This is a genomic window from Acidovorax sp., assembly GCF_034519795.1.
Lineage (GTDB): Bacteria > Pseudomonadota > Gammaproteobacteria > Burkholderiales > Burkholderiaceae_C > Acidovorax.
In genome coordinates, this window is sequence record NZ_JAXHOB010000022.1 from 1 (window position 1) to 101,063 (window position 101,063).

Genomic DNA, 101,063 nt, shown 5'->3' on the forward strand with positions numbered 1-101,063 from the left:
GTGGGTGTTGGACGTTGGCGCTGATTCGTCCGTCTTTTTATGGCCGAGTCTGCTTCTTCTTGTGTTCGCGGGGCGACTCGTGAATGGGAGAAGCTCAGTCCTCTTCGCTCATCTGGGACTGCAGGTAGTTCTGCAGGCCGACCTTTGCGATCAGCTCGATCTGGGTTTCCAGGAAGTCGATGTGCTCCTCGGTGTCGTCGAGGATCTTTTGCAGGATGTCGCGCGAGACGTAGTCGCGCACGGTCTCGCAGTGGGCAATGCCGTCCTTGATGGTGGCCTGGGCACCCTTTTCGGAGCTCAGGTCGCAGGCCAGGATCTCCGGCACGTCTTCGCCGACCTGCAGCTTGGCCAGGTCCTGCAGGTTGGGCAGGCCGTCGAGCATGAAGATGCGGTCCATGAGCACGTCGGCATGCTTCATCTCGCCGATGGACTCGGAATACTCCTTCTTGGCCAGCTTGTCGAAGCCCCAGTGCTTGAGCATGCGGTAGTGCAGGAAGTACTGGTTGATGGCAGTGAGCTCGTTCTTGAGCTGGGCCTGCAGATGGCCGATGACCTGTGCGTCGCCTTGCATGGGGAGACTCCTTGTTATGTTGTTTCGCCGCTGATTGTCGTAAGGCGAAGGCCTGCGTGCAAGGCAAGCCCCCTTACTTGTGTATTGGCTGCGTGTGATGCTGAGTTGTGTTCGCGTTTGTGGCCGGTGCGTCCCGCCGCAGGCGACCGGCAGGGGGCTGCAGACGTTCGCCAGGGTTTCACAGAACGGGGCCACAGTCCGGGATGGGAGCCCGGACGCCTTTGAAACAGCCGCTTTCAACCCGCAACAGACGCAGGGCCGGGTTTCTTAGTATAGTCATAGGCAATTGATTCAATCAAATCAATTAATTGGATTGATGGCCTCAGAAGGCCTAAACTTCATTCCGTAGTCAGTTCAACCACCCTTAAGGAAACAGCAATGTCCCTGATCAACACGCAAGTTCAACCCTTCAAGACCACCGCTTTCGTCAACCGCAATGGCAAGGGCGAGTTCATCGACCTGACCGAAGCCGATCTCAAGGGCAAGTGGTCCGTGCTGATCTTCATGCCTGCCGCGTTCACCTTCAACTGCCCCACCGAAATCGAAGACGCTGCCGACAACTACCCCGAGTTCCAGAAGGCCGGCACCGAGGTCTACATCGTCACCACCGACACGCATTTCTCGCACAAGGTCTGGCACGAAACCTCGCCCGCCGTGGGCAAGGCCAAGTTCCCCCTGGTCGGCGACCCAACGCACCAGCTGACCAACGCCTTCGGCGTGCACATCGCTGAAGAAGGCCTGGCACTGCGCGGCACCTTCGTGATCAACCCCGACGGCATCATCAAGACCGCCGAAGTGCATTCCAACGAAATCGCCCGCGACGTCAAGGAAACCGTGCGCAAGCTCAAGGCGGCCCAGTACACCGCCGCCCACCCCGGTGAAGTGTGCCCCGCCAAGTGGAACGACGGCGCCAAGACCCTGGCTCCTTCGCTGGACCTGGTCGGCAAGATCTGATCGGCTGATTGCATCGGCAGAGCGGCCTTGGGGCCGCTCCCCAGCCGGACAGCGTCATGGCGCGCGTGCGCCATGCCGTCCGGCTTTTTTTCGCCCATTTTTTACGCTCTGTTGCGGACCCAGGCTTGCCACAAGCCGCCTTGGCCCCCACCCTACAAGCCAGAACTCGAAAGGACACCACCATGCTCGACGACCAACTCAAGACCCAGCTTGCCGCCTACCTGGAGCGCGTGACGCAGCCGTTCGAACTGGTGGCCTCCCTGGACGACAGCCCCACCTCGCGCGAGATGCTGGAGCTGTTGACCACCATCCAGTCCCTGCGCAGCGACAAGATCAGCCTGCGCACCGACGGCCAGGATGCGCGCAAGCCCTCGTTCAGCCTGCAGCGCGTGGGCAGCACGAATTCGCTGCGCTTTGCCGGCCTGCCCCTGGGCCATGAATTCACTTCGCTGGTGCTGGCCCTGCTGTGGACCGGCGGCCACCCGCCCAAGGTCGAACCCGAGGTGATCGAGCAGATCGCCGCGCTGGATGGCGACTTCGAGTTCGACGTCTACATGAGCCTGACCTGCCACAACTGCCCGGACGTGGTGCAGGCGCTGTCGCTCATGTCCATCTTCAACCCCAGGATCAAGACCACCGTGGTCGAGGGCGGTGCCTTCCAGCAGGAAGTGGCCGACCGCGAGATCATGGCCGTGCCCATGGTGTTCATGAACGGCAAGGTTTTCGCTTCGGGCCGCATGTCGGTCGAGGAGATCATCGCCAAGCTCGACACTGGCGCTGCTGCCCGCGACGCGGCCAAGCTGTCGGCCAAGGCGCCCTATGACGTGCTCATCGTCGGCGGCGGCCCTGCCGGCGCCGCCGCTGCGGTGTACGCTGCCCGCAAGGGTATCCGCACCGGCGTGGCGGCCGAGCGCTTCGGCGGCCAGGTGAACGACACGCTGGCCATCGAGAACTACATCTCGGTGCTGGAGACCGACGGCCCCAAGTTCGCCGCTGCCCTGGAAGCCCACACCCGTGCCTACGACGTGGACATCATGAACCTGCAGCGCGCCGACAAGCTGATCCCCGCCAGCGAGCCCGGCGGCCTGATCGGCGTGCAACTGGCCAACGGCGCCACGCTGCAGTCCAAGACGGTGATCCTGTCCACCGGCGCGCGCTGGCGCAACGTCAATGTGCCCGGCGAAGCCGAGTACAAGAACAAGGGCGTGGCCTACTGCCCGCACTGCGATGGCCCGCTGTTCAAGGGCAAGCGCACGGCGGTGATCGGCGGCGGCAACTCGGGTGTCGAGGCCGCCATCGACCTGGCCGGCCTGGTGGCGCATGTCACGCTGGTCGAGTTCGCCGACCAGCTCAAGGCCGACGCCGTGCTGGTCAACAAGCTCAAGAGCCTGCCCAACGTGAGCATCCACACCAACGCACAGACCACCGAGATCACCGGTGCCGACGGCAAGGTCAATGGCCTCAAGTACAAGGACCGGGCGACGGGTGAAGAGCACCTGGTACCGCTCGAAGGCGTGTTCGTGCAGATCGGCCTGGTGCCCAACACCGAATGGCTCAAGGGCACGGTGGAGCTGTCCAGGTTCGGCGAGGTCATCGTCGACTCGCATGGCCGCACCAACCTGCCCGGCGTGTTCGCAGCAGGCGACTGCACCACGGTGCCGTTCAAGCAGATCGTCATTGCCGCAGGCGATGGCTCCAAGGCTGCCCTGGCCGCCTTCGACCACCTGATCCGCATGCCGGTGCTGGCCAAGACAACGGCGGAGGCAGTGCCCGAGGCCGTGGCTGCGTGAACCTGCAGGCCCAGCATGGAATGAACGGGAGCCTTCGGGCTCCCGTTTCTGCTTTATGGACTGGGCAATGCTCAGATTCAATTCGTATTGATAATTATTCTCATATAATGCGCCTGTAGCCAGCCATTGCCAGCCCTTGGAAAGGGGCCTCCCGGCGTCCGAAGCCAGCTCTGTTTCCATCCGTCTCAGAGAAAAAGGGTTTCCTGCCGTGGCGCAACCAATCGACCAATTCCCCCGTTTCGCACTCCGTCCGCTGGCCTGGCTGGCCGCGCTGGCGTGTGCCTCCTTCACCGGCGCCCATGCGCAGGCCACGGCTGACGCGCAGCTCGTGGCGGCAGGTCCCGCGCTCAGGGAGGTGGTGATCAGCGGCTCGCGCAGCGAGCAGAACCCCGACGAGCTGCCGATGAGCATCGACGTGATCAATGCACGCATGCTCGAAGAAGGCCAGGTGCGCGATATCCGCGATGCGGTGCGCGAGCTGCCCAATGTCTCCGTCACGCGCTCTCCCGCGCGCTTTTCGCTGGCCAGCGGCTCCACGGGCCGCGAGCAGAACGCGGGCTTCAACATCCGCGGCCTGGACGGCAACCGCGTGTTGATGATGGTGGACGGCATCCGCCTGCCGCGCAGCTACGTGTTCAGCGCCAACGCCTTCGGCCGCGACTACCTGGACATGGGCCTGCTGCAGCGCATCGAGGTGGTGCGCGGCGCCACTTCGGCCCTGTACGGCTCGGACGGCATGGCCGGCCTGGTGAACTTCATCACCGTGGACCCCGAGAATTTCCTCCAGGACGGCAAGACCCTGGGCGGCCAGGTGAGCGCAGGCTACGACGGCGACGACCATGGAAAGCGCCTGGGCGCCACGGTGGCCGGCCGCGTCAACGACACGGTGCAGTGGCTGGTCAGCGGCAGCGTGAACCGCGCCCGCGAGCTCGACAACATGGGTACCAACGCTGCGGCCAACGCTGACCGCACCTTGCCCAACCCGCAGAAGGACCAGTGCGGTGCGCTGCTGGGCAAGGTGGTGCTCACGCCTGGCGGCGGTCAGCGCCATGTGTTCACGCTGGAGCACGTGGACAAGACCTCGGATTACGAGCTGCTCACCGCGCGCGCCAAGCCGCCGCTGGCGGCCACGTCCACGCTGTCGTCCCATTCTTCCACCGACATGCAGCGCACGCGTGCCACGTGGGAAGGCCACTGGCGCCTGAACGCAGGCTTCGCCGACGATGTGAAGGCCACCCTGAGTTTTCAGGACGCGCATTCGCGCGAGTACGCCTTCGAGGACCGCAGCACCGCCGCCGACCGTGTGCGCGACGTGACCTACGACGAGCGCAGCTGGCAGGCCAATGTGCAGGGCAGCAAGGTGCTGCGCACGGGCGGCAACTGGGTGCAGAAGATCACCTACGGCATCGACCATGCGTCTGCCAAGGTCACCAACCTGCAGGACGGCGTGACGCCGCCCGTGGGCGAGACCTTCCCGCTCAAGCGCTTTCCCGATACCACCGAAACCAGCACCGCCCTGTATGTGCAGGACGAGATCGTGAACGGCCCCTGGAGCGTGACGCCCGGCGTGCGCTTCGACACCTTCCGCATCAAGGCCGAGCAGAGCGGCTTCGGCGCGCAGGCGGTCTCGCTGTCGGGCAATGCCACATCGCCCAAGCTCGGCGTGCTGTACCGCGCCACCGATGCCTGGAGCGTGTTCGGCAACTACGCGGCGGGCTTCCGTGCGCCCAACGCCGGCCAGGTCAACGCCTTCTTCGAGAACCCGGTCAGCAACTACAAGACGGTGCCCAACGGCAACCTCAAGCCCGAGAAGAGCCAGAACTTCGAGGTCGGCGTGCGCGGCCGCATGGACGCACTGTCCATCGAGGCGGCCGCCTTCACCGGCCGCTACAAGGACTTCATCGAGGACCTGCGCCAGGTGGGTGGCACCGGCGCGCCGGGCAACCCGCTGGTGTTCCAGTCGGTCAACATCGGCCGCGTCAAGCTCAACGGCTTCGAGATCAAGGGCGACGTGCGCTGGGGCAGCCTCGCCGGCGGCCAGTGGAGCACGCCGTTCGCCTACGGCCAGACGCGCGGGCGCGACACCGCCACCGGCAAGCCGGTCAACACCGTGGACCCATCGCGCCTGACGGCCGGTGTGCGCTATGACACCAGCGCCTTCATGGTGCGCCTGGACATGACGCACGCTGCCGCCAAGAAGGCCGAGGACGTGACCCTGGCCACGGGCAGCACGCAGTACCTCACGCCCTCGTACACGGTGCTGGACCTGTCGGGCCAGTGGCGCATCCGCAAGGACCTGCGCCTGAATGCCGGCATCTACAACCTGACCGACAAGAAGCACTGGCGCTGGGCCGACGTGCGCGGCCTGGCCGCCAACGCCAGCTTCATCGACGCCTACAGCCAGCCGGGCCGCGCCGTGCGCGTCTCGCTGGTGGCGGATTTCTGAGCCACTTTCTCAAACCCACCGCGGAAGGAGACAGACCATGAGCCACGCCAACGATATGCCGGATACCCCCGCCTCCGGCGCCCACTGCGACGAGGAATACAGCCTGCCCTGCGCCGAGGCGCTGCTGGCCGGCACCCTGGCCCTGATGACGGGCTATGTGCAGGCGTGCTGCGACAGCCACCGCGATGCGATGGGCCGCAAGATCACCGCCAACCTGCAGATGCTGGCCGACGCCGAGGGCTTCACGCCGCACTTTCGCACCGTGGTCTGGAGCCTGCAGGGCCGCTGGGCCCAGCAGGGTGCAGGGCAGGGGGGCGATGCCGCGAATGCGGCCCTGTCGGCCGCCGAGCAGCGCCGCGCGCTGTGGCTGACCGCACCGGAGACCGTGCAATGAGCGAGGTACTGATGACGAACAACGCCGACCCGAACGGCATGCGCCTGCAGACCGCGCCCGCCATCCGCGAGCAGTTCGCCGCCGTGCGCGCCACGGGCAAGCGGGCCAAGGATGCCGCCGAAGCGCTGGGCCTGTCCGAAGGTGCGGCCATCGCGGCCCACGCGGGCGAGCACGCATACCCGCTCAAGGCCGTGCCTCTGCAGGGCTCGTGGCTGCAGCTGCTGCAGTCGCTGGAGGCTTGCGGCCCGCTGATGGCGCTGACGCGCAATGAAGGCGTGGTGCACGAGAAGACCGGTATCTACACCAAGATTTCGGCCACCGGCCCGGTGGGCCTGGCGCTGGGCGAGGACATCGACCTGCGCCTGTTCTTCGCGCAGTGGCATGCGGGCTTTGCCGTGACCGAGGCCGCCAGCGACCCGGCGCGCGCGCCCCAGCGCAGCCTGCAGTTCTTCAACGCCCATGGGCGTGCGGTGCACAAAGTGTTCACGCGTGACGCCTCCGACCTGGCCGCGCTCGATGCCGTGGTGCAGCGCTTTGCGCTGCCGAGCGCAGGCTATGTGTTCGGCGCCGCGCCGCTGGCCGAAGTGCCGCGCCCCGATGCCGAGATCGACGCCGCCGGCCTGCGCGAGGCCTGGGCCGCGATGCAGGACACGCACGAGTTCTTCGGCCTCACGAAGAAGTTCGCGGTGGAGCGCCAGCAGAGCTTTCGCCTGGTCGAGGGGCGGTTTGCCTGGCGCCTGGCGAAGGAGTCCGTCACCGCCGTGCTGCAGGAGGCGGCCGCGGGCGGCCTGCCCATCATGGTTTTCGTCAGCAGCGGTGGCTGCATCCAAATCCATACCGGCCCCGTGAACAACATCAAACCACTGGACACACCCGGAGCGCAGTGGATCAATGTGCTCGACCCCGGTTTCAACCTGCACCTGCGCACCGACATGGTGGCCAGCGTGTGGCTGGTGGAAAAACCCACGGCCGACGGCGTGGTGACCTCGGTCGAGGCCTTCGACCATGCGGGCGAGCTGATGGCCATGTTCTTTGGCGCGCGCAAGCCCGGCCAGGCCGAGCTGCAGGGCTGGCGCGATCTGGCGGCGCGCCTGCCGCGATTGCAGGAACTGGCCCATGCCGCGTGATACCGGTTGGATCGAACGCCGCCATCTGCTGCGCGGTGCTGCGGCGTTGCCGCTGTCCTTCGCGCTGGGCCGGGCCCATGCAGCGGGTGCTGCGCGCATCGTCTCGCTGGGCGGCGCGCTGACCGAGGTGGTCTATCTGCTGGGCGCTCAGGCCCAACTGGTGGGCACCGACACCACCAGCCTGTTCCCCGAGGCCGCGCTCAAGACCGCCAAGGTCGGCTACATGCGTCAGCTTTCGGCCGAGGGGCTGCTGTCCCTCAGGCCCGACGCCGTGGTGGGCACCACCGAGGCAGGGCCGCCCGTGGTGCTGGACCAGGTGCGCAGCGCCGGTGTGCGCGTGGAGCTGGTCAAGGCCGACCACACCTGGGACGAGGTGCAGCGCAAGGTGGCTGCCGTGGGCCGCGTGGCGGGCCGCGAACGCGAGGCCGCCGCCCTGCAGACCGACCTCGACGCCCAGTGGGCGGCGGTGCAAAAGAGCGTGGCCACTGCCGCACGGCGCCCGCGCGCGATCTTCATTCTTTCGCACAGTGGCAGCCCCATGGTGGCGGGCACCGGCACGGCGGCCGATGCGCTGATCCGCTTTGCCGGCGGCACCAACGCCATCACCCAGTTCGCGGGCTACCGCCCGCTCACGGCCGAAGCCATGGCCAGCGCCGCGCCCGAGGTGCTGCTCAACAGCACGCAGGGCATCGAGGCGCTGGGCGGCGAGGCGGCGTTCTGGCAGCGGCCCGAGTTGGCGCTTACCCCCGCCTTCCGCCGCAAGGCCCTGGTGACGATGGAGGCCAGCCAACTGCTCGGCTTCGGGCCGCGCCTGCCTGGCACCGTGCGGGAGATCCAGGCGCGCATGCAGGCGATCACCGCGTGAGCGGGTTGGCAGCCGTGCAGCCCCTGGTGCGGCGCACCCCGGGGCGCCTGTCCCCGCGCACCGCGCTGGCGCTGGGTCTCGCGCTGGTGCTGCTGGCCTTTGTCTGGGGCAGCACGCAGGGCGCCTACGCCATCGCTCCGGCCCAGTTGTGGCAGGTGCTGCTGCAGGCCGTGGGTGCCGTGCCCGCCCCCGAGCATGCGCCCGAGTACCTGGTGTTCGTCAACATCCGCCTGCCGCGCCTGCTGATGGGCGTGGCCGCCGGGGCGGGCCTGGGCCTGGCCGGCGCGCTGATGCAGGGGCTGTTCCGCAACCCGCTGGCCGACCCCGGCCTCATCGGCGTGAGCAGCGGCGCCGCGCTGGCGGCGGCCCTGGCCATCGTGCTGGGCATGCACTTTCTGCCCGACCTGCCGCGCACCTTGGGCAGTTGGACCCTGGTGCTCATGGCCTTTGGCGGCGGCCTGGTGGTCACCGCGCTCATCTACGGCCTGGCGCAGGCCGATGGCGGCACACGCATGGGGCTGATGCTGCTGGCCGGTGTAGCCGTCAATGCGCTGGCGCTGGCGGGGATCGGCTACCTCAATTTCATCTCCACCGACGAGCAGTTGCGCAATATCCAGATGTGGCTGCTGGGCAGCCTGGGCGGTGCGCGCTGGAGCGCTGTGGCCCTGGTGGGCAGCGTGGTCGCGGTGGCCTGCGGCCTGGGCCTGGCGCTGGCGCGCCCGCTCAATGCGATTGCCCTCGGTGAGGCGCAGGCCGCGCTGCTCGGCGTGCCGGTGGAACGCACCAAGCGCCTGGCCGTGCTGGTGACGGCATTGGCCGTGGGTGCCGTGACCGCGGCCACCGGCATCATCGGTTTCATCGGCCTGGTGGCGCCGCACTGGGTGCGCCTCGTGGCCGGGCCGGACCACCGCGTGGTGCTGCCGTGCTCGGCCCTGCTGGGCGCCACGCTGGTGCTGGCGGCCGACGTGGTGGCGCGCACAATCGTCAAGCCGGCCGAGCTGCCGCTGGGGGTGCTCACGGCCTTCATCGGCGTGCCGCTGTTCCTCGCCATGCTGCGCCAGTTCAGGAGCAAGGTATGAGCGCCAGCCTGCTCCACCCCGGCGATCCGCTGGTGTGCGATCAACTGGGGGTCGGCTTGGCGGGGCGTCCGCTCCTGGCCACCGTGCATGCGCACCTGGCGCCCGGCCGCGTCACGGCCATCCTCGGGCCCAATGGGGCGGGCAAGTCCACGCTGCTGTCCATGCTGTCGGGCCAGCGCGCGCCGCGCTCGGGCTCGGTGGGCCTCGGGGGCCGGGCGCTCTCGGCCATTGCCGCGCCCGAGCTGGCGCGCCTGCGCGCCGTGCTGCCGCAGGAGACGGCCGTGGCCTTCGACTTCACGGTGCAGGAGGTCGTGGAGATGGGGCGCTTTCCCCACCGCCAGTCGCCCAGCCGACAGGAGACGCGCATCGCCCACGATGCCATGGAAGCGACGGGCGTGGCCCATCTGGCGCAGCGCTGCGTGAACACCCTCTCGGGCGGTGAGCGCGCACGCGCCCACCTGGCCCGTGCGCTGGCCCAGATCTGGGAGCCCCGGCCTGACGGCGCCACACGCTGGCTGCTGCTCGACGAACCCACTGCCGCGCTCGACCTGGCGCACCAGCACCAGGCCATGGCCCTGGTGCGCCGCTGGGCGGTGGAGCAGGGCATTGGTGTGGTCGCGGTGCTGCACGACCTGAACCTGGCGCTGCGCTATGCGCACGACGTGGTGCTGATGGGCGCGGGGCGCTGCGACGTGGGGCCCACCGAGCAGGCGCTGGACGCCGCGGCGATTGCGCGTGTGTGGGGCGTGCAGTGCTCCGAAGTGCGCGCCAGCGATGGCACGCCGCAGTTTCTCGTGGCGGCGGGATGAAGCCGACATGACGATTTGGTCATCTGCCGCAGTCTTGCCCTTGGCCCCATGGGGATATGCGCAGTGGCGCATGCTGCGCCGCGCGATCTTGTCACTAGAATGCGCGCACACCATGCGCCGCCTGCTCCTCGTCTTCCTGCTGCTGTTCATGCCGCTCCAGTCCATCTGGGCCGCGGCATCGCCGTACTGCGGGCACGAGGCCGCGCCGCAGGCCTCGCATTTCGGCCACCATGTGCATGAGCACCAGGCCGATGCATCGGCCGAGCCATCCAAGGCCGACGAAACGCCCGACCACAGAGCCCTGGCCACCACCGGCACGGCCGACATGGACTGCCATGCCTGCCACGGTGCGGGCAGCGGCATGGCGCTGAGCGCCAGCGCCCAGGCCATCGTGGTGTCGGTGGGCCGCCCTGCGTCCCAGGCGGCGCCGGCCTGGGTCCACCCACCCCTCTCCCGCCCCGAACGCCCCAACTGGTCCGTCCTCGCCTGAGCGGCGAGGCGGGGCACCGGGTAGCCCCTTCCTGACGATTCCACGCGGCCTTTGCGGGTAGCAGCGGTGCGCGCATGCGCACCCGGCATCGTGCCTTGCCGATTTCAACCCCGTGGTTCACACCACTGCAGAGGAATCGGATGCAACGAACGAGAAGAAAATACACACCACGGTTGTCCATGATGGCCGTGGCGATGGGGTGGGCGCTGGCCACTGGTGCAGCGCTGGCCCAAGCACCGGCAGCATCGCCGGCCCCACCCCTCACGCTCAAGGCCTTGTTCGACAGGGCCTGGGAGCGCCAGCCCGAGGCCCAGTCGGCCGCGCTGCGGCGCGAATCGGCGCAGGCGGCGCGCAGCGGCACTGCGTCCTGGACGGCCGAGCCCGCCGCGCTGGAGCTGTCCACCAAGACCGACCGCCCCGGCAGCAACCAGGGCAACCGCGAGGTCGAGCTGGGCGTGGCCCTGCCGCTGTGGTTGCCCGGCGAGCGCGCACGCAAGGCCGCGCTGGGCGACGCGGAAATCAAGGCCGTGGAAAGCCGCCGCCTGACCGCGCAGCTGCAACTGGCCGCCAGCGTGCGCGAGGCCTGGTGGGCCCTGCAGCGTGCGCAGGCGGAACTGGGCCTGGCGCAGGACCGGCTGCAGAACGCCCAGCGCCTGGCGGCCGACGTGGCCCGGCGCTTCCAGGCCGGCGACATGTCGCTTGCCGACCAGACCCAGGCCAACGGCGCCGTGGCCCAGGCCGAAGCCGCCGTGGCCGAAGCCACCGGAGCGCGCGATGTGGCGCAGGCGGCCCTGGCTGTCTGGAGTGGCGGCGTGGAGCTGGCCGACGGGGCAGAGCCCGAGGCCGTGCCCGGCGCCGGCCTGCCCGCCGACCACCCCGCCGTGGCCGATTGGCAGGACCAGGCCGAGGTGGCGCGCCGCGCCGCCGACCTGGCTGCCGTGCAGACCCGCGCCAACCCCGAGTTGACCGTGGCCGCCACGCGCGGGCGTGAGCAGGCGGGCGAGCGCTATCTGCAAAGTTTCACCGTCGGGCTGCGCGTTCCCCTGGGCGGCGGCGACCGGGCGCGCGCCAAGGAGATCGCCGCACGCGCCGACGCGCTCGATGCCGAGGTGCGCGCCCGCGTGGAGCAGGACCGTCTGGCTGCCGAGGTGGCTGCCGCCACGGCGCGTGTGAAGGCCACGCAGGCCCAGCGCGAGGCCATGGCCCGCCATGCGGTACTGGCGCGTGACACGCGCGGCTTCATCGACAAGGCCTTCCGCCTGGGCGAGGCCGACTGGCCCACGCGCCTGCGCGTGGAGCTCGAGGCCGTGCAGGCCGAGCGCCAGTGGGCGCGTGCCCGCATCGATGCCGCAGCCGCTGTCTCCACCCTGCGCCAGGCCATGGGCCTGCTGCCGCAATGAGCAGCCTACCTATCTCGACACCATTTTTGTGATCACCATGCAACTCCCTTCTCTTTTTTCCGCACTGGGCTTGGCCCTGGTGTTGGGCCTCACGCCCCTGTGGGCACTGGCCGACGATGGCCACAACCATGGCGAGGCACCGGCCACCGCCGCCGGCCCGGCCCTGCCGCGCTTTGCCGCCACCTCCGACCTGTTTGAACTGGTCGGCGTGCTCGACGGGCAAAAGCTGGCGCTCTACCTCGACCATGCGGGCGACAACAGCCCCGTGAAGGAGGCCCAGCTGGAGCTGGACATTGCCGGTGCGCGCGTGACCCTCACCCGCGTCGCAGAGGGCGAGTTCCAGGCCGCTCTGGCCGCGCCGCTGGCCGAGGGCGTGAGCCCCGTCACGGCCACCGTGGTGGCCGGCACCGAGACAGACCTGCTGGCTGGCGAGATCGATGTGCATGCCGCTGCGCATGCCCATGCCGAGCCTGCGGGCCGGCGCAACGCGCTGGTGGCCGGTGCCGTGGGCGCCGTGCTGCTGGCCCTGGGCGCCGTGTGGGGTCTGCGGCGTGGCCGCGCCGCCCGCGTGGGAGGTGCCGCATGAAGCACTCCCTTGCGATCCGCACCCTGGCCGCCTTGCTGGTGGCCGCCGGCCTGTACGCTCCGCAGAGTGCTATGGCCGGCGAAGGCCATGACCATGGCGACGCCCCTGCCGCCGCCGATGGCAATGGCCCCAAGCGCCAGCCCGATGGCAGTGTGTTTTTACCCAAGCCCGCGCAGCGCCAGCTGGGCGTGCGCACCCTGGTGGCGGCCGAAGGCCGGCACCCCAAGGCCTTCGAACTGGCCGGCACGGTGATGATGGACCCCAATGCCGGCGGCAAGGTGCAGGCTGCGCTGGCCGGCCGACTGGAGGCCGGGCCCAAGGGCCTGCCCGGTGTGGGCCAGGCGGTGCGCAAGGGCGAGGTGCTGGCCTATGTGGTGCCCACGGCGGGCGCCATCGAGCGCTCCAACCAGATGGCCCAGCAGGCCGAGCTGCGCGCTGCGCGCGATCTGGCGGCACGGCGCGTGGCGCGTTTGAAGGACCTGGCGGACACCGTGCCGCGCAAGGACATCGAGGCGGCCGAAAGCGAGCTGCAAAGCCTGACCCAGCGCCTGGGCGCCGTGGGGGCTGGCCTGGCGACCCGTGATGCGCTGGTGGCGCCGGTCTCGGGAGTGATTGCGTCGGCGAACGCGGTGGCGGGCCAGGTGGTGGATGCGCGCGAGCTGCTGTTCGAGGTGGTGGATCCCGCGCGCCTGCGTGTGGAGGCCCTGGCCTACGACACGGCGCAGGCCCACAGCGTGGCCGGTGCCGCGCTGGCGGTGGGCGGGCAGCGCGTGCCGCTGCGCTTTCTGGGGGCGGCGCGCAGCCTGCGCGACCAGGCGCTGCCGCTGCAGTTTGCCGGTGACTCGGCGGTGCTGGGCACCCTGGCCCTGGGCCAGCCCGTGCGCGTGTTCGTGCAGTCCACCGAGCAGGCTGCTGGCGTGCAGGTGCCCGTGGCCTCGCTGCTGCGCAACCCCGCGAACCAGACCATTGTCTGGGTCAAGGAGGCGCCCGAGCGCTTCGTGCCCCGGGTGGTCACCTACGTGCCGCTGGACGGCACCTCGGTGGCCGTGACCTCGGGCCTCAAGGCCGGTGACCGCGTGGCCACGCAGGGCGCCACGCTGATCAACCAGGTCCGCTAGGAGCCAGCACCATGTTCAAGTGGCTACTCGAAAACAGCCTGGCCAACCGGCTGCTGGTGCTCATCGCGGCCGGCGTGCTCATGGCCTATGGCGCCTTCACGCTCTCGCGCACGCCGGTGGACGTGTTCCCCGATCTCAACAAGCCCACCGTCACGCTGATGACCGAGGCCGGCGGCATGGCCGCCGAGGAGGTGGAGCAGCTCATCACCTTCCCGCTGGAGACGACCATGAACGGCCTGCCCGGCGTGGAGAGCGTGCGCTCCACCTCCAGTGCGGGCCTGTCCTTCATCTACGTCACCTTCGACTGGAGCACGGACATCTTCAGTGCGCGCCAGATGGTGTCCGAGCGCCTGTCGTCCATGGAGGAGGGGTTGCCCGTGGGCGTGACACCGCGCATGGGGCCCATCAGCTCCATCATGGGCGAGATCATGCAGGTGGCGATCCCCATCGACGTGCAGCGCACCACGCCCATGGCCGTGCGCGAGTACGCCGACTGGGTGCTGCGCCCGCGCCTGCTGGCGATTGCCGGCGTGGCGCAGGTGATCCCCATTGGCGGCGAGGTGCGCCAGTTCCAGGTGCAGCCGCAGACGGCGCGCATGGCCGAGCTGGGCATCACGCACGACCAGCTCACGGGCGCGCTCAAGGGCTTTTCGGCCAATACCTCGGGGGGCTTTCTGGAGCTCAACGGGCGCGAGTACTTGATACGCCACCTGGGCCGCACCTCGCGGCTGGAAGACCTGCAGAACCTGGCGCTCACCGCCAAGAACGGCCAGCCCGTGCTGCTGCGCCAGGTGGCCGAGGTGACGTTTGCCGCGGCCCTCAAGCGCGGCGACGCGGGCTTCGAGGGCAAGCCCGCCGTGATCCTGGGTATCCAGAAGCAGCCCACGGCCGACACGATTGCGCTCACGCGCAGCATCGAGGCAGCGCTGGGCGATCTGAAGAAGTCGCTGCCCGCGGGCATGGAGGCGCCGCGCGTCACCTTCCGCCAGGCGAGCTTCATCGAGGCCTCGGTCACCACCTTGCAGGGCAAGCTCATGGGTGCCTCGGTGTTCGTGGCGGTGATCCTGTTCGTGTTCCTCGGCACGCTCAGGCCCACGGTGATCGCGCTCACGGCCATCCCCGTGTCGATCTTCATCACGGCGCTGGTGTTCAAGTACTTCGGCCTGTCGATCAACACCATGACGCTGGGCGGACTGGCCATTGCCATTGGCGGCCTGGTGGACGATGCGGTGGTGGACGTGGAGAACGTGCTGCGCCGCCTGAAGATGGACCGCGAGAAGCACCCGAACCACCGCCTGCATCCCATCGAGGTGGTCAAGCTCGCGTCGATGGAGGTGCGCTCGGGCATCCTCTACGCCACGGCCATCATCGTGCTGGTGTTCCTGCCGCTGTTTGCGCTGCCGGGCATCGAGGGGCGGTTGTTCGTGCCGCTGGGCATCGCCTTCATCGTCTCCACCGTGGCATCGCTGCTGGTGTCGGTCACGGTCACGCCGGTGCTGGCCTTCTACCTGCTGCCGCGCATGAAGAACCTGGACCATGGCGACACGCGCGTGGTGGCCTGGCTCAAGTCGCGCTACCGCAGCGGGCTGCTGGGCGTGCTGGCGCGGCCGCGTGTGGCCCTGGCCGTGAGCGCGGTGGCGGTGGTGCTGTCGGTGGCGGCCGTGCCGTTCTTTCCGACCACCTTTTTGCCGCCGTTCAACGAGGGCACGCTGCTCATCGGCATGCGCCTGAACCCGGGCGTGACGCTGGCCGAGTCGGCCGCACTGGCCAGCCAGGCCGAGGTGCTGGTGCGCCAGGTGCCCGAGGTCACGCATGTGGGCCGGCGCAGCGGCCGGGCCGAGCTGGACGAACATGCCGAGGGCGTGCACGTGAGCGAGCTCGACGTGGGCCTGCTGCCCGCGGCCGAGCTCAAACGCAGCATGGCCGAGGTGCAGGCCGACATCCGCAGCCGGCTGGCGCAGATGCCGGCGGCCATCGCCATCGGCCAGCCGATCTCGCACCGCATCGACCACATGCTCTCGGGGGTGCGCTCGCAGATCGCGATCAAGCTCTTCGGCGAAGACCTCGACACCCTGCGCGGCCAGGCCGATGCGCTGCGCGCGCGCTTGGCCAGCATCGACGGCCTGGCCGACCTGGAGGTGGAAAAGCAGGTGCTGGCGCCGCAGATCACCGTGCGCGTGGACCATGCCGCCGCCGCACAGTACGGCGTGCCGGCCGCGCAGGTGCTGGCCACGCTGCAGGGCCTGGTGGAGGGCGAGAAAGTCACGCAGATCGTGGAGGGCAGCCGGCGCTTTGCGCTGGTGGTTCGCCTGCCCGAGAGCGCGCGCTCACTCGAAGGCCTGGCGCAGATCATGATCGAGACCCCGCGCGGGCGCGTGCCGCTGTCGCGCCTTGCGAGCATCGAGGACGGCGACGGCCCCAACCAGATCAGCCGGGACGACGGCAAGCGCCGCATCGTGCTCTCGGCCAACGCGCAGGGCCGGGCGCTGTCCGACGTGGTGGCCGACATCCGCAAGGTGGTGGGCGAGACGCGCCTGCCGGACGGCTACTTCATCACCCTGGGCGGCCAGTTCCAGGCCCAGGAGGAGGCCAGCCGCCTGGTGGGCATGCTGGCCATCGTCTCGCTGGTGCTGATGTTCGTGGTGCTGTACACGCGCTACCGCTCGGCCACGCTGTCGGCGCTGATCATGGCCAACATCCCGCTGGCGCTGGTGGGCGCCGTGCTGGGGCTGTGGATTTCGGGGCAACCGCTGTCGGTGGCGGCGCTGATCGGCTTCATCACGCTGGCGGGCATCTCGGTGCGCAACGGCATCCTGAAGGTCAGCCACTACCTGAACCTGATGCGCGTGGAGGGCGAGAACTTCGACCACGCCATGATCGTGCGCGGCTCGCTCGAACGCCTCTCCCCCGTGCTCATGACGGCCCTGGTCACCGCCTTCGCGCTGGCCCCGCTGCTGCTGGAGGCCGAGCGCCCCGGCACCGAGATATTGCACCCGGTGGCGGTGGTGATCTTCTCGGGCCTGATCAGTTCGACCCTGCTTGACACCTTCCTGACCCCGGCCCTGTTCTGGTTGTTCGGCCGCCGTGACGCCGAACGCCTGCTGGACGACAAGAACGCCGAGGCCTTCTGAGCTTTTCCCCTGTTTCCGTCAACCGTTTGAAAGGACACCCATGAAAACCAAGTACCTCCTGGCCACGCTGGCCCTGGCCCTCTCTGGCGCAGCATTCGCTGCCGGAGACCACACCCATGGCGACGACCACAAGCCGCAGCACGGCGGCATCGTGGCCGGCACGCACGACATGGACTACGAACTGGTGGCACGGCCCGACGTGATCACCCTGCACCTGCGCGACCACGGCAAACCGGCCAGTTCCCAGGGCGTGGGCGCCAAGCTCACGCTGCTCAACGGCACCGAAAAGTCCGAGGCCGTGCTGGTGCCGGTAGGCGAGGGCAGGCTCGAAGCCAAGGGCACGTTCAAGGTCGCGGCGGGCACCAAGGTGGTGGCGCTGGTGACCCTGCCAGGCAAGAAGCCGGCGAATGTGCGTTTTGCGCTGAAGTAAGGCGCCAACCGGGGGAGACCCCTGTTCACGCGAAGCCCCTGCCAGCCCATGGCCGGGGCTTTTTGTTGGAGGCTCAGTACACCAGCCGTTCCGGGCGGATTTCCTGCAGGATGGTGGTGGCGATCTCTTCGATCGACTTGGTGGTGGTGGACAGCCAGCGGATGCCGGCGCGGCGCATCATGGCCTCGGCCTCGGCCACCTCGTGGCGGCAGTTGACCAGGTCGGCGTACTTGGAGTTGGGCCGGCGCTCGTTGCGGATCTCGGACAGGCGCTCGGGCTGGATGGTCAGGCCGAAGATCTTCTTGCGGTGCGGCTCCAGCGCGGGCGGCAACTGGCGGCGCTCGAAATCCTCGGGGATCAGCGGGTAGTTGGCCGCCTTCATGCCGTACTGCATGGCCAGGTACAGGCTGGTGGGGGTCTTGCCGCTGCGGCTCACGCCCACCAGGATCACATCGGCGCCGGCCAGGTCGCGGTTGCTCTGGCCGTCGTCGTGCGCCAGGCTGAAATTGATGGCCTCGATGCGGTCGGTGTACTCCTTGCTGCGGCTCACGTCACTGAAGCGGCCCACGCGGTGGTGGGACTTGATGCCGAGCTCCTCTTCCAGCGGGTGCACGAAGGTGCCGAACATGTCCAGCAGCATGCCACGGCAGCCCTCCTGGATGACGCGCAGCACCTCCATGTTGACCAGCGTGGTGAAGACGATGGGCTTCTTGCCCTCGATCTCGGCCGTGTGGTTGATCTGGCGCACCGTCTGGTGCGCCTTGTCCACGCTGTCGATGAAGGGCAGGCGCACATGGCGCGGTTTCATCTCGAACTGGGCCAGGATGGCATTGCCGAAGGTTTCTGCCGTGATGCCGGTGCCGTCCGAGACGAAGAATACGGTGCGCGTGTGCATGGGGCAGGGCCTTTCGGTGCTGGGGCCTGTCCACCGGCCGGTGATGGCCGTGCAGGCGCCTTTGGATGGGCGGGAAGGGGAATGTGGGGGCCTTGGCCGTTGTAATACCCGGGACTACAGGCATCGTAAACAGGTTCCTGCCCGTGGCTGGGCCGGCCGGCCTACAATTGTGTCAATTATCCAAATTTCTCAACCATGCACTTCGTCGGCCTACAACCACAACGACAAAGCCACCGCCAGTGCATGGCAGCTCGCCCCACGGTGCTCCCTTGTGGGAGCGGGCGCGCAGACGACCCGGTTTCAACTTCTGGAGCTTTCCCATGTCTGCACTTTTCAGCCCGACCGCCCTGGTCGTACCGTTTGAAAACCTGAGAATGACCGATGTCGAGTCGGTGGGCGGTAAAAACGCCTCCCTCGGCGAAATGATCTCCCAACTGCCCGAGGGTGTGCGCGTGCCCACCGGCTTTGCCACCACGGCCCACGCCTTCCGCGAATTCCTGGCCCACGATGGCCTGGCCGACAAGATCAGCGCCAAGCTCGCGAGCCTCGATACCGAAGACGTGCGCGCTCTGGCCCGCGTGGGCGCGGAGATCCGCGCCATGGTCGAGGCCCAGCCCTTCCCGGCCGATCTGCAAAAAGCCATTGGCGAAGCCTTTGCCACCCTGTCCGCCGGCAACCCGCAGGCCAGCTTCGCCGTGCGCTCGTCCGCCACGGCCGAGGATCTGCCAGACGCATCGTTCGCCGGGCAGCAGGAGACCTTCCTGAACGTGGTGGGCATCGACGACGTGCTGCACAAGATGAAGGAGGTGTTCGCCTCCCTGTACAACGACCGCGCCATCTCCTACCGCGTGCACAAGGGCTTTGCCCACGACGTGGTGGCCCTGTCGGCCGGCGTGCAGCGCATGGTGCGCTCCGACCTGGGTGCTGCGGGCGTGATGTTCACCATCGATACCGAATCGGGCTTCGAAGAAGTCGTCTTCATCACCAGCAGCTACGGCCTGGGCGAGACCGTGGTGCAGGGCGCCGTGAACCCCGACGAGTTCTATGTGCACAAGCCCATGCTCCAGGCTGGCAAGAAGGCCGTGATCCGCCGCAACCTGGGCAGCAAGCTGGTGCAGATGGTGTTCTCCACGGCCGAGGAAAAGGCCGCGTCGGGCAAGCTGGTCAAGACCACCGACGTGCCCACCGAGCAGCGCAACCGCTACTCGCTGACCGACGCCGACGTGCAGCAGCTGGCGCACTATGCGCTGGTGATCGAGCAGCACTATGGCCGCCCGATGGACATCGAATGGGGCAAGGACGGCACCGACGGCCTGCTCTACATCCTGCAGGCGCGTCCCGAGACCGTGAAGAGCCAGTCCAAGGGCCAGGCCGAGATGCGCTACAAGCTCAAGGGCCAGGGCACCGTGCTGGCCGAGGGCCGTGCCATCGGCCAGAAGATCGGCACCGGCCCCGTGCGCCTGGTGCACAACATTGCCGAGATGGACAAGGTGCAGCCCGGCGACGTGCTGGTGACCGACATGACCGACCCCAACTGGGAACCGGTGATGAAGCGCGCCAGCGCCATCGTCACCAACCGCGGCGGCCGCACCTGCCACGCGGCCATCATCGCGCGCGAACTGGGCATCCCGGCCGTGGTGGGCTGTGGTGACGCAACCGAGCTGCTCAAGGACGGCACGCTGGTCACGGTGAGCTGCGCCGAAGGCGACACCGGCCACATCTACGATGGCCTGCTCGAAACCGAGGTCACCGAGGTGCAGCGCGGCGAGATGCCCAGCATCCAAACCAAGATCATGATGAACGTCGGCAACCCCCAGCTGGCCTTCGACTTCTGCCAGCTGCCCAACGAAGGCGTGGGCCTGGCGCGCCTGGAGTTCATCATCAACAACAACATCGGCGTGCACCCCAAGGCGATCCTGGACTACCCGCAGATCGACGCCGACCTGAAAAAGGCAGTGGAATCCGTGGCCCGCGGCCATGCGAGCCCGCGCGCCTTCTACGTGGACAAGGTCGCCGAAGGCGTGGCCACCATCGCCGCAGCCTTCTACCCCAAGCCGGTGATCGTGCGCCTGTCGGACTTCAAGAGCAATGAGTACCGCAAGCTCATCGGCGGCAGCCGCTACGAGCCCGAGGAAGAAAACCCGATGCTGGGCTTTCGCGGTGCGGCGCGCTACTTGAGCGCTGACTTCGGCGAGGCCTTTGCGATGGAGTGCGAGGCGCTCAAGCGCGTGCGCAACGAGATGGGCCTGACCAACGTGCAGGTGATGGTGCCCTTCGTGCGCACCCTGGGCCAGGCCGAGCGCGTGACGCAGCTGCTGGCCCAGCACGGCCTGCAGCGCGGCAAGGACGACCTCAAGGTCATCATGATGTGCGAGGTGCCGAGCAATGCCATCCTGGCCGAGCGCTTCCTGGAGTTCTTCGACGGCTTCTCCATCGGCTCCAACGACCTGACCCAGCTTACCCTGGGCCTGGACCGCGACTCGGGCCTGGAACTGCTGGCCCACGATTTCGATGAACGCGACCCCGCTGTGCAGGCGCTGATCCACCAGGCCATCAAGGCCTGCCTGGCCCAGGGCAAGTACATCGGCATCTGTGGCCAGGGCCCCAGCGACCACCCTGACTTCGCGCAGTGGCTGGCGGCCGAGGGCATCTCCTCCATCTCGCTGAACCCCGACAGCGTGATGGCCACCTGGCAGCAACTGGCTGCGGGCTGAGATCTTGCGGGCACGGGCACGGGAATCCATGCAACGCCCTGGCTGATCCGCGATGCCCTTGCCGCCCCGTGCCCCCACCCAGTCTGCCGAGCCCGAGCTTGCAGGCCCTTTTCCGCCCGACCTGCACGACGTGCGCCACCTGTGGCTCAAGGCCGGGTTGCTGAGCATCTGGGTGCTGGTGTCCTTCGTGGCCACCTATTTCGCGCGTGACCTGCAGTTCCTCATTCCGGGCGGCTGGCCGCTGGGCTACTGGATCGAGGCGCAGGGCGCGGTGCTGGTGTTCATTGCCATCGTGGTGGTGTATGCCTGGGCCATGAACCGCTTCGAGCGGCAGGACGAACGGCGCCGCCTGGCGCTGGAAGCCGCCCCGCCAGCGGAAGGCAAGCCTGCTGTGGACAGGGACTGACGCCGTGCGCAAGCAGGGCCCAGCAGGAGCGCCCTCCGGCCATGCGCCCGGGGCCGGCACGGGTGCGGTGGAGAAAGCCTATTCCTGGCGCCTGCACCGCATTCTGGTGCTGTACATCACCGGGGTGTTCGGCTTCCTGGCCCTCATGACCTGGGCCGAGCACCAGGGGCTGTCGCGCCACTGGATCGGGCCGATCTTTCTGTTCCTCACCGTCATGGTGTATGCCGGCATCGGCGTCTATGGCCGCACTTCGGACCCCGAGGAGTATTACGTCGCCGGCAGGCGCATTCCGCCCATGTACAACGGCATGGCGGCTGCGGCCGACTGGATGAGCGCGGCCTCGTTCATCAGCCTCTCGGGGGCGCTGTACCTGCAGGGGTTTGCGGGCACGCCCGGCCAGCCCGGCGGCCTGGCCTACCTGCTGGGCTGGACGGGGGGCTTTTGCCTGGTGGCGATGCTGATCGCACCGCACCTTCGGGCCATGGGCCTGTACACCGTGCCCGATTTCTTCCACGTGCGTTTTGGCGGGCGCTGGCCCCGTGTGATCGCGGCGCTGGCGGCCGTGCTGTGCTCCTTCACCTATGTGGTGGCGCAGATCTACGGCGTGGGGCTGATCGCCTCGCGCCTCACGGGCGTGCAGTTCGAGATCGGCATCATGCTCGGCCTGGGCGGGGTGCTGCTGTGTTCCTTTCTGGGCGGCATGCGCGCTATCACCTGGACCCAGGTGGCGCAGTACGTGGTGCTGCTGCTGGCCTTTCTGATCCCCGTGTCCTGGCTGGCCTACAAGCAACTGGGCAGCCCGCTGGCGCCCCTGGTGTACGGTGCGCAGATCACCAAGATCGCCGACCTGGAGGCGCAGTTGCTCGACTCGCCCGCCGAGCAGCAGGTGGTGCAGGTCTACCGCCAGCGTGCGCAGGAGTTCGAAGAGCGCCTGAAGGACGTGGAGGGGGCCCTGGAGCGCGAACGCGAGAAGGGGCGCGAGCGCATCCGCACGCTGCGCGCGCAGAACGCCGACGTCGGCCTGATCGTGCTGGCCAGCCGCGACCTGGCGGCGCTGCCGCGCGACCCTGCCGCTGCGCGCGAGCGCTGGACGCGCGAGATGCAGGAGAACATCGAGCGCACGCGCCCGCTCGGGGGCCTGCCGCTGCACAGCCAGGCCTTTGCGGGCGACCCCGATGGCACGCCCGAGGAACAGCGCGAGTTCGACCTGAGCCGGCGCAACTTCATGGCGTTGATGTTCTGCCTGATGGTGGGCACGGCCGGGCTGCCGCACCTGCTCACGCGCTACTACACCTCGCCCACCGTGTCGGGTGCGCGGGCCTCGGTGGGCTGGTCCCTGTTCTTCATCGCCCTGCTGTACCTGAGTGCGCCGGCGCTCGCGGTGCTGGTCAAGTTCGAGGTCATGCACAACCTGGTGGGCAGCAGCTTCGAGGCGCTGCCCAACTGGATGGCCCAATGGGCGCGGGTGGATGCCTCGCTGCTGTCCATTGAGGACGTCAATGGCGACGGCATCGTGCAGTTCGGCGAGATCCGCCTGGGGGCCGACCTGATCATGCTGGCCACGCCCGAACTCGGCGGTCTGCCCTACGTGGTCTCGGGCCTGGTGGCGGCGGGCGGGCTGGCGGCGGCGCTGTCCACGGCGGATGGGCTGCTGCTCACCATCAGCAATGCGCTGGTGCGCGACCTGTACTTCCAGGGGTCGGACCGCGAGGCCTCGCCCGAGCAGCGCGTGATCCTCACCAAGTTTGCGCTGCTGGCGGTGGCGCTGTCGGCGGCCTTCGTCGCGGCGCTCAAGCCGGCCGAGATCTTGCCTATGGTGTCGGCCTCGTTCTCGCTGGCGGCCTCGGCCTTCGTGCCGGTGATGGTGCTCGGTATCTTCTGGCGCGGCACCACGCGCCAGGGGGCGGTGGCGGGCATGCTCTCGGGCCTGGGCGTGGCGGTGTACTACATGCTCTCGCATGTAGGCGCCGTGAAGGCGCTGCTGCCGGCCTGGCTGCTGGCCGATGGGCTGTGGTTCGGCATCCAGCCCATCTCGGCCGGGGTGTTCGGCGTGCCGACGGGCTTGCTGGTGGCGCTGGTGGTCAGTCGCATCACGCGGCCTGCGCCTGAGTTGCCGCGCGTGCGCGTGGAGATGTAGCGCCGCACTGCGCCCGGCGAAGCGGTTCTGGTCAGGCAGCCCGGCAGCACGACAAGACGCAGCAACGGCGCCAGAAGCGCTTTGGGGCCGGTCCCAATCGGCACAGGTCGCAGGGGCATGGAAAAACCCGACTTTTCAAGGCGCCCTAATCGTGACACTCTGTAAACCGGCTTCCACGGGAGGTGGTGAATGGGCTGTGCGCAGTCTGCGATGGGCAATATCAAAGAATACGGGGGAGGGTCATGGTTTTGGTCAAAACGCAGGCGGGGCAGGACGCACTCAAGGACCGCCAGGGTGGTTTGACATCGCGGCAGCGCTCCGCCTTCATCCTGTTCGATGGCAAACGCTCCACGGGCGAGGTGCTGGCGGCCACGGCGGCCATGGGCATCACGCAGGACGACGTGCAGGCCATGATCGCCCTGGGCCTGCTGGAGCCGCAGTCCGGCAGCGGCGCAGGCGCTGCCGTGGCTGCAGCCGCCGCCAAGGGCACGGGACAGGCGGTGGCAACTGCCAATGCCGTGTCGTCGGCCTCAAGTACCTCGTACGAAGCCACCGTGGCCATGGAGGCCGTGCAGGGCAGTGGCCGCTCGGACCAGCAGCGCTACACGGATGCCTATCCGATTGCCACCGAACTCACCGCCGGCCTGGGCTTGCGTGGCTTTCGCCTGAACCTGGCGGTGGAGGGCGCGGGCAGCTTCTCCGACCTGGCCGCGCTGGCCCCCAAGATCCGCGAGGCGGTGGGGGATGCGAAGTTTGCGCGCTTCGACAAGGCCCTTTTTGACTGAGGGCCGTGACAGCCGGCCATGAAAAAGCGGCCCGCAGGCCGCTTGGTCGTTCAGGTGGTGCCCGAAAGCGCTTGCCTCAGCGGCCGACCTTGAGCAGTTCCACGTCGAACTTGAGCGTGGCGTTCGGCGGGATCACGCCGCCAGCGCCGCGTGCGCCATAGCCCAGGGCGGCAGGGATGATCAGCGTGCGCTGGCCGCCGATCTTCATGCCCTGCACACCTTCGTCCCAGCCCTTGATGACCATGCCGGCACCCAGCGAGAACTCGAAGGGGTCGTTGCGGTCACGGCTGGAGTCGAACTTGGCGCCTTGTTCGCCGTTGTTGTAGAGCCAGCCGGTGTAGTGCACCGATACGTTCTGGCCCTTGGTGGCTTCTGCGCCTTCGCCTACGGTGGTGTCTTCGTACTGCAGGCCGGATGCGGTGGTGGTGAACGCCATGAAAATCCTTGTTTGCTATGGAGTTGGTAGCGGTATGCCGTGGTATTGCAACGGAAAAACGCCGGTTGAAGGGTGTTGGTGGAGGGCGCTGGCCCTGGCGAACGGCCTGATTTTACGCGGCTGGCTTCTTCACGCGGCTGGCCACCCAGCGCGTGGCGAAGGCCTGCACGTCGCTCAGGCGCTTGAGCAGGTCGGTGCCCGAGGGGGTGACGGTGTAGCCGTCGCTGCCGTGGTCGACCAGGCCGGCCTCGCGCAGTTCCTTGATGCGGGTGTTGAGCGTGTTGGGGGTGATGCCGCCCACGCTGTCCTGCAGCAGCCGAAAGGTCTGGGGGTGTCCGTCACGCAGGGCCCACAGCACACGCAGCGCATAGCGGCATTCCAGCCGCTCGAACAGCTGGTTGATGGCGAAATTTTCCTTGGAGCTCATACAAGCTTCTCCTCGCGCGGTGTGTATGGAAAACAGTGGCGGCCCGCCGGACACTGCCCGCAAGACGCCGCCAATATAGCTTGGAAACGATTTTGCTACAAGTTTAATAGCTCTGAACGCAGCGCTGACATGCGCCAACCCCATTAACAGGGGGTCTTTTTTGCGAAGTGTTGCGGCACTGCCACGGCGTGCAAGAGCCGGTAGCATCCCGGGCATCGGGCTGCGTTGCCCTGCGAGGAATCCATGGAACACAAGCACTTGCACGAGGCCAACCGGCTGTCCTGGAACGCCGCCACGCGTGCCCACAACCGCCACAAGGGCGACCAGGCCGTCTTTTTCCGGAATGGCGGATCGCCGCTGTTTGCGGAGGAAACCGCGCTGCTCGGCGACCTGCACGGCCAGGCCGTGCTGCACCTGCAGTGCAATGCCGGGCAGGACAGCCTGGGCATCGCCCGCCTGGGCGCCCGGGTCACTGGTGTGGACATCTCGGACGAGGCGATTGCCTTCGCCCGGGCGCTGTCCGATGCCAGCGGCATTGCCGCCGAGTTCGTGCGCTCGGATGTGTACGACTACTTCGACGGGCTGGCGGCCTCGGCAGGGCCGGGTGGGCTGTTCGACACCGTGTTCAGCTCCTACGGCACCATCTGCTGGCTGTCGGACCTGGCGCGCTGGGCACGCGGCATCAGGGCGGCGCTGCGACCGGGCGGGCGCTTCGTCTTCGTGGAATTCCACCCCGCCGCGCTGGTGTTCGATCCACAGTGGCAGGCCCGCTACGACTACTTCAACGAGGCACCGGTGCACGAGGCCGGGGTGGGCGACTATGTGGGCGAGACCCAGACGGCGCGCGAAGGGCAGGAGGCGGCAACGCCCGAGGTTTTCGCCAACCCCCACCCCAGCCACGAGTTCGCCTGGGGCGTCGGCCGTGTGGTGACGGCGCTACTGGCCGCGGGCCTGCAGGTCGAGGCGCTCGAGGAGTACCCGTACATGAATGGCTGGCGCGCCTTCGGGGACATGCAGGACCTGGGCGGGCGGCGCTGGGGCATGCCCGCCGGCATGGCGCGCATGCCGCTGATGTACTCCCTCGTCGCGCGCCGGCCGGCAGCGGCCTGAACGGCGCTCGCAAGGCTGCGCGGCTCAGCCGCGCGCTGCCAGGTGGTCCACCAGCAGGCGGGCCGCCGGGGTCAGTGCCTGCGGGCTGCGCCAGCAGATGGCAAAGCGGCGGTCGGCCCAGGGGTCTGACAGGTCGATGATGCGCATCGGCGCGGTCTGGGCAAAGGACGCGGCCACCTCGCGCGGCACCACGCTGATGGCCAGGTTGGCGCGCACCACGCGCAGGGCGGCGTCGAAGTTGGAGACCTGCACGCGGTGCGCCATGGCCTTGCCCTCCACGGCGGCGGCCCGGGTCAGCAGCAGTTGCACGGCGCTCAGGGCGGGCATGCTCACGAACTCGTGGTCCAGCACGTCGGCAAAGCGCACGCTCGTCTGCTGCGCCACCGGGTGGCTGGCATGGGCCACGATGGCCAGGTGGTCGTGGCGGTAGCTGCAGGTGGCCAGGCCCGTGAGGTCGGCCGCATCCCAGCAGATGCCGATGGAGGCGCTGCCCTCGCGGATGCCGCGCACCACGTCGGGGCTCACGCGTTCCTCCATGCTGATCTGGATGTCGCGGTGGGCGGGATCCTGCAAAAAGGCCGCCACGTCTTCGGCCAGCGATTCGGCCAGCACCGAGGCCGTCGCCAGCACCCGCACATGGCCCCGGATGCCGGTGGCAAAGGCGGCCATGTCGCGCTCGATCTGGCCCACGCTGACGAGCATGGCGCGTGCGTGCTCCAGCAGGGTTTCGCCCGCCAGTGTGGGCACCATGCCATGGCGCTTGCGCACCAGCAGTGCTGTGCCCACGGTGTCTTCCAGTTGCGCCAGCCGCTTGCTCACAGCCGAGCCGACGATGGACTCCTGCTCGGCCGCGCGCGCAATGTTGCGGTGCTCGCAGACGGCGACGAAGAGTTTGAGGGTTTGCAGGTCGAGCGGGCGCATGGTGGTGCTTCTCCAGATATTCCGGTTCGGAATTTTAGGAGTTCCAAAATTGAGTTCATATGTCGTGGTGGAATTTTTAGAATACCTCCACGCCATGAACACCGCTCACAACACCATGAACCCTGTGCCCGCGACCGCCGTCATCCGCGAGGTCGGCCTGCGCGATGGCCTGCAGAGCATTGCCACCATCGTCTCCACCGCGCACAAGATCGAGTGGCTTGATGCGGCCCATGCCGCTGGCCAGCGCGAGATCGAGGTCGGCTCCTTCGTGCCCGCACGCCTCCTGCCCCAACTGGCCGACACGGCCGAGGTGCTGGCGCATGCGCTCACGCTGCCCGGCCTCACTGCCTCGGTGCTGGTGCCCAACCTCAAGGGCGCCGAGCGCGCCATCGAATGCGGCGCCCACCTGATGGTGGTGCCCCTGTCGGCCAGCCATGCCCACAGCCTGGCCAATCTGCGCAAGACACCCGACGAGGTGGTGGCCGAGGTGGCGCGCATCCGCGCGGCACGCGACGCCTCGGGCAGCCGCACGCTGATCGAGGGCGGTGTGGGCACGGCCTTCGGGTGCACGCTGCAGGGCGAGGTGGCCCAGAGCGAGGTGCTGCGCCTGATGCAGGCCCTGCTGGACGCCGGTGCCGACCGCGTGAGCCTGGCCGACACCGTGGGCTATGCCGACCCGGCCGGCGTGCAGCGCCTGTTCGAGAAGGCCCGCGCCCTGGTGGGCGAGCGTCTGGCCTGCGCGCACTTCCACGACACGCGTGGCATGGGCCTGGCCAACGCCTACGCCGCATGGCAGACCGGCATCACGCGCTTCGATGCCTGCCTGGCCGGCATTGGCGGCTGCCCGCATGCGCCCGGCGCCAGTGGCAATGTGACCACCGAGGACCTGGCCTTCATGCTCGAACGCATGGGGGTCGCCACCTGCCTGGATGTGCCCGCGCTGCTGGCCCTGCGCCAGCGCGTGCAGGGCTGGCTGGCCGGTGAGACCTTGCACGGCACGCTGTGGCAGGCGGGGCTGCCACGTACCCATGCAGCCGCTGCGGCACTGGCGGTGGCCTGAACCATTTATCGTCACGACCCATGAATGCTCCTTTGAACCCTTCTTCTGTCCCTGCCCCCGCGCTGCCCCTGGCCGGCCTGCGCGTGGTGGAATTCACCCACATGGTCATGGGCCCCACCTGCGGCATGGTGCTGGCCGACCTGGGCGCCGAGGTCATCAAGGTCGAGCCGGTGGATGGCGACCGCACGCGCCACCTGCTGGGCGCGGGGGCCGGCTTCTTCCCCATGTTCAACCGCAACAAGAAGAGCATTGCGCTGGACCTGCGCACGCCCGAAGGCCTGGAGGTGGCGATCCGCCTGGCTTCGTCGGCCGACGTGGTGGCGCAGAACTTCAAGCCCGGGGTGATGGCCAAGTACGGCCTGGACTATGCCGCGCTGTCGCGCCTGAACGAGCGCCTGGTCTATGTGAACCACACGGGCTTTCTGCCCGGCCCGTACGAGCACCGCACCGCGCTCGACGAGGTGGTGCAGATGATGGGCGGCCTGGCCTACATGACGGGGCGCCCCGGCGACCCGCTGCGCGCGGGCACCAGCGTCAACGACATCATGGGCGGCATGTTCGGCGCCATCGGTGCCATGGCGGCGCTGATGCAGCGCGCGGCCACCGGGCGCGGGCAGGAGGTCGATTCGGCCCTGTTCGAGAACAATGTCTTCCTGGTCGGCCAGCACATGATGCAGTACGCCGTGACGGGCCAGCCCGCCGCGCCCATGCCCGAGCGCATCTCCTCCTGGGCGGTGTACGACGTGTTCAGCGTGAAGGACGGCGGGCAGATCTTCCTGGCTGCCGTGAGCGATGCGCAGTGGGCCACGTTCTGCAATGCCATGGGCTATACCGACCTCAAGGCCGACCCGGCGCTGGCCCTGAACAATGACCGCGTGCGCGCCCGCGGCACCCTGCTGCCCGATCTGCGCCGGCGCCTGGCGCTGCACACGGCCGAGGAGCTGTCGGCCATCTTCGAGCGCCACGGCCTGCCGTTCGCGCCCATCATGCGTCCCGAGCAGCTGTTCGACGACCCGCACCTGAACGCCACCGGCGGCCTGGCCGACATCACGCTGCCCGACGGCGAGCGTGCCGGCAGCACGGCGCGCGTGACGCTGCTGCCGCTGCGCATGGACGGCCAGCGCATGGCGGTGCGCACGGACCCACCGAAGCTGGGCCAGCACACGGCCGAACTGCTCGCCGGCCTGGGCTACACCGCCGACCAGGTGCAGGCATTGCAGGCGGCCGCCGCCGTGGCCTGATTTCACCCCCCCCTGCCTGGCGGCATGAGCGCAGCAGCCGTCTGCGCGCTGCCCGGCGGTTCACCCCCCAGGAGACAAAGCATGCACGCACTTTCTTCGACCACCCGCCGATGCGCCCTGGCCCTGGGCGCTGCTGCGCTCGCGGCACCGGGCCTGGCGCTGGCCCAGCTGGGCGACAAGCCCTTGCGCATCATCCTGCCGCTGTCGGCTGGCTCGGGCGCGGATGGCGCCATCCGCGCCATCAGCAGCAGCCTGTCCAAGGCGCTGGGCCAGCCCGTGGTGATCGAGAACCTGCCCGGTGCGGGGGGCATCACCGGCACCACGCAACTGGTGCGGGCACCCAAGGATGGCTCGGTGATCGGCGTGGTCTCCAACAACCACGTGGTCAACCCCAGTGTGTACAAGAACATCCCGTTCGACTCCATCGAGGACATCACGCCCATCACCATCATCGGCGCCACGCCCTTCGTGCTGGTGGTCCACCCCTCGGTGCCGGCGAAGAACGTCAAGGAACTGATCGCCCTGGCCAAGGCCAAGCCGGGCGTGCTCAACTATGGCTCATCGGGCAACGGCACCATCCTGCACCTGGGTGCGGCGATGTTCGTGGACCAGGCGCAGCTCGACATCAAGCACATCCCTTACAAGGGCATGGGCCCGCTCATGAACGACATCCTGGGCGGGCAGGTGCAGCTCGGTGTGGTCGCGGTGGCGCCGGCCGCTGCGCACATCAAGGCCGGCGCGCTGCGGGCGCTGGGCGTGAGCACCGCCACGCGCGTGCCCACGCTGCCCGACGTGCCGACCATTGCCGAGCAGGGGCTGCCGCGCTACGAGCTCGACGGCTGGATCGCTGCCGTGGCGCCTGCGGGCATCCCCAAGGCGGAACTGGTGCGTCTGCACAGCGGTTTCAAGAACGCGCTGGCCATGCCCGAGGCGCGCGACGCGCTGATCGCCCAGGGCTATGAGATCCGGCTCACAGCGCCCGAAACATCCACCGCCTTCATGCGCAGCGAACTGGCGCGCATGGCGCAGGTGGTGAAGAACGCGAACGTGAGCATGGATTGAAATGAAGCCACCTTGCGCAGTCGCTTCGCGGCGTCGCCCTGGAGGGCAAGCGCTGGCGGGGCAGGGTGGTGCCGTGTCCCGGCCGCTTCCCGAGGTAAAGATGGTTCAAATGCAAATGGTTTTCATTCTCTTCAACTAGAATCCTGGTTTCCCATCCCCGCGCGACGCCTTCGGCGTGTTGCGCGCACCCCTCCAGGAATGACCAAACCACAGGACAACCGGCGCCGTTCCTACTGGCTCAAGACGCTGCACGAATGGCATTGGGTCAGCTCGGCCATGTGCCTGATCGGCATGCTGCTGTTTGCCGTCACGGGTTTCACGCTCAACCATGCCGGGCAGATCGAGGTCAAGCCCCGGGTGGTGAGCCAGCAGGCCACCGTGCCCGGTGCGCTGCTGGCCACCGTCAAGGCCGCACCGCCACCGCCCAAGGACCGGGGGCCGCTGCCCGCTGCGCTGCAGGACTGGGCGCGCGCGCAGTGGTCGCTGGACACGGCGGACCGCGAGGCCGAGTGGTCGGCCGACGAAATCTATGTCTCGCTGCCGCGCCCCGGCGGCGATGCCTGGTTGCGTGTGAGCCTGGCCGACGGCGAGGCCGAGTACGAGCGCACCGACCGCGGCTGGATCTCCTACCTCAACGACCTGCACAAGGGCCGCAACACGGGGGCCGCCTGGAGCTGGTTCATCGACATCTTCGCCGCCGCCTGCCTGGTGTTCACCGTCACCGGACTGTTCATCCTGAAGATGCATGCGGGCAACCGCCCCTTCACCTGGCCCATGGTGGGCATGGGGCTGGTGATCCCGGTGGTGCTGGCGCTCCTGTTTATCCACTGAACCGAAAGAAGACAAGAATGCCTGTGACAAAGCATTTGCACCTGCGCTACAGCATCGCGCTGGGCGCATGCCTGGGCGCCCCGGCCTTTGCCGCTGGCCTGGGCGTGGGCGTGGAGATCCCGCGCCTGGACGTGGCCGAGTACCACCGCCCCTACGTGGCGATGTGGGTCGAGCGTGCCGACAACTCGGTGGCATCGACCCTGGCCGTCTGGTACGACGTGAAGATGAAGAACGACGAGGGCGCCAAATGGCTCAAGGACCTGCGCCAGTGGTGGCGCCGCGCGGGCCGTGAGCTCACCGTGCCCATCGACGGCGTGACCAGCCCCACGCGCCCCGTGGGCAGGCACCAGGTGGCTTTCAATGAAGGCACCAGGCAACTGGCCACGCTGCCCGCCGGCAGCTACAAGCTGGTGGTCGAGGCCTCGCGCGAGGTCGGTGGCCGCGAGCTGGTGACGATTCCCTTCACCTGGCCTGCCGCCAAGGCCCAGCAGCTCAGTGCCAAGGGCAGCAGCGAGCTGGGCGAGGTCACCCTCGACCTCAAGCCCTGAACCCTTTGACGAATACCCGGAGACTTTCCATGCAACTCAAGACCCGTATCGCCGCCTGCATCGCCCTGCTGTGCGGTGCCTTCTCGGCCCAGGCCCACAACGTGTGGCTGCTGCCATCGACCACCGTGCTCTCCAAGGCCGAGTGGATCACCGTGGATGCCGCCGTCTCCAACGACCTGTTCTTCTTCAACCACTTCCCGCTGGGCCTGGACAACCTCGTGGTGGTGGCACCCGATGGCTCGGCCGCCAAGCCCGAGAACGCGCACCGCGGCAAGCTGCGCAGCGTGTTCGACCTGAACCTCACACAGACCGGCACCTACCACCTGGCCGTGGTCAGCAGCGGCCTGAACGCCAGCTACAAGGACAAGGCCGGCCAGCCCAAGCGCTGGCGCGGCACGGCCGAGAAGTTCGCGGCCGAAGTGCCTGCCGACGCGCAGGACCTGAAGGTCACGCAGTCCGCAGGCCGCATCGAGACCTTCGTGACGGTGGGCAAGCCCAGCGCCATCAAGCCCACGGGCCAGGGCCTGGAGCTGGTGCCCGTGACGCACCCCAACGACCTCGTGAAGGGCGAGAAGGCCACGTTTGCCTTCCACGTGGACGGCAAGCCCGCCGCCAACCTCGACGTGGTGCTGGTGGCGGGTGCCACGCGCTACCGCGACAAGATCGGCGAGATCAAGGCCACCACCGATGCCAAGGGCGAGTTCAGCGTGACCTGGCCCGCCGCCGGCATGTACTGGGTGGATGCCGATGCCAAGGACGAGAAGACCTCGCTGCCCCAGGCCAAGGAACGCCGCCTGTCGTACGTGGGCACGCTCGAAGTTTTGCCTTGACCTTTTGCCGCTGAGGTTTCTGCGCGCATGAATATCCAGGTGCAGTACGGGCAGGGGTTCGGGCGCACAGCCGTTGCTGCGGCGCCTCTTCCTGCCCTGGCATCGTTCGGCGGGGCTGGCCATGCCGCCCCGCATGCACCCGTGCGCGCTGCCGACCCTGCTGTCTTGCAGACCCTGGTCGGCGAGGCCATGGGCACCACCTGGTCCGTGCGCCTGTGCAATCCGCAGTTCACACCGCTCGCGCCGGTGCGCGCAGCCATCGAAGAAGCCCTGGCCCTGGTCGTGCGGCAGATGAGCAACTGGGAGCCCGAGTCGGAGGTCTCGCGCTTCAACCGCGCGCCGGCGGGCAGCTGGCATGCGCTGTCGCCCGCGTTCTTCACCGTGCTGCAGGCCGCGCAGCACTGGGCGCTGGCCAGTGGCGGCGCCTTCGACGTGGGCGTGGGGGCGCTGGTGGACCGCTGGGGCTTTGGCCCACGGCCCGATGCGCAGGCTGACCATGTGGCGCCCGCCAGGATGCCCTCGGTGCAGGAGCAGCAGGCCCTGCGTCCGCACCGCGCGGGCCTGGCGCTGCGCGACGCGGGCTTGCAGGCGCTGCAGCCGGGCGGCCTGCAATTGGACCTGTCGGGTATTGCCAAGGGCTATTCGGTGGACCTGGTGGTGGACAGCTTGCGTGCGCAGGGCTGGACGGATTTCCTGGTGGAGGTGGGCGGTGAGCTGCGCGCGAGCGGCACGCGCCCCGGCGGCCAGCCCTGGCGCGTGGCCGTGGCGGCCGAGGCAGCAGGCACGGCCCGGGCGCTGCCGCTCCAGGACATGGCGGTTGCCACGTCGGGCGACCACTGGCATGCCTTTGAGCACGGGGGCCGCCGGTATTCGCACACCATCGACCCACGCACCGGAGAGCCGGTGGCACACGCCCTGGCCAGCGTGACCGTGCTGCACGCCGAGTGCATGCATGCCGATGCCCTGGCCACGGTGCTCACCGTGCTGGGGTCCGTCGAGGGCCTGGCCTTTGCCACAGGGCAGGGCGTGGCCGCGCTGCTGTGCGAACGCTCGCACCAGGGGGCTCAGTGGACTGCGACCCCGGCATGGCGCGAGCGCTTTCCCGAATTTCAATGAACTTTTCTGATCCCGCTGTGCGGCTGGCCGCTGCCGCCGCCCTGGTGCTGCTCTACACGGCCCTGTGCGCCGCCATCTGGCTGCGCGAGCGGCGCAGGCAACGGGCGCAGGCCGCACAGGCCCTGGCACTTGCATCGGCGCGCGAAGGTGTGCAGCCGCTGCTGGTGGTGTACGCCAGCCAGACTGGCCAGGCCGAGGAACTGGCGCGCGAGACGGCGCGCCTCTTGCACACGGCCGGTGAGCCCGTGCACCTGTGTGCGCTCGACAAGCTCGACGCGGCTTTGCTTGCACGCAGCCGGCGCGCGCTGTTCCTGGCCAGCACCTACGGAGAGGGCGATGCGCCCGACAATGCCGCAGCCTTCCAGCAGGGGTGCATGGGGGCCAGCGATGACGGTGCGCCAGACCTGTCGCAACTGCAGTACGGCCTGTTGGCCCTGGGCGACCGCCAGTACGCCCACTTCTGCGGCTTTGGCCGCCAGCTCGACGCATGGCTGCGGGCGTGCGGTGCGGTGCCGCTGTTCGAGCGCGTGGAGATGGACAACGGCACGCCGGCGGCCCTCACGGCCTGGCAGCACCAACTGGCGCAGGTATCGAGCCTGAGCGAGCTGCCCGCGTGGGAGGTACCCGCCTTCGAGCAGTGGGCCCTGGCTGCGCGCAGCCACCTGAACCCCGGCAGCGAGGGGGCTCCCGTGCACCTCGTGGAGCTGGCGCCACCCGCTGGCGCGGCGGCTGTTTGGGAGTCGGGCGACCTGGTGCAGCTGTGCGTGCCCGGCGACATGAAGCACCCGCGCGAGTATTCGATCGCTTCGCTCGCCAGCGATGGCCGCGTGCACCTGGTGGTGCGCCAGGCCACACGCGAGGATGGTACGCCGGGCCTGGCATCGCACTGGCTCACTGCGGGTGCGCAGGTGGGCGCTGCGGTGCCCATGCGCCTGCGCGCACACCGCAATTTCCGGCTCGAAGACAACGCCGCGCGCCCGCTGATCCTGGTGGGCAATGGCACGGGCATCGCCGGCCTGCGCAGCCACCTGCGGGCCCGGGCGCAGACAGGGGCCGGGCCCAACTGGCTGCTGTTCGGCGAGCGCAACGCTGCGCACGATTTCCTCTTTCGCGACGAGCTCACCGCCTGGCAGGCGGCTGGTGTGCTCACGCGGCTGGACCTGGCTTTCTCGCGCGACGACCCGGCCCACAAAGTCTATGTGCAGGACCTGCTGCAGGCGCAGGCCGCCACCGTGCGTGCCTGGGTCGAGGAGCAGGGCGCGGCCATCTACGTGTGCGGCAGCCTGCAGGGCATGGCGCAGGGGGTGGACATGGCCCTCACGGGTTTGTTGGGACCTGCGCCCATGGCCGAGCTGGTGCGCAGCGGGCGCTACCGGCGCGATGTGTACTGAATCCACAGAACACGAATGGTAATGAAAACGATTTCCGTTATTAATTGATACAGTCGCGTTACAGATGGCGCCTGCCGCCATCACCGACCGTCGTTGAGCCGCAGAACAAAACATTTCAGAGCGCGTGGCACGGACCGTTTCCGCCGTTTCCATCGTTGTTCCTGGAGTGTTTTTCACATGCCCATCCGCCTGCCTGCCGGTGCCTGTCCGCTGCGCCTTTCGTCCCTTTCTCTGCTGGTCGCCGCCGTGTGCGCGGGGGGCTCCGCCCTGGCCCAGGAGCCCGCCACGGCGCAGTTGCGCGAGGTGGTCGTCTCCGCGTCGGGCTTCGAGCAGGACATCAAGGAGGCGCCCGCTTCCATCACCGTGATCACGCGCAAGCAACTGGAGCAGAACCGCTTCAACAGCCTGGCGCAGGCGCTCGAGGACGTGGAGGGGGTGGACATCGGCACGGCCACCGACAAGTCGGGTGGCCTCAACATCAGCATCCGCGGCATGCCCAGCGACTACACGCTGATCCTGATCGACGGGCGCCGCCAGAACGCGGCCGGCAACGTCACGCCCAACGACTTCGGCGGCACGCAGACCAGCTTCATGCCGCCGCTGTCGGCCATCGAGCGCATCGAGGTCATCCGCGGGCCCATGTCCACGCTGTACGGCTCGGACGCCATGGGCGGCGTGGTCAACATCATCACGCGCAAGGTCGGCAAGACCTGGGCGGGCTCGGTCACGGCGGACTACGCGCTGCAGGAAGAGGCCGATTTTGGCGACACGCGTTCGGGCAACTTCTACCTGAGTGGTCCGATCCAGCAGGACATGCTGGGCCTGACCGTGCGTGGCAGTACCTTCCGCCGCGGCGCGTCGGACATCCGCTACACCACGCAGGCGGGCAGCGAGGTGGTGCCCATCATGGGTGCCAACCCCGTCAAGTCCGAGGTCAACACCCTGGGCGCGCGCCTGGCGCTCACGCCCAACAAGTACCACGACCTTGTGCTCGACCTGGACACGGGCCGCCAGACCTACGACAACTCACGCGGTCAACTGGGCACGCTCGGTGTGCAGGGCGGCTACGCTCCCGAGCAGAAGTACCACCGCGACCAGGTCACGCTGGCCCACACCGGCCGCTACGGTTTTGGCACCTGGGACACGAGCTACATGGTCAACCGCACCGGGACCATCGGCCGCACCATCCCGCCCGGCACGCCCGGTGCGGTGCAGGGCACGGCGCGTTCGCTGGAGGTAGAGAGCAAGGTGCTGGACACCAAGCTCATGCTGCCCTGGGGCAGCAATCATTTGACCACCGTGGGCGGCCAGTGGTGGGACGCCGAGATGAAGGATGGCGTGGCCCCCGGCACGTTTGCCTTCACGCAGAAGGCCGTGTTCGCCGAGGATGAGTGGAGCGTGCTGCAGAACTTCAAGCTCACGCTGGGCGCGCGCTACGACAACCACAGCATCTTCGGCGGCAAGGTCAGCCCGCGCGTGTACGGCGTGTGGAACGCCGCGCCGCAGTGGACCGTGAAGGGCGGTGTAAGCAACGGCTACAAGACGCCGCGCGTGGAGCAACTGGCGCCGGGCATCAACGGCTTTGGCGGCCAGGGCACGATTCCCCTGGTGGGCAGCCCGGGCCTGAAACCCGAGACCAGCCGCAGTACCGAGCTGGGCGTGTACTTCGACAGCCCCGGTGGCTTTGCGGCCAGCGCCATGCTGTTCAACAACGACTTCAAGGACAAGATCACCAGTGGCCCCGGCCTGCTCAACTGCAGCTACAGCGTGGCGCCCAGCCGCCCCGGCTGCGTGAGCTTCGGCAATTGGCCGCGCGTGGATGCGTTTGGCCAGTCCATCAATGTGGACGAGGCCGTGACGCGCGGGCTCGAACTGAGCACCCGCATTCCGATCGCCAAGGCCTGGTCGGCAACTGCCAACTACACCTACACGAAGAGCGAGCAAAAAAGCGGGCCCAACCTGGGCAAGCCGCTGATGGATACGCCCGAGCATGCCTTGAATGCGCGGCTGAACTGGGAGCCTTCGCGGCAGTGGAATGTGTGGCTGCGCGCGGAGTTCCGCAGCGAGCGTTTCCGGGATCCGGGCACGACTGCGGACACTCGGGCTGCGAAGGCAGCGTTGGGGGACTTCAAGGCGTACACGCAGTTCCATGTGGGGGGGCAGCTACAAGGTGACGCCGCAGTTCACGATCAATGCGGCTGTGTACAACCTGTTCAACAAGGATTTTGTAGAGTACACGGCGTATACGGTGCCGGGGTCGCCTGCGGTGACGAACTATCGGAATCTTTATACGAACAGCCAGGATGGACGGCGTCTTTGGCTTTCGGCTACTTACGAGTTCTGATTGCGTGATTGGGGTTGTCGCTTCGCTCTGATGGGGCCTGCTTTGTTGAAGGGCGGAGGCCGGGATGTGCGCCCGGCGGCGCACCTACTTTCTTTTTGCGCAAAAAGAAAGTAGGCAAAGAAATAGCGCCCCGCTGTCTGCGTCCCTTCGCTTCGCTGCGGGCAACCTGCGATGCTCGGATCTGGGGTGGTGCCGATGAACTCGCTGCGTTCCCCCTGCGGGTGAACTCCGCTCAAACAGCATCGGCAAGCCAGATGACGAAGCGTGTGTGTCCTTCGGCACACACGCCCACCCCAGCTCCTGCGCTTCTCGGCGCAGCCAGAAGGGGTGGGAGCGGGGTCACGGACGGCTGCTGCTTCGCAGCTGCGCCTCGGGTCGGTTCGCGCTGTGCGCTGCCGACGGGCTGGGCGCGATCACTCGGCCCAGGCCAAGCGCAGCGAAGGCACACCGGGCCGAGCGAAGCAATGGCCCGTGTGGAGCCCGCTCCCACCCCCTTCTGACCGTGCCGAGAAGCGCAGGGCCTGGGGTGAGCGCGTGCCGAAGGACACGCGCCTCGTCATCTGACTCGCCGAAGCTGTTTGACCGGAGCTGCCTCGCAGAGGCAGCGCAGGGAGTTCTTCGGCGTCACCCCAGGACCGAGCATCGCAGGCTGCCCCCAGCGCCCGACAGGGCGATGGGGGACACGGGCAGCGGGGTCGTCTTTTCTTGGCCTACCTTCTTTTGACGACGCAAAAGAAGGTAGGTGCGCCGCCGGGCGCACATCCCGGCCTCCGCCCTCAACAAAGGCAAGAAGCCAGAAACGAACCCTGAAGGATCAAGGCAAATCCACCCGAACAATCCGATCCGTAGCCGGGGGAACGACAGCCCCCCCAGCAGCCGAAAAGTAAGACTCCAAAGCATCCAGATCCTGCCCCGCCCCCAACCCATCCACGCCCTGCGTGAAGACAGTGAAGTTGTCCCCACCCGTAGCCAGAAAACTGCTCACCACCACCCGGTACACAGCATCGGAGCGCAGCGGCTGCCCATTGAGCAACACCCCGCTCACCCGCTGCCCCGCAGGCAGCCGCAGGTCATACCGGTAGGTGAAGCCCTTGGAAACCGACAGCACCCGCGGGCTCTGCGCGGTGTTGGTGCCGCTGGCGAACTGCTGCTCCAGGATGGCTTTGACCTGCGCACCCGTGAATGACTGCACCATCAGGCTGTTGCCGAACGGCTGGGCCGTGAACATCTGGCCATAGCGCACTTGGCCGTCGGGCCCGGGCACCAGGGCGCCGCGCACGCCGCCGGGGTTCATGAAGGAGATCTGGGCATTCAGGCCCGGGCCCTGGGCCGCGAGCAACTGGGCGTCGGCGATCAGGTTGCCCATGGAGGTTTCGAGCGACGCAGCGGGCTCGCGCGAGACGGGGCCCGTGAGACGGCCTGCGGGGCGCTGGGCCTGGGGTTCGGCGGCGGCGCGGTAGCGCTCCACGATGGCATGCACGCCCTCATCGCGTGCGAAGACGGGGAAGCGCGGGTCCACGGCGAAGGTGGTGGGCCCGCTGGTGAAGCCCTCGCCCTGCACGATGACCTGGCGCGCGCTCTTGCGCACCACGCGGCGGGTGGCGGTGTCCACGCGCAGGCGGATGTCGGTGATGTGCGTGCCGTACTGGCCCGCACTGGTCAGCAGCAGCGGGTGGGCCGGGTTCACGCTGCCGTAGTCGCACAGGTAGGAGCGGTGCGTGTGGCCCGAGACCACCACGTCCACCGCAGGGTCGAGCCGCTCCAGGATGGGCACGATGTCGCCGCTCAGGCCCTTGCAGCTGGTCTCGCCCAGCGCCGCCTCGGTCTCGCCGCCCTCATGCACCATGACCACGATCACGTCGGCGCCCTGGGCGCGCAGTCCGGGGACCAGGGCGTTGACGGTGTCGGCCTCGTCCGCAAAGCGCAGGCCGGCCACGCCGGCGGGCGCCACCATGGCAGGCGTGCCGCGCAGGGTCAGGCCGATGAAGCCTACGCTGACCGTGACGCCGCCTTCGGTGAAGCGCTTGATGCCGGTGGGCGGCAGCAGCGGGCGGCCGTCGTCGTGCGAGGTGTTGGCCGCCAGCAGGCCGAAGTTGGTGCCCGGGAAGGTCGGATTGAGCTGGCAGGGCTCGCGCACGGTGTGCTTTTCGCAGCCGCCGTTCTTCAGGCGCAGCAGCTCGCGCCAGCCCTTGTCGAACTCGTGGTTGCCCACGGCGTTGAAATCGATGCCCATGCGGTTGACGGCCTCGATGGTCGGCTCGTCGAGGAACAGTGCCGACACCAGGGGCGATGCACCCACCATGTCACCGGCCGCCACCACCGCATGGTGTTTGTGGAGAGTCTTCAGATGCGCGATGGCGCTGGCCATGTAGGCCGCACCGCCGGCAGGCACGCGCGCCTGGCCGCTGCCGTCGGGTGCGGCCACGTTCAGTGCCATGCGCGGCGGCTCCAGATGGCCGTGCAGGTCGTTGAAGGCGATCAGGCCGATGTCGATGTGGGTGGGGGGCGCGGGTGGGGACGCGCAGCCTGCCAGCAGGGCGGCCGTTGCCAAGGCAGAAGCGGCCCATGCCAGCGGCCACTGGCGTGCAGCGCCCCGCGCTGCGGCCGCGCTCAAAGGAAGGACGCCTGGATGGGTGCCACCTCTCGCACCACGTCCGCACACTGGGCGCGGTTGCGCAAGGCATGCTCCATCACCACCAGCGCCAGCAGCGCCTCGGCGATGGGCGCGGCTCGGATGCCCACGCAGGGGTCATGGCGGCCCTTGGTGATCACCTCGGTAGGCTGGCCGTGGATATCGATGGACTCGCGCGGGCTGATGATGGAGCTGGTCGGCTTGATCGCGATCGACACCTCCAGGTCCTGCCCGGTGCTGATGCCGCCGAGCACGCCGCCGGCGTGGTTGGTGCGAAAGCCCTGGGGCGTCATGGAGTCGCCGTGCATGGTGCCGCGGTGGGCCACGCTCTCGAAGCCGGCGCCGATCTCCACGCCCTTGACGGCGTTCAGGCCCATCATGGCGTGGGCGATGTCGGCGTCGAGCTTGTCGTACAGCGGCTCGCCCAGGCCCACGGGCACGCCGCTGGCCGAGATGCGGATGCGCGCGCCGCACGAATCACCGGCCTTGCGCAGCGCGTCCATGTAGTCCTCGTACTGCTGCACGTCGGCCACGGGGGCGAAGAAGGGGTTTGCGCGCACATGGTCCCAGCTCTCGAAGGCAATGGGCAGCTCGCCCAGTTGCGTCATGCAGGCGCGGAACTGCGTGCCGTACTGCTCGGCCAGCCATTTCTTGGCCACGGCGCCCGCAGCCACGGTGGGTGCCGTCAGCCGCGCCGAGGAGCGGCCGCCACCGCGCGGGTCGCGGATGCCGTACTTGTGCCAGTAGGTGTAGTCGGCATGGCCCGGGCGAAAGCTCTCGGAGATGGCGCTGTAGTCCTTGCTGCGCTGGTCGGTGTTGCGGATCAAGAGCGCGATGGGGGTGCCGGTGGTCTTGCCTTCGTACACGCCCGAGAGGATCTCCACCGCATCGGGCTCGTTGCGCTGGGTCACGTGGCGGCTGGTGCCGGGGCGGCGGCGGTCCAGGTCGGCCTGGATGTCCGCCTCGGCGAGCGGCATGCCGGGCGGGCAGCCGTCGATCACGCAGCCAATGGCCGGGCCGTGGGATTCACCGAAGTTGGTGACTGCGAATAAGGTACCGATGGTGTTGCCGCTCATGGGACCGATTATCCCAGAGTGGCGGAACCTGTTCAGCCGCCGCGCTCTTCTTCGGGCCAGTCGCGGATGTAGGCCTTGAGCATCTTGTTCTCGAAGTTCTGGCTGTCCACCACGGCCTTGGCCACGTCGTAGAAGCTGATCACGCCCATGAGCATGCGCTTGTCCATCACCGGCATGTAGCGGGCATGGCGGTCCAGCATCATGCGGCGCACCTCGTCCATGTCGGTTTCGAGGGTGCAGGTCAGCGGGTGGTCGTCCATGGCCGAGCGCACCTGCAGCGTGCCCACGCTGCCGCCGTTCTTGACGATGGCCTGGATCACTTCGCGGAAGGTGAGCATGCCCACCAGGTCACCGAGCTCCATCACCACCAGGGAGCCGATGTCGCGGTCGGCCATGATGTCCACGGCATTGGCCAGCGGTTCGTCGGGGGTGACGGTGTAAAGGGTGTTGCCTTTGACGCGAAGGATATCGCTGACTTTCATGATCGGTCTCCAATGGGGCTCGGTAGGGCGCGGCAGGCCTGTTCGCATGAAATATAGCCCACAATGCCCGCCAGCACCGACAACATGGGAGACATTGGATGCCCGGTTACTCCGACCCCGGCTTTGACACGCTTGCGCTGCATGCCGGAGCCACACCCGACCCCGCCACCGGCGCACGCGCCGTGCCGATCCACCTGACCACCTCGTTCGTCTTCGAATCGAGCGACCACGCCGCCTCGCTGTTCAACCTGGAGCGGCCCGGCCATGTCTACAGCCGCATCAGCAACCCCACCAATGCGGTGCTGGAGCAGCGCGTGTCGGCCCTGGAAGGCGGCGTGGGCGCCATCGCCACCGCCAGCGGCCAGGCCGCGCTGCACCTGGCCATCTGCACCTTGATGGGCGCGGGCAGCCACATCGTGGCCAGCACGGCGCTGTATGGCGGCTCGCAGAACCTGCTGCACTACACGCTGTCGCGCTTCGGCATCGCAACCACCTTCGTCAAGCCCGGCGACATCGACGGCTGGCGCGCCGCCGTGCGGCCCGATACCAAGCTGTTCTTCGGCGAGACGGTGGGCAACCCGGGCCTGGACGTGCTGGACATTCCGACCATCAGCGCCATTGCGCACGAGGCGGGTGTGCCGCTGCTGGTCGACTCCACCCTGACCTCGCCCTGGCTCATGAAGCCGCTGGAGCTCGGCGCCGACCTGGTCTACCACTCGGCCACCAAGTTCCTCTCGGGCCACGGCACGGTGGTGGGCGGCATCGTGGTCGACGGCGGCAGCTTCGACTGGGACGGCCCGCGCTCGGCGGGCAAGTTCGCCGAGCTGACTGAGCCGTACGAGGGTTTCCACAACATGGTGTTCAGCGAGGAAAGCTCGGTGGGCGCCTTCCTGCTGCGCGCACGCCGCGAAGGCCTGCGCGACTTCGGCGCCTGCATGAGCCCGCACACCGCCTGGCTGATCCTGCAGGGCATCGAGACGCTGCCCCTGCGCATGGAGCGGCACATGCGCAACACGGCGCGCGTGGTCGAATTCCTGGCCAGCCAGCCCTTCGTCTCGCGCGTCGGCCACCCCATGCTCGAGTCGCACACCAGCCATGCCTTGGCGCAGAAGCTGCTGCCGCGCGGCGCGGGCTCGGTGTTCAGCTTCGACCTCAAGGGCAACCGCGAGCAGGGCAAGAAGTTCATCGAGGCGCTCAAGGTCTTCAGCCACCTGGCCAATGTGGGCGACTGCCGCAGCCTGGTGATCCACCCGGCCAGCACCACGCATTTCCGCATGAGCGACGAGGCGCTGGTGAATGCCGGCATCACGCAGGGCACGATCCGCCTGTCCATCGGGCTGGAAGACGCCGACGACCTGATCGACGACCTCAAGCGCGCCCTCAAGGCCGCGGAGAAGGCGGCCTGAGCCCGGTGATGGCAGGCAAGGCAGCCTCCATGGACTGGCAGGCCTTCGAGCAGACGCTGCTGGACGACGCGCTGGCGCTGGTGCTGCCCGCGCTGCAGGCGCACACCCTGCGCGGCGATGTCTATGCCGTGGCGCTGGCGGGCATGTACCGCGAGCTCGATGGCCCTATCTACCTGCCCACAGTGTCCATGGGCAGCGAGGCCGCATTGGCCGAGGCTGAACCGGAAGATGAGGGCGGCACGCTCCACTGTCTGCGCTGGAACCCCGCCGACTGGAACTGGCCCGAGATGTCCTCGGACAGCGCAGCCATGGCCTCCGCCCAGGCCGCATTGGCGGCCGAGGCCCAGGGCGGCGACGTGGCGCAATGGCAGGCCACGGACCGCCGCTGCGTCGATGCGCTGGTGAGCGTGTGCCACCGGTTGCGTGCCGCCCTGCAAGCGTCGCCCGTGGCCGACCGGCTCACGAGCGGCTTTGCCGTGCTGCTGCACGAGGACAGCGACGAGGGCATTGCCATCGCCCAGCGCTGTATGGGTGAGGAGGCCTTTGCACGCCTGCTGCCCGGCCATGCGGCCGACCTGGCCGAGGCCCGGCGCGTCGCAGGGTTGCCCGATGCCGAGCGTCTGCGCTACCACCTGGCCTGCCTGGCGCACCAGCCTGCTCCCGAGCTGGGACTGACGCGCGCGCAGGCCCAGCGCCATGGCGAAGCGGCGCAGGATGCCCTGCGGGACTTCGGGCCTGTTGCCATCCCGGCTTTGCTGTCACTGCTGGAGCACACGTCGACGCAATGCGAGGCCGCGCGCCTGCTGGGCGAGATCGGTGCGGCCACGCCCGAGGTGGTGGCCGCGTTGCGAGCGCAAGCACTGAAACCTGTGCCGCGCAGCAGCAACCGCCACCTGGCCCAGGCGGGGCGCAACTGGTGCGCCAGCGCGCTCGCCCATCTGGGCGACAGCGCCTGGCTGCTGCAGCAGGCCCAGGCCGGCACGCTCGGCGACGAGTGCGTGGCGCAGGGCCTGTCCTCGCCCTACGGCGCGTTCCGCAACCATGCGCTGGCCCCGCTGCCGCTCGACTACCGCCTGATCGAATCCCTGCCCGCCGTGCGGCCCGCGCTGCTGCCGCTGGTGGAAAAATGGCTGCGGCCCGGCAAGGGCACCTGCACGCTGCGTTTGCACGAGGTGGACGAGGCCCTGCGCGGCCTGCAATCGCCACTCACCGTGGTGCGCCAGCACGCGGCCATGCTGCTGGGCGAGCGGGCCCTGGGCGCGCAGGCCGGCGGGCACATCGTGCCCGCGCTGGCCCATGCCGTGGCGTATGACAGCGACGAGACGGTGCGCTACCTGGCCGTGCTGGCCCTGGACGACTGGCGCAGCGAGGCGGCCGCCGAGCGCCCGCTGGCCGAGGCCACGGCCGCCAGCGATGCCAGCACCAAGGTGCGCGATGCGGCCCAGCGCTGGCTTCAGGTGCTGGACGACATTGCCGCTGGCGTGCCGCCACGCTGAGGTTTCTCGACACCGCAAGAACGAAACAAAGACAAACGAACACAGAGGAACCATCCGTATGCAGATCCAAGTCAACGGCCACACCACCTATTGCTACACCGGCGGCAAGGCCTTCAACCCCGCACTGCCCACCGTGGTCATGGTCCACGGCGTGCTCAACGACCACAGCGTGTGGGCCCTGCAAAGCCGCTACCTGGCCAACCATGGCTGGAACGTGCTGGCCGTGGACCTGCCGGGCCACTGCCGCAGCGCGGGCGAAGCGCCAGCCAGCGTGGAGGCGGGGGCGGACTTCATTGCCGCGCTGCTCGATGCGGCCGGTGTGCAGCGCGCGGCGCTGGTGGGCCACAGCTTCGGCTCGCTGATCGCGCTGGAGGCTGCGGCCCGGCTGGGCGTGCGCGTGAGCCACCTGGTGCTGGTGGGCACGGCCTACCCGATGAAGGTCTCGCCCGCGCTGATCGACGCGGCGCTCAACGAGCCCGAGAAGGCGCTGCGCATGGTCAACGTGTTCTCGCGCAGCACGCTGGCGCCGCCTTCGGGTGCGGGCTTCTGGGTTTATAACGCGGGCATGGCGCTGGGCCGCAAGGTGCTGCGCAGCAACACTGCGGTCAATGTGTTCCACCGCGGCTTCGTGGCCTGCGACAGCTATGCCAATGGGGAACAGGCGATTGCCGCTGTGCGGTGCCCGGTGCTGTTCGCGTTGGGCGCGCAGGACCAGATGACCGCGCCCAAGGCGGCCCAGGGCCTGGTGGCGGCCGCGCGTGCCGCCGGCAAGCGGGTGCACACCACCAGCCTGCCCGTGGGCCACAACCAGATGAGCGAGGCCCCGGACGGTACGTTGATGGCGATCCGCGACTTTATTTCCCTGTCCTGAGCCAAAGGCCCTCCCATGACCCTGCGCACCGCCCTGTTCGAGCTGGCCCGCCAGCACACGCTGGACCGACCGGCCGCCACGCGCCTGCTCGGCCTCGCGGGGTTCGAACGCCCGCCTGCCGCCCTGCACACCACGCTGTGGCGCACCGTCGCGGTCATCGCGGCGGCGCTGGGTGGCCTGGGCCTGGTGATGTGGATCGCGGCCAACTGGGAGAGCCTGGGCCGCTTCATGCGCTTTGCGCTGCTGCAGGGCTTCGTGCTGGCCATGTGTGCGGGCGCCGCTTTCAGGGCCGGGGCGCGTGCACCACTGGCCATGCTGGCGCTGCTGGGCACGGGCGCGCTGTTCGCCTATTTCGGGCAAACCTACCAGACCGGGGCCGACCCCTGGCAGCTGTTTGCCGTGTGGGCCGTGCTCACGCTGCCCCTGGCGCTGGCCGTGCGCAGCGATGTGGTGTGGGTGCCCTGGAACCTGGTGGCCATGGTGGGCATCTCGCTGTGGGCGCAGGCGCACACAGGCCACAGCTGGCGCGTGTCGCCTGCGGACATGACGGTGCACCTGGTCTCCCTGGGCGCCGCGCTGGCCGTGGCGGCGGCCATGCTGCCGCAGGCGCAGCGCTTCACCGGTGCGGGTGTGTGGGCGCTGCGCACGGCGGGCACGCTGGCGCTGATGATGGTGACACTCACGGCGCTGGGCGGCCTGTTCCACTCGCCCGTGGCAGGCCACTACGGCCTGGGCCTGGTGCTGCTGGCGGCGGCTGCGGCGCTGGTGGGCATGCGCACGCATTTCGACATCTTCCTGCTCAGCGGTGCGGCGCTCGGGCTCAACATCCTGCTGGTCACGGGGCTGGCGCGTGCCATGTTCTCGAACTCCCGCGTCGGTGATTTCGTGGGCTCGCTGCTGCTCATCGGCCTGGTCGCTGCGGGGTTGCTGGCGGCCACCGTGAATCTGGTGATGCGCCTGGCACGGCGCGCCGCATCGCAGCAGGGACAGGGAGACGCGGCATGAGTGGCGCTCCCATCGATCCGGTGGACACCTCGGCAAGCGCTGCGGCACCTGTGAACTCTGCCCCGCCGAGTCCTCTGGATTCCATCGTGCAAGCCGCCGTGGCGCAAGGCATCCTGCCGCCCGGCGCTTCGGCGGCAGACGCACACCGTGCCGGCGGCACGGCGCGCCCCTGGCCCGTGGTGCTGCTCACGGCGCTGGGCGCCTGGCTGGCCGCGCTGCCGCTGCTGGCCATGTTCGGCCTGTTCTTCGGCGAATGGATCGCGCGGGACGCGGGTGCCTACGTCATCGGCGCCGTGGTGCTGGCCGGCGCCACGGCCGCCCTGCGCAGCAAGGACCTGCCGATCTTCCTGGAGCAACTGGCGTTTCCTGCGCTGCTCACCGGCGCGGGTCTGCTGGGCTTTGCCTTCGGGCGCGACATGGGCCTGCAGCCGGCTGCAGCCTTCATGCTCGTGGTGGCGCTGTCCGTGGCCGCGCTCGTGGACTTGCCCTGGCTGCGCGTGCTGTTGGGTGCGGGCGCGGCGGCGCTCTTCGCCGTGCTCATCTGGCCCGGCTCCGAGGGCCGCTGGGCCTTGTCGCCGCTGGTGCCCTGGGGCATGGTGCACGGCGTGCTCGCGGTGTGGGTGGGCCTGCTGCTGTGGCAGCGCCATGCGCTGGGCCGCGGTACGGCCGGCAACTGGCTGGCAGCGCTGCTGGAGCCCCTGGCCTGCGGCTGGCTGCTGGTGCTGCTGTGGGGCATCTGCGGCCTGTCGGGCCAGACCTTTCTGGTGGGCGGTGCGTTCGGTGCCGGCATCGGCGGTGAGCTGGTGCGCGAGGTCGGCCGGGAGGTCGGGCCGCGCGCCTTTGCGCTGCAATGGCTGGTGCAGGCGGCCAGCGTGCTGCTGGCGCTGGGTGCCGCCGCCATCGCGCAGCGCGCCTGGCCGGTGCTGCGCCAGCCCCGCGCTGCCGTGGTGGCGTTGGTGCTGGCCCTGCTGTGCTGGTTCTCGCCTTTGCTCGGCAGCGCACTGCTGGCCCTGGCCATCACCGGCACCAGCCGCCGCTGGGGCCAGGCCACTGCGGCCGCCTTGGCCGGCACCTGGATCATGGGTGGCTTCTACTACCTGCTGGCCTGGCCGCTGGCCACCAAGGCGATGGTGTTGGTCGGCTGCGGCGCGCTGCTGGGCTTGCTGGCCTGGAGTGCACTGCGCACGCCCCGCACCGCTGCTGCTGCGGGGCCTGGCCACGCGGCCCGCCACTGGGCCCACCGTGCCAGCCCCTGGCTGCTGGCGCTGAGCGCGGTGGCCACCGTGGCCGTGGCCAACATCGGCATCGCCGACAAGGAAAACACGATTGCCAACGGCCAGAAGGTCTACGTGCCCCTGGCCCCGGTGGACCCGCGCTCGCTGATGCAGGGCGACTACATGCGCCTGCGCTTCACCCTGCCGCCCATGGTGGGTATCGACCGGCGCGAAGCCGGCGTGGAAGGCCTGCTGGGCAGCCGGCCCTATGCCGTGGGCCGGCTCGATGCACGCGGCGTGGTGGCCTGGGAGCGCGTGGAAAAGTACGATGCGCCCATCGCCCCCGGCGAGTTCCGCATCCAGCTCACGCCCAAGAACGGCGACTGGACGCTGGTGACCGATGGCTGGTACTTCGCCGAAGGCGACGCCAGCCGCTGGGAGCAGGCGCGCTTTGGCGAATTCCGTGTGCAGCCGGACGGCAAGGCCTTGCTGGTGGGCATGGCGGACGAGCAGCTCGTGCCCATCGGCCGGTGATGCGGCCGCGCATACCGCTCACTCGACCGGGTGGGCGGTGCGCTGCCATGCGGGCCAGCGCAGCAGCGTGAACGCCCGCAGCAGCCACTCCGCCGGCCCGTAGGCGTGCAGCGCCATCCAGCGGCGGCTCTGCACAAGCTGGGCCGCGTACAACGCCAGGCAGCCCAGCAACACCGTCAGCGGCGACACCCGCCCCACCAGCGCCAGGCCGTAGGCGGTGAACACCAGCGCCCCCACCAGGGACTGCAGCAGGTAGTTGGACAGCGCCATGCGGCCTGCGGGCTCCAGCCAGGCGCCCAGTCGGCGGCCTGCAGCGCCGCTCTGCAAGGCCCAGAGCAGTGCCGCGACATAGCTGAAGGTGAGGAAGGGCGCCGTGGCCAGGTCCAGCGCGAGCGCGGCGGCCGACACATGATCGGGTTGGCGGGTGGTGCTGTTCTGCGCTGTGGCATAGACCCAGGCACCCAGGCCGCCCACCGGCAGGCAGCACAGCACCCAGCGGCGCAGGCGTGCCGGCTGCAGCGCAATGGTGGCCAGGTAGCCCGAGCGATGGGCTGCCAACCCCAGCAGGAACATGGCCAGCGCACAGGGCCCCTGCACAAACACCAGCACGAACCAGACGCCATCGGCCATGTCACGCCCGCGCTGGGCAATGGCCGCGATCGCCCCGGAACGGTAGGCCTGTGCGGCCTGCTGTGCCTTGGCGTGGATCTCGGCCAGCGGCCAGTCCATCGGCGGTGCCAGCGACATCAGCCAGGCGAGCAGCCCCCAGCCCGCGGACACCAGCGCCAGCAGCGCCACGGCCATCACCGCCGCCGTGCCCGGTCGCAGTTGGCGCAGCGCCAGCAGCAACAAGCCCAGCAGCGCATAGGTCACCAGGATGTCGCCCGAAAACAGCAACCACGCATGCGCCACCCCCAGCAGCAGGAGCCCCGCCAGGCGCCGCAGCAAGCGCGGCACGAAGGCGCTGCCGGAGCGCTGGGCGGCATCCATCTGCAGGGCAAAGCTGTAGCCGAACAGCAGCGAGAACAAGAGGTAGAACTTGGTCTCGAAGACCAGGCTGATGAACCAGCGCACGGCATGGTCCACGGGCCGCGAGAACGCGGGGTCGGCCACGCCCAGGCCAAAGTAGGTCGAGGCAAAGCTGCCCGCGTTGACGACCAGGATGCCCAGCAGCGCGAAACCGCGCAGGGCGTCGATGGCGTGCTCGCGCGGCGGAGTGCCTGTACCTGCGGCCTGGTGAGCGTGATCTGCGTTCGGTGGGGTCTGCGTCATGGCGAAAAGGGAGACCGTCGCGGTCGTGGTCGCGCGCCGGTACACGGCGCGGGGCGGGGAGGGCATGGCGGAGTGTCCAGGGGGTGTCCCATGCGGCACTCCCACCCTGGCGGCCATGGGCGTATAAAGTGAAGCATAAGAGCGGATAACAAAACTCAGCGAAGCGGTTCTGGCTAGGCGCTGCGCCGCAGGCAGTACGTTAGTACGACAAGGCGCAGCAACGACGCCAGAAGAGTTTTGTTAGCCGCTCTAAGTATTACCCACGGAGACAAGACCATGGACATCAGCGCCCCTGCTGCGGACAAGGCGACGGCCCCCACCGACCCGCGTGCCTTCAAGAGCTTCGCGGAGTTCTACCCTTTCTACCTGACCGAACACAGCAACCGCACCTGCCGGCGCCTGCATTTCGTGGGCTCGACCCTGTCACTCCTGTGCCTGGCCTGGGCGGTAGCCACATGGCAGCCAGCCTTTCTGCTGGTCGGCCTGCTGTGTGGCTACGGCTTCGCGTGGGTCGGGCATTTCGGCTTCGAGAAGAACAAGCCGGCCAGCTTCAAGCGCCCCCTGTACAGCTTCCTGGGGGACTGGGCGATGTACCGGGACATCTGGCTGGGCCGCGTGCCGTTCTGAGAGGCCTGGCAGTCCCGGGTCACCTCGGCGGATGGGGCCTGGAGACCGCTTTCGGCCTTCAGTCCGCAGTGACCCCGGAGTCCTTGATGATCTTGGCCCAACGGATCATTTCGCCCTCCACGTACTTCTTGTGCTCTGCGGGTTCCAGGCGCGCGTCGGTCACGATGCGCACACCCAGTGCCTCCTCGCGCTGGATGAGTTCGGGGTCCTTGAGCGCTGCGCGGATGGCGGCATTCAGCCTGGCCAGCACGGCCGGTGGCGTGCCCTTGGGGGCGTACACGCCATGCCACACCGACATCTCGAAGCCGGCGAGGCCTGCTTCGGCCAGCGTGGGCACCTGGGCAAGCGCGGGCAACGCCATGCGCTGCTTGCTGGTCACGCCAAAGACCTTGACTTTCTTCGCTTCGATCTGGGGCACGGCGTTGGTGGCCTGCTCGCACATCAGGTCCACCTGCCCGCCCATCAGGTCGGTCATGGCAGGTGCCGTGCCCTTGTGGGGCACGAAGACCATCTTCGATTGCAGGCCGGCCTGCAGCACCAGCCCGCACAGGTGGGATGCCGAGCCCACGCCGGCATTGGCGAGGTTGACCTTTCCGTCGTTGGCGCTGATCCATTTGCGGAGGTCGGCAAAGTTGTTGGCCGCCAGGCCGGGCTTTCCGATCAGGGTCGAAGGTGCTTCGTTGATGAGTCCGAGGTACTCGAAGTCTTCCAGCGTCTTGTAGGGCAGCTTCTTGTAGAGCGCGGGTGCCGTGGAGATGCCGATGTGGTGCACCAGCAGGGTGTAGCCATCCGGGGATGCGCGTGCGACGCGTGCCGCGCCGATGGTGCCTCCGGCACCCGCCGTGTTGTCGACGACCACGGTCTGGGCCAAAGGCTTGCGCAGGGCCTCTGCCAGATCACGGGCGATTTTGTCGCTGGGACCGCCAGCGGAAAAGGGGACGACCAGGGTAATTGGCTTGTCCGGAAACTCGGCCCACGCGGTTGTGCTGATGCTGATCGCAACCAGTCCGATAGCTGCGGCTGCAGCCCCTTGCTTCAAAATGCCCATGGTTTGTCTCCTTCAGGTTCTGTTTTTGAGGGGGTGATCAGGCGGACAGTGCCTGCATCTGCGCGTACAGGTCGGCCTTGCCTTCGAAGCCGATGCCCGGCAGGTCGGGCAGCGTGACGTGGCCGTCCACGACCTTCACGCCGTCCGGGAAGCCGCCGAAGGGCTGGAAGAGGTCGGGGTAGGACTCGTTGCCGCCCAGGCCCAGGCCGGCGGCGATGTTCAATGACATCTGGTGCCCGCCGTGCGGGATGCAGCGGCTTGCGGACCAGCCGTGTTCCTTGAGCATGTCCAGCGTGCGCAGGTACTCCACCAGGCCATAGCTCAGCGCGCAGTCGAACTGCAGCCAGTCGCGGTCAGGGCGCATGCCGCCATAGCGGATCAGGTTGCGCGCGTCCTGCATGGAGAACAGGTCTTCACCCGTGGCCATGGGGTTCTGGTAGTAGTTGCGCAAGGTGGCCTGCAGCTCGAAATCGAGTGGGTCACCGGGCTCCTCGTACCAGAACAGGTCGTATTGCGAGAGCGCCTTGGCGTACTGGATGGCGGTGTCCAGGTCGAAGCGGCCATTGGCATCCACGCACAGCTTCTGGCCATCCTGCAGCACTTCCATGATGGAGTCGATGCGGCGCAGGTCTTCGTCGAGCGAGGCGCCGCCGATCTTCTTCTTGACCACGGTGTAGCCGCGGTCGATGTAGCTCTTCATCTCGTCTTTGAGCTTGCCGTGGTCCTGGCCGGGGTAGTAGTAGCCGCCGGCGGCATAGACGAAGATCTTGCGGTTCGGCGTGCCGTTGCCATAGCGGTCGGCCAGCAGCTGGAACAGCGGCTTGCCTTCGATCTTGGCCACGGCGTCCCACACGGCCATGTCGATGGTGCCGATGGCCACGGAGCGCTCGCCGTGGCCGCCCGGCTTCTCGTTGGTGAACATGGCGTTCCAGATTTTGTGCGGATCGAGGTTCTTGCCGCTGTCGTCGATCAGTGATTCGGGATTGGCTTCGAGCACGCGGGGGATGAAGCGCTCGCGCATGAGCTTGCCCTGGCCATAGCGGCCGTTGGAGTTGAAGCCGTAGCCCACCACCGGCTTGCCGTCGCGGATGACGTCGGTGACGACTGCCACCAGGCTCAGCGTCATCTTGCTGAAGTCGATGTAGGCGTTGCGGATGGGTGAACTGATGGGGATGGTCTTCTCTCTGATCTCAACGATTTTCATGCGGTGCTCCGGGGTCGAAACGGGGTGTCACAAGGGGTGACGGGATGGGTATGATCCGCAACCGCGCGGCGTTTGACCAATGCCGTTTTTCTTCTCTTCAGTGCTTTCAGAGCACAGCGGACTTGTTATGAACATCTCCTGGCTGGAGGATTTCCTGGTCCTGGCCGCCGTCGGAAATTTCTCCCGCGCCGCGGAAGATCGCCACATGACGCAACCTGCCTTCGGCCGCCGCGTGCGGGCGCTGGAAGAGTGGCTCGGGGTGGAGCTGTTCGACCGCAGCACGCAGCCGGTCCGGCTCACAGAGGCGGGCCAGTGGTTCCAGGGCGTTGCGCCCGAGCTGCTCGCCGAGGTGGCGCGCCTGCCCGGCGCAGCGCGCGCCGTGGCCGAGGCGAATTCGAAGAGCCTGCGCTTTGCCGCGACCCACGCCCTGTCCCTGACCTTCATGCCGGGCTGGCTGCGCAGCTATGGCGCACACACCATGGCCGGCAGCCTGCAGCTGGAGTCCGACATGCTGCACCGCTGCGAGGCCCTGCTGGCCCAGAGCAAGGTGCAGTTCGTGCTGTGCCATGCCCACGGGCAGGCGCCGAGTCCATTGCACGCGCAGGGCTACCCGTCGGTCTGCGTGGGCGCCGATGTCCTGCAGCCCGTGTGCGCGGCGGGGGCCGATGGCCAGGCGCTGTATGGCCTGGAGCGTGCCGGTGCGACAGCCCCCTTGCTGGCCTACAGCGCGGAGTCAGGGCTGGGCAACATCCTGCACAGGACCATCGATGGCGCGCTCGCAAGGCTCCCGACGCAGACCATCTTCACGGCCCACCTGGCGTCCGTGCTGCGCACGATGGCGCTGGAAGGCCGGGGCATTGCCTGGCTGCCCCAGAGTCTGGTCGGCGAGGATATCGCTGCCGGCAGGCTGGTGGCGGCGGCCGCGCCGCAATGGAACATCCGCGTCGAGATCCGTGTCTACCGCGCCCACGGGCAGATGGGGCCTGCCGCCGAGGCACTGTGGGAGGCGGTGGTGCAGGCGGAGGCGTCAAACCTCCTTGCCACGCGGACCTGACCTCAGCCCCTCAGCGCAGCCGGAACACCGCCACAGCTTCCACCAGTTGGTGCGCCTGGCCGCTCAGGCTGCCGGCAGCGGCGGCGCTTTGCTCCACCAGCGCGGCGTTCTGCTGCGTGGCGTCGTCCATGCGCACGATGGCCTGGGTCACGCGCAGCATGTCGTTGGTCTGTTCGGCACTGGCCTGGCTGATCTCTTCCATCAGCGTGCTCACGCCGCGGATCGACTCGACCACCTCGCCCATGGTGCTGCCGGCGTTGCGCGCCAGGCTGGAGCCTGCTTCCACGCGCTCCACGCTGGTCTGGATCAGCGCCTTGATCTCGCGCGCGGCGCTGGCGCTGCGCGTGGCCAGGCTGCGCACTTCGCTGGCCACCACGGCAAAGCCGCGGCCCTGCTCGCCCGCGCGCGCGGCTTCCACGGCGGCGTTGAGCGCGAGGATGTTGGTCTGGAAGGCGATGCCGTCGATGACGCCGATGATGTCGGCGATCTTGCGCGAGCTTTCCTGGATGCCCTGCACCACCTCGACCATCTGGCCCACCACCTGGCCGCCGCGCTCGGCGACCGAGGCACCGCTGCGGGCGAGTTCGTTGGCCCGCTGGGCGCTTGCCGCGTTGTTCTGCACGGTCTGCTGCAGCTGCTGCATGGAGGACGAGGTTTCGTCCAGTGACGAGGCCTGGTCTTCGGTGCGCATGCTCAGGTCGGTGTTGCCCTGGGCGATCTCGGCGCTGGCGCTGGCCACGCCCTCGGCATTGGCGCGCACGCCGGAGACCACGCGCTCCAGGTTCTCCTGCATGGCCGAGAGGGCCTGCAGCAGGCGCGCGGGTTCGTCATTGCCGTCGATGGCGATGGTGGTCGTCAGGTCGCCTGCGGCCACCTTGTTGGCCAGGGACACGGCCACGCGCAGCGGGCCCACCACCGAGCGCGTGAGCAGCCAGCCGGCAAACACCCCCAGTGCGCTCACCAGCGCCAGTGCCACCAGGCTGCTGACCAGGGCACGGCGCGCATCCTGCGCGGCCTGCTGGGCAATGGCAGCGCTGCTGTCGGCCACCTGGCGGCTGAGTTCGCCCAGCAGCTTGGCCGGGCCCTGGTCGATGTCGGCCACGTCGGCATCGCCGGCCGATGCCACGAAGCCCAGCGACTGGAAAGCCTCGAAACCCTTGCGGTAGCCCTGGGCCATCCGGGTGTGCGCATCGGCGAATTTCTGCAGTGCGGCGCGCTCGGCGCTGTCCACCAGTTGCGGCGCCAGGGCCTTGGCGGCATCGGCCACGCGCTTTTCGCTGGCCTGGAAGGCATTCCAGTGCAGTTCGCGCTTGCGCGAGTCCTCGCCGCGCAGCAGCGTGTTCTTCCACTCCATCACCTGGGTCTTGAACTCGCTCTCCATGCGCGAAACCGCGCGCTCCTGCGCCACGCGCTGCAGCACGGTGGCGTCGTAGGTGCCCAGGGTGCTGTACAGCGCGGCAATGCCGAACAGGGCTGCGCCGATCATCAGCGCCAGCACCAGGCCCAGTGCGCCCGCCATCCGCGTGCCAATGGAATAGTGGGACATTTTCATCAGGAGATCCTAGGTGTCGGCTGCAGGAAGGCGGTGCGGTGCAAGAGCCTCGCGAAGGGAGGTGTCAGGCCTTGAGCTTGAGCAGGTAGACCATCACGCGGGCGGTGGTCAGGTCCAGTTCCATGAACTCGGTGAGGTCTTTGCCCGTGAGCCAGGACGCATCCCATTTGTTGGCTTTCAGGGTGCGCACCCAGGATTCGTGCACGGTGGCGGCTTCCACGGCGCTCACCATCTCGGCCAGGCGGGCGGCTGAGACACCCTTGCCCGTGAACACACCACGCCAGTTGGCCATGACGGCATCGATCCCCTGCTCGCGGAAGGCGGGCAGGCCGAACACGCTGCGCCGGGCCGATACGCCGATGGCGCGCAGCTTGCCGGCCGCAATCGCTTCGCTGAACTCGCTGTAGCCCGACAGGCCCAGGGCGGCCTTGCCGGTGACCAGCGCGTCCACCACCTCGTTGCCGCCCGCAAAGGGGCGGTAGACCAGCGCTTCGGGGCTGGCCTTGGCGGCGCGGGCCAGCACGCCCGCATAGATGTGGTCCACCCCGCCTGCGGAGCCACCGGCCACCGGCAAGGCGGGCAGGTCGGCCTTCATGGCGGCCACCAGGTCCTTGGCTGTGCGGATCGGGGACGATGCGGGCACGGCGGCCACCAGGTAGTCGCTGGTCAGGCGCGCAATGGGCTGGATCTGCGTGAGGTCCACGGCCGGCTTTTGCAGCGCCACGGCGCCCACCATCACCATGCCGCCCATGAGCAGGGTGTTCGCGTCGTTCGCGTATTTCTCGGCGTAGCGGGCCAGGCCGATGGTGCCGCCCTTGCCGCCCACGTTCTCGTACTCCACCTGGTCCACGGCACCCGCGCCCACCAGGGCCGCACCCAGCGCGCGGCCCGTCTGGTCCCAGCCGCCACCCGCGTTGGCGGGGATCACGATGCGCAGCGTGCCCGCCAGCTTGGCGACTTTGGCCGGGGGGCGGGCCTGGGCCAGCACCGTGCCGCCAAACGGGGTGGCCAGCGCGGCGAGCGCAGCCGCGCGGGTCAGCACCTGGCGGCGCCGCGTGTTCATGGGTGTGTGGGCGGTCATGGGTTCTCTCGGTAAGCGAATGTATCCAGTCGCTCATGGTGGGCTCTGAAACTGTCATTCGGCTGTCCAGAGTATCAGGGTATACGCTTGAACGGGTGACACCTGTGGCCGCCACACCACCATGAAAAACGCCCTGCGCCGCGGGTGCGGGGCAGGGCGTCGCGGCGAGAAAGCCCCCTGCAAGGGGGCTTCGCCGGGGGCGCTTACAGCGAATCGATGAAGCTGCGCAGCTTGTCCGAGCGGCTGGGGTGCTTCAACTTGCGCAGCGCCTTGGCTTCGATCTGGCGGATGCGCTCGCGCGTCACATCGAACTGCTTACCCACTTCTTCGAGCGTGTGGTCGGTGGACATCTCGATGCCGAAGCGCATGCGCAGCACCTTGGCTTCGCGCGGCGTGAGGCCGTCCAGGATGTCCTTGACCACGTCGCGCAGGCCGGCCTGCATGGCGGCATCGATGGGAGCGGTGTTGGCGCCGTCCTCGATGAAATCGCCCAGGTGGCTGTCGTCGTCGTCGCCGATGGGGGTTTCCATCGAGATCGGCTCCTTGGCGATCTTCATGATCTTGCGGATCTTCTCTTCCGGGATCTCCATCTTCGCGGCCAGGATGGACGCATCGGGCTCGAAGCCGAACTCCTGCAAGTGCTGGCGGCTGATGCGGTTCATCTTGTTGATCGTCTCGATCATGTGCACCGGGATGCGGATGGTGCGCGCCTGGTCGGCGATCGAGCGCGTGATGGCCTGGCGGATCCACCACGTGGCATAGGTCGAGAACTTGTAGCCGCGGCGGTATTCGAACTTGTCCACGGCCTTCATCAGGCCGATGTTGCCTTCCTGGATCAGGTCCAGGAACTGCAGGCCACGGTTCGTGTACTTCTTGGCGATGGAGATCACGAGGCGCAGGTTGGCCTCGATCATTTCCTTCTTGGCATCGCGCGAGGTGGCTTCGCCCTCGTTCATGCGCTTGTTGATGTCCTTGAGCTCGGTCAGCGGCACGACCACGCGCGACTGCAGGTCCATCAGCTTTTGCTGCAGTTCCTGCACGGGCGGGATGTTGCGCGCCATCACCGTGCTCCAGGGCTTGCCGGCGGCGGCCTGCTTTTCCACCCACTTGAGGTTCAGCAGGTTGGGCGGGAAGTCCTTGATGAAGGTTTCCTGGGGCATGCCGCACTTGTCCACGATGATGCGGCGCAGCTCGCGCTCCTTTTTGCGCACGTCGTCCACCTGGCCGCGCACCATGTCGCACAGCTTCTCGATGGTCTTGGCGGTGAAGCGGATGGTCATCAGCTCTTCCGACAGGGCGTGCTGCGCCTTCACGTAGGCGGGCGTGCCGTAGCCTTCCTTGTCGTAGATCTTGTGGACCTTCTCGAACAGGTCGCGGAGCTTGTCGAAGCGCTCCAGCGCCTGCTTCTTGAGTTCTTCGAGCTTCTTGGTCAGCGCCTTGGAGCCGCCCTTGCCGTCGTCGTCGTCGGCTTCGTCGAATTCGTCGAAGTCTTCTTCGGCCACGTAGTCGTCGGCCTCGTTGGGGTTGGAGAAGCCGTCCACGATGGTGGAGATGACGACCTTGCCTTCGCGGATCTCCTCACCCATGTTGAGGATCTCGGCGATGGTGGCGGGCGATGCGCTGATCGCCTCCATCATGGCCATCAGGCCGCCTTCGATGCGCTTGGCGATCTCGATTTCGCCTTCGCGCGTGAGCAGCTCCACCGTGCCCATTTCGCGCATGTACATGCGCACGGGATCGGTGGTGCGGCCGAATTCGCTGTCCACGGTGGACAGGGCGGCTTCGGCGGCTTCTTCGGCTTCTTCTTCACTGGCGCCTGCAGGGGCGTTGTCGGTGATGATCAGCGCCTCGGCATCAGGCGTCTGCTCGTACACGGCCACGCCCAGGTCGTTCAGCGTGGTGATGACGGCTTCGAGCGTTTCGGCATCGACCAGCTTGTCGGGCAAGTGGTCGGAGATTTCGACGTGCGTGAGGTAGCCGCGCGTCTTGCCCAGCTTGATCAGGGTTTTCAGGCGCGAGCGGCGCTTGGCCAGGTCTTCTTCGGTCAGGACGGTCTCGTCCAGGCCGAATTCCTTCATCAAGGCCCGTTCCTTGGCCTTGCTGATCTTCATGCGCAGCGGCTTGACCTTCTCGGCCGTGGGCGTGGCTTCGGCCTCGACCTCGACTTCACCTTCCAGGTCGGATTCGATGTCCGACAGGTCGGCATCGTCGCTGCTCTCCTCGGCACCGCCAGCGGCTGCCTTGGGCTTGCGGCCACGCTTGGCGGGCACCTTGGCCTCGGCCGTGGCAGCGCCTGCGGCCTTGGCGGGGCGGCCAGGGCGCTTCTTGGGGGCCTCTTCGCCGTCTGCCTCGACGGCAGCCTTGGCGCGGGTTTTCTTGAGTTCTTCGGGGGCTTCCGTCTTCTCGGCAGACTTGTTCACAGGCACTGTTTTCACTTTCTTGGCGGCAGGGGCGGGCGCGGCGGCGGCTTTGGAGGCTGCGGCCTTGGCCGGACCCTTGGCCGCAGTTTTGGAGACAGCCTTCGCGGCGGTTGCTGGTGCGGACTTGGATGGCTTCGCGGACTTTTGAGCGGGCATGAACAACCTCAGAATCAAAAACGGACACAAAGAAAACGCAAGCGCCACAGGTCCCGGCGCGGGTGGCACTGCAAAAGCCGTGCTTTTGCAGCTCGAGGGGTATCCCTCAGGGGCAAGATGTCTGGGCGAACATTTGGTGTGCAGTCCTTGCGATGGGTGGGCGGTTGTGCGCGTTTGTCACGGTGGCCCGGCTCGGAGGTGCTGCTGTCGCTCTTGCCTAACCCTACATTATACCATTTGGAGCGATTTCAAGCCGCCTTGACGGTTGCGCCCAATAAAACAACGCGTTTTTGCTCCAGAACGCGGTAGCGCTCCAGGGCCGAGGGGTCCTTGGCCGCCTGCAGGACCAGCACTTTCTGCTGTTCCTTGATGTCTTCGATGAGCATCCGGTTCAATAGATCCCGCAGTTCCAGCCGCAGTTCCGCCAGTTCGCCCTCGGTCTGGGCATGGGCGCCGGTCATCACCTTGACGGCCAATTCCTCGCATTCATGCTCGCGCAGGCCCTCGCGCAGCACGGCCCAGGCCTGCGGGCCGTGCTCGTGGAATTGCCCTTCCAGCCAGGTGAACAGCGGCCCGTGGGGGGCAGGCTGGGCGCACAGGGCGGCGTGGTCGTCGTGCGTGAGCTCTTCGAGAAAGCCCATGTGCGACAGCAGCAGGCGGGCAGCATGGTCCGCGCGGCCCATGGCGGGGGTGCGCGGCAGGCGCGGCTGGGGCGGCCAGGGGGAGTCCTTGTCCTTTTTCTTCCACTTGCCGCCGGTGTTGACCCAGCCGCCCCCACCCTTGCGCAAGGGCGGCTTGCCATGGCCGGTTCCGCCATTTCCACCGCCGCTGTAGCCGCCATCGCCCTGGCCCTGGTACCCGCCGCCCACGTAATCGGGCTCATGCGGGGGGTGCCAGCCGTCCAGGTCGGGCGGGGCGCCACCCCAGGGGGGCTCATCGGCATACGGGTTGGCGGCTTCCTGCGTGCGCGCCGGGCGCTGCTGGGGCGCCGGTGGGGGGGCAGGAGCGCGGGCGCCACCGGGGTTCCACAACTCGGACAGGTCGCGGGCGTTCAACTGCGTCAGTTCGGCCAGCTCGCCCAGCAACTGGCGCTTGAGCACGCCGTCGGGCAGCGCCGTCCACAGCGGGCGGGCGTTGCTGGCCATGTGGGCGCGGCCCTCGGCGGTGCCCAGGTCGCAGCCGTCGCTGGCCGATTCGACCAGGAAGCGGCTCAGGGGAACGGCCTCGCTCACATGCCTGGCAAAGGCATCGGTGCCGTTGGCGCGGATGAAGCTGTCCGGGTCGTGCTCGGCCGGCAGGAACAAAAACTTGATGCTGCGCGTGTCCGTGGCGTGGGGCAGGGCGCCGTCGAGCGCCTTGCGCGCGGCACGCCGGCCGGCGTTGTCGCCATCGAAGCTGAACACCACCGATTCGGTGAAGCGCAGCAGCTTTTGCACATGCTCGGGCGTACAGGCCGTGCCCAGCGTGGCCACGGCGTTCGGAAAACCCAGCTGCGCCAGCGCCACCACGTCCATGTAGCCCTCGGTCACCAGGGCATAGCCGTGCTCGCGGATGGCGGTGCGCGCCTCGAACAGGCCGTAGAGCTCGCGCCCCTTGTGGAACACCGGGGTTTCGGGCGAATTGAGGTACTTGGGCTTGTCGTCGCCCAGCACGCGCCCGCCAAAGCCGATGCACTCGCCCTTGACGTTGCGGATGGGGAACATCACCCGGTCGCGAAAGCGGTCATAGCGCTTGTCCTGCCCGTCCTCGCCCACGATGACCAGGCCGCTTTCCTCCAGCAGCGGGTCGTCGTAGTGCGGGAACACGCTGGCCAGGCTGCGCCAGCCCTCGGGCGCATAGCCCAGGCCGTAGCGCTTGGCCACCGCACCCGAGACGCCCCGGCCCTTGAAGTAGGCAATGGCGCGCTGCGACTCGCGCAACTGGCGGCGGTAGGCGTCGCCGGCTTTTTCCAGCACGTCGGTCAGCGTGGCCTGCTTCTGGCGGGCCGCAGCGGCACGCTCCTTGTCCTGCTGGGAGATGTCGTCGTCGGGTACTTGCAGCCCGACCTGCTGGGCCAGGTCCTGCACCGCCTCGACGAAGCCCATGCCCGCATGGTCCATGAGAAAGCCGATGGCATTGCCGTTCTTGCCGCAGCCAAAGCAGTGGTAGAACTGCTTGGAGGGGCTGACGCTGAAGGACGGCGACTTTTCCCCGTGGAAGGGGCACAGCCCCATGAAATTGGCCCCACCCTTCTTCAACTGGACGTAGCGACCCACGATCTCGACCACGTCGGTGCGGGCAAGCAGTTCCTGGATGAATGACTGGGGGATGGACACCGGGGCATTTTCCTCTATCCCCGGCCGAGGCCCGGGTTCGCCCGCAGATCCCCGCAACAACCCTGCGTTGTAATAGGGCGGTTCATCGTCCCTGCGAAGGAAACCCCTGCCATGTCCCACATGTTCGACCAGCACCTGGACCGCAACCCGGCCAACTTCGCGCCGCTGTCGCCCCTGTCCTTCATCGAACGCACGGCCGAGGTCTACCCGGACCGCCTGGCCATCGTCCATGGCGAATTGCGCCAGTCCTGGGGCCAGACCTATGCGCGCTGCCGCCAACTGGCCAGCAGCCTGAACCGCGCCGGCATAGCCAAGAACGACACCGTGGCCGTGCTGCTGCCCAACACCCCGCCCATGGTGGAGGCGCATTTCGGCGTGCCCATGGCCGGTGCCGTGCTCAACGCCATCAACACCCGGCTGGACCCCGAAACCATCGCCTTCATGCTCGACCATGGCGAGGCCCGCGCCGTCATCGTCGATCCGGAATTCACCGGCACCCTGGCCAAGGCCCTGGCGCTGCGCCAATCCCAGGCGCCGCTGCGGGTGCTCACGGTGCAGGACGCCGTGTTCGGCCCGGCCGTGCAGGACCTGGGCGGTACCGACTACGACGCCTTCGTGGCCGCAGGCGACGCGCAGCACGCCTGGGAGCTGCCTGCCGACGAGTGGGATGCCATCGCCCTGAACTACACCAGCGGCACCACCGGCAACCCCAAGGGCGTGGTCTACCACCACCGGGGCGCGGCCACCAATGCCATCAGCAACGTGCTGGAGTGGGACATGCCCAAGGGGGCCATCTACCTGTGGACGCTGCCCATGTTCCACTGCAATGGCTGGTGTTTTCCGTGGACGGTGGCGGCACGCGCGGGCGTCAACGTCTGCCTGCGCCGGGTAGAGGCGCAGGCCATCTTCGACGCCATGCGCCAGCACGGCGTCACGCACTACTGCGGCGCGCCCATCGTGCACGGCATGCTGGTCAATGCGCCCGAGACCATGAAGGCCGGCGTGCCCGCCGGCATCCAGGCCATGGTGGCGGGTGCCGCGCCGCCCGCGTCGATGATCGAGGGCATGGAAAAGATGGGCTTCGACCTGACCCACGTCTACGGCCTGACAGAGGTGTACGGCCCTGCCACCGTGTGCGCGAAACACGGGGCCTGGGATGCGCTGGACATTGGCGAGCGCGCCCGCCTGAACGCCCGCCAGGGTGTGCGCTACCACCTGGAGCGCGACGTGCGCGTGCTCGACCCCGCAACCCTGCAGCCCGTGTCGCAGGACGGCGAGACCATGGGCGAGATCATGTTCAAGGGCAATATCGTGATGAAGGGCTACCTCAAGAACCCCCGGGCCACTGACGAGGCCTTTGCCGGCGGCTGGTTCCACAGCGGCGACCTGGCCGTGCAGTACCCCGACGGCTACATCAAGATCAAGGACCGCAGCAAGGACATCATCATCTCGGGCGGCGAGAACATCTCCTCCATCGAGGTGGAAGACGTGCTCTACCGCCACCCCGCCGTGCTGGCTGCCGCCGTCGTCGCCCGGCCCGACCCCAAGTGGGGCGAGACCCCCTGCGCCTTCGTCGAGCTCAAGGCCGGCGCCACGCTCACGCCCGAGGACATCGTGGCCCACTGCAAGCAGCACCTGGCCGGCTTCAAGGTGCCGCGCGCCGTGGTGTTTGGCGAGCTGCCCAAGACCAGCACGGGCAAGATCCAGAAGTTCGAGCTGCGCAAGCAGGCGGGGTCGGCCGGCGCGATCGACGTCTGAGACTCCCGGCCGTTGTCACGCGGCGGCGGTGCTGTCCGCCAGTTGCGCCAGCAGCCACTGCGCAAAGCACTGCGCCTCGGGTGCCGCGTCGGGCGCCAGGCCGTAGTAGTGGCGCGTGAGCGGCAGGCGCAGGGCGGGCAGGGGGCACACCAGGCGGCCGGCCGCCAGGTCGTGTGCCACCAGGGAGGCCGGTGCCAGCGCAAAGCCCAGGCCATCGAGTGCGGCCTGCAGCACGAAGTGCAGGTGGTCGAACTGCAGCCGGCTGGCGGGCCGCAGGCGCGGCGCGCCCACCTGGCGCTTCCAGTGGTCCCAGTCGTCGGGGCGCGAGCGTGACCAGAGCAGCACATGCGCGGCCAGCGCGCGGGGCTCGGCTACCGGGGTGCTCGTGAACAGCGCGGGCGTGCCGACGATCAGCGCCTCGTCCTGCAAGAACGGCTGCACGGCGATGGACGCCGGCCAGCCCGAATTGCGGCCGCGGCGGATCGCCACATCGAAATGCTCGCTGGCCTGATCGGGCGAGACGGTGCTGGTGACCACCTGGGGCGCTATGCCCGGGAACTGGGCCACGAAATCCGGAAGGCGCGGAATCACCCAGCGCACCGCGAACGAAGGCCGCACGTTGATGGTGACGGTGCGTGCGGGTGCAGCGCCGTCCATCAACGCATGTGCGGCTGCGCCGATCTGTTCCAGCGCAGGTGCCACCTCGGCAAAGAAGCGCTGCCCTTCGGGTGTGAGCGACACCTGCCGCACGCGCCGCTCGAACAGCGCTACTCCAAGGAACTCCTCAAGTGCCTTGACCTGCCGGCTGATGGCACCATGCGTCACGAACAGCTCGGCCGCCGCCAGTGTGAAGCTCTGGTGGCGCGCGGCCGCCGCAAAGGCGCGTACGGCATTGAGCGGGGGCAGGCGGGGTGTCATGTGTGCGATTTTCTCACGCATGGCGGGCCGTAAACTCGTTTGTCGCTGGCGGTGCGGCGCTGCACCATGGCGGCCATGCCCCCCGCGAAACCCGCTTCTTCACTTACGGAACCCGCCATGACCGCCGACCTTGCCATCGCCGATACCGGCCACACCATCGAGACCCTTGCCCAGCTCGAAGCCCTGTTCGGCACGCCTGGCGAGGCCTCGCTGAGCAAGGAGGTGCCGTATGTGCACCCTTCGTACCGCGCCATGATCGAGGCGTCGCCCTTTGCCGTGCTGGCCACCACCGGCCCGGGCGGGCTCGATGCCTCGCCACGCGGCGACCCACCGGGCTTCGTGCAGGTGCTGGACGAGCGCACCCTGCTGCTGCCCGAGCGGCGCGGCAACAACCGCGTGGACAGCCTGCGCAACATCGTGGCCGACCCGCGCGTGGCGCTGCTGTTCCTGATCCCCGGCGTGGGCGAGACCTTGCGCGTCAACGGCCGTGCCAGCATCACCACGGCGCCCGCGCTGATGGAGCGCTTCGTGGTCGGCGGCCAGCCGCCCAAGTGCGTGATCCGCATCGCGGTGGACACGGTGTACTTCCAGTGCGCGCGCGCCATCCTGCGCTCGCGCCTGTGGGAGGCCGCCGAGCCCGGGGCGCCCCGGCCCGTGCCCACGCCCGGCGCCATCCTCTCGGCCATCAGCCAGAGCTTCGATGGCGCGGCCTACGACCAGGCGCTGCCCGAGCGGCAGCGCACGACCCTGTATTGAGCGGCAGGAGCGGGCAGGGCGCCCGCTCCAGGCCGATCACAGCGACCGCAGGAAGGCCAGCAGCGCTTCGCGGTCCGCCGTGGGCAGCGCCTCGAAGCGGCGGCGTGCCGCATCGGCCTCGCCGCCATGCCAGAGCACCGCTTCGGTCAGCGAGCGGGCGCGGCCGTCGTGCAGGTAGCCCACCTTGGCGGCCTGGCCTGCGCCCATCACCTTCTCGGTATAGCCGATGCCCCACAGCGGCGCCGTGCGCCACAGCGCGCCCGTGGCCTGGCCCTGCGCGAAGTTGTCGGCCAGCTCGGCGCCCATGTCGTGCAGCAGCAGATCGGTGTAGGGGCGGATGGTCTGGTCGCGCAGCTCGGCGAACAGGTGGCCCGAACCGGTCTTCATCTCGGCCGTATGGCAGGCCACGCAACGCAGGCTGTCGAACAGCCTGGCGCCCAGGGTGACCTGCTGGGGGTTCACGCGGTGCTCGTCCAGCGGCGCCACGCCCTTGGGGAAGCCGCTGGCCTGGCTGCGCTGGGCCGGCACGGCCACCAGGGCCAGGTAGTTGGAGATCGAGGCCAGGTCGGCCTCGGTGATGCCTGGCTTGCGCACGCCTGTCGCGCAGGCGGTGGGGCCGTAGTTGCAGTCACGCGAGGGGTAGACGCTGGACGTGACCGACATGTCCTGCAGCAGCGCCGTGGAGGCCTGCTGGCGCAGCGTGGCCTTGGACGCCTTCCAACCGAAGCGGCCCAGGCGCACCACGCCGCTCTCGGGGTCGTACACATAGTTGGGCACGCCCTTCACGCCATCGGCATCCGGCACGGTGCGTGCGCGGGCCAGGATGTCGGCCTCGGGCACGGCTTCGAGCAGGCCCATGCCGATCATGGGTGGCGCCGCACGCAGCGAGTGCACGGCGGGCACCGGGCCGTCGAAGCCGAGCACGGGCTTGCGCAGCTCCACCACAGTGCCATCGGCCAGGCGCACATTGCGCGTCTCGAACCGGGCCACGCGCACGCTGTTGCCCCAGTCCTGCGCTTCGCCGGTGGCGGCGCGGGCGTTCATCTGCAGCACGCTGCCGTAGCGCGGATGCGGTTGCTGCTGGCCGGCATCGCCCAGGCTCGCGGTCTGCAGCGACATGCTGTCCAGGCGCTGGTTGACCTGCATGGGCGCAGGGCTGCGGCCGTTGTTCACGTGGCAGGCCACGCAGGCCGACTGGTTGAAGTGCGTGCCCTGCAGCTTGGCGGCCGGCATGTAGGGGTCGTTGCCCGGCTCGCTGTGGGCACCGGTGTCGAAGTTGGTGTGGATCAGCCGGCGCCCCTCGACGAAGCGCTGCATGTTCTGCATGCCCACGTTGTTGAACGGCTGCTGGAACATCGAGGCGCCATTGTCCGAGTAGTTGTACGAGACCGAGCCCGTGCCGCCCGACAGCGTGATCGCCGGCAGCGGCGCCGAGTTCAGCCGCGGCTGCACGCCATACCAGGGCACGAGGCCGGTGCCCACCACGTACAGCCACTCGGCCGAGTAGTAGCGGATGCCGCCGCTGTCGCCCTTGGACGACATGGACTCGCGTGTGCTGAACATGGCGGGGGAGACCTCGATGGCATCGCCGGCCACCAGGGCGCGCGAGGGCATGTTGGTGCCGTTGGGCAGGCCATCGGCGCCCAGGCCGCCGTGGCCCGGGTAGTCCTTGATGCGCAGGGTGCAGGGGCCGTTGATGCCATCGGGGCTGGCCAGGCGGCCATTGGCCGGGTAGGGCGTGGGTGCGCAGACCTTGACGTTGCGGTCCACCAGCTCGCCCGGGTTCATCCAGCCATAGCCGGTGACGCCGGGCCGGTCGAAGGCGCGAAAGAACGCCGTGTCGCCCGGCAGAAAGTCCACCGTGGTGTAGCGGTTGACCACCAGCGTGGGCTTGGTCACGCCCGCCACGCGGCTGTTGTCGATGATTTCCATGCCCCAGGTGCGGTTCTGGAAATACTGCGTCACGAAGGTCAGGTGGGCGCCGGGGCCCTTGTCCACCGGGGCGCCCGTGACCGGGTCCACCGTGTCATTGGGGCCGAAGCCGATCTCGTTCCACTCTTCACCCCGCTCGCGGCCGTGGCGGCCCAGGGCGCGTGCGCCGAAGCGCGTCACCAGCGTGCCATCGGCCAGGCGGAACTGGGTCAGCTCGGCGGCCTCGGGTGCGGCGGGCAAGGGTGCCAGCCCCTGGCCATTGGCCGGGTAGCGCCAGGCCGAGGTCGCGCCCACGCCCTGGGTGTTGTCGGTGCCCGGCGTCTTGAACTCCACCTCGAACAGCGAGTAGCCGTATCCGCCGGCCCGCGCCACGCCCTGCAGGCGGATGTAGCGCGCGCTCATGCCCAGGTTCAGGAACTCCTCGGTGCCGCCCTTGCCGTTGGTGACGTAGCGGATCTGCGTCCAGGTGCTCCCGTCCTGCGAGACCTGCAGCGCGTATTCCTTTCCGTAGGAGCGCTCCCAGACCAGCTTCATGTAGCCCACGTCGACCTTGGCGCCGAAGTCGAACTGGATCCAGGCATCGTCCACGAAGGTGCTGCCCCAGCGGCTGCCGAGGTTGCCGTCGATGGCGGCTGGGGCCGCCATGCCGGGGTTTTCCACTGCGGAAGAGGTCGCCGTCACGGGCTTGATGGCCACGCCCGGCTGGGTGGGCGCTGCAGCCGCCACCTGGTAGGCAGACTTCTGCTGCACGTAGACGACGTTGGACGAAGACTGTGAAGCCTCCTGCCCACTGCCGCCGCTGTCCGGGCTGCCTCCACCGCAGGCGGCCAGGCCCAGCGCCAATGCGCCCAGGGCACCCCAGCGCGCACTGCGGTGCGCGCGTTTGCTCATCGTGTATTGCATGTTTTTCCCACCCCGCATCCGTGTGCGTTTGTTGTGGGCAAATCATACGCATGCAGTCCATCGCGCCGTCTACCGCAGTTGCGTGGCCGCCTCAGTTAATTTGCGTTAATTAATTGCAAAACGTGTGCAGACGTATCTGCCAAGGGCGCGTTTATAGGCCATGTTCATCCGCGCATGGCTTGGCCTGTGGTGCTCCCTGTTTTGGGGCGGTTGCATATGGATGCACTTTGGTGGGCGCCATGGAAATATTTCATTTGGCAGCCAACCGGGTCAATGGCAAGTGGCCGCGCTGGTGGCTGCAGTCTCTTCGACTGGCGCCATTGGACGCGGGTGTGCAGCAAATTGGCATGCGTGCGAAGATGCCTTGCAAAGCCGCATGCAGCGGATCGAACCTTCCAACTGCCAGACGCCAGGAACCCAGAAATGACCCAGTCGCATCCTTCCCTCGCACTCCACGATGGCCGCTCCATCCCCCAGCTCGGCCTGGGCGTGTGGCGCACCCCGGCCGATGCAACCGCACAGGCCGTGAAGGCGGCGCTCGCATCAGGCTATCGGCACATAGACACGGCCGCCATCTACGGCAACGAAGCGGGTGTGGGCGAGGGCCTGCGCGCCAGCGGCGTGGCACGCGAAGAGGTGTTCATCACCACCAAGCTGTGGAACGCCGAGCAGGGCTTCGACACCACGCTGCGCGCCTTCGATGCCAGCATGCAGTTGCTTGGCCTCGACGTGCTCGACCTGTACCTGATCCACTGGCCGAACCCTTCGCGCGATCTGTACGTGGACACCTGGCGCGCCTTCGTGCGCCTGCAGTCCGAAGGGCGGGTGCGTTCCATCGGTGTTTCCAACTTCGAGCCCGAGCACATCGACCGCCTGGTGCAGGAGACCGGTGCCAAGCCCGTGCTCAACCAGATCGAGCTGCACCCGCGTTTTCAGCAGCGCCGGCTGCGCGACTACCACGCCGCGCACGGCATCGCCACGCAGGCCTGGAGCCCGCTGGGCCAGGGCCAGTTGCTGGAGGATGCGGGCATCCAGGCCATCGCTGCCAAACACGGCAAGACGCCGGCCCAGGTCGTCGTGCGCTGGCACATCGAGGTGGGCAACGTCGTGATCCCCAAGTCGGTCAACCCCGGCCGCATTGCCGAGAACGCCGGTGTCTTCGACTTCGCGCTGGATGCACAGGACATGGCGGCCATTGCCCAACTGGACCAGGCCGAAGGGCGCATCGGGCCGGACCCGCTGACTGCGGCGTTCTGAGCGCGCAGCGGGGCAGTTACGGCACGGTTTCTGCCTCGCGTTCTTTCCTGGCGGATGCCGAGCGCAGCTTGCGCTCGTAGCCGTCCATCTCCTTGAACGCGACGATCTCGCGCCTGCGGTACTTGGCGTACTCGGTCATGAAGGTCTGCGTGTCCGCATACGGGCCGGCGATATGACCGGGCCGCTTGGAGTCGGCAAAGAACCAGGTCTGGCCATCGCGCTGGAACGAGGCCACCCAGTGGCGGCGCAGGGTGTTGCCGCGGATGGCGACCGGGTTGAATTCGATCATCACGTAGACGGGGCGCGAGGCCGGGTCCACGGCGCGCAGCGTCTCCACGGCAAAGCGCGACAGGTCCACGCACACGCCCCGGGGCTGGGCAAAGAACGCTGCCGGCTCGTGGATCGGCATGCGCCCGCTGCGGCTGCGCTGGGTTTCGGACAACTGCATGGCGCGCTGCAGGTCGTACTCGAAGCGTGCACCGATGAAGGCGTTCACCTCTGCTGGGCTGCGCCAGCGCTGCAGGGCCTCGGCGTAGCTTGCCGGCGCATCGGCCAGGGCCATGGTGGTGCGGCCCGGCTCCGGTGCGTCCGATGCGGGGTCGGCGGCGCTGGCGGTGTCAGCCAGGGAAGGCCGGGCGCTGCAGCCTGCCGCGAGGCTGGCGACAAGGCCGGATGCGGCAATGGCAAACATTCTTCGTTGCATGGCAGGTATTCTCGGCTCGTTGGGCACGATGGAGTGGAGCCCCGGGCGAAAGGTTCCTGGGCGGCGTCGACGCCATGGCGGTTGGAACTGGGTATGCGGAAATCGCATGGGTGAATGGCATTCTATGGACCGAACACAATCCAGGGATGCAGGTGCCCCGCGGAATGGGGCCAGGCAACAACCACAGGGACAGGCAATGGATTCGTCGGTGTTCGTGATCGTGGCGCTGGGTGCGGCGGCGGCAGGCTTTGTACAGGGGCTCTCGGGCTTTGGCTTTGGCTTGACGGCGATGTCGCTCTGGGCCTGGACGCTGGAGCCGCGCCTGGCAGCGGTGCTGGTGGTCGCCGGCTCGCTCACGGGCCAGGTGCTCGCGGCGTTCTCGGTGCGCCGGGGCTTCGACAAGCTGCGGCTGCTGCCCTTCGTGCTGGGCGGGCTGGCGGGCATCCCCATCGGCGTGGCGCTGCTGCCGCGGCTGGACATGGACGCTTTCAAGCTGGTGCTGGGCACGCTGCTGGTGCTGTGGTGCCCGGCCATGCTGATGGCCCCACAGCTGCCGCGCATCGCACGCGGCGGCCGCCTGGCCGATGCGGTGGTGGGCATGGCGGGCGGGGTGATGGGTGGCATCGGCGGCTTCACCGGCGTGCTGCCCACGCTGTGGTGCACCCTGCGCGGCTGGGACAAGGACGCGCAGCGCGCCGTGGTCCAGAACTTCAACCTGGCCATGCTGCTGGTGACCATGCTGGCCTACCTGGCCACGGGCATGGTCACGGCGCCCATGCAGCCCTACCTGGCCGTGGCGCTGCCGGCCATGCTGGTGCCCGTTCTGCTGGGCGCGCGGCTGTACCACGGGATCAGCGAGGCGCGCTTTCGCCAGATCGTGCTGGGCATGCTCACGCTGTCGGGCGTGGCGATGCTGGCTTCGGCGCTGCCCAGGTTGGGGGGATGACGCACACGGCCAGGACGTGCCGGTGAAGGCCGGGTCTCTGCCCGTTCCCGTGCTGGGGTGCGTTGTCGGTGGTTGCTGTGTGCCTGCGTTAAAGGCGGAGGCCGGGATGTGCGCCCGGCGGCGCACCTACCTTCTTTTGCGTCGCCAAAAGAAGGTAGGCCAAGAAAAGGCGACCCCGCTGCCCGTGTCCCCACTCGCCTGGCGGCGAGTGGGGCAGCCTGCGATGCTCGGTCCTGGGGTGACGCCGAAGAACTCCCTGCGCTGCCTCTGCGAGGCAGCTGCGGTCAAACAGCTTCGGCGAGCCAGATGACGATGCGCGTGTCCTTCGGCACGCGCTCACCCCAGGCCCTGCGCTTCTCGGCACGGTCAGAAGGGGGTGGGAGCGGGCTCCACTCGGGCCATTGCTTCGCTCGGCCCGGGGTCCTTCGCTGCGCTCGGCTCGCCAGGGCGGCTGCGCCCAAGCGTCGGCAGCGCGAAGCGCGTACCCGACCCCAGGCGCTGCTGCGAAGCAGCAGCCGTCCGTGACCCCGCTCCCACCCCTTCTGGCTGCGCCGAGAAGCGCAGGAGTTGGGGTGGGCGTGTGTGCCGAAGGACACACACGCTTCGTGATCTGGCTTGCCGATGCTGTTTGAGCGAAGTTCACCCGCAGGGGGAACGCAGCGAGTTCATCGGCACCACCCCAGCTCCGAGCATCGCAGGTTGCCCGCAGCGAAGCGGAGGGACGCAGACTGCGGGGCGCTGTTTCTTTGCCTACTTTCTTTTTTGCGCAAAAAGAAAGTAGGTGCACCGCCGGGCGCACATCCCGGCTCCCGCCCCTCAAACAGGCAAGCCGCGTGATTCCAGACATACCAAAGAACAGATCAGTCCCCCATCACCACACCTTCACGCCGCGGATCCGCCCCCCCAAACCACAGCTTCTTCCCATGCGCATGCCCCCGCGTGATGGCCTGCAACCCACTGGTCATGTTCATCTCCCGCACCTCGGCCCCCCGCGCCCGCAGGGTCTGCACCGTGAGTGAAGGAAAACGCTTTTCCTCCAGCAGCGAGGGTCCGTTCATCGAGCCGAAGTTGGGCAGATTGATCGCCTGCTGCGGCATCAAACCCCAGTTGAACACGCCATACAACGTCTTGGCCGTGTAATGGATGATGGCCGCCCCACCCGGGCTGCCGCCACTCATCAGCAACTCGCCCGTGGCCTTGTCGAATACCAGGGTGGGCGACATGGAAGAGCGCGGCCGCTTGCCCGGCTGCACGCGGTTGGCGATCGGCTGGCCCTGCGCGTCGGTGGGCGCGAAGCTGAAATCGGTGAGTTCGTTGTTGAGCAAAAAGCCCTTGACCATCTGCCGCGCGCCGAACTGGTCCTCGATGGTGGTGGTCATGGCCACCGCATTGCCCAGGGCATCGACGATGCTGATGTGGCTGGTGCCGTACTCGGGCTGGTCGGGCATGGGCGCGTAGCTGGTGGCCACGGCACCGGGCTTGCCGGGCTGGGCGAGCTTGAGGCTCTGCGTGCCGATGAGCTTGGCGCGTTCTGCCAGGTAGGCCGGGGCGATCAGGCTGCTCCAGCTGCCCGCGGGCGGTTGCACGAAGTCGGGGTCGGCCACGTACAGGGCCCGGTCGGCAAACGCCAGGCGCGCGGCATCGGTGTACAGGTGCAGCCAGTCGGCCGTGGGCAGGCCGTCTTCGAGCGGCATGGCGGCGGCATCGGTGTTCCGGAGGATGCCCAGGATCTGCGCGATGGCGATGGCGCCCGAGCTCGGTGGTGGAAAGCCGCACATCCGGTAGGTCTTGCTCGCCACCGGGTAGTCGTGGCACAGGGGCTCGCGCTTCTTGGGCTGGTAGCCGGCCAGGTCGGCCAGGCTGAGCTTGCCGGGGTTCGTAGGGTGCTTTTGCACCTTGTCGACGATGGCCTGGGCGATATCGCCCTCGTGCAAGGCCTTGCTGCCTTCGGCGGCGATGCGGCGCAGCACGGTGGCCAGCTCGGGGTTGCGCAGATTGAAGCCCACGTCGCGCGCATCGCCATCGGGCTTGTAGAAGTAGGCTGCCGCCACCGGGTCCTTCTTGAGGTGGGCATCGGCCTTGGCCAGGGTGTTCAGCCGCGCGCTGACCTTGAAGCCGCCTTCGGCCAGCGTGATGGCGGGCTGGAACAGCGTGGCCCAGGGCAGTTTGCCATGCTCCTTGTGGGCCAGCTCCAGCATGCGCACGGTGCCGGGGACGCCGACCGAGCGGCCACCCACCACGCCGTCGTAAAAGGGCACGGGCTTGCCGTCCGCGCCGAGAAACAGCTTCTCATCGGCGGCGGCCGGCGCCGTTTCGCGGCCGTCATAGGCCTGCACCTTCTGGCCGGTGCTGTGCAGCAGGAAGGCGCCGCCGCCGATGCCGCTCGATTGCGGCTCCACCAGCGTCAGCACCATCTGCACGGCAATCGCCGCATCCAGGGCCGAGCCGCCGGCCTTGAGGATCTGGTAGCCGGCATCGGTGGCCAGCGGATTGGCGGCGGCCACGGCGAACTTCTCGGTGGCCCAGCCGGGCTTTTCGGTGTAGCCCGACGAGCCTTCGGGCTGGGCAGGCACCGTGTATTCGAACCGGGGCGCACTGGTGCAACCGGCCAGCAGCGCGGCCAGGGCCAGCAGGGTCAGGGTGGGATTCGTCTTGCGCATCACTTCTCTCCGAGGGGCTGGAATACGGGCCATGGTAAGGCGCATGCCTGGCGGCAGCGTGTCTTTTTTACAGGATGCTACAAGCGCCCGAAGGGTATTGCCGCAGGCAGGCCGTCTTGCTCAGGCCGGCACCGGCCCGGCACGCCGGTCTTCCACGGCGAAGCGCGCCAGCGTGCTGGCCCCGCTGTCCTCGCGCAAGGGGTCGTCGAGCACGCGCAGGGTGGTGGTCCAGCGGGTGGGCGTGATGTCGGCCAGGCCATAGCCGCGCTGCTCGCAGCGGGCCAGCAGCACATGCGGGCTGTTGCGCACCACGGCGTCCACCTTCACCTGCGTGGTGCCCGAGCGCGAGCTGATCGAGGTGCCGCAGAATTCGCTGGCGATCACCGGCGCGTCGGGCCGCGCCGCATCGGCCAGCACGCGGCAGACATAGTTCTGGTGGATGTCACCGCCCAGCAGCACGGTGTTGCGCGGTGCATGCTGGGCGATGGACTGCAGCAGGCGGGCGCGCGCCGCAGGGTAGCCGTCCCAGCTGTCGGTGGAAACCACGCCCGAAGGGTAGTGGCGCGGCGAGAACAGGGTCTGCTGCGCAACCACGCTCCAGCGGGTGCGGCCGTCCCGGGCGTCGGCCGCCAGGCCGGCCTCCAGCCATTGCTCCTGGGCCATGCCCAGAAAGCTGCGTGCGGTTTTGGCCAGTTCGGCGCAGTCCCTGGGGCGCACGGCGCCGGCGCCGCTGGCGCCTGCGGTGCGGCAGGCCTGCGGGCTGCGGTACTGGCGCGCATCGAGCATGTGCAACTGCGCCAGGCGCCCCCAGGGCTGGCGCCGGTACAGCTGCAAGGCGGAGTGCCCGGGCTGCACCAGACTGGCGGCACGCAAGGGCATGTTCTCGTAGAAGGCCTGCCAGGCGGCGCCGCGCTGGGCCAGGAAGGCGCTCGGCTCGCCCTTGCCCAGGGCCGCTGCGTAGTCGTTCTGCACCTCGTGGTCGTCCCAGGTCACGAGCCAGGGGCAGGTGGCATGGGCGGCCTGCAGGGCTGGGTCGCTTTTGTGCAGGGCGTAGCGGTCGCGGTAGTCGGCCAGCGTGGTGGCCAGGCGCAGGCCGTGCACGCGGGCCAGGCCCGTGCTGTCGCGCGGGCTCGCGTATTCATAGATGTAGTCGCCGAGAAACAGCACCAGGTCGGGCGCATCGGCACGCACATGGCGCCAGGCCGCGTAGTGGCCGTGCTCCCAGCGCTGGCACGAGGCAAAGGCCAGGCGCAGGCGCTCGGGCAGGGAGTCTGCGGCGGGTGCGGTGCGCGTGCGACCGGTGGCGCTGACGGCGTCGCCATGCATGAAACGGTAGTGGTACCAGCGGCCCGGTGCCAGGCCGGCGAGCTCCACATGCACGCTGTGGCCCAGCGTCGGTAGGGCGGTGGCCTGGCCGCGTTGAACGATGCGCTGAAAGCCCTCGTCGTCGGCCAGTTCCCAGTGCACGGTGAGGGGCGTGCCGGCCTGGCCCGGCTCTGCGGGGACAAGGCGCGTCCAGAGCACCACGCCATCGGCGCTGGGGTCGCCGCTGGCCACCCCCAGCGCAAAGGGGTTGGCCTGCTGGCGCCGGGGCTGGGCCCAGGCCCAGCGGGGCAGGGTGGTCGCGGCCGCGCCCTGTGCGGCCAGCAGCAGGAATGCGCGGCGTTGCTGGGGATTCACCAGTGGGGGCTCATGCCGCCATCACGCGGTTCTTGCCGGAACGCTTGGCCAGGTACATGCTCTGATCCGCACGCTTGATCGCGTCGAAGCTGCTCTCGCTGTCGTGCAGCTGGGCCACGCCCGCGCTGAAGGTGATGAGGATCTTCTCGCTGCCCTGCAGGAAAAAACGCGTGGTCAGCTCGCGCTGCAGGCGCGTCATCGCGGCCACGCCGGCTTCCACCGCCGTGTCGGGCAGCAGCAGCACGAACTCCTCGCCGCCGTAGCGCGCCAGCAGGTCCTGCGGGCGCATCACCTCGCGCGTGACCTTCGCCAGGTGCACCAGGGCGGCGTCGCCCACGCTGTGGCCGAGGCGGTCATTGATGAGCTTGAAGTTGTCGATGTCCAGCAGCGCAAAGCACAGCGGCGCACCCATGCGGCGCGCACGGGCGATCTCGCGCTCCATGGCCTCGTCCAGGCCCTTGCGGTTGAGGGTGCCGGTCAGCGGGTCGTGCCGCGCCTGGGCGCTGGCGCGGTCGAGCTCCTGCTGCAGCTTGGCAACCTCGGCGTGCTTGGCCTCGGTGCGCTCGCGCAGGTCCTGCAGCTCGGTGTGGGTGAGCTTGGTGTCCAGCGCCATGCTGCGCGTGGCGGTCATCACCTCTTCCAGCACGGGCGCGATCTCCTGCAGGCTGGCGGCCTTGCCGATGAGGTCGGCGCAGCGCTCCATGGTGCCCTGGTAGGTGGTGCTGGACGCGGTGATCTGCGCCAGGCGCTCGATGAAGGTGGCCAGGAGCTCCTTCATCTGCTCTTGCGCCTCGATGGTGCGCGCCTTGGCCTCGGTCTGCTTGAAGATCACGTCCTTGAGGCGCAACTGCACATCGTCGAGCCGGCGCAGCGTGAGCGGCGGGGTGGACGCCGTCATCAGTGCCTCGGCCTGGCCCTTGAGCCAGCGGTCGTCGGCGCTGAGCACGGCGATGTTCTCGAACACCATGTGCAGCAGTTGCAGCAGGCCCGCGCGGATGGCGGCCTGGTCCTCGGTGGCGAACGACAGCCGGTAGGTGAAGTTGCCCAGCATCAGCATCAGCGTGGGGATGAGGGGCGCAGGCTCGCGCAGGAAGGTGGTGAGCTGCCCGGCCATGTCGTGCACGCGCGCGTCGTCTTCGCCCAGCGCGGGCAGGGTGTTGTCGATCAGGCGGGCCAGCAGTTCGGCCAGGTCCTGCGGCAGCACGCTGATGGGGGCGGGGCTGGCCACCTCGACGGGCGCGGCTGCGGCAGGGCTCAGGCCCAGGTTGGCATAGCCGACGAACACGCTCTGCAGGCCGCTCCAGTCCTTGTTGGCGACGGCCTTCTCGAACTGGCCGAGCAGGCGTTTCTGCGCCGGGGTCTGGCCCGGGATCAGGCGCAGGATGCTGGCCAGCTGCGCGTCGGGAAATGGCGCAGCACTGCGCACGCCGGCGATCTCGTCGTAGATCGCCAGGTAGTTCTCGGGTGTCGGGGCCAGCCGGCGGGTCGAGAGCTGCTTGAGCGTGTCGCGTGCGATTTCGTAAGGTGGACGGTCGGCCATGGGCGGGCACCAGTAACAGGGGCTGCGATGAACCGCGAGTTTGACACAGCCCTCTGTTTCCCGTGGCAGGCGTTGCGCCCTGCGTCTGTTTTCGGTGCCAGACCTCTCAGTTGACCATCACGAGCTTGCCCATCACGCCGCGCGAGCCCATGTGGGCGTAGGCGGCAGGCAGCTCGGCCATGGGCATGGTGCGGTCGATCACGGGCTTGATCCGACCCTTGGCGTACCACTGGGCCAGCTCGCCCATCATGGCGGCATTGGCCTTGGGCTCGCGCTTGGCGAAGTCGCCCCAGAACACGCCGACGATGGAGGCGCCCTTGAGCAGCGCCAGGTTGAACGGCAGGGCCGGGATGGGGCCGGAGGCAAAGCCCACCACCAGGTAGCGCCCGCGCCAGGCGATGGAGCGGAAGGCCGGCTCGGCGAAATCGCCGCCCACGGGGTCGTAGACCACATCGGGGCCCCTGCCATCGGTCAGCGCCTTGATGGCCTCGCGCAGGTTCTCCTTGCTGTAGTTGATGGTGGCATCGGCGCCGATGGAGGTGCACAGCGCGCATTTTTCGTCGCTGGAGGCGGCGGCGATCACGCGTGCGCCCATGGCCTTGGCGATCTGGATGGCCGAGGTACCCACGCCGCCTGCGGCGCCCAGCACCAGCACGGTTTCGCCGGCCTTGAGCTGCGCGCGGTCCACCAGGGCATGGTAGGAGGTGGCGTAGATCATGATGAAGGCCGCCGCATCCACATGCGAGAAGCCCGGCGGCAGCGGCATGCACAGCGCGGCCGGTGCGATGGTGTGGGTGCCGAAGCCCCCGGTGCCCGACAGGCAGGCCACGTTCTGGCCGACCTGCAGGTGGCTGACCCCTTCGCCCACGGCCTGCACCACGCCCGCGTACTCCGAGCCGGGCACGAAGGGCAGGGGCGGCTTCATCTGGTACTTGTTCTGCACGATCAGCAGATCGGGGAAGTTCAGGCTGGCGGCCTTGATCTCGATCAGCACCTCCCCCGCCTGGGGCGTGGGCGTGGGCAGTTCGGTCCAGGCCAGGGCCTCGACGCCGGTGGGGTTGGTGCAGAGCCAAGCGTGCATGGGAAAAGTCTCCTGTCAGTGATGCGCCGGATGATAGGCGCGGCGTCGTGGCGCGCGATGTCCCCCGAGCGACCGGGGCCCGACCGCGCCGGTCGCGTCCTACAATCCGAGGCAAACCCGACCCCAATCCATGAAGATCCTGATTTCCAACGACGACGGCTTCCAGGCCCCCGGCATCGTGGCGCTGCATGATGCGCTCAAGACATTGGCGGGCGTGGAGGTGGAGGTGGTCGCGCCCGAGCACAACAACAGCGCCAAGTCCAACGCGCTGACCCTGCACTCGCCGCTGACCGTGACCAAGGCGGCCAACGGCTTTCGCTATGTGAACGGCACGCCGGCCGACTGCGTGCACATCGCCCTCACGGGGCTGCTCGGCTACCGGCCCGACCTGGTGGTCTCGGGCATCAACAACGGGGCCAACATGGGCGATGACACCATCTACTCGGGCACCGTGGGCGCGGCCATGGAGGGCTACCTGTTCGGCGTGCCCGCCATCGCCTTCTCGCAGGTGGACAAGGGCTGGGGCGAGATCGAGGCGGCCGCCGCCAAGGCGCGCGAGATCGTGGAGCAGATGCGGGCGCAGAGCCTGGTGACCGAGGTGCCCTGGCTGCTCAACGTGAACATCCCCAACATGCCGCTGGCGGCGCTCAAGCCCATCAGGCTGTGCCGCCTGGGGCGCCGGCATGCGGCCGAGCGCGTGATCGTGCAGGAGAGCCCGCGTGGCGAGGCGATGTACTGGATCGGCAACGCGGGCGCGGCCAAGGACGATGCCGAGGGCACGGATTTCCATGCCACGGCACAGGGGCATGTGGCCATCACCCCCCTCAAGGTGGACCTCACGGACCACGACAACCTGGGCTACTGGGCGCAGACCGCCTCGAAGCTCGCGGCGGGCATGTGATGCAGCGGCGTCCGGGTTTTCCCGCCAGGCTCCCGGGCAGCGCAGCGCCAGCGCCGCGCCCGGCAGGGGCCGGTGCTGCCCCCAAGGGTGCCGGGGCCGGCTTGGGCCAGCGGGCGCCAGCCGCCATGGCCGTGGGCGTGGGGCTCGATTCGGCAGCGGTGCGCAACCGCATGGTGCAAAAGCTCGCGGCTGGCGGCATCACCTCGCCTGCCGTGCTGCAGGCGCTGGCGACGGTGGAGCGCCATCGCTTCATCGACAGTGGCCTGGTCAACCAGGCCTATGAAGACACCAGCCTGCCGATCGGCCTGGGGCAGACGATTTCCAAGCCCAGCGTGGTGGCGCGCATGTGCGAACTGCTGCTCTCGGCCGAGAGTGCCCGGCCGGCCGGCCTCGCCCGGGTGCTGGAGATCGGCACCGGCTGCGGTTACCAGGCGGCCGTGCTGGGCCTGCTGGCGCGCGAGGTGTACACCATCGAGCGCCTGCGCGGCCTGCACGACAAGGCGCGCGACAACCTGCGCCCGTTTCGCCTGGCCAATGTGCACCTGATGCTGGGCGACGGCATGCTGGGCTACGCCAAGGGCGCGCCCTATGCGGCCATCATCGCTGCCGCCGGTGGCGACGCGGTGCCGCAGGAGTGGTGCGACCAGTTGGCGGTGGGTGGGCGCCTGGTGGCGCCCATGGCGGTGGCCGGCGGGCAGCAGATGTTGCTGGTGATTGACAAGACCCCACACGGGTTGAAACAAAGCGTGCTCGAACCGGTTCACTTTGTCCCTCTAAAATCGGGTATTGCCTGAAGGGAAAATGCTTATGTTGGTATCGCGTGGTCTTGTTGCAGGGTTTACCGTGGCGTTGCTGCTGGCTGGCTGTGGAACCCGAATGAACAAGGCCCCTGTGGAGGACCGGGGAACCTATGCCGGTGCCATGACCACGACCGGATCGCAGCCCGGCGTGGTGGCCGCGCCCATCAAACCCCTGCCCGGGGCAGAGAACGCCGGAAAGCCTGGTTACTACACCGTCAAGCCCGGCGACACCCTGATTCGCATTGGCCTGGAAAACGGCCAGGGCTGGAAGGACATCGCGCGCTGGAACAACCTCGAGAACGCCAACCTGATCGAGGTGGGCCAGGTGCTGCGCGTCGTTGCGCCCGGCACGAACCCGCCGCCAGTGATCGCGGCCGATACCGGCGTGGTCACCCGCCCGGTGACCTCCACGACCATCACACCGTCGGCGCCTGCGGGCACCCCGTTGCCGCCCGCGTCGACCGCCAGCGGCGCCCGGCCCACCACGCCCCCACCGGCCGTGGCCGCAGCGCCCGCGCCGGCACCGAGCGCGGGCGAGGACGACCTGAACTTCATCTGGCCCGCAGCGGGCTCGCTGCTGGCCGGTTTTGACGAGGCCCGCAACAAGGGCTACGACATCTCCGGCAAGGCCGGTGACCCGGTGCTGGCGGCTGCGGATGGCCGCGTGGTCTATTCCGGTGCCGGCCTGCGCGGCTATGGCAACCTGGTGATCTTGAAGCACAACAACACCTTCCTCACGGCCTACGCGCACAACCAGACGCTGCTGGTCAAGGAAGACCAGTCCGTGCGCAAGGGGCAGAAGATCGCCGAGATGGGCAGCACCGACGCTGACCGCGTGAAGCTGCACTTCGAAATCCGCCGCAATGGCAAGCCGGTGGACCCCGCGCGCTACCTGTCGGCGCGTTGAGCGCCGTGGTGGCGCCCGCGCAAGCCCCTGAACCCGGCCAGCCTGGCAGCCCCGATGAGGAGTGGGCCGGCGAGGAGGCCGGCGGATCCGACGAGGCCGAGGTGCGCCAGATGCAGGTGGGCACGGCGCAGCATGCCGCCCGCCTGGACCGGGCCCTGGCCGAGCTGGTGCCCGAATTTTCCCGCAGCTACCTGCAGCAATTGCTGGCCCAGGGGCTGGTGCGCCTGAACGGCAGCCCGGCGACCAAGGCATCGCTCAAGGTCAAGGCGGGCGACGGCCTGAGCCTGGAGATGCGCCCCACGCAACAGAGCCAGGCCTTCCGGCCCGAGGCGATGGACATCGAGGTGGTGTACGAGGACGAGCACCTGCTGGTGGTCAACAAGCCTGCCGGGCTGGTGGTGCACCCGGCCCCCGGCAACTGGAGCGGCACCCTGCTCAACGGCCTGCTGGCGCGCGACCCCAAGGCGCTGCTGGTGCCGCGCGCGGGCATCGTGCACCGGCTGGACAAGGACACCAGCGGCCTGATGGTGGTGGCACGCGAGCGCGCCACCATGGACGCGCTGGTGGCCATGATCGCTGCGCGCACGGTGCACCGCCAGTACCTGGCGCTGGCGCACAAGCCCTGGGCCGGCGCCGCCCGCCGCACGGTGGAGCAACCCATCGGCCGCGACCCGCGCAACCGCCTGCGCATGGCCGTGGTGGACCTGGCCAGCCATGCCGGCAAGCCGGCACGCACGGATTTTCGCCTGCTTGAAGGGGTGGACGAGGGCTGCTGGGTGGAGTGCACGCTGCACACCGGCCGCACGCACCAGATCCGCGTGCACATGGCTTGCATCGGCCACCCGTTGGTGGCCGACGTGCTCTACGGCGGCGCCCCGGCGGGGGCCTTGCAGCGCCAGGCGCTGCATGCCTTTCGCCTGGCATTCACCCATCCGGTCACCGGCCAATCGCTCGAGCTGCATGCGCCGCTGCCCCAGGACATGCGCGATGCACTGTCTTTCTGGGGCCTGCGTTACAATGGCGCATAGCGAAACGCAGGTATCTGTGTTTCCAGGCCTGACCGGCCCCTGGGGCGTGATCACCGCGCCCTGAACCCGAAGACGGAACCCCGCCGGGCCCCCGCGTCGCGCCAGCGGCCGCGCAATATGCGCCCCTTGGATGGAATCCCTGCTGCTGGTGTGGCCCTTGTCACGACACGTGCCGCTTTTTTCCCGGAATCGCTGAACCATGAACACGGTGGATGCCAAACGGGTCCTTGAGACTGCCCTGATTTGCGCGCAGCAGCCCGTGCAGCTGCGCGACATGCGGGTGCTGTTCAACGACGCCCTGGGTACGGACACGCTCAAGCTGTTGCTGCTGGATCTGCAGCGCGACTGGGCCCACAGCGGGGTGGAGTTGGTGCAGGTGGCCACGGGGTGGCGCCTGCAAAGCCGCCCCGAAATGCGCGAGTACCTCGACCGGCTGCACCCCGAGAAGCCCCCCAAGTACACGCGCGCCGTGCTGGAGACGCTGGCCATCATTGCCTACCGCCAGCCGGTGACGCGCGGGGACATCGAGGACATCCGCGGGGTGACGGTCAACAGCCTGATCATCAAGCAGCTCGAAGACCGTGGCTGGGTGGAGGTGATCGGCCACCGGGAGACGGTGGGGCGGCCTTCGCTGTTTGCGACCACGCGCCAGTTCCTCGATGACCTGGGCCTGGCCTCGCTGGACCAGTTGCCCATGCTGGAGGATGCCTCGGGCCATGCCAACGTGCTGGAGGCCATGGCGGCTGCGGCGCAGGGTGTGATCGAGGAGCCGGTGGAGGAGGAGGGCGCGGCGGAAGCTGCGCAGCCGTCCGAGGGCGATGCCCCAGAGCCACGGGTCGGCGAGCCGGCCGATGGCGGCGCGACGACCGAGCCTGTACAGCAAGCCCTCGCTGGCCTGGAAGCTGGGGCTGTGCCAGATGGGGATGCCGATGCCAACGATGACAACGACGACGATGACGATGGGCTGGTGGCAGCCGCTGCTGCGTGGGCATTGGAAGCCGCCGAGGTCTTGCTGCCGGACGATGTTTCGGGCGGGGCCGTGGAGGGCGGGGCGGTACGGCTCGATGGCGATAGCCATCTGGTGGCCGGCGACGATGCGGCCAAGGCGAGTGCCGCTTTGAGTGCGGACGATTTGAACAAGACGGAGCGGGGCGATGATGCTTCCCGCGACGATGATGACGATGCCCCACAGGGCGTCCAGGGAAAGCTGACATGAACGACGATTCGACGACCCCCGACCCCGCCACCTCCGGTGCCGAGGCTTCCACGCCGCCTGCCAAGCCACGCCGCGCACCGCGCAAGAAGGTGGTGGCCGACGATGCTGCCACTGCGGTGGCGCCCGCCGAGGCAGCGGTGCAGCCGGCTGCAGAGACCGAGCCTGCGGTGAAGAAGCCGCGCAAGCCGCGCCAGCCCCGCGCAGAGGCCGATGTGGCTGTGGTGGTCGAAGCGCCCCAGGCGCAGGAGCCCGCGCCGCAGCTGGCCGTGCAGGAGGTGCTGCCACTGGTCGACGTGCAGCCCGTGGCCTCCCAGGACGCACCTGCTGCTGGCGACGCAGAGGATGCGGCAGCGCCGGTACCGACAGTGCTGGTCGACCGTGCGCCCGGCGCGCGCATCTATGGCGACGCCCCCGCCGCACCGCGCGGCGATGCGCAGGAGCGCCGGGAAGGCCGCAAGGAAGGCCACGGCAAGGGACAGAACCACCAAGGCCAGGGCCCCAAGGGACCCCGGCCGCAGCACGGCGTGCAGGGCTACCAGTTCGAGGACGTGGTCTCCGGCCAGTTCGATGCGGATGAGGAGTCCGGCGAGGAGGTGCCCCTCAAGCGCGTGCTGCTGCCCCAGGTGGAGACACCCAAGCTGCACAAGGTGCTGGCGCAGGCCGGCCTGGGCTCGCGCCTGGAGATGGAGCAGCTCATCCTGGAAGGCCGCATCTCGGTCAACGGTGAGCCGGCCCACATCGGCCAGCGCATCCAGTTCGGCGACCAGGTCAAGGTCAACGGCAAGCCCATCCGCTACCGCATCGACCCACCGCCGGCACGCGTCATCGCCTACCACAAGCCCGTGGGCGAAGTGGTCTCGCACGACGACCCGCAGAACCGCCCCACGGTGTTCCGCAAGCTGCCGCGCCTGCAGCAGGGCAAGTGGCAGTCCGTGGGCCGGCTGGACCTGAACACCGAAGGCCTGCTGCTGTTCACCAGTTCGGGCGAGCTGGCCAACAAGCTCATGCACCCGCGCTTCGGCCTGGAGCGCGAGTACGCCGTGCGCGTGCTCGGCGCCCTGAGCAACGAGGAAAAAGCCAAGCTGATCGAGGGCGTGCGCCTGGACGACGGCATGGCCGCCTTCGGCTCCATCGAAGACGGCGGCGGCGAAGGTGCCAACTGCTGGTACCGCGTGACCATCTCCGAAGGCCGCAACCGCGAAGTGCGGCGCATGCTGGAGTCGGTGGGCCATGCGGTCAGCCGCCTCATCCGCATCCGCTACGGCGCGATGGTGCTGCCGCGCGGCCTCAAGCGTGGTGCGTTCCTGGAACTCGACGAGGGCGACATCCGCGCCCTGGTGAAGGCCGCCGGTGCCGGGCGCGATCCGGTGGAAGACCGGGGCGGTGCCGCGCCGGGCGAAGGCGCACCTGCGGGCAACGGCAACAAGCGCGGCAACATCCGCCGCGGCGGACCGCGCGGCGATCGCAGCCGCCGTGACCAGCCTCCGGGTGCCGGCGCCAACGGCCCGCGTGGGCAGAAGCCCCGCCGCGAGGGCGGTGGCCGGGGTGGCAATGGCGGCAATGGCAACAACAATGCCGACCGTGCACGCGGCGGCTCGGCCCAGCCCGATCCGATGAAGACCTCGGTCGGCTACATCGGCACCGACAGCCTGTCGCGCCACCGCCAGGCGCAGCGCGCGCCCGGTGGCGGTGGTGGCCCGCGCCGTGGTCGAGGCCGTTGATTCACAGGGGTTACCCAGCGCACGGTTAGAATCGAGGGTTTTGTCCGCTGGGCAAAAGAATTCGCATCGTTTATATCAATCCAATCAGGAAACTCACCATGGCAATCGAACGCACTCTCTCCATCATCAAGCCTGACGCAGTCGCCAAGAACGTGATCGGCCAGATCTACGCCCGTTTCGAAGCCGCCGGCCTGAAGGTCGTGGCTGCCCGCATGGTGCACCTGTCGCGCCTGGAAGCCGAGCAGTTCTACGGCGTGCACAAGGCACGTCCCTTCTTCAAGGACCTGGTCGATTTCATGATCTCCGGCCCCGTGATGATCCAGGCGCTGGAAGGCGAAAACGCCATCCTGAAGAACCGTGAACTGATGGGCGCCACCGATCCCAAGAAGGCAGAAGCCGGCACCATTCGCGCCGACTTCGCCGACAGCATCGACGCCAACGCCGTGCACGGCTCGGACGCTGCCGAAACGGCTGCCGTGGAAATCGCCTTCTTCTTCCCTGGCCTGAACATCTACACCCGCTGAGATGGTGGTCCCCATGCATGAGCCCACCCCGGTGGGGTGGCCGTACCATGGGGGCAACTGCGAGCGGTTACCCGAAGGGACGCCGCTATGACGACAACGATAGACACGAGCGCCATGCTCGCCCCACCTGCCACCAAGGCAGCGGCGACCCTGGCCACGACCACCAACCTGCTCGAGTTCGACCTCGACGGGCTGGCCGCCTTTTGCGAAAAGCTGGGCGAGAAGCGCTTTCGCGCGACCCAGCTGTTCCGCTGGATCCACCAGCGCGGTGCGCGCGATTTCGACGCCATGAGCGACCTGGCCAAGGCGCTGCGCGACAAGCTCAAGGGCTGCGCGCACGTGCAGGCGCTTCCGGTCATCTCCGAGCATGTCTCGGCCGACGGCACCGTCAAGTGGCTGTTCGACGTGGGCGGCGGCAATGCGGTCGAGGCGGTGTTCATCCCCGAGGACGACCGCGGCACGCTGTGCATTTCCTCCCAGGCCGGCTGCGCCGTGGGATGCCGTTTCTGCTCCACCGGCCACCAGGGCTTCAGCCGCAACCTCACCACGGGTGAGATCGTGGCGCAGCTGTGGTTTGCCGAGCATGCGCTGCGCGCGCGCCTGGGCAAGACGGAGCGCATCATCTCCAACGTGGTGATGATGGGCATGGGCGAGCCCCTGCAGAATTACTCGGCCCTGGTGCCGGCCCTGCGCGTGATGCTGGACGACCATGCCTATGGCCTGTCGCGCCGCCGCGTGACGGTGTCCACCTCGGGCGTGGTGCCCATGATCGACCGGCTGGCCCAGGACTGCCCCGTTGCCCTGGCCGTTTCGTTGCATGCACCCAACGATCCGCTGCGCGACAACCTGGTTCCGCTGAACCGAAAATACCCGATCGAAGAGTTGCTGGCCGCGTGCAACCGCTACCTGGAACATGCGCCGCGCGACTTCATCACCTTCGAATACTGCATGCTGGACGGGGTCAACGACCAGCTCGAGCATGCGCAGCAACTGATCGACCTGGTCAAGCCCGCGCGCGGCGAGGGCGTGCGCTGCAAGTTCAACCTGATCCCGTTCAACCCGTTCCCGGCGTCGGGCCTTTTGCGCTCTTCACAGGCACAGGTGCTGGCCTTTGGCAAACTGCTCAGCGACGCGGGCATCGTGACCACGGTGCGCAAGACGCGCGGTGACGATATCGACGCCGCCTGCGGTCAATTGGCCGGCGACGTCAAAGATCGCACAAAAGCCGCGGAGCGCATGGCCAAACAGCGCACAATCGCGCTCAAACCGGTGACCTGACAAATCAAACTTGAAGGAGGCTCTACATGGTGGGATTGGTTGAACGCTGGCAGCGCATGGGCCGCTGTGCGCTCCTGGCCTGTGGGGTGGTGGCTGGCGTGGCAGGGCTTTCGGGCTGTGCGAGCGGCGGCAGTGGCCCATCGGCCGGCGAGCCCGGCGGTGCTGTCTTCACCCCGTCCGACGAGCCCGAGGCGCGCCGCCGCGCGCGCATCCGCCTGGAGCTGGCGACCAATTACTTCGAGAACGGCCAGACCACCGTGGCGCTGGATGAGGTCAAGCAGGCCCTGGTCGCCGACCCCACCTATTCCGACGCCTTCAACCTGCGCGGCCTGATCTACCTGCGTCTCAACGAGTTCGGCCAGGCCGAGGACAGCTTTCGCCGGGCGCTCGGCCTGCGCAGCAACGATCCCAACCTGCTGCACAACCTGGGCTGGCTGCACTGCCAGCAGCGCAAGTACGCCGAGGCCGACCAGAGCTTCGTGACGGCGCTGGCCAACCCGGCCTATACCGCACGCAGCAAGACGTTGATGGCGCGCGGCCTGTGCCAGATGGAAGCCGGCCAGGCGGCCGAGGCCGAGCAGTCGCTGCTCAAGGCCTACGAGCTCGATGCGTCCAACCCGGTGGTGGGCTACCACCTGTCCAGTCTTCTGATGCGCCGCAATGAGCTCACGCGGGCGCAGTTCTACATTCGCCGCCTGAACAACAGCGAGTTCGCGAATGCGGAAACGCTGTGGCTGGGCATCAAGGTCGAGCATGGCCTGGGCGACACGGTCGCCATGCGCCAGCTGGGCGATCAATTGCGCAGGCGTTTCCCGGAAGCGCGTGAGACGGGTGCCTATCAGCGTGGGGCTTTCAATGAGTGATTCGGTGGCAGGGGTGTCGGTGCACGCAGAGGCACCGGGAGTGGCGGGGGGCAGGACAGCGGGGACCCTGCTGCGCGAGGCGCGCATGGAGGCCGGCCTGCACATTGCCGCACTGGCGGTGGCCCTGAAGGTGCCGGTCGCCAAGTTGGAGGCCCTGGAGGCTGACAATTTCGCGGTGCTGCCCGATACGGTGTTCGTGCGGGCCCTGGCATCGAGCGTGTGCCGCACGCTCAAGATCGACCCGGCGCCCATTTTGGCGCTGCTGCCGCAGAGCAAGAGCCCGCGCCTGGTGGCGGGCAACGCGGGGATCAATGCGCCGGTCAAGGGCAGCAGTTCCAGTGCGGGCAATGGCTCCTTCGCTCCGGCGTCGTCGGGTGGCAAGAAATCCTGGGCCATCACTGTGGTGGTGCTGGCCCTGCTGGTCGGGGCCCTGGCCATCATGTTCGTTCCGGCCGACCGCAATCCGTTCGGCAGCAGTGCGGATGACGAGGTGCCTGCCTCTCCACCCGTAGCCGCCCAGGAGCCGCAGGCGCCCGTGGCAGTGGCCTCCAGCGCGGCAGCGGCGGCCCCTGCGCCGGCGGCGGCTGCTGCGTCGGCGCCGGCTCCTTCGGTTGCGGTGGCAGCCAGTGCGGCCGCCCCGGCGGTGGTCGCTGCGGCGTCGACTTCCGAAGCGGCAGCGGCCGCCTCGGCCTCCAGTGTGCTGACGCTGAGCGCGCGCGGCGCCTCGTGGGTGCAGGTGCGCGACGCCAATGGAACCATTGCCCTGCAAAAGAATCTGGCGGTGGGTGAGTCGGTAGCCGTCTCGGGCACGCTCCCCCTGGCCGTGGTGATCGGCCGGGCCGATGTGACCGATGTGTTTGTGCGTGGCAAGCCATTCGCGCTGAGCGCCGTTTCGCGCGAAAATGTGGCGCGTTTTGAGGTGAAATAAGTGGACAAGTCCCTGACCGATCTGGCCCCGGTTGCCATTGCCCAGCCAGCGCCCCGGCGTTCCCGCCAGGCCCGTGTGGTCTGGGGTTCCCGCGTGGTCACGGTGGGGGGCGATGCGCCGGTGCGCGTGCAGTCCATGACCAATACCGACACGGTGGACGCCATCGGCACCGCCATCCAGGTCAAGGAACTGGCCCAGGCCGGTTCCGAATTCGTGCGCATCACCGTCAACACGCCCGAGGCGGCCCAGGCGGTGCCCTACATCCGCGAGCAGCTCGACCGCATGGGCGAAACCGTGCCGCTGGTCGGGGATTTCCACTTCAACGGCCACCGGCTGCTGACCGACTATCCGGACTGCGCGCAGGCGCTGTCCAAGTACCGCATCAACCCCGGCAACGTGGGCAAGGGCGACAAGCGCGACCGCCAGTTCGGCCAGATGATCGAGGCCGCCATCCGCTGGGACAAGGCGGTGCGCATCGGCGTGAACTGGGGCAGTCTGGACCAGGAACTGCTGGCCCAGCTGATGGACGCCAACAGCCGCCGCGCCCAGCCCTGGGAAGCGCGCCAGGTGATGTACGAGGCGCTGATCACCTCGGCCATCGAATCGGCGCGCCGCGCCGAGGAAATGGGCCTGAACGGCGACCAGATCATCCTCTCGTGCAAGGTCAGCGGCGTGCAGGACCTGATTTCCGTGTACCGGGCCCTGGCCCAGCGCTGCGACTATGCGCTGCACCTGGGCCTGACCGAGGCCGGCATGGGCACCAAGGGCACGGTGGCCTCGGCCACGGCACTGTCCATCCTGCTGCAGGAAGGCATTGGCGACACCATCCGCGTCTCCCTGACCCCGCAGCCGGGCGAAGCCCGCACCCAGGAAGTGGTCGTGGCGTCCGAGATCCTGCAGTCGCTGGGCCTGCGCATCTTCGTGCCCAGCGTGACCGCCTGCCCCGGTTGTGGCCGGACCACCAGCACCACCTTCCAGGACCTGGCCAAGCAGATCGACGACTACCTGCGCGCGCAGATGCCTGTGTGGCGCGTCAAGTACCCGGGCGTGGAAAAGCTCAAGGTGGCGGTCATGGGCTGCATCGTCAATGGCCCGGGCGAGAGCAAGCATGCCGACATCGGCATCAGCCTGCCCGGTACTGGCGAAGCGCCCGCCGCGCCGGTGTTCATCGATGGTGAGAAGGCCCTGACCCTGCGCGGCGAGAACATCGCCAACGAGTTCCACCAGGTGGTCGAAAACTACATCGAAAAACGCTTTGGCGGCACCCATCCGGTGGCCGCCCCGGCGGTGGGTGCGCCTGACGGCGCACTGGCCTGACCCGGCGGCGGCCGACGCCCCTGCGACAATCGCACCCTGCGGGCCCGAACGGCCCAGCGAGGCGGCTGCCTGAAGCCGCCTCCCGTATCCCTATTCAAATGGAAGCCCATTGCCGTGAGTAAAGACGTATCTGCCGCTGCTGCCAAGCCCGAGAAGCTGGTGGCGGTCAAGGGCATGAATGACATCCTGCCGCCCGATTCCGCCCGCTGGGAGTGGCTGGAGGAGAAAGTGCGCCATTTGATGGCGCGCTATGCCTACCGCAACATGCGCACGCCCATCGTCGAGCCCACGCCGCTGTTCGTGCGTGGCCTGGGCGAGGTGACCGACATCGTCGAGAAGGAGATGTACTCCTTCGAGGACCGCCTCAATGGCGAGCGCCTGACCCTGCGCCCCGAGGCCACGGCCGGCGTGGTGCGCGCGGTGGTCGAGCATTCCATGCTGTACGAGGGAGGCAAGCGCCTGTACTACATGGGGCCCATGTTCCGCCATGAGCGCCCCCAGCGCGGCCGCTACCGCCAGTTCCACCAGATCGGTGCCGAGGCCCTGGGCTTTGGCGGTCCCGAGGTGGATGCCGAGCTGATCCTGCTGGCCAACGCGCTGTGGAAGGACATTGGCCTTTCCAACGTGCGCCTGGAACTCAACAGCCTGGGCCAGCCCGAGGAGCGCAAGGCGCACCGCGCAGCGCTGATCGCCTACTTCGAGCAGAACGCCGACCAGCTCGACGAAGAGGCGCGCCGCCGCCTGCACGCCAACCCGCTGCGCATCCTGGATACCAAGAACCCGGCCATGCAGGCGCTGGTGAATGCCGCGCCCCGGCTCATCGACTTCCTGGGCACCGAGTCGCTGGCGCACTTCGACGCTGTCAAGGCCATCCTGGACGCCAATGGCGTGGCGTGGACGGTCAACCCGCGCCTGGTGCGCGGCATGGACTATTACAACCTCACGGTGTTCGAGTTCATCACCGAGCAACTGGGCTCGCAGGGCACCATCTGCGGCGGCGGGCGCTACGACTACCTGATCGAGCAGATCGGCGGCAAGCCTGCCCCGGCCGTGGGCTGGGCCCTGGGCGTGGAGCGTGTGCTGGAGCTGGTCAAGGAGCAGGGTGCCGAGGTGCCGGCCCTGGTGCCCGATGTCTATGCCATCATTCCCAACCGCGCTGCGTTGCCTGTGGCCACCCGGGTGTTGGAGCAACTCCGCGCTAGTGGTGTGCAGGTGCAGATGCACGGTGCTGCCACTGCAGGGGATGGCATGGGCAAGATGAAAGCGCAATTCAACAAGGCCGACGCCAGTGGCGCGCAGTATGCTTTGGTTTTTGGCGAGGATGAACTTGCCCGAGGCGTGGTGGGCGTCAAGTCCCTGCGCGATGGCGCCGGCGCCCAGGTGGAGCAAGCCATCGCCAATGTGGCCGATTGGGCCGCCACCCTACAATCCAACCGTTAATTCTTACCTATCTCCATGGCAAATCACTTAGACCTCGAAGAGCAGGAACAACTGGACCAGCTCAAGCATTTCTGGAACCAGTGGGGTACCCTCATCAGCTGCGTGCTGATCGTGGTGTGCGGTTCGCTGGCCGCATGGAACGGTTACCAGTACTGGCAGGGCCGCCAGGCCACCAAGGCGGCGGCGCTGTTCGATGCGGTCGAAGTCGCCAACCGCGCCAAGGACCAGACGCGCGTGGAGCAGGCTTTTGGCGACCTCAAGGCCAGCTATGCCGGCACACCCCAGGCGGCCCAGGCCGGCTTCCTGCTGGCCCGCAGCCTGGTGGAAGCTGCCAAGCCCGATGAGGCTCGCGAGGTGCTGGCCTGGGTGGCCGCGAACGCGGGCGACGATGGCTTCAAGGCCCTGGCCAAGCTGCGCCTGGCCGCCGTGCTGACCGAGCAGAAGAAGTACGACGAAGCGCTGGCCCAGCTGTCGGGCTCGCTGCCTGCGGCGTTCGATGGCGTCGCCGCCGACCACCGGGGCGACATCCTGATGCTGCAGGACAAGCGCACCGAAGCCCTGGCCCAGTACACCAAGGCCTACAAGGCCATGAGCGAAGACGTGGAATACCGCCGCCTGGTGGAAGTCAAGCTCAACGCGCTTGGATCCAACCCCGCCGCCGAGACCGTGGCCGCCGCCAAGACGGCAGAGGCTGCCAAATGAGCGCGCGCCTCGCTTCCCGGACGGCGCAGGCCCGCACGGCCCGTGGCCTGGTGCTGCTGGCCCTGGCGGCGGCGCTGGCCGGCTGCTCGATGATGCCCAGCGGCTCCTTCTGGGGCGGCGCGTCCAAGCCCGTGCCGGCCGACCTCGGTGCCAACGTGCCCGTGCTGGGTGTGCGCCAGGCCTGGACCAGCAAGGTCGGTGCGGTGGCGGCCCTGTCGCTGGACGTGCGCGTCAACGGCACCACGGTGACCCTGGCCTCGGCCGATGGCACGGTGGCGGCCATCGATGCCCGCACGGGTGGCGATGTCTGGCGCCTGGCCCTGGCCGAGCCGCTGTCTGCCGGCGTCGGCAGCGATGGCAAGCTGGCCGCAGTGGTGGCGCGCAGCAATGCGCTGATCGCCATCGATTCCGGCCGCGAACGCTGGCGCCAGCCCATGGCCTCGCAGGTCTTCACCGCCCCGCTGGTGGCCGGTGGCCGCGTGTTCGTGCTGGCCGCCGACCGCACCGTGACCGCTTTCGATGCCGCCACGGGCAAGCGCCTGTGGACGCAGCAGCGTCCCGGCGAGCCCCTGGTGCTGCGCCAGGACGGCGTGCTGCTGGCGGTGGGCGACACCCTGGTGGTCGGCCTGTCCGGCCGCCTGGTGGGCCTGAATCCCGACAATGGCAGCGCGCGCTGGGAGGCCCCGCTGGCCAGCTCGCGCGGCACCAACGACGTCGAGCGCCTGGTGGAGCTGGTGGGGCGCAGCAGCCGCGTCGGCGAATCCGTGTGCGCCCGGGCCTTCCAGTCCGCCGTGGGCTGCGTGAATACGGTGCGCGGCAACGTCGCCTGGACCCAGCGTGCCGCCGGTGCCGAAGGCATCGACGGCGACAAGGATGCGATCTTCGGCACCGAGAGCAATGGCGCGCTCGTGGCCTGGAACCGCAACAACGGCACGCGCCTGTGGGGTTCCGACCGCCTCAAGCACCGCAAGCTGACCTCGCCGCTGCTGCTGGGCCGCTCGGTGGTGGTGGGTGACGACACGGGCCTGGTGCATCTGCTGTCGCGCACCGATGGTGCGCCCCTGAACCGCATGACCACCGATGGCTCCGGCATTGCCGCGGCACCGGTGGCTGCGGCCGACACCCTGGTGGTGGTCACCCGCAACGGCGGTGTATTTGGCTTCAGGCCAGAATGATGGATCGTATTCAATGAAGCCAGTTATCGCCCTCGTGGGGCGGCCGAATGTCGGTAAATCCACGCTGTTCAACCGCTTGACGAAGACCCGCGACGCGATCGTGGCGGACTTCGCCGGGCTCACGCGTGACCGCCACTACGGCAATGGCAAGCAGGGCAAGCACGAATACATCGTCATCGATACCGGGGGCTTCGAGCCCGATGCCTCCACCGGCATCTACCGCGAGATGGCCAAGCAGACGCAGCAGGCCGTGGCCGAGGCCGACGTGGTCGTCTTCGTCGTGGACGCGCGCGCCGGTGTCTCGGCGCAGGACCATGACATCGCCAACTACCTGCGCCGGCTGTCCAAGCCCTGCGTGCTGGTGGCCAACAAGGCCGAAGGCATGGTCGAGGGCGTGCAACTGGCCGAGTTCTATGAACTGGGTCTGGGCGAGGTGTTCCCCGTGTCGGCCGCGCATGGCCAGGGCATTCGGAGCCTGGTGGAGATCGCGCTCGAACCGCTGAACCTGCCCGACCCCGACGAGGCCGATGCCTCGGACGACAAGAGCGTCATCAAGCTCGCGGTGGCGGGCCGCCCCAATGTGGGCAAGTCCACGCTGATCAACACCTGGCTGGGCGAGGAACGCCTGGTCGCCTTCGACATGCCGGGCACCACGCGCGATGCGATCACCGTGCCTTTCGAACGCAACGGCCAGCGCTTCGAGCTGGTCGACACGGCCGGCCTGCGCCGCAAGGGCAAGGTGTTCGAGGCCATCGAGAAGTTCTCGGTGGTCAAGACGCTGCAGGCCATCGAATCGGCCAATGTGGTGCTGCTGCTGCTCGACGCCACCCAGGGCGTGACCGACCAGGACGCGCACATCGCCGGCTACATCCTGGAAAGCGGTCGCGCTGTGGTGCTGGCCGTGAACAAGTGGGATGCTGTGGACGAATACCAGCGCACGCTGCTGGAGCGCTCCATCGAAAGCCGCCTGTCGTTCCTGAAGTTTGCATCGATGCACTTCATCTCGGCCAAGAAGCGCCAGGGCCTGGGTCCGCTGTGGACCTCCATCGCCCAGGCGCACAAGGCCGCTACCTGCAAGATGTCCACCCCCGTGCTCACCCGGCTGCTGCTGGAGGCGGTGCAGTTCCAGGCGCCCAAGCGCTCGGGCATGTTCCGCCCCAAGCTGCGCTATGCGCACCAGGGCGGCATGAACCCGCCCGTGATCGTGATCCACGGCAACTCGCTGGAGCATGTGACCGACGCCTACAAGCGCTTCCTGGAAGGGCGCTTCCGCAAGGAATTCGACCTCGTGGGCACGCCGCTGCGCATCGAGGTCAAGACGTCCCACAACCCCTTTGTGGACAAGGACGAAGGCTGATTCCGGAGTCCCCCGACCGCGTTCGCGGTGGGGGATGGGTAATGCATGTGCTGCACTGCAGCATGGTTATTGCAGCGACATGATTCTGTGCTTGGCACTGAAGAGTAACCATCTGTTTCCGGTGCTGCATATTCTCCAGAGGCATTTCCCTGGCAAGCACCCCGGTGCGGCGTGAAGAAAGGCCGGATTGGCGAAAGGCCATGCCACCACGCGGCAAAAGTCCGACTTTGCTGTGGTAAGGTGGTGGTTTACAACAACATTTTTGAACACGGAGAATATCGTGAGCAATAAAGGCCAACTTTTGCAAGATCCTTTCCTGAACGCGCTGCGTAGGGAGCATGTGCCGGTTTCCATCTATTTGGTGAACGGTATCAAGCTGCAAGGGCAAATCGAATCGTTCGACCAGTATGTGGTGTTGCTGCGCAATACGGTCACGCAGATGGTCTACAAGCATGCCATCTCCACCATCGTGCCCGGTCGTGCAGTCAATTTCTCGACGGCCGAAACCCCTGATGCAGACGGCGCCGGCACCTGAGTTGCGGCATCCAGTTCAGCATTCAATCCTGGGTCAGATGGTCATGGGCGGAGGCCATCCGCTTTGAGCACTCCCGCATCTTCTGACGCGGGTGGTGGTGCCTTGGTGTTGCTGGTGGGGGTCGACTTCGGCCTTCCCCACTTCGACGGCGAACTCGAAGAATTGGGCCTGCTCGCGCAGACGGCGGGGCTCAATCCTGTGGCGCGCCTGACCTGCAAGCGCAAGGCACCCGATGCCGCCCTGTTCGTGGGCAGCGGCAAGGCCGATGAAATCCGCACCCTGGCCCAGATGCACGGTGCGGTCGAGGTGCTGTTCGACCAGTCGCTCAGCCCCGCGCAGCAGCGCAACCTGGAGCGCCACCTGGAGTTGCCGGTCTCTGACCGCACCTTCCTGATCCTCGAAATATTCGCCCAGCGCGCGCGCAGCCATGAGGGCAAGCTGCAGGTCGAGCTGGCCCGGCTGCAGTACCTGAGCACGCGCCTCGTGCGCCGCTGGTCGCACCTGGAGCGCCAGACCGGTGGCATCGGTGCGCGTGGCGGCCCGGGCGAAAAGCAGATCGAGCTCGACCGCCGCATGATTGGCGAGGCCATCAAGCGCACGCGCGAGCGCCTCACCAAGGTCAAGCGCCAGCGTTCCACGCAGCGGCGCCAGCGCGACCGGCGCGACACCTTCACCATCTCGCTGGTGGGCTACACCAACGCCGGCAAGTCCACGTTGTTCAATGCCCTGGTCAAGGCCCGGGCGTACGCAGCCGACCAGCTGTTCGCCACGCTCGACACCACCACGCGCCAGCTCTATCTGGGCGATGCGGGGCGTTCGGTGTCGCTGTCCGATACGGTGGGCTTCATCCGCGACCTGCCGCACGGCCTGGTCGATGCCTTCCAGGCCACGCTGCAGGAGGCGGTGGATGCCGATCTGCTGCTGCACGTGGTCGATGCCTCCAATCCCCATTTTCCCGAGCAGATGGACCAGGTGCAGCGCGTGCTGCACGAGATCGGTGCCGCCGATATTCCGCAACTGCTGGTGTTCAACAAGCTCGATGCGCTGGGCGCAGAACTGCAGCCCGCGCTGCTGGAAGACCAGTACGAAGTGGAGGGGCAGATGGTGCCCCGGCTGTTCGTGAGCGCACGCTCCGGCCAAGGGCTGGACACTCTGCGCCGTGCGCTGTCCGCACGGGTGCTGGCGGCGCAGGAGGACATGACCCCAGCGGACGCTGCCCCATTGCCAGCCCACGAAGAGTGATTGGGCACAATGCCGTTTTGATCGATGCCACCAGAGAACCAGAGACTTTGCGCATGAATTTCCAAAATCGCACCCTACGCTGGGCTTCGCTGCCAGAACGTATCCGGGGCATGTTCAATCTGAACGACCCCCGCTGGGGTCGTGGTGAAGACAAGCCGGATGACGGCGCTCGCCCGGACGAGCGCCCGCCGGCGCCGCCCCCTGCAGGCAACCGCGGGCGCGAGAACAACAAGGGCCAGGGCAATGGCCAGCCGCCGGACCTGGACGAACTGTGGCGTGACCTCAACCGCAAGCTCGGCGGCCTGTTTGGCGGCAAGGGTGGCGGCCGCGGTACCGGGGGCTCCAGCAACGGCGGCTTCCAGCCGCCCGACATGAAGAGCGCGGGCGTGGGCGTGGGCCTGATTGCCGGTATCGTCTTCGTGATCTGGATGGGCACGGGCTTCTTCATCGTGCAGGAAGGCCAGCAGGCCGTGATCACCCAGTTCGGCAAGTACAAGAGCACGGTGGGTGCCGGCTTCAACTGGCGCCTGCCGTACCCGATCGAGCGCCACGAGCTGGTGTTCGTGACGCAGATCCGCTCGGCCGATGTGGGCCGCGACAACGTCATCAAGAGCACGGGCCTGCGCGAGTCGGCCATGCTGACCGAAGACGAGAACATCGTCGAAATCAAGTTCGCCGTGCAGTACCGCCTGAACGATGCCCGCGCCTGGCTGTTCGAGAGCAAGAACCCCTCGGACGCCGTGGTGCAGGCCGCTGAAACGGCCGTGCGCGAAGTGGTGGGCAAGATGCGCATGGACACGGCCCTGGCCGAGGAGCGCGACCAGATCGCCCCGCGCGTGCGCACGCTGATGCAGACCATCCTGGACCGCTACAAGGTCGGGGTCGAGGTCGTGGGCATCAACCTGCAGCAGGGCGGTGTGCGCCCGCCCGAACAGGTGCAGGCTTCCTTCGACGATGTGCTCAAGGCCGGCCAGGAGCGCGAGCGCGCCAAGAACGATGCCGAGGCCTATGCCAACGACGTGATTCCGCGTGCCGTGGGTTCCGCGTCGCGCCTGAACGAAGAGGCGGCCGCCTACAAGGCGCGCATCGTGGCGCAGGCGCAGGGTGATGCGCAGCGCTTCTCGTCCGTGCTGGCCGAGTACCAGAAGGCTCCCCAGGTCACGCGTGACCGCATGTACCTGGAAAGCATGCAGCAGATCTACGGCAATGTGACCAAGGTGCTGGTGGATTCGCGCCAGGGTTCCAATCTGCTGTATCTGCCACTGGACAAGATCATGCAGAGCGTGGCCACGGGCACGACCGGCACGCTGGAGTCGCCGCCGGCCAACGCCGCCGCGGCCGTGGTGCCAACGCTGCCGCCGACCTCCACTTTTTCGAATGACCCCCGGGCGCGTGACAGCAGTCGCACACGCGAACGTGAATCCCGCTAGGAGCAGCTCGTGAACAGAGTCGGATTTATCGCATCCACCCTCCTGGTGGTGCTTGCACTCATGAGCTCCATGCTCTTCGTGGTGGACCAGCGCCAGTTCGGCGTGCTCTACGCGCTCGGGCAGATCAAGGAAGTGATCACCGAGCCGGGCCTGAACTTCAAGCTGCCGCCGCCGTTCCAGAACGTGACCTACATCGACAAGCGCCTGCTCACGCTGGACAGCCCCGATACGGAACCCATGCTCACGGCGGAAAAGCAGCGCGTGGTGATCGACTGGTACGTGCGCTGGCGCATCTCGGAGCCCACGGAGTACATCCGCAACGTGGGCCTCGACGAAAGCGCTGGCGCCATGCAGCTCAACCGGGTGGTGCGCAATGCCTTCCAGGAAGAGATCAACAAGCGCACCGTGAAGGAGCTGCTGTCGCTCAAGCGCGAGGCGCTGATGGCCGATGTGAAGCGCGAAGTGCTGGAAACCGTGCGCGGCGCCAAGCCCTGGGGCGTGGACGTGGTGGATGTGCGCATCACGCGCGTCGACTATGTCGAGGCCATCACCGAGTCGGTGTACCGCCGCATGGAGGCCGAGCGCAAGCGCGTGGCCAACGAGCTGCGCTCCACCGGCGCGGCCGAAGGCGAAAAGATCCGCGCCGATGCGGACCGCCAGCGCGAGATCGCCATTGCCAACGCTTACCGCGACGCCCAGAAGCTCAAGGGTGAAGGCGATGCCGAAGCTGCACGCATCTATGCCGAGGCCTTTGGCCGTGACCCTCAGTTTGCGCAGTTCTACCGCAGCCTGGAAGCCTACAAGTCGAGCTTCAACAAGAAGAGCGACGTGATGGTGGTGGATCCGTCGTCGTCCGAGTTCTTCAAGGCCTTCCGCGGCAGCACGCCCCCCACGGCGCAGTCCGCAGCCCCGCGCAAGTAAAAGCGGCGTCCCGCGCACGGCGGCAGCCTCTGCATTGCAGGGCTGCCGTTTTTTTTTGGGTGTCTTTTCCACTGCAGGGTGGGTCGCCATCTTCTGTTCCATGTGTCCGATCTCCCTGTTGGCCAGTCCCCGGTTTGAGGGGCCTTGGCCGGTGCCGGTAGAATCACGGTTTTAACAGCCTCCCCTTTTCTCATGTCTGCTTGGGTCCTGCCGGATCACATTGCCGATGTCTTGCCGTCCGAAGCGCGGCACATCGAAGAATTGCGTCGCGGGCTGCTCGACACGGCGCGCTGCTATGGCTATGAACTGGTCATGCCGCCCTTGCTGGAGCACCTGGAATCCCTGCTGACGGGCACCGGCGAGGCGCTGGATCTCCAGACCTTCAAGCTGGTGGACCAGTTGTCGGGCCGCTCCATGGGGCTGCGTGCCGACACCACGCCGCAGGTGGCGCGCATCGATGCGCACCTGCTCAACCGCAAGGGCGTGACGCGGCTGTGCTACTGCGGCCCCGTGCTGCACACCCGCCCCGATCGCCCCCATGCCACGCGCGAGCCGCTGCAGTTCGGTGCCGAGATCTACGGCCATGCGGGGTTGGAGGCCGACCTCGAAGCCCTGCAGCTGGCGCGCGAATGCCTGCGCGTGGCCGAGGTGCGCGACACCTCCATCGACCTGGCCGACGTGCGCATCGTGCGCAGCCTGCTCGCCGGTGTGGCGGTGGATGCGCCGCTGCTCAGCCGCATCCATGCCGCGCTGGCGGCCAAGGACGCGAGCGAACTGGCAACGCTGACCCGTGATTTCCCTGCGGCGTCGCGCCAGGGGCTGCTGGCGCTGCTGCAGCTGTATGGCGATGAATCCGTGCTGGCCGAGGCCGACCAGGCCTTGAAGCACATCGCTGGCGTGTCCGAGGTGCTGTCGCACCTGCGCTGGCTGGCTTCGCGCCTGGACGGCGCCGTGGTCACCTTCGACCTGGCCGACCTGCGTGGCTATGCCTACTACAGCGGCACCCGCTTTGCCATCTACGGCAAGGGCGCCAGCGATGCGCTGGTGCGTGGCGGGCGCTACGACGAAGTGGGTGCCGTGTTCGGTCGCAACCGGCCTGCGGCCGGGTTCAGCCTGGACATCAAGCAACTGGTGAGCGTGGTGTCCCCGCGCGCCCTCAAGGCCGCCATCCGCGCGCCCTGGGGCGAGGCGCGAGACGTGAACGCCGCCATTGCCGAGCTGCGCCGCCAGGGCGAGACGGTGGTATGTGTTCTGCCGGGGCATGGGAGCGAAGTCGATGAGTTCCACTGTGACCGAGAGCTGGTGCAGATTGCGGGCCAGTGGGTCGTGCAGGCTGTTTGAGTTAATTGCAATTGAAAATTGGGTCTGAGATGAAAGCAACCAAAGGTCGCAACGTAGTGGTGGTCGGAACCCAGTGGGGTGACGAAGGCAAGGGCAAGCTGGTCGACTGGCTCACCGAGAGCGCGCAGGGCGTGGTCCGGTTCCAGGGCGGCCACAATGCCGGCCATACGCTGGTCATCAACGGCGTGAAGACCGCGCTGCACCTGATCCCCAGCGGCATCATGCGCCCGGGCGTCAAGTGCTACATCGGCAACGGTGTGGTGTTGTCGGCGGCCAAGCTCTTCGAGGAAATCGAAGGCCTGGAAAAGGCCGGCGTGGAAGTGCGCTCGCGCCTGCGCATCAGCGAGGCCTGCCCGCTGATCCTGCCGTTCCACGCCGCCATCGACGTGGCGCGTGAGGCCGCGCGCGAGCAGGGTGGTACCGAGAAGATCGGCACCACCGGCCGCGGCATCGGCCCCGCCTACGAAGACAAGATCGCCCGCCGCGCGCTGCGCGTGCAGGACCTGAAGTACCCCGAGCGCTTTGCCGCCAAGCTGCGCGAGCTGCTGGACCTGCACAACCATGTGCTCACCACCTACCTGGGCTCGGCCCAATTCGTCTTCGGCGACGCCTTGAAGCCCTATATCCAGGACGGCAAGGTGCAGTTCGATGTGGTGTACGCCGAAGCCATGCGCCATGCCGAGCTGCTCAAGCCCATGATGGCCGACGTCTCGCGCGAACTCAACGAAGCCAACAAGGCCGGTGCCAACCTGCTGTTCGAAGGCGCGCAGGGCACCCTGCTCGATGTGGACCACGGTACCTACCCGTATGTCACCTCCAGCAACTGCGTGGCTGGCAACGCCGCGGCCGGCTCGGGCGTGGGCCCCGGCATGCTGCACTACATCCTGGGCATCACCAAGGCCTACTGCACCCGCGTGGGTGGCGGCCCGTTCCCGACCGAACTCGATTGGGAAGTGCCTGGCACGCCTGGCTACCACATGAGCACCGTGGGTGCCGAAAAGGGCGTGACCACGGGCCGCAGCCGCCGCTGTGGCTGGTTCGATGCCGCGCTGCTCAAGCGCAGCGCCCAGGTCAATGGCCTGTCGGGCCTGTGCATCACCAAGCTCGACGTGCTCGACGGCCTGACCGAGTTGCTGCTGTGCACGGGCTATGAGCTCGACGGCGAAAAGATCGACCTGCTGCCCATGGGCGCGGAAGACATCGCACGCTGCACGCCGATCTACGAAACCCTGCCCGGCTGGACCGAAACCACCGTGGGCGTGACCGAGTACGCCAAGCTGCCCGAGGCAGCGCGCCGCTACCTGGAGCGCATCGCCGAAGTCACCGGCGTTCCGGTCGACGTGATCTCCACCAGCCCCGACCGCGACCACACCATCATGATGCGCCACCCCTACGTGGCCGATTGACCTGTCGTACCGCTGCCCTGGCGTCGCATGCCTGGGCGGGGCCGCGCAGTTCCATTCGCTGCGCGGCAAAACGCATTCCGTATTTTCTCTATATAGCGATGAGGGCTTGCTCTGGCGCTGCCGCCGTGTGATCCTCTCATCTACAAGCCATCATCCCCAGGAGCCCCGCCCATGTTGACCGAAGACGGCAAACACCTGTATGTCAGTTACGACGAGTACCACAGCCTGATCGAGAAGCTGGCGCTCAAGGTGCACCAGTCGAACTGGGAGTTCGACACCATCCTGTGCCTGGCGCGCGGTGGCCTGCGCCCCGGTGACATCCTGAGCCGCATCTTCGACAAGCCCCTGGCCATCATGTCCACCAGCTCCTACCGCGCCGAAGCCGGCACGGTGCAGGGCCACCTCGACATCGCCCGCTTCATCACCACCCCCAAGGGCGAAATCGCCGGCAAGGTGCTGCTGGTGGACGACCTGGCCGATTCGGGCCATACCCTGCATGCCGTGATCGACATGCTCAAGACCAACTACGCGCCCATTACCGAGCTGCGCAGTGCCGTCATCTGGACCAAGGGCATGTCCACCTTCACGCCCGACTACTCGGTGGAGTTTTTGCCCACCAACCCCTGGATCCACCAGCCCTTCGAGGGCTATGACAGCCTGAGCCCCGCCAAGCTGCTGGAGAAGTGGCGCGTTTGACGGGCCCTGGCGCTGGACGCCGCAAGAAGAAGGAGGGCGCAAGCCCTCCTTTTTTCTTGGTGCATGCCGGAGTTGGTAGTGCTGCTGGTGGTTCGGGTCTTGATCTGGGTTGCTGGTGGTGAAGAAAAAAGTTTGGGTTTTGAGTTGTCTGCGGTGTAAAAACCGGTATATAATTTGAGGCTTCGCTGAGTAGGTTGAGTTAACTGCAGGCAGTTGGCAAGATCAAAAAGAAAAAACGAAAAGTTTGACAGTTCTTCAAAAACTGTGCTAGAATTCAAGGCTCAGCTGATCGCAGCTAAGTCGGGAAAACAA

82 protein-coding genes and 1 pseudogene are annotated in these 101,063 nt (G+C 68.0%); 61 read left to right on the forward strand and 22 right to left on the reverse strand.

The window, feature by feature from the left end:
• Positions 1–94: 94 nt before the first annotated feature.
• Positions 95–571 carry a bacterioferritin gene (gene bfr, locus U5N23_RS25885; RefSeq protein ID WP_322595589.1) on the reverse strand — a complete coding sequence of 159 codons (477 nt, stop codon included), beginning with the start codon at positions 569–571 and terminating at the stop codon, positions 95–97.
• Positions 572–949: 378 nt separating this feature from the next.
• Here bfr and ahpC point away from each other — a divergent pair, with 378 nt between their 5' ends.
• The 14 genes from ahpC (at position 950) to U5N23_RS25955 (ending at position 17,190) form a co-directional block, all read left to right on the forward strand.
• Positions 950–1,525 carry an alkyl hydroperoxide reductase subunit C gene (gene ahpC / locus U5N23_RS25890; RefSeq protein WP_179681443.1) on the forward strand — a complete coding sequence of 192 codons (576 nt, stop codon included), beginning with the start codon at positions 950–952 and terminating at the stop codon, positions 1,523–1,525.
• Between the two features lie 182 nt (positions 1,526–1,707).
• Entirely contained in the window at positions 1,708–3,315 is a 1,608-nt protein-coding gene (gene ahpF, locus U5N23_RS25895) for an alkyl hydroperoxide reductase subunit F (RefSeq protein WP_322595590.1), read from the forward strand.
• Positions 3,316–3,523: 208 nt separating this feature from the next.
• Positions 3,524–5,761, forward strand: a complete 2,238-nt coding sequence (locus U5N23_RS25900; protein WP_322595591.1) for a TonB-dependent hemoglobin/transferrin/lactoferrin family receptor — start codon at positions 3,524–3,526, stop codon at positions 5,759–5,761.
• 37 nt (positions 5,762–5,798) lie between these two features.
• The gene (locus tag U5N23_RS25905) at positions 5,799–6,155 is read left to right on the forward strand and encodes a hypothetical protein (RefSeq protein WP_322595592.1); all 357 of its coding nucleotides are present in this window, start codon (positions 5,799–5,801) and stop codon (positions 6,153–6,155) included.
• A complete protein-coding gene (locus U5N23_RS25910; protein ID WP_322595593.1) occupies positions 6,152–7,282 on the forward strand; it encodes a hemin-degrading factor in 1,131 nt (376 codons plus the stop codon). The genes U5N23_RS25905 and U5N23_RS25910 overlap by 4 nt, the downstream gene beginning before the upstream one ends.
• A complete protein-coding gene (locus U5N23_RS25915) occupies positions 7,272–8,147 on the forward strand; it encodes a heme/hemin ABC transporter substrate-binding protein (RefSeq protein WP_322595594.1) in 876 nt (291 codons plus the stop codon). The genes U5N23_RS25910 and U5N23_RS25915 overlap by 11 nt, the downstream gene beginning before the upstream one ends.
• Positions 8,144–9,226, forward strand: a complete 1,083-nt coding sequence (locus U5N23_RS25920; protein ID WP_322595595.1) for an iron ABC transporter permease — start codon at positions 8,144–8,146, stop codon at positions 9,224–9,226. The genes U5N23_RS25915 and U5N23_RS25920 overlap by 4 nt, the downstream gene beginning before the upstream one ends.
• On the forward strand, positions 9,223–10,035 hold the full coding sequence (locus tag U5N23_RS25925; RefSeq protein WP_322595596.1) for a heme ABC transporter ATP-binding protein: 813 nt from the start codon (positions 9,223–9,225) through the stop codon (positions 10,033–10,035). Before U5N23_RS25920 ends, U5N23_RS25925 begins: the two co-directional genes overlap by 4 nt.
• Before the next feature lie 112 nt (positions 10,036–10,147).
• Positions 10,148–10,525 (forward strand): hypothetical protein, encoded by a 378-nt coding sequence (locus U5N23_RS25930; RefSeq protein ID WP_322595597.1) that lies wholly within the window; start codon positions 10,148–10,150, stop codon positions 10,523–10,525.
• A 179-nt stretch (positions 10,526–10,704) separates the two neighbouring features.
• Positions 10,705–11,925, forward strand: a complete 1,221-nt coding sequence (locus U5N23_RS25935; protein ID WP_322595598.1) for a TolC family protein — start codon at positions 10,705–10,707, stop codon at positions 11,923–11,925.
• Between the two features lie 37 nt (positions 11,926–11,962).
• Positions 11,963–12,511: a hypothetical protein gene (locus U5N23_RS25940; RefSeq protein ID WP_322595599.1), complete on the forward strand. Its 549-nt coding sequence runs from the start codon at positions 11,963–11,965 to the stop codon at positions 12,509–12,511.
• On the forward strand, positions 12,508–13,629 hold the full coding sequence (locus U5N23_RS25945; RefSeq protein ID WP_322595600.1) for an efflux RND transporter periplasmic adaptor subunit: 1,122 nt from the start codon (positions 12,508–12,510) through the stop codon (positions 13,627–13,629). Before U5N23_RS25940 ends, U5N23_RS25945 begins: the two co-directional genes overlap by 4 nt.
• 11 nt (positions 13,630–13,640) lie before the next feature.
• Positions 13,641–16,760 carry an efflux RND transporter permease subunit gene (locus U5N23_RS25950; protein ID WP_322595601.1) on the forward strand — a complete coding sequence of 1,040 codons (3,120 nt, stop codon included), beginning with the start codon at positions 13,641–13,643 and terminating at the stop codon, positions 16,758–16,760.
• Between the two features lie 40 nt (positions 16,761–16,800).
• Entirely contained in the window at positions 16,801–17,190 is a 390-nt protein-coding gene (locus U5N23_RS25955; protein WP_322595602.1) for a hypothetical protein, read from the forward strand.
• 73 nt (positions 17,191–17,263) lie between these two features.
• On the opposite strand, the gene U5N23_RS25960 is transcribed toward U5N23_RS25955, so the two are convergent.
• Entirely contained in the window at positions 17,264–18,085 is an 822-nt protein-coding gene (locus U5N23_RS25960; RefSeq protein ID WP_322595603.1) for a pyruvate, water dikinase regulatory protein, read from the reverse strand.
• 320 nt (positions 18,086–18,405) lie between these two features.
• Here U5N23_RS25960 and ppsA point away from each other — a divergent pair, with 320 nt between their 5' ends.
• The 4 genes from ppsA to U5N23_RS25980 all read left to right on the forward strand — a co-directional run bounded on the left by ppsA (position 18,406) and on the right by U5N23_RS25980 (position 24,127).
• Entirely contained in the window at positions 18,406–20,799 is a 2,394-nt protein-coding gene (ppsA, locus tag U5N23_RS25965; RefSeq protein ID WP_322595604.1) for a phosphoenolpyruvate synthase, read from the forward strand.
• Positions 20,800–20,851: 52 nt separating this feature from the next.
• Positions 20,852–21,205 (forward strand): DUF4212 domain-containing protein, encoded by a 354-nt coding sequence (locus tag U5N23_RS25970; protein ID WP_322595605.1) that lies wholly within the window; start codon positions 20,852–20,854, stop codon positions 21,203–21,205.
• Positions 21,206–21,272: 67 nt separating this feature from the next.
• Complete coding sequence (locus tag U5N23_RS25975) at positions 21,273–23,342, forward strand: VC_2705 family sodium/solute symporter (protein ID WP_322595662.1); 2,070 nt, start codon at positions 21,273–21,275, stop codon at positions 23,340–23,342.
• Between the two features lie 242 nt (positions 23,343–23,584).
• Positions 23,585–24,127: a hypothetical protein gene (locus U5N23_RS25980; protein WP_322595606.1), complete on the forward strand. Its 543-nt coding sequence runs from the start codon at positions 23,585–23,587 to the stop codon at positions 24,125–24,127.
• A gap of 76 nt (positions 24,128–24,203) precedes the next feature.
• Here U5N23_RS25980 and U5N23_RS25985 read toward each other — a convergent pair whose 3' ends face one another.
• Together U5N23_RS25985 and U5N23_RS25990 are read right to left on the reverse strand one after the other, a co-directional pair.
• Positions 24,204–24,563 carry an FKBP-type peptidyl-prolyl cis-trans isomerase gene (locus U5N23_RS25985; RefSeq protein WP_057202373.1) on the reverse strand — a complete coding sequence of 120 codons (360 nt, stop codon included), beginning with the start codon at positions 24,561–24,563 and terminating at the stop codon, positions 24,204–24,206.
• 112 nt (positions 24,564–24,675) lie between these two features.
• The gene (locus U5N23_RS25990; protein ID WP_007857697.1) at positions 24,676–24,990 is read right to left on the reverse strand and encodes a winged helix-turn-helix transcriptional regulator; all 315 of its coding nucleotides are present in this window, start codon (positions 24,988–24,990) and stop codon (positions 24,676–24,678) included.
• 243 nt (positions 24,991–25,233) lie between these two features.
• Between U5N23_RS25990 and U5N23_RS25995 the strand changes: the two genes are divergently transcribed.
• Complete coding sequence (locus U5N23_RS25995; protein WP_322595607.1) at positions 25,234–26,100, forward strand: methyltransferase domain-containing protein; 867 nt, start codon at positions 25,234–25,236, stop codon at positions 26,098–26,100.
• Between the two features lie 24 nt (positions 26,101–26,124).
• Here the strand turns inward: U5N23_RS25995 and U5N23_RS26000 are convergent, their stop codons facing one another.
• On the reverse strand, positions 26,125–27,021 hold the full coding sequence (locus tag U5N23_RS26000; RefSeq protein WP_322595608.1) for a LysR family transcriptional regulator: 897 nt from the start codon (positions 27,019–27,021) through the stop codon (positions 26,125–26,127).
• Between the two features lie 115 nt (positions 27,022–27,136).
• On the opposite strand from U5N23_RS26000, the gene U5N23_RS26005 reads away from it, so the two are divergent.
• The 9 genes and pseudogenes from U5N23_RS26005 to U5N23_RS26045 all read left to right on the forward strand — a co-directional run bounded on the left by U5N23_RS26005 (position 27,137) and on the right by U5N23_RS26045 (position 37,444).
• Positions 27,137–28,081, forward strand: a complete 945-nt coding sequence (locus tag U5N23_RS26005) for a hydroxymethylglutaryl-CoA lyase (RefSeq protein WP_416208670.1) — start codon at positions 27,137–27,139, stop codon at positions 28,079–28,081.
• A 20-nt stretch (positions 28,082–28,101) separates the two neighbouring features.
• Entirely contained in the window at positions 28,102–29,322 is a 1,221-nt protein-coding gene (locus U5N23_RS26010) for a CoA transferase (RefSeq protein ID WP_322595610.1), read from the forward strand.
• A gap of 81 nt (positions 29,323–29,403) precedes the next feature.
• Complete coding sequence (locus U5N23_RS26015) at positions 29,404–30,384, forward strand: tripartite tricarboxylate transporter substrate binding protein (protein WP_322595611.1); 981 nt, start codon at positions 29,404–29,406, stop codon at positions 30,382–30,384.
• Positions 30,385–30,582: 198 nt separating this feature from the next.
• Complete coding sequence (locus U5N23_RS26020) at positions 30,583–31,215, forward strand: PepSY-associated TM helix domain-containing protein (RefSeq protein ID WP_322595612.1); 633 nt, start codon at positions 30,583–30,585, stop codon at positions 31,213–31,215.
• 17 nt (positions 31,216–31,232) lie between these two features.
• The gene (locus U5N23_RS26025) at positions 31,233–31,763 is read left to right on the forward strand and encodes a DUF2271 domain-containing protein (protein WP_322595613.1); all 531 of its coding nucleotides are present in this window, start codon (positions 31,233–31,235) and stop codon (positions 31,761–31,763) included.
• Positions 31,764–31,792: 29 nt separating this feature from the next.
• A complete protein-coding gene (locus U5N23_RS26030; RefSeq protein WP_322595614.1) occupies positions 31,793–32,593 on the forward strand; it encodes a DUF4198 domain-containing protein in 801 nt (266 codons plus the stop codon).
• Between the two features lie 27 nt (positions 32,594–32,620).
• The gene (locus tag U5N23_RS26035; protein WP_322595615.1) at positions 32,621–33,709 is read left to right on the forward strand and encodes an FAD:protein FMN transferase; all 1,089 of its coding nucleotides are present in this window, start codon (positions 32,621–32,623) and stop codon (positions 33,707–33,709) included.
• The gene (locus U5N23_RS26040) at positions 33,706–35,100 is read left to right on the forward strand and encodes a sulfite reductase subunit alpha (RefSeq protein ID WP_322595616.1); all 1,395 of its coding nucleotides are present in this window, start codon (positions 33,706–33,708) and stop codon (positions 35,098–35,100) included. Before U5N23_RS26035 ends, U5N23_RS26040 begins: the two co-directional genes overlap by 4 nt.
• 177 nt (positions 35,101–35,277) lie before the next feature.
• A pseudogene (locus tag U5N23_RS26045) lies at positions 35,278–37,444 on the forward strand (TonB-dependent receptor domain-containing protein).
• A gap of 814 nt (positions 37,445–38,258) precedes the next feature.
• On the opposite strand, the gene U5N23_RS26050 reads toward U5N23_RS26045, so the two are convergent.
• The 3 genes from U5N23_RS26050 to U5N23_RS26060 are packed head-to-tail and all read right to left on the reverse strand — an operon-like array spanning position 38,259 to position 41,634.
• The gene (locus U5N23_RS26050) at positions 38,259–39,995 is read right to left on the reverse strand and encodes a bifunctional metallophosphatase/5'-nucleotidase (protein WP_322595617.1); all 1,737 of its coding nucleotides are present in this window, start codon (positions 39,993–39,995) and stop codon (positions 38,259–38,261) included.
• Between the two features lie 59 nt (positions 39,996–40,054).
• Positions 40,055–41,152: a chorismate synthase gene (aroC, locus tag U5N23_RS26055; RefSeq protein WP_322595618.1), complete on the reverse strand. Its 1,098-nt coding sequence runs from the start codon at positions 41,150–41,152 to the stop codon at positions 40,055–40,057.
• A gap of 32 nt (positions 41,153–41,184) precedes the next feature.
• Positions 41,185–41,634, reverse strand: coding sequence for a CBS domain-containing protein (locus U5N23_RS26060; protein WP_305745831.1), 450 nt, complete (start codon positions 41,632–41,634; stop codon positions 41,185–41,187).
• Positions 41,635–41,732: 98 nt separating this feature from the next.
• Here U5N23_RS26060 and U5N23_RS26065 point away from each other — a divergent pair, with 98 nt between their 5' ends.
• Genes U5N23_RS26065 through U5N23_RS26085 form a run of 5 tightly spaced genes read left to right on the forward strand, consistent with a single transcriptional unit; the run spans position 41,733 to position 48,160 of the window.
• Complete coding sequence (locus tag U5N23_RS26065; protein ID WP_322595619.1) at positions 41,733–43,040, forward strand: O-acetylhomoserine aminocarboxypropyltransferase; 1,308 nt, start codon at positions 41,733–41,735, stop codon at positions 43,038–43,040.
• An 8-nt stretch (positions 43,041–43,048) separates the two neighbouring features.
• Positions 43,049–44,536: a DUF4303 domain-containing protein gene (locus U5N23_RS26070; protein ID WP_322595620.1), complete on the forward strand. Its 1,488-nt coding sequence runs from the start codon at positions 43,049–43,051 to the stop codon at positions 44,534–44,536.
• A 58-nt stretch (positions 44,537–44,594) separates the two neighbouring features.
• Positions 44,595–45,407 carry an alpha/beta hydrolase gene (locus U5N23_RS26075; protein WP_322595621.1) on the forward strand — a complete coding sequence of 271 codons (813 nt, stop codon included), beginning with the start codon at positions 44,595–44,597 and terminating at the stop codon, positions 45,405–45,407.
• A gap of 15 nt (positions 45,408–45,422) precedes the next feature.
• Positions 45,423–46,412, forward strand: coding sequence for a DUF2157 domain-containing protein (locus U5N23_RS26080; protein ID WP_322595622.1), 990 nt, complete (start codon positions 45,423–45,425; stop codon positions 46,410–46,412).
• Positions 46,409–48,160, forward strand: a complete 1,752-nt coding sequence (locus U5N23_RS26085; RefSeq protein WP_322595623.1) for a GDYXXLXY domain-containing protein — start codon at positions 46,409–46,411, stop codon at positions 48,158–48,160. Before U5N23_RS26080 ends, U5N23_RS26085 begins: the two co-directional genes overlap by 4 nt.
• An 18-nt stretch (positions 48,161–48,178) precedes the next feature.
• On the opposite strand, the gene U5N23_RS26090 is transcribed toward U5N23_RS26085, so the two are convergent.
• A complete protein-coding gene (locus tag U5N23_RS26090; protein WP_416208671.1) occupies positions 48,179–49,432 on the reverse strand; it encodes a DUF418 domain-containing protein in 1,254 nt (417 codons plus the stop codon).
• A gap of 276 nt (positions 49,433–49,708) precedes the next feature.
• Here U5N23_RS26090 and U5N23_RS26095 point away from each other — a divergent pair, with 276 nt between their 5' ends.
• A complete protein-coding gene (locus tag U5N23_RS26095) occupies positions 49,709–50,059 on the forward strand; it encodes an Mpo1-like protein (RefSeq protein WP_322595625.1) in 351 nt (116 codons plus the stop codon).
• A 58-nt stretch (positions 50,060–50,117) separates the two neighbouring features.
• Here the strand turns inward: U5N23_RS26095 and U5N23_RS26100 are convergent, their stop codons facing one another.
• Both U5N23_RS26100 and U5N23_RS26105 read right to left on the reverse strand, forming a co-directional pair.
• Positions 50,118–51,107 carry a tripartite tricarboxylate transporter substrate-binding protein gene (locus tag U5N23_RS26100; protein ID WP_322595626.1) on the reverse strand — a complete coding sequence of 330 codons (990 nt, stop codon included), beginning with the start codon at positions 51,105–51,107 and terminating at the stop codon, positions 50,118–50,120.
• 37 nt (positions 51,108–51,144) lie between these two features.
• Positions 51,145–52,311, reverse strand: coding sequence for a mandelate racemase/muconate lactonizing enzyme family protein (locus U5N23_RS26105; RefSeq protein ID WP_322595627.1), 1,167 nt, complete (start codon positions 52,309–52,311; stop codon positions 51,145–51,147).
• A gap of 127 nt (positions 52,312–52,438) precedes the next feature.
• Here U5N23_RS26105 and U5N23_RS26110 point away from each other — a divergent pair, with 127 nt between their 5' ends.
• Positions 52,439–53,365 carry a LysR family transcriptional regulator gene (locus U5N23_RS26110; protein ID WP_322595628.1) on the forward strand — a complete coding sequence of 309 codons (927 nt, stop codon included), beginning with the start codon at positions 52,439–52,441 and terminating at the stop codon, positions 53,363–53,365.
• A gap of 10 nt (positions 53,366–53,375) precedes the next feature.
• On the opposite strand, the gene U5N23_RS26115 is transcribed toward U5N23_RS26110, so the two are convergent.
• The 4 genes from U5N23_RS26115 to dnaG form a co-directional block, all read right to left on the reverse strand.
• A complete protein-coding gene (locus tag U5N23_RS26115; protein ID WP_322595629.1) occupies positions 53,376–54,917 on the reverse strand; it encodes a methyl-accepting chemotaxis protein in 1,542 nt (513 codons plus the stop codon).
• 64 nt (positions 54,918–54,981) lie between these two features.
• Positions 54,982–55,998 carry a tripartite tricarboxylate transporter substrate binding protein gene (locus U5N23_RS26120; RefSeq protein ID WP_322595630.1) on the reverse strand — a complete coding sequence of 339 codons (1,017 nt, stop codon included), beginning with the start codon at positions 55,996–55,998 and terminating at the stop codon, positions 54,982–54,984.
• Positions 55,999–56,201: 203 nt separating this feature from the next.
• Complete coding sequence (rpoD, locus tag U5N23_RS26125) at positions 56,202–58,574, reverse strand: RNA polymerase sigma factor RpoD (RefSeq protein ID WP_322595631.1); 2,373 nt, start codon at positions 58,572–58,574, stop codon at positions 56,202–56,204.
• Between the two features lie 248 nt (positions 58,575–58,822).
• The gene (gene dnaG, locus U5N23_RS26130; protein ID WP_322595632.1) at positions 58,823–60,889 is read right to left on the reverse strand and encodes a DNA primase; all 2,067 of its coding nucleotides are present in this window, start codon (positions 60,887–60,889) and stop codon (positions 58,823–58,825) included.
• Positions 60,890–61,000: 111 nt separating this feature from the next.
• On the opposite strand from dnaG, the gene U5N23_RS26135 reads away from it, so the two are divergent.
• On the forward strand, positions 61,001–62,647 hold the full coding sequence (locus U5N23_RS26135) for an acyl-CoA synthetase (protein WP_322595633.1): 1,647 nt from the start codon (positions 61,001–61,003) through the stop codon (positions 62,645–62,647).
• Positions 62,648–62,662: 15 nt separating this feature from the next.
• Here U5N23_RS26135 and U5N23_RS26140 read toward each other — a convergent pair whose 3' ends face one another.
• On the reverse strand, positions 62,663–63,565 hold the full coding sequence (locus tag U5N23_RS26140; RefSeq protein ID WP_322595634.1) for a LysR substrate-binding domain-containing protein: 903 nt from the start codon (positions 63,563–63,565) through the stop codon (positions 62,663–62,665).
• A gap of 117 nt (positions 63,566–63,682) precedes the next feature.
• Between U5N23_RS26140 and U5N23_RS26145 the strand changes: the two genes are divergently transcribed.
• Positions 63,683–64,321 (forward strand): pyridoxamine 5'-phosphate oxidase family protein, encoded by a 639-nt coding sequence (locus U5N23_RS26145; protein WP_322595635.1) that lies wholly within the window; start codon positions 63,683–63,685, stop codon positions 64,319–64,321.
• A 36-nt stretch (positions 64,322–64,357) separates the two neighbouring features.
• Here U5N23_RS26145 and U5N23_RS26150 read toward each other — a convergent pair whose 3' ends face one another.
• Positions 64,358–67,144, reverse strand: a complete 2,787-nt coding sequence (locus U5N23_RS26150; protein WP_322595636.1) for a di-heme oxidoredictase family protein — start codon at positions 67,142–67,144, stop codon at positions 64,358–64,360.
• 435 nt (positions 67,145–67,579) lie between these two features.
• Here U5N23_RS26150 and U5N23_RS26155 point away from each other — a divergent pair, with 435 nt between their 5' ends.
• Positions 67,580–68,413 (forward strand): aldo/keto reductase, encoded by an 834-nt coding sequence (locus U5N23_RS26155; RefSeq protein ID WP_322595637.1) that lies wholly within the window; start codon positions 67,580–67,582, stop codon positions 68,411–68,413.
• Positions 68,414–68,429: 16 nt separating this feature from the next.
• On the opposite strand, the gene U5N23_RS26160 is transcribed toward U5N23_RS26155, so the two are convergent.
• On the reverse strand, positions 68,430–69,116 hold the full coding sequence (locus tag U5N23_RS26160) for a hypothetical protein (protein WP_322595638.1): 687 nt from the start codon (positions 69,114–69,116) through the stop codon (positions 68,430–68,432).
• A 196-nt stretch (positions 69,117–69,312) separates the two neighbouring features.
• On the opposite strand from U5N23_RS26160, the gene U5N23_RS26165 reads away from it, so the two are divergent.
• Positions 69,313–70,062, forward strand: a complete 750-nt coding sequence (locus U5N23_RS26165; RefSeq protein WP_322595639.1) for a sulfite exporter TauE/SafE family protein — start codon at positions 69,313–69,315, stop codon at positions 70,060–70,062.
• Positions 70,063–70,922: 860 nt separating this feature from the next.
• Here the strand turns inward: U5N23_RS26165 and U5N23_RS26170 are convergent.
• The 4 genes from U5N23_RS26170 to U5N23_RS26185 all read right to left on the reverse strand — a co-directional run bounded on the left by U5N23_RS26170 (position 70,923) and on the right by U5N23_RS26185 (position 77,023).
• On the reverse strand, positions 70,923–72,722 hold the full coding sequence (locus U5N23_RS26170) for a gamma-glutamyltransferase family protein (RefSeq protein WP_322595640.1): 1,800 nt from the start codon (positions 72,720–72,722) through the stop codon (positions 70,923–70,925).
• A gap of 120 nt (positions 72,723–72,842) precedes the next feature.
• Positions 72,843–74,402: an alkaline phosphatase D family protein gene (locus tag U5N23_RS26175; RefSeq protein ID WP_322595641.1), complete on the reverse strand. Its 1,560-nt coding sequence runs from the start codon at positions 74,400–74,402 to the stop codon at positions 72,843–72,845.
• Between the two features lie 10 nt (positions 74,403–74,412).
• Complete coding sequence (locus tag U5N23_RS26180) at positions 74,413–75,942, reverse strand: GGDEF domain-containing protein (protein WP_322595642.1); 1,530 nt, start codon at positions 75,940–75,942, stop codon at positions 74,413–74,415.
• Positions 75,943–76,048: 106 nt separating this feature from the next.
• Positions 76,049–77,023 (reverse strand): NADPH:quinone oxidoreductase family protein, encoded by a 975-nt coding sequence (locus tag U5N23_RS26185; RefSeq protein WP_322595643.1) that lies wholly within the window; start codon positions 77,021–77,023, stop codon positions 76,049–76,051.
• 130 nt (positions 77,024–77,153) lie between these two features.
• Between U5N23_RS26185 and surE the strand changes: the two genes are divergently transcribed.
• The 22 genes from surE (at position 77,154) to U5N23_RS26295 (ending at position 100,751) form a co-directional block, all read left to right on the forward strand.
• Positions 77,154–77,924 carry a 5'/3'-nucleotidase SurE gene (surE, locus tag U5N23_RS26190; protein ID WP_322595644.1) on the forward strand — a complete coding sequence of 257 codons (771 nt, stop codon included), beginning with the start codon at positions 77,154–77,156 and terminating at the stop codon, positions 77,922–77,924.
• On the forward strand, positions 77,924–78,718 hold the full coding sequence (locus tag U5N23_RS26195) for a protein-L-isoaspartate(D-aspartate) O-methyltransferase (RefSeq protein ID WP_322595645.1): 795 nt from the start codon (positions 77,924–77,926) through the stop codon (positions 78,716–78,718). Before surE ends, U5N23_RS26195 begins: the two co-directional genes overlap by 1 nt.
• A 13-nt stretch (positions 78,719–78,731) precedes the next feature.
• Complete coding sequence (locus tag U5N23_RS26200) at positions 78,732–79,631, forward strand: peptidoglycan DD-metalloendopeptidase family protein (RefSeq protein WP_322595646.1); 900 nt, start codon at positions 78,732–78,734, stop codon at positions 79,629–79,631.
• On the forward strand, positions 79,628–80,659 hold the full coding sequence (locus U5N23_RS26205) for an RluA family pseudouridine synthase (protein ID WP_322595647.1): 1,032 nt from the start codon (positions 79,628–79,630) through the stop codon (positions 80,657–80,659). Before U5N23_RS26200 ends, U5N23_RS26205 begins: the two co-directional genes overlap by 4 nt.
• Positions 80,660–80,858: 199 nt before the next feature.
• Positions 80,859–81,875 carry an SMC-Scp complex subunit ScpB gene (scpB, locus tag U5N23_RS26210; RefSeq protein ID WP_322595648.1) on the forward strand — a complete coding sequence of 339 codons (1,017 nt, stop codon included), beginning with the start codon at positions 80,859–80,861 and terminating at the stop codon, positions 81,873–81,875.
• Positions 81,872–83,596, forward strand: coding sequence for a pseudouridine synthase (locus U5N23_RS26215; protein ID WP_322595649.1), 1,725 nt, complete (start codon positions 81,872–81,874; stop codon positions 83,594–83,596). The genes scpB and U5N23_RS26215 overlap by 4 nt, the downstream gene beginning before the upstream one ends.
• 98 nt (positions 83,597–83,694) lie before the next feature.
• Positions 83,695–84,120 carry a nucleoside-diphosphate kinase gene (gene ndk / locus U5N23_RS26220; RefSeq protein ID WP_007848912.1) on the forward strand — a complete coding sequence of 142 codons (426 nt, stop codon included), beginning with the start codon at positions 83,695–83,697 and terminating at the stop codon, positions 84,118–84,120.
• A 114-nt stretch (positions 84,121–84,234) separates the two neighbouring features.
• Positions 84,235–85,398, forward strand: a complete 1,164-nt coding sequence (gene rlmN, locus U5N23_RS26225) for a 23S rRNA (adenine(2503)-C(2))-methyltransferase RlmN (protein WP_322595663.1) — start codon at positions 84,235–84,237, stop codon at positions 85,396–85,398.
• 26 nt (positions 85,399–85,424) lie between these two features.
• Positions 85,425–86,261 carry a type IV pilus biogenesis/stability protein PilW gene (pilW, locus tag U5N23_RS26230; protein ID WP_322595650.1) on the forward strand — a complete coding sequence of 279 codons (837 nt, stop codon included), beginning with the start codon at positions 85,425–85,427 and terminating at the stop codon, positions 86,259–86,261.
• On the forward strand, positions 86,254–87,189 hold the full coding sequence (locus tag U5N23_RS26235) for a helix-turn-helix domain-containing protein (protein ID WP_322595651.1): 936 nt from the start codon (positions 86,254–86,256) through the stop codon (positions 87,187–87,189). The genes pilW and U5N23_RS26235 overlap by 8 nt, the downstream gene beginning before the upstream one ends.
• On the forward strand, positions 87,190–88,506 hold the full coding sequence (gene ispG, locus U5N23_RS26240) for a flavodoxin-dependent (E)-4-hydroxy-3-methylbut-2-enyl-diphosphate synthase (RefSeq protein WP_322595652.1): 1,317 nt from the start codon (positions 87,190–87,192) through the stop codon (positions 88,504–88,506). It begins immediately after the preceding gene.
• A 174-nt stretch (positions 88,507–88,680) separates the two neighbouring features.
• A complete protein-coding gene (gene hisS / locus U5N23_RS26245; RefSeq protein WP_322595664.1) occupies positions 88,681–89,946 on the forward strand; it encodes a histidine--tRNA ligase in 1,266 nt (421 codons plus the stop codon).
• 15 nt (positions 89,947–89,961) lie between these two features.
• Positions 89,962–90,648 carry a tetratricopeptide repeat protein gene (locus tag U5N23_RS26250; RefSeq protein WP_322595653.1) on the forward strand — a complete coding sequence of 229 codons (687 nt, stop codon included), beginning with the start codon at positions 89,962–89,964 and terminating at the stop codon, positions 90,646–90,648.
• Positions 90,645–91,823, forward strand: a complete 1,179-nt coding sequence (gene bamB / locus U5N23_RS26255) for an outer membrane protein assembly factor BamB (RefSeq protein WP_322595654.1) — start codon at positions 90,645–90,647, stop codon at positions 91,821–91,823. The genes U5N23_RS26250 and bamB overlap by 4 nt, the downstream gene beginning before the upstream one ends.
• A 13-nt stretch (positions 91,824–91,836) precedes the next feature.
• Positions 91,837–93,180, forward strand: coding sequence for a ribosome biogenesis GTPase Der (gene der, locus U5N23_RS26260; RefSeq protein WP_322595655.1), 1,344 nt, complete (start codon positions 91,837–91,839; stop codon positions 93,178–93,180).
• A gap of 280 nt (positions 93,181–93,460) precedes the next feature.
• Entirely contained in the window at positions 93,461–93,715 is a 255-nt protein-coding gene (gene hfq, locus U5N23_RS26265) for an RNA chaperone Hfq (RefSeq protein WP_057205382.1), read from the forward strand.
• 63 nt (positions 93,716–93,778) lie between these two features.
• The gene (gene hflX / locus U5N23_RS26270) at positions 93,779–94,957 is read left to right on the forward strand and encodes a GTPase HflX (protein ID WP_322595656.1); all 1,179 of its coding nucleotides are present in this window, start codon (positions 93,779–93,781) and stop codon (positions 94,955–94,957) included.
• A gap of 53 nt (positions 94,958–95,010) precedes the next feature.
• Positions 95,011–96,387 carry an FtsH protease activity modulator HflK gene (hflK, locus tag U5N23_RS26275; protein ID WP_322595657.1) on the forward strand — a complete coding sequence of 459 codons (1,377 nt, stop codon included), beginning with the start codon at positions 95,011–95,013 and terminating at the stop codon, positions 96,385–96,387.
• 9 nt (positions 96,388–96,396) lie between these two features.
• Positions 96,397–97,308 carry a protease modulator HflC gene (hflC, locus tag U5N23_RS26280; protein WP_322595658.1) on the forward strand — a complete coding sequence of 304 codons (912 nt, stop codon included), beginning with the start codon at positions 96,397–96,399 and terminating at the stop codon, positions 97,306–97,308.
• A gap of 192 nt (positions 97,309–97,500) precedes the next feature.
• The gene (locus U5N23_RS26285) at positions 97,501–98,649 is read left to right on the forward strand and encodes an ATP phosphoribosyltransferase regulatory subunit (RefSeq protein ID WP_322595659.1); all 1,149 of its coding nucleotides are present in this window, start codon (positions 97,501–97,503) and stop codon (positions 98,647–98,649) included.
• Positions 98,650–98,678: 29 nt separating this feature from the next.
• Positions 98,679–100,055, forward strand: a complete 1,377-nt coding sequence (locus tag U5N23_RS26290) for an adenylosuccinate synthase (protein ID WP_322595660.1) — start codon at positions 98,679–98,681, stop codon at positions 100,053–100,055.
• A 171-nt stretch (positions 100,056–100,226) separates the two neighbouring features.
• Positions 100,227–100,751 (forward strand): phosphoribosyltransferase, encoded by a 525-nt coding sequence (locus U5N23_RS26295; RefSeq protein ID WP_322595661.1) that lies wholly within the window; start codon positions 100,227–100,229, stop codon positions 100,749–100,751.
• The last annotated feature ends 312 nt before the right edge of the window (positions 100,752–101,063 follow it).

Excerpts from the sequence above, each read along its gene's own strand:
- bfr (WP_322595589.1), bottom strand. The coding sequence starts at position 571 with ATGCAAGGCGACGCACAGGTCATCGGCCATCTGCAGGCCCAGCTCAAG.
- ahpC (WP_179681443.1), top strand. The coding sequence starts at position 950 with ATGTCCCTGATCAACACGCAAGTTCAACCCTTCAAGACCACCGCTTTC.
- ahpF (WP_322595590.1), top strand. The coding sequence starts at position 1,708 with ATGCTCGACGACCAACTCAAGACCCAGCTTGCCGCCTACCTGGAGCGC.
- U5N23_RS25905 (WP_322595592.1), top strand. The coding sequence starts at position 5,799 with ATGAGCCACGCCAACGATATGCCGGATACCCCCGCCTCCGGCGCCCAC.
- U5N23_RS25910 (WP_322595593.1), top strand. The coding sequence starts at position 6,152 with ATGAGCGAGGTACTGATGACGAACAACGCCGACCCGAACGGCATGCGC.
- U5N23_RS25915 (WP_322595594.1), top strand. The coding sequence starts at position 7,272 with ATGCCGCGTGATACCGGTTGGATCGAACGCCGCCATCTGCTGCGCGGT.
- U5N23_RS25925 (WP_322595596.1), top strand. The coding sequence starts at position 9,223 with ATGAGCGCCAGCCTGCTCCACCCCGGCGATCCGCTGGTGTGCGATCAA.
- U5N23_RS25930 (WP_322595597.1), top strand. The coding sequence starts at position 10,148 with ATGCGCCGCCTGCTCCTCGTCTTCCTGCTGCTGTTCATGCCGCTCCAG.
- U5N23_RS25935 (WP_322595598.1), top strand. The coding sequence starts at position 10,705 with ATGATGGCCGTGGCGATGGGGTGGGCGCTGGCCACTGGTGCAGCGCTG.
- U5N23_RS25940 (WP_322595599.1), top strand. The coding sequence starts at position 11,963 with ATGCAACTCCCTTCTCTTTTTTCCGCACTGGGCTTGGCCCTGGTGTTG.
- U5N23_RS25945 (WP_322595600.1), top strand. The coding sequence starts at position 12,508 with ATGAAGCACTCCCTTGCGATCCGCACCCTGGCCGCCTTGCTGGTGGCC.
- U5N23_RS25950 (WP_322595601.1), top strand. The coding sequence starts at position 13,641 with ATGTTCAAGTGGCTACTCGAAAACAGCCTGGCCAACCGGCTGCTGGTG.
- U5N23_RS25955 (WP_322595602.1), top strand. The coding sequence starts at position 16,801 with ATGAAAACCAAGTACCTCCTGGCCACGCTGGCCCTGGCCCTCTCTGGC.
- U5N23_RS25960 (WP_322595603.1), bottom strand. The coding sequence starts at position 18,085 with ATGCACACGCGCACCGTATTCTTCGTCTCGGACGGCACCGGCATCACG.
- ppsA (WP_322595604.1), top strand. The coding sequence starts at position 18,406 with ATGTCTGCACTTTTCAGCCCGACCGCCCTGGTCGTACCGTTTGAAAAC.
- U5N23_RS25970 (WP_322595605.1), top strand. The coding sequence starts at position 20,852 with ATGCCCTTGCCGCCCCGTGCCCCCACCCAGTCTGCCGAGCCCGAGCTT.
- U5N23_RS25980 (WP_322595606.1), top strand. The coding sequence starts at position 23,585 with ATGGTTTTGGTCAAAACGCAGGCGGGGCAGGACGCACTCAAGGACCGC.
- U5N23_RS25985 (WP_057202373.1), bottom strand. The coding sequence starts at position 24,563 with ATGGCGTTCACCACCACCGCATCCGGCCTGCAGTACGAAGACACCACC.
- U5N23_RS25990 (WP_007857697.1), bottom strand. The coding sequence starts at position 24,990 with ATGAGCTCCAAGGAAAATTTCGCCATCAACCAGCTGTTCGAGCGGCTG.
- U5N23_RS25995 (WP_322595607.1), top strand. The coding sequence starts at position 25,234 with ATGGAACACAAGCACTTGCACGAGGCCAACCGGCTGTCCTGGAACGCC.
- U5N23_RS26000 (WP_322595608.1), bottom strand. The coding sequence starts at position 27,021 with ATGCGCCCGCTCGACCTGCAAACCCTCAAACTCTTCGTCGCCGTCTGC.
- U5N23_RS26005 (WP_416208670.1), top strand. The coding sequence starts at position 27,137 with ATGAACCCTGTGCCCGCGACCGCCGTCATCCGCGAGGTCGGCCTGCGC.
- U5N23_RS26010 (WP_322595610.1), top strand. The coding sequence starts at position 28,102 with ATGAATGCTCCTTTGAACCCTTCTTCTGTCCCTGCCCCCGCGCTGCCC.
- U5N23_RS26015 (WP_322595611.1), top strand. The coding sequence starts at position 29,404 with ATGCACGCACTTTCTTCGACCACCCGCCGATGCGCCCTGGCCCTGGGC.
- U5N23_RS26020 (WP_322595612.1), top strand. The coding sequence starts at position 30,583 with ATGACCAAACCACAGGACAACCGGCGCCGTTCCTACTGGCTCAAGACG.
- U5N23_RS26025 (WP_322595613.1), top strand. The coding sequence starts at position 31,233 with ATGCCTGTGACAAAGCATTTGCACCTGCGCTACAGCATCGCGCTGGGC.
- U5N23_RS26030 (WP_322595614.1), top strand. The coding sequence starts at position 31,793 with ATGCAACTCAAGACCCGTATCGCCGCCTGCATCGCCCTGCTGTGCGGT.
- U5N23_RS26035 (WP_322595615.1), top strand. The coding sequence starts at position 32,621 with ATGAATATCCAGGTGCAGTACGGGCAGGGGTTCGGGCGCACAGCCGTT.
- U5N23_RS26040 (WP_322595616.1), top strand. The coding sequence starts at position 33,706 with ATGAACTTTTCTGATCCCGCTGTGCGGCTGGCCGCTGCCGCCGCCCTG.
- aroC (WP_322595618.1), bottom strand. The coding sequence starts at position 41,152 with ATGAGCGGCAACACCATCGGTACCTTATTCGCAGTCACCAACTTCGGT.
- U5N23_RS26060 (WP_305745831.1), bottom strand. The coding sequence starts at position 41,634 with ATGAAAGTCAGCGATATCCTTCGCGTCAAAGGCAACACCCTTTACACC.
- U5N23_RS26065 (WP_322595619.1), top strand. The coding sequence starts at position 41,733 with ATGCCCGGTTACTCCGACCCCGGCTTTGACACGCTTGCGCTGCATGCC.
- U5N23_RS26070 (WP_322595620.1), top strand. The coding sequence starts at position 43,049 with ATGGCAGGCAAGGCAGCCTCCATGGACTGGCAGGCCTTCGAGCAGACG.
- U5N23_RS26075 (WP_322595621.1), top strand. The coding sequence starts at position 44,595 with ATGCAGATCCAAGTCAACGGCCACACCACCTATTGCTACACCGGCGGC.
- U5N23_RS26080 (WP_322595622.1), top strand. The coding sequence starts at position 45,423 with ATGACCCTGCGCACCGCCCTGTTCGAGCTGGCCCGCCAGCACACGCTG.
- U5N23_RS26085 (WP_322595623.1), top strand. The coding sequence starts at position 46,409 with ATGAGTGGCGCTCCCATCGATCCGGTGGACACCTCGGCAAGCGCTGCG.
- U5N23_RS26090 (WP_416208671.1), bottom strand. The coding sequence starts at position 49,432 with ATGACGCAGACCCCACCGAACGCAGATCACGCTCACCAGGCCGCAGGT.
- U5N23_RS26095 (WP_322595625.1), top strand. The coding sequence starts at position 49,709 with ATGGACATCAGCGCCCCTGCTGCGGACAAGGCGACGGCCCCCACCGAC.
- U5N23_RS26100 (WP_322595626.1), bottom strand. The coding sequence starts at position 51,107 with ATGGGCATTTTGAAGCAAGGGGCTGCAGCCGCAGCTATCGGACTGGTT.
- U5N23_RS26105 (WP_322595627.1), bottom strand. The coding sequence starts at position 52,311 with ATGAAAATCGTTGAGATCAGAGAGAAGACCATCCCCATCAGTTCACCC.
- U5N23_RS26110 (WP_322595628.1), top strand. The coding sequence starts at position 52,439 with ATGAACATCTCCTGGCTGGAGGATTTCCTGGTCCTGGCCGCCGTCGGA.
- U5N23_RS26115 (WP_322595629.1), bottom strand. The coding sequence starts at position 54,917 with ATGAAAATGTCCCACTATTCCATTGGCACGCGGATGGCGGGCGCACTG.
- U5N23_RS26120 (WP_322595630.1), bottom strand. The coding sequence starts at position 55,998 with ATGACCGCCCACACACCCATGAACACGCGGCGCCGCCAGGTGCTGACC.
- rpoD (WP_322595631.1), bottom strand. The coding sequence starts at position 58,574 with ATGCCCGCTCAAAAGTCCGCGAAGCCATCCAAGTCCGCACCAGCAACC.
- U5N23_RS26135 (WP_322595633.1), top strand. The coding sequence starts at position 61,001 with ATGTCCCACATGTTCGACCAGCACCTGGACCGCAACCCGGCCAACTTC.
- U5N23_RS26140 (WP_322595634.1), bottom strand. The coding sequence starts at position 63,565 with ATGACACCCCGCCTGCCCCCGCTCAATGCCGTACGCGCCTTTGCGGCG.
- U5N23_RS26145 (WP_322595635.1), top strand. The coding sequence starts at position 63,683 with ATGACCGCCGACCTTGCCATCGCCGATACCGGCCACACCATCGAGACC.
- U5N23_RS26150 (WP_322595636.1), bottom strand. The coding sequence starts at position 67,144 with ATGAGCAAACGCGCGCACCGCAGTGCGCGCTGGGGTGCCCTGGGCGCA.
- U5N23_RS26155 (WP_322595637.1), top strand. The coding sequence starts at position 67,580 with ATGACCCAGTCGCATCCTTCCCTCGCACTCCACGATGGCCGCTCCATC.
- U5N23_RS26160 (WP_322595638.1), bottom strand. The coding sequence starts at position 69,116 with ATGCAACGAAGAATGTTTGCCATTGCCGCATCCGGCCTTGTCGCCAGC.
- U5N23_RS26165 (WP_322595639.1), top strand. The coding sequence starts at position 69,313 with ATGGATTCGTCGGTGTTCGTGATCGTGGCGCTGGGTGCGGCGGCGGCA.
- U5N23_RS26170 (WP_322595640.1), bottom strand. The coding sequence starts at position 72,722 with ATGCGCAAGACGAATCCCACCCTGACCCTGCTGGCCCTGGCCGCGCTG.
- U5N23_RS26180 (WP_322595642.1), bottom strand. The coding sequence starts at position 75,942 with ATGGCCGACCGTCCACCTTACGAAATCGCACGCGACACGCTCAAGCAG.
- U5N23_RS26185 (WP_322595643.1), bottom strand. The coding sequence starts at position 77,023 with ATGCACGCTTGGCTCTGCACCAACCCCACCGGCGTCGAGGCCCTGGCC.
- surE (WP_322595644.1), top strand. The coding sequence starts at position 77,154 with ATGAAGATCCTGATTTCCAACGACGACGGCTTCCAGGCCCCCGGCATC.
- U5N23_RS26195 (WP_322595645.1), top strand. The coding sequence starts at position 77,924 with ATGCAGCGGCGTCCGGGTTTTCCCGCCAGGCTCCCGGGCAGCGCAGCG.
- U5N23_RS26200 (WP_322595646.1), top strand. The coding sequence starts at position 78,732 with ATGTTGGTATCGCGTGGTCTTGTTGCAGGGTTTACCGTGGCGTTGCTG.
- scpB (WP_322595648.1), top strand. The coding sequence starts at position 80,859 with ATGAACACGGTGGATGCCAAACGGGTCCTTGAGACTGCCCTGATTTGC.
- U5N23_RS26215 (WP_322595649.1), top strand. The coding sequence starts at position 81,872 with ATGAACGACGATTCGACGACCCCCGACCCCGCCACCTCCGGTGCCGAG.
- ndk (WP_007848912.1), top strand. The coding sequence starts at position 83,695 with ATGGCAATCGAACGCACTCTCTCCATCATCAAGCCTGACGCAGTCGCC.
- rlmN (WP_322595663.1), top strand. The coding sequence starts at position 84,235 with ATGCTCGCCCCACCTGCCACCAAGGCAGCGGCGACCCTGGCCACGACC.
- pilW (WP_322595650.1), top strand. The coding sequence starts at position 85,425 with ATGGTGGGATTGGTTGAACGCTGGCAGCGCATGGGCCGCTGTGCGCTC.
- U5N23_RS26235 (WP_322595651.1), top strand. The coding sequence starts at position 86,254 with ATGAGTGATTCGGTGGCAGGGGTGTCGGTGCACGCAGAGGCACCGGGA.
- hisS (WP_322595664.1), top strand. The coding sequence starts at position 88,681 with ATGAATGACATCCTGCCGCCCGATTCCGCCCGCTGGGAGTGGCTGGAG.
- U5N23_RS26250 (WP_322595653.1), top strand. The coding sequence starts at position 89,962 with ATGGCAAATCACTTAGACCTCGAAGAGCAGGAACAACTGGACCAGCTC.
- bamB (WP_322595654.1), top strand. The coding sequence starts at position 90,645 with ATGAGCGCGCGCCTCGCTTCCCGGACGGCGCAGGCCCGCACGGCCCGT.
- der (WP_322595655.1), top strand. The coding sequence starts at position 91,837 with ATGAAGCCAGTTATCGCCCTCGTGGGGCGGCCGAATGTCGGTAAATCC.
- hflK (WP_322595657.1), top strand. The coding sequence starts at position 95,011 with ATGAATTTCCAAAATCGCACCCTACGCTGGGCTTCGCTGCCAGAACGT.
- U5N23_RS26285 (WP_322595659.1), top strand. The coding sequence starts at position 97,501 with ATGTCTGCTTGGGTCCTGCCGGATCACATTGCCGATGTCTTGCCGTCC.
- U5N23_RS26290 (WP_322595660.1), top strand. The coding sequence starts at position 98,679 with ATGAAAGCAACCAAAGGTCGCAACGTAGTGGTGGTCGGAACCCAGTGG.
- U5N23_RS26295 (WP_322595661.1), top strand. The coding sequence starts at position 100,227 with ATGTTGACCGAAGACGGCAAACACCTGTATGTCAGTTACGACGAGTAC.